Annotated in this window: 106 protein-coding genes and 2 tRNA genes; 21 read left to right on the top strand and 87 right to left on the bottom strand. The window is 67.6% G+C overall.

Annotation, left to right across the window (positions count from 1 at the left end; genetic code table 11):
• From VHA82_RS08750 to VHA82_RS08710, 9 genes are all read right to left on the bottom strand, one after another.
• Positions 1 to 139 (bottom strand): GTP-binding protein (locus VHA82_RS08750; protein WP_325542564.1); only part of this gene is annotated, 139 nt, incomplete at its 3' end.
• A 249-nt stretch (positions 140 to 388) separates the two neighbouring features.
• Complete coding sequence (gene fusA, locus VHA82_RS08745; RefSeq protein ID WP_325542551.1) at positions 389 to 2491, bottom strand: elongation factor G; 2103 nt, start codon at positions 2489 to 2491, stop codon at positions 389 to 391.
• A gap of 69 nt (positions 2492 to 2560) precedes the next feature.
• Entirely contained in the window at positions 2561 to 3031 is a 471-nt protein-coding gene (gene rpsG, locus VHA82_RS08740; RefSeq protein WP_325542549.1) for a 30S ribosomal protein S7, read from the bottom strand.
• A 191-nt stretch (positions 3032 to 3222) separates the two neighbouring features.
• Complete coding sequence (rpsL, locus tag VHA82_RS08735) at positions 3223 to 3600, bottom strand: 30S ribosomal protein S12 (RefSeq protein WP_325542547.1); 378 nt, start codon at positions 3598 to 3600, stop codon at positions 3223 to 3225.
• Positions 3601 to 3780: 180 nt separating this feature from the next.
• Positions 3781 to 4941 (bottom strand): D-alanyl-D-alanine carboxypeptidase family protein, encoded by a 1161-nt coding sequence (locus VHA82_RS08730; RefSeq protein WP_414708637.1) that lies wholly within the window; start codon positions 4939 to 4941, stop codon positions 3781 to 3783.
• 6 nt (positions 4942 to 4947) lie between these two features.
• Positions 4948 to 5568, bottom strand: a complete 621-nt coding sequence (locus VHA82_RS08725; protein ID WP_325542545.1) for an alpha/beta hydrolase — start codon at positions 5566 to 5568, stop codon at positions 4948 to 4950.
• On the bottom strand, positions 5568 to 5912 hold the full coding sequence (locus VHA82_RS08720) for a (2Fe-2S) ferredoxin domain-containing protein (RefSeq protein ID WP_325542543.1): 345 nt from the start codon (positions 5910 to 5912) through the stop codon (positions 5568 to 5570). The genes VHA82_RS08725 and VHA82_RS08720 overlap by 1 nt, the downstream gene beginning before the upstream one ends.
• The gene (locus VHA82_RS08715; RefSeq protein WP_325542541.1) at positions 5909 to 7045 is read right to left on the bottom strand and encodes a VanZ family protein; all 1137 of its coding nucleotides are present in this window, start codon (positions 7043 to 7045) and stop codon (positions 5909 to 5911) included. The genes VHA82_RS08720 and VHA82_RS08715 overlap by 4 nt, the downstream gene beginning before the upstream one ends.
• 4 nt (positions 7046 to 7049) lie before the next feature.
• Positions 7050 to 7472: a CopD family protein gene (locus VHA82_RS08710; protein WP_325542539.1), complete on the bottom strand. Its 423-nt coding sequence runs from the start codon at positions 7470 to 7472 to the stop codon at positions 7050 to 7052.
• Positions 7473 to 7795: 323 nt separating this feature from the next.
• On the opposite strand from VHA82_RS08710, the gene hemB reads away from it, so the two are divergent.
• Both hemB and VHA82_RS08700 read left to right on the top strand, forming a co-directional pair.
• On the top strand, positions 7796 to 8797 hold the full coding sequence (gene hemB / locus VHA82_RS08705) for a porphobilinogen synthase (RefSeq protein WP_325542537.1): 1002 nt from the start codon (positions 7796 to 7798) through the stop codon (positions 8795 to 8797).
• Between the two features lie 87 nt (positions 8798 to 8884).
• A complete protein-coding gene (locus VHA82_RS08700) occupies positions 8885 to 9982 on the top strand; it encodes a magnesium transporter CorA family protein (RefSeq protein ID WP_325542535.1) in 1098 nt (365 codons plus the stop codon).
• A 28-nt stretch (positions 9983 to 10010) separates the two neighbouring features.
• Here VHA82_RS08700 and VHA82_RS08695 read toward each other — a convergent pair whose 3' ends face one another.
• Positions 10011 to 10706: a dienelactone hydrolase family protein gene (locus VHA82_RS08695; protein WP_325542533.1), complete on the bottom strand. Its 696-nt coding sequence runs from the start codon at positions 10704 to 10706 to the stop codon at positions 10011 to 10013.
• A gap of 80 nt (positions 10707 to 10786) precedes the next feature.
• On the opposite strand from VHA82_RS08695, the gene VHA82_RS08690 reads away from it, so the two are divergent.
• The 3 genes from VHA82_RS08690 to VHA82_RS08680 are packed head-to-tail and all read left to right on the top strand — an operon-like array spanning position 10787 to position 12656.
• On the top strand, positions 10787 to 11524 hold the full coding sequence (locus VHA82_RS08690) for an SDR family oxidoreductase (protein WP_325542531.1): 738 nt from the start codon (positions 10787 to 10789) through the stop codon (positions 11522 to 11524).
• Positions 11524 to 12024, top strand: a complete 501-nt coding sequence (locus VHA82_RS08685; protein WP_325542529.1) for a MaoC family dehydratase — start codon at positions 11524 to 11526, stop codon at positions 12022 to 12024. Before VHA82_RS08690 ends, VHA82_RS08685 begins: the two co-directional genes overlap by 1 nt.
• A complete protein-coding gene (locus VHA82_RS08680; RefSeq protein ID WP_325542527.1) occupies positions 12024 to 12656 on the top strand; it encodes a MarC family protein in 633 nt (210 codons plus the stop codon). Before VHA82_RS08685 ends, VHA82_RS08680 begins: the two co-directional genes overlap by 1 nt.
• A 34-nt stretch (positions 12657 to 12690) precedes the next feature.
• On the opposite strand, the gene VHA82_RS08675 is transcribed toward VHA82_RS08680, so the two are convergent.
• Genes VHA82_RS08675 through VHA82_RS08655 form a run of 5 tightly spaced genes read right to left on the bottom strand, consistent with a single transcriptional unit; the run spans position 12691 to position 16826 of the window.
• Entirely contained in the window at positions 12691 to 13248 is a 558-nt protein-coding gene (locus tag VHA82_RS08675; RefSeq protein ID WP_325542524.1) for a cyclic nucleotide-binding domain-containing protein, read from the bottom strand.
• Between the two features lie 10 nt (positions 13249 to 13258).
• The gene (locus tag VHA82_RS08670) at positions 13259 to 13903 is read right to left on the bottom strand and encodes an ABC-type transport auxiliary lipoprotein family protein (RefSeq protein WP_325542557.1); all 645 of its coding nucleotides are present in this window, start codon (positions 13901 to 13903) and stop codon (positions 13259 to 13261) included.
• A 2-nt stretch (positions 13904 to 13905) separates the two neighbouring features.
• On the bottom strand, positions 13906 to 14850 hold the full coding sequence (locus VHA82_RS08665) for an MlaD family protein (protein WP_325542522.1): 945 nt from the start codon (positions 14848 to 14850) through the stop codon (positions 13906 to 13908).
• An 18-nt stretch (positions 14851 to 14868) separates the two neighbouring features.
• The gene (locus tag VHA82_RS08660) at positions 14869 to 15705 is read right to left on the bottom strand and encodes an ABC transporter ATP-binding protein (RefSeq protein WP_325542520.1); all 837 of its coding nucleotides are present in this window, start codon (positions 15703 to 15705) and stop codon (positions 14869 to 14871) included.
• On the bottom strand, positions 15705 to 16826 hold the full coding sequence (locus tag VHA82_RS08655; protein ID WP_325542518.1) for an ABC transporter permease: 1122 nt from the start codon (positions 16824 to 16826) through the stop codon (positions 15705 to 15707). Before VHA82_RS08655 ends, VHA82_RS08660 begins: the two co-directional genes overlap by 1 nt.
• A gap of 154 nt (positions 16827 to 16980) precedes the next feature.
• Between VHA82_RS08655 and VHA82_RS08650 the strand changes: the two genes are divergently transcribed.
• Together VHA82_RS08650 and VHA82_RS08645 are read left to right on the top strand one after the other, a co-directional pair.
• On the top strand, positions 16981 to 18522 hold the full coding sequence (locus VHA82_RS08650; protein ID WP_325542516.1) for a CoA-acylating methylmalonate-semialdehyde dehydrogenase: 1542 nt from the start codon (positions 16981 to 16983) through the stop codon (positions 18520 to 18522).
• 47 nt (positions 18523 to 18569) lie between these two features.
• Positions 18570 to 20204: a GMC family oxidoreductase gene (locus VHA82_RS08645; protein WP_325542514.1), complete on the top strand. Its 1635-nt coding sequence runs from the start codon at positions 18570 to 18572 to the stop codon at positions 20202 to 20204.
• A gap of 19 nt (positions 20205 to 20223) precedes the next feature.
• Here the strand turns inward: VHA82_RS08645 and VHA82_RS08640 are convergent, their stop codons facing one another.
• The gene (locus tag VHA82_RS08640) at positions 20224 to 20511 is read right to left on the bottom strand and encodes a hypothetical protein (protein ID WP_325542512.1); all 288 of its coding nucleotides are present in this window, start codon (positions 20509 to 20511) and stop codon (positions 20224 to 20226) included.
• A gap of 21 nt (positions 20512 to 20532) precedes the next feature.
• Complete coding sequence (locus VHA82_RS08635) at positions 20533 to 21870, bottom strand: ammonium transporter (RefSeq protein WP_414708636.1); 1338 nt, start codon at positions 21868 to 21870, stop codon at positions 20533 to 20535.
• A 357-nt stretch (positions 21871 to 22227) separates the two neighbouring features.
• Between VHA82_RS08635 and VHA82_RS08630 the strand changes: the two genes are divergently transcribed.
• Positions 22228 to 22764, top strand: a complete 537-nt coding sequence (locus tag VHA82_RS08630; RefSeq protein ID WP_325542510.1) for a DUF2946 family protein — start codon at positions 22228 to 22230, stop codon at positions 22762 to 22764.
• A 101-nt stretch (positions 22765 to 22865) separates the two neighbouring features.
• Here the strand turns inward: VHA82_RS08630 and VHA82_RS08625 are convergent, their stop codons facing one another.
• Positions 22866 to 23771: a c-type cytochrome gene (locus VHA82_RS08625; protein ID WP_325542508.1), complete on the bottom strand. Its 906-nt coding sequence runs from the start codon at positions 23769 to 23771 to the stop codon at positions 22866 to 22868.
• Between the two features lie 131 nt (positions 23772 to 23902).
• Between VHA82_RS08625 and VHA82_RS08620 the strand changes: the two genes are divergently transcribed.
• Positions 23903 to 23978 (top strand) — tRNA-Arg (locus tag VHA82_RS08620).
• Between the two features lie 60 nt (positions 23979 to 24038).
• On the opposite strand, the gene VHA82_RS08615 is transcribed toward VHA82_RS08620, so the two are convergent.
• From VHA82_RS08615 to VHA82_RS08605, 3 genes are all read right to left on the bottom strand, one after another.
• Complete coding sequence (locus VHA82_RS08615) at positions 24039 to 24917, bottom strand: hypothetical protein (RefSeq protein WP_325542506.1); 879 nt, start codon at positions 24915 to 24917, stop codon at positions 24039 to 24041.
• A 4-nt stretch (positions 24918 to 24921) separates the two neighbouring features.
• Positions 24922 to 26103 (bottom strand): DNA (cytosine-5-)-methyltransferase, encoded by a 1182-nt coding sequence (locus VHA82_RS08610; protein ID WP_325542504.1) that lies wholly within the window; start codon positions 26101 to 26103, stop codon positions 24922 to 24924.
• Positions 26104 to 26197: 94 nt separating this feature from the next.
• On the bottom strand, positions 26198 to 26689 hold the full coding sequence (locus tag VHA82_RS08605; protein ID WP_325542553.1) for a very short patch repair endonuclease: 492 nt from the start codon (positions 26687 to 26689) through the stop codon (positions 26198 to 26200).
• Between the two features lie 97 nt (positions 26690 to 26786).
• Between VHA82_RS08605 and VHA82_RS08600 the strand changes: the two genes are divergently transcribed.
• Positions 26787 to 28313: a tripartite tricarboxylate transporter permease gene (locus VHA82_RS08600; protein ID WP_325542502.1), complete on the top strand. Its 1527-nt coding sequence runs from the start codon at positions 26787 to 26789 to the stop codon at positions 28311 to 28313.
• 30 nt (positions 28314 to 28343) lie between these two features.
• On the opposite strand, the gene VHA82_RS08595 is transcribed toward VHA82_RS08600, so the two are convergent.
• From VHA82_RS08595 to VHA82_RS08565, 7 genes are read right to left on the bottom strand one after another with little or no spacing between them, the layout of a single operon-like run.
• Positions 28344 to 28883: a carboxymuconolactone decarboxylase family protein gene (locus VHA82_RS08595; protein ID WP_325542500.1), complete on the bottom strand. Its 540-nt coding sequence runs from the start codon at positions 28881 to 28883 to the stop codon at positions 28344 to 28346.
• Entirely contained in the window at positions 28840 to 29874 is a 1035-nt protein-coding gene (locus tag VHA82_RS08590; RefSeq protein WP_325542498.1) for an ABC transporter ATP-binding protein, read from the bottom strand. The genes VHA82_RS08595 and VHA82_RS08590 overlap by 44 nt, the downstream gene beginning before the upstream one ends.
• Entirely contained in the window at positions 29867 to 30859 is a 993-nt protein-coding gene (locus VHA82_RS08585; protein ID WP_325542495.1) for an ABC transporter ATP-binding protein, read from the bottom strand. The genes VHA82_RS08590 and VHA82_RS08585 overlap by 8 nt, the downstream gene beginning before the upstream one ends.
• Entirely contained in the window at positions 30856 to 31749 is an 894-nt protein-coding gene (locus tag VHA82_RS08580) for an ABC transporter permease (protein WP_325542493.1), read from the bottom strand. Before VHA82_RS08580 ends, VHA82_RS08585 begins: the two co-directional genes overlap by 4 nt.
• Positions 31746 to 32723 carry an ABC transporter permease gene (locus VHA82_RS08575; protein ID WP_325542491.1) on the bottom strand — a complete coding sequence of 326 codons (978 nt, stop codon included), beginning with the start codon at positions 32721 to 32723 and terminating at the stop codon, positions 31746 to 31748. The genes VHA82_RS08580 and VHA82_RS08575 overlap by 4 nt, the downstream gene beginning before the upstream one ends.
• Entirely contained in the window at positions 32720 to 34300 is a 1581-nt protein-coding gene (locus tag VHA82_RS08570; RefSeq protein WP_325542489.1) for an ABC transporter substrate-binding protein, read from the bottom strand. Before VHA82_RS08570 ends, VHA82_RS08575 begins: the two co-directional genes overlap by 4 nt.
• Positions 34297 to 35631, bottom strand: a complete 1335-nt coding sequence (locus VHA82_RS08565) for an aspartate aminotransferase family protein (protein ID WP_325542487.1) — start codon at positions 35629 to 35631, stop codon at positions 34297 to 34299. Before VHA82_RS08565 ends, VHA82_RS08570 begins: the two co-directional genes overlap by 4 nt.
• Before the next feature lie 156 nt (positions 35632 to 35787).
• Between VHA82_RS08565 and VHA82_RS08560 the strand changes: the two genes are divergently transcribed.
• Positions 35788 to 36804: a LysR substrate-binding domain-containing protein gene (locus VHA82_RS08560; RefSeq protein ID WP_325542485.1), complete on the top strand. Its 1017-nt coding sequence runs from the start codon at positions 35788 to 35790 to the stop codon at positions 36802 to 36804.
• Here VHA82_RS08560 and VHA82_RS08555 read toward each other — a convergent pair.
• The 3 genes from VHA82_RS08555 to VHA82_RS08545 form a co-directional block, all read right to left on the bottom strand.
• A complete protein-coding gene (locus VHA82_RS08555; protein WP_325542483.1) occupies positions 36722 to 37777 on the bottom strand; it encodes a hypothetical protein in 1056 nt (351 codons plus the stop codon). The genes VHA82_RS08560 and VHA82_RS08555 overlap by 83 nt on opposite strands.
• A 180-nt stretch (positions 37778 to 37957) precedes the next feature.
• Positions 37958 to 39499 (bottom strand): DHA2 family efflux MFS transporter permease subunit, encoded by a 1542-nt coding sequence (locus VHA82_RS08550; RefSeq protein ID WP_325542481.1) that lies wholly within the window; start codon positions 39497 to 39499, stop codon positions 37958 to 37960.
• A 10-nt stretch (positions 39500 to 39509) separates the two neighbouring features.
• Complete coding sequence (locus tag VHA82_RS08545) at positions 39510 to 39983, bottom strand: MarR family winged helix-turn-helix transcriptional regulator (protein ID WP_325542479.1); 474 nt, start codon at positions 39981 to 39983, stop codon at positions 39510 to 39512.
• A gap of 133 nt (positions 39984 to 40116) precedes the next feature.
• Between VHA82_RS08545 and VHA82_RS08540 the strand changes: the two genes are divergently transcribed.
• A complete protein-coding gene (locus VHA82_RS08540; protein WP_325542477.1) occupies positions 40117 to 40365 on the top strand; it encodes a hypothetical protein in 249 nt (82 codons plus the stop codon).
• A 43-nt stretch (positions 40366 to 40408) separates the two neighbouring features.
• Here VHA82_RS08540 and tssA read toward each other — a convergent pair whose 3' ends face one another.
• The 41 genes from tssA to glpK form a co-directional block, all read right to left on the bottom strand.
• Positions 40409 to 41581 (bottom strand): type VI secretion system protein TssA, encoded by a 1173-nt coding sequence (gene tssA, locus VHA82_RS08535; RefSeq protein ID WP_325542475.1) that lies wholly within the window; start codon positions 41579 to 41581, stop codon positions 40409 to 40411.
• Positions 41582 to 41644: 63 nt separating this feature from the next.
• Positions 41645 to 45715: a type VI secretion system protein gene (locus VHA82_RS08530; protein WP_325542473.1), complete on the bottom strand. Its 4071-nt coding sequence runs from the start codon at positions 45713 to 45715 to the stop codon at positions 41645 to 41647.
• A gap of 7 nt (positions 45716 to 45722) precedes the next feature.
• Positions 45723 to 46487 (bottom strand): DotU family type IV/VI secretion system protein, encoded by a 765-nt coding sequence (locus VHA82_RS08525; RefSeq protein WP_325542471.1) that lies wholly within the window; start codon positions 46485 to 46487, stop codon positions 45723 to 45725.
• 107 nt (positions 46488 to 46594) lie between these two features.
• Positions 46595 to 47929 carry a type VI secretion system baseplate subunit TssK gene (tssK, locus tag VHA82_RS08520; RefSeq protein ID WP_325542469.1) on the bottom strand — a complete coding sequence of 445 codons (1335 nt, stop codon included), beginning with the start codon at positions 47927 to 47929 and terminating at the stop codon, positions 46595 to 46597.
• Between the two features lie 31 nt (positions 47930 to 47960).
• Positions 47961 to 48482: a hypothetical protein gene (locus VHA82_RS08515; RefSeq protein WP_325542467.1), complete on the bottom strand. Its 522-nt coding sequence runs from the start codon at positions 48480 to 48482 to the stop codon at positions 47961 to 47963.
• Positions 48479 to 49960, bottom strand: coding sequence for a dicarboxylate/amino acid:cation symporter (locus tag VHA82_RS08510; RefSeq protein ID WP_325542465.1), 1482 nt, complete (start codon positions 49958 to 49960; stop codon positions 48479 to 48481). The genes VHA82_RS08515 and VHA82_RS08510 overlap by 4 nt, the downstream gene beginning before the upstream one ends.
• On the bottom strand, positions 49948 to 50655 hold the full coding sequence (locus VHA82_RS08505) for an aspartate/glutamate racemase family protein (RefSeq protein ID WP_325542463.1): 708 nt from the start codon (positions 50653 to 50655) through the stop codon (positions 49948 to 49950). The genes VHA82_RS08510 and VHA82_RS08505 overlap by 13 nt, the downstream gene beginning before the upstream one ends.
• 17 nt (positions 50656 to 50672) lie before the next feature.
• On the bottom strand, positions 50673 to 51947 hold the full coding sequence (locus tag VHA82_RS08500) for a dicarboxylate/amino acid:cation symporter (protein WP_325542461.1): 1275 nt from the start codon (positions 51945 to 51947) through the stop codon (positions 50673 to 50675).
• 14 nt (positions 51948 to 51961) lie between these two features.
• On the bottom strand, positions 51962 to 52915 hold the full coding sequence (locus VHA82_RS08495) for an ABC transporter substrate-binding protein (RefSeq protein ID WP_325542459.1): 954 nt from the start codon (positions 52913 to 52915) through the stop codon (positions 51962 to 51964).
• Positions 52916 to 52928: 13 nt separating this feature from the next.
• Positions 52929 to 53240, bottom strand: coding sequence for a hypothetical protein (locus VHA82_RS08490; protein WP_325542457.1), 312 nt, complete (start codon positions 53238 to 53240; stop codon positions 52929 to 52931).
• Positions 53240 to 53626 carry a DUF4280 domain-containing protein gene (locus VHA82_RS08485; RefSeq protein ID WP_325542455.1) on the bottom strand — a complete coding sequence of 129 codons (387 nt, stop codon included), beginning with the start codon at positions 53624 to 53626 and terminating at the stop codon, positions 53240 to 53242. Before VHA82_RS08485 ends, VHA82_RS08490 begins: the two co-directional genes overlap by 1 nt.
• Before the next feature lie 4 nt (positions 53627 to 53630).
• A complete protein-coding gene (locus tag VHA82_RS08480; RefSeq protein ID WP_325542453.1) occupies positions 53631 to 54353 on the bottom strand; it encodes a toxin-antitoxin system YwqK family antitoxin in 723 nt (240 codons plus the stop codon).
• Positions 54354 to 54421: 68 nt separating this feature from the next.
• Positions 54422 to 56443, bottom strand: coding sequence for a type VI secretion system Vgr family protein (locus VHA82_RS08475; RefSeq protein WP_325542451.1), 2022 nt, complete (start codon positions 56441 to 56443; stop codon positions 54422 to 54424).
• 2 nt (positions 56444 to 56445) lie between these two features.
• Positions 56446 to 59151 (bottom strand): type VI secretion system ATPase TssH, encoded by a 2706-nt coding sequence (gene tssH / locus VHA82_RS08470; protein ID WP_325542449.1) that lies wholly within the window; start codon positions 59149 to 59151, stop codon positions 56446 to 56448.
• A gap of 12 nt (positions 59152 to 59163) precedes the next feature.
• Complete coding sequence (gene tssG / locus VHA82_RS08465; RefSeq protein ID WP_325542447.1) at positions 59164 to 60186, bottom strand: type VI secretion system baseplate subunit TssG; 1023 nt, start codon at positions 60184 to 60186, stop codon at positions 59164 to 59166.
• Positions 60150 to 61913: a type VI secretion system baseplate subunit TssF gene (gene tssF, locus VHA82_RS08460; RefSeq protein WP_325542445.1), complete on the bottom strand. Its 1764-nt coding sequence runs from the start codon at positions 61911 to 61913 to the stop codon at positions 60150 to 60152. Before tssF ends, tssG begins: the two co-directional genes overlap by 37 nt.
• Positions 61914 to 61915: 2 nt before the next feature.
• Entirely contained in the window at positions 61916 to 62374 is a 459-nt protein-coding gene (gene tssE, locus VHA82_RS08455; RefSeq protein WP_325542443.1) for a type VI secretion system baseplate subunit TssE, read from the bottom strand.
• 79 nt (positions 62375 to 62453) lie between these two features.
• Positions 62454 to 62936, bottom strand: coding sequence for a type VI secretion system tube protein Hcp (locus tag VHA82_RS08450; protein WP_325542441.1), 483 nt, complete (start codon positions 62934 to 62936; stop codon positions 62454 to 62456).
• A 64-nt stretch (positions 62937 to 63000) separates the two neighbouring features.
• Positions 63001 to 64485 carry a type VI secretion system contractile sheath large subunit gene (tssC, locus tag VHA82_RS08445; RefSeq protein WP_325542439.1) on the bottom strand — a complete coding sequence of 495 codons (1485 nt, stop codon included), beginning with the start codon at positions 64483 to 64485 and terminating at the stop codon, positions 63001 to 63003.
• Positions 64486 to 64521: 36 nt separating this feature from the next.
• On the bottom strand, positions 64522 to 65034 hold the full coding sequence (tssB, locus tag VHA82_RS08440) for a type VI secretion system contractile sheath small subunit (protein ID WP_325542438.1): 513 nt from the start codon (positions 65032 to 65034) through the stop codon (positions 64522 to 64524).
• 337 nt (positions 65035 to 65371) lie between these two features.
• A tRNA-Met gene (locus tag VHA82_RS08435) sits at positions 65372 to 65448 on the bottom strand.
• Positions 65449 to 65468: 20 nt separating this feature from the next.
• The gene (rplQ, locus tag VHA82_RS08430; protein WP_325542437.1) at positions 65469 to 65870 is read right to left on the bottom strand and encodes a 50S ribosomal protein L17; all 402 of its coding nucleotides are present in this window, start codon (positions 65868 to 65870) and stop codon (positions 65469 to 65471) included.
• Between the two features lie 121 nt (positions 65871 to 65991).
• Positions 65992 to 66981 (bottom strand): DNA-directed RNA polymerase subunit alpha, encoded by a 990-nt coding sequence (locus VHA82_RS08425; RefSeq protein ID WP_325542435.1) that lies wholly within the window; start codon positions 66979 to 66981, stop codon positions 65992 to 65994.
• 134 nt (positions 66982 to 67115) lie between these two features.
• Positions 67116 to 67739: a 30S ribosomal protein S4 gene (gene rpsD, locus VHA82_RS08420; protein WP_325542434.1), complete on the bottom strand. Its 624-nt coding sequence runs from the start codon at positions 67737 to 67739 to the stop codon at positions 67116 to 67118.
• A gap of 135 nt (positions 67740 to 67874) precedes the next feature.
• A complete protein-coding gene (rpsK, locus tag VHA82_RS08415) occupies positions 67875 to 68279 on the bottom strand; it encodes a 30S ribosomal protein S11 (protein ID WP_325542433.1) in 405 nt (134 codons plus the stop codon).
• 18 nt (positions 68280 to 68297) lie between these two features.
• Positions 68298 to 68663, bottom strand: a complete 366-nt coding sequence (gene rpsM / locus VHA82_RS08410) for a 30S ribosomal protein S13 (RefSeq protein ID WP_325542432.1) — start codon at positions 68661 to 68663, stop codon at positions 68298 to 68300.
• Between the two features lie 25 nt (positions 68664 to 68688).
• Positions 68689 to 68802, bottom strand: coding sequence for a 50S ribosomal protein L36 (gene rpmJ, locus VHA82_RS08405; RefSeq protein WP_011481465.1), 114 nt, complete (start codon positions 68800 to 68802; stop codon positions 68689 to 68691).
• Between the two features lie 29 nt (positions 68803 to 68831).
• Entirely contained in the window at positions 68832 to 69050 is a 219-nt protein-coding gene (gene infA / locus VHA82_RS08400; RefSeq protein WP_325542429.1) for a translation initiation factor IF-1, read from the bottom strand.
• A 1-nt stretch (position 69051) separates the two neighbouring features.
• Positions 69052 to 70371 carry a preprotein translocase subunit SecY gene (gene secY, locus VHA82_RS08395; protein WP_325542427.1) on the bottom strand — a complete coding sequence of 440 codons (1320 nt, stop codon included), beginning with the start codon at positions 70369 to 70371 and terminating at the stop codon, positions 69052 to 69054.
• Between the two features lie 37 nt (positions 70372 to 70408).
• Positions 70409 to 70840, bottom strand: coding sequence for a 50S ribosomal protein L15 (rplO, locus tag VHA82_RS08390; protein ID WP_325542424.1), 432 nt, complete (start codon positions 70838 to 70840; stop codon positions 70409 to 70411).
• A gap of 1 nt (position 70841) precedes the next feature.
• The gene (gene rpmD, locus VHA82_RS08385) at positions 70842 to 71030 is read right to left on the bottom strand and encodes a 50S ribosomal protein L30 (RefSeq protein ID WP_325542422.1); all 189 of its coding nucleotides are present in this window, start codon (positions 71028 to 71030) and stop codon (positions 70842 to 70844) included.
• Positions 71031 to 71043: 13 nt separating this feature from the next.
• Positions 71044 to 71565 (bottom strand): 30S ribosomal protein S5, encoded by a 522-nt coding sequence (rpsE, locus tag VHA82_RS08380; RefSeq protein ID WP_325542420.1) that lies wholly within the window; start codon positions 71563 to 71565, stop codon positions 71044 to 71046.
• Between the two features lie 17 nt (positions 71566 to 71582).
• Positions 71583 to 71948 (bottom strand): 50S ribosomal protein L18, encoded by a 366-nt coding sequence (gene rplR, locus VHA82_RS08375; RefSeq protein ID WP_325542417.1) that lies wholly within the window; start codon positions 71946 to 71948, stop codon positions 71583 to 71585.
• Between the two features lie 12 nt (positions 71949 to 71960).
• Positions 71961 to 72494 (bottom strand): 50S ribosomal protein L6, encoded by a 534-nt coding sequence (gene rplF / locus VHA82_RS08370; protein ID WP_325542415.1) that lies wholly within the window; start codon positions 72492 to 72494, stop codon positions 71961 to 71963.
• A gap of 18 nt (positions 72495 to 72512) precedes the next feature.
• Positions 72513 to 72908, bottom strand: a complete 396-nt coding sequence (gene rpsH, locus VHA82_RS08365) for a 30S ribosomal protein S8 (RefSeq protein ID WP_325542413.1) — start codon at positions 72906 to 72908, stop codon at positions 72513 to 72515.
• Between the two features lie 19 nt (positions 72909 to 72927).
• Positions 72928 to 73233: a 30S ribosomal protein S14 gene (gene rpsN / locus VHA82_RS08360; protein WP_325542410.1), complete on the bottom strand. Its 306-nt coding sequence runs from the start codon at positions 73231 to 73233 to the stop codon at positions 72928 to 72930.
• A 9-nt stretch (positions 73234 to 73242) separates the two neighbouring features.
• Positions 73243 to 73899 (bottom strand): 50S ribosomal protein L5, encoded by a 657-nt coding sequence (gene rplE, locus VHA82_RS08355; RefSeq protein ID WP_325542408.1) that lies wholly within the window; start codon positions 73897 to 73899, stop codon positions 73243 to 73245.
• A gap of 2 nt (positions 73900 to 73901) precedes the next feature.
• On the bottom strand, positions 73902 to 74219 hold the full coding sequence (gene rplX / locus VHA82_RS08350) for a 50S ribosomal protein L24 (RefSeq protein WP_325542406.1): 318 nt from the start codon (positions 74217 to 74219) through the stop codon (positions 73902 to 73904).
• 10 nt (positions 74220 to 74229) lie between these two features.
• A complete protein-coding gene (rplN, locus tag VHA82_RS08345; RefSeq protein WP_325542404.1) occupies positions 74230 to 74598 on the bottom strand; it encodes a 50S ribosomal protein L14 in 369 nt (122 codons plus the stop codon).
• Between the two features lie 234 nt (positions 74599 to 74832).
• On the bottom strand, positions 74833 to 76437 hold the full coding sequence (locus VHA82_RS08340) for a glycerol-3-phosphate dehydrogenase/oxidase (RefSeq protein ID WP_325542402.1): 1605 nt from the start codon (positions 76435 to 76437) through the stop codon (positions 74833 to 74835).
• Positions 76434 to 77927 (bottom strand): glycerol kinase GlpK, encoded by a 1494-nt coding sequence (gene glpK / locus VHA82_RS08335; RefSeq protein WP_325542400.1) that lies wholly within the window; start codon positions 77925 to 77927, stop codon positions 76434 to 76436. Before glpK ends, VHA82_RS08340 begins: the two co-directional genes overlap by 4 nt.
• A 49-nt stretch (positions 77928 to 77976) precedes the next feature.
• On the opposite strand from glpK, the gene proC reads away from it, so the two are divergent.
• The 3 genes from proC to VHA82_RS08320 all read left to right on the top strand — a co-directional run bounded on the left by proC (position 77977) and on the right by VHA82_RS08320 (position 79650).
• A complete protein-coding gene (gene proC / locus VHA82_RS08330) occupies positions 77977 to 78798 on the top strand; it encodes a pyrroline-5-carboxylate reductase (RefSeq protein ID WP_325542398.1) in 822 nt (273 codons plus the stop codon).
• A 64-nt stretch (positions 78799 to 78862) separates the two neighbouring features.
• Positions 78863 to 79189, top strand: coding sequence for a metalloregulator ArsR/SmtB family transcription factor (locus tag VHA82_RS08325; RefSeq protein ID WP_325542396.1), 327 nt, complete (start codon positions 78863 to 78865; stop codon positions 79187 to 79189).
• Positions 79186 to 79650, top strand: a complete 465-nt coding sequence (locus VHA82_RS08320; RefSeq protein WP_325542394.1) for an SRPBCC domain-containing protein — start codon at positions 79186 to 79188, stop codon at positions 79648 to 79650. Before VHA82_RS08325 ends, VHA82_RS08320 begins: the two co-directional genes overlap by 4 nt.
• On the opposite strand, the gene ubiA is transcribed toward VHA82_RS08320, so the two are convergent.
• Genes ubiA through VHA82_RS08300 form a run of 4 tightly spaced genes read right to left on the bottom strand, consistent with a single transcriptional unit; the run spans position 79623 to position 84902 of the window.
• Positions 79623 to 80495, bottom strand: a complete 873-nt coding sequence (gene ubiA, locus VHA82_RS08315; protein ID WP_325542392.1) for a 4-hydroxybenzoate octaprenyltransferase — start codon at positions 80493 to 80495, stop codon at positions 79623 to 79625. The genes VHA82_RS08320 and ubiA overlap by 28 nt on opposite strands.
• Positions 80496 to 80506: 11 nt before the next feature.
• On the bottom strand, positions 80507 to 81436 hold the full coding sequence (locus VHA82_RS08310) for a Dyp-type peroxidase (RefSeq protein WP_325542390.1): 930 nt from the start codon (positions 81434 to 81436) through the stop codon (positions 80507 to 80509).
• Between the two features lie 4 nt (positions 81437 to 81440).
• On the bottom strand, positions 81441 to 82394 hold the full coding sequence (locus VHA82_RS08305) for a LysR substrate-binding domain-containing protein (protein ID WP_325542388.1): 954 nt from the start codon (positions 82392 to 82394) through the stop codon (positions 81441 to 81443).
• Between the two features lie 24 nt (positions 82395 to 82418).
• Positions 82419 to 84902, bottom strand: a complete 2484-nt coding sequence (locus VHA82_RS08300; protein WP_325542386.1) for an ATP-dependent DNA helicase RecG — start codon at positions 84900 to 84902, stop codon at positions 82419 to 82421.
• Positions 84903 to 84952: 50 nt separating this feature from the next.
• Here VHA82_RS08300 and queA point away from each other — a divergent pair, with 50 nt between their 5' ends.
• From queA to VHA82_RS08275, 5 genes are all read left to right on the top strand, one after another.
• On the top strand, positions 84953 to 85981 hold the full coding sequence (queA, locus tag VHA82_RS08295; RefSeq protein WP_325542384.1) for a tRNA preQ1(34) S-adenosylmethionine ribosyltransferase-isomerase QueA: 1029 nt from the start codon (positions 84953 to 84955) through the stop codon (positions 85979 to 85981).
• Between the two features lie 7 nt (positions 85982 to 85988).
• On the top strand, positions 85989 to 87149 hold the full coding sequence (gene tgt / locus VHA82_RS08290; RefSeq protein WP_325542382.1) for a tRNA guanosine(34) transglycosylase Tgt: 1161 nt from the start codon (positions 85989 to 85991) through the stop codon (positions 87147 to 87149).
• 107 nt (positions 87150 to 87256) lie between these two features.
• Complete coding sequence (locus VHA82_RS08285; RefSeq protein ID WP_325542379.1) at positions 87257 to 87751, top strand: hypothetical protein; 495 nt, start codon at positions 87257 to 87259, stop codon at positions 87749 to 87751.
• A complete protein-coding gene (locus VHA82_RS08280) occupies positions 87744 to 89300 on the top strand; it encodes an HD domain-containing phosphohydrolase (protein ID WP_325542377.1) in 1557 nt (518 codons plus the stop codon). Before VHA82_RS08285 ends, VHA82_RS08280 begins: the two co-directional genes overlap by 8 nt.
• 73 nt (positions 89301 to 89373) lie before the next feature.
• On the top strand, positions 89374 to 89796 hold the full coding sequence (locus tag VHA82_RS08275) for a nuclear transport factor 2 family protein (RefSeq protein ID WP_325542375.1): 423 nt from the start codon (positions 89374 to 89376) through the stop codon (positions 89794 to 89796).
• Positions 89797 to 89884: 88 nt separating this feature from the next.
• Here the strand turns inward: VHA82_RS08275 and VHA82_RS08270 are convergent, their stop codons facing one another.
• The 5 genes from VHA82_RS08270 to VHA82_RS08250 all read right to left on the bottom strand — a co-directional run bounded on the left by VHA82_RS08270 (position 89885) and on the right by VHA82_RS08250 (position 94369).
• Complete coding sequence (locus VHA82_RS08270; RefSeq protein ID WP_325542373.1) at positions 89885 to 90688, bottom strand: DUF2145 domain-containing protein; 804 nt, start codon at positions 90686 to 90688, stop codon at positions 89885 to 89887.
• Between the two features lies 1 nt (position 90689).
• Positions 90690 to 91127: a hypothetical protein gene (locus tag VHA82_RS08265; protein WP_325542371.1), complete on the bottom strand. Its 438-nt coding sequence runs from the start codon at positions 91125 to 91127 to the stop codon at positions 90690 to 90692.
• The gene (locus VHA82_RS08260; protein ID WP_325542369.1) at positions 91124 to 91588 is read right to left on the bottom strand and encodes a YiaA/YiaB family inner membrane protein; all 465 of its coding nucleotides are present in this window, start codon (positions 91586 to 91588) and stop codon (positions 91124 to 91126) included. Before VHA82_RS08260 ends, VHA82_RS08265 begins: the two co-directional genes overlap by 4 nt.
• Before the next feature lie 100 nt (positions 91589 to 91688).
• Positions 91689 to 92423 (bottom strand): PIG-L deacetylase family protein, encoded by a 735-nt coding sequence (locus tag VHA82_RS08255; RefSeq protein WP_325542367.1) that lies wholly within the window; start codon positions 92421 to 92423, stop codon positions 91689 to 91691.
• Complete coding sequence (locus VHA82_RS08250; RefSeq protein ID WP_325542365.1) at positions 92420 to 94369, bottom strand: MFS transporter; 1950 nt, start codon at positions 94367 to 94369, stop codon at positions 92420 to 92422. The genes VHA82_RS08255 and VHA82_RS08250 overlap by 4 nt, the downstream gene beginning before the upstream one ends.
• Positions 94370 to 94524: 155 nt before the next feature.
• Between VHA82_RS08250 and VHA82_RS08245 the strand changes: the two genes are divergently transcribed.
• Entirely contained in the window at positions 94525 to 95256 is a 732-nt protein-coding gene (locus tag VHA82_RS08245) for a helix-turn-helix transcriptional regulator (RefSeq protein ID WP_325542363.1), read from the top strand.
• Positions 95257 to 95280: 24 nt separating this feature from the next.
• On the opposite strand, the gene VHA82_RS08240 is transcribed toward VHA82_RS08245, so the two are convergent.
• From VHA82_RS08240 to VHA82_RS08215, 6 genes are all read right to left on the bottom strand, one after another.
• Positions 95281 to 96456: a DUF535 family protein gene (locus tag VHA82_RS08240; RefSeq protein WP_325542361.1), complete on the bottom strand. Its 1176-nt coding sequence runs from the start codon at positions 96454 to 96456 to the stop codon at positions 95281 to 95283.
• On the bottom strand, positions 96453 to 97703 hold the full coding sequence (locus VHA82_RS08235) for an FIST signal transduction protein (RefSeq protein ID WP_325542359.1): 1251 nt from the start codon (positions 97701 to 97703) through the stop codon (positions 96453 to 96455). Before VHA82_RS08235 ends, VHA82_RS08240 begins: the two co-directional genes overlap by 4 nt.
• A 7-nt stretch (positions 97704 to 97710) precedes the next feature.
• Positions 97711 to 98436, bottom strand: coding sequence for a PhaM family polyhydroxyalkanoate granule multifunctional regulatory protein (locus VHA82_RS08230; RefSeq protein WP_325542358.1), 726 nt, complete (start codon positions 98434 to 98436; stop codon positions 97711 to 97713).
• 66 nt (positions 98437 to 98502) lie between these two features.
• Complete coding sequence (locus VHA82_RS08225; protein ID WP_325542356.1) at positions 98503 to 99054, bottom strand: copper chaperone PCu(A)C; 552 nt, start codon at positions 99052 to 99054, stop codon at positions 98503 to 98505.
• 15 nt (positions 99055 to 99069) lie between these two features.
• Positions 99070 to 99567: a YcnI family protein gene (locus VHA82_RS08220; protein ID WP_325542354.1), complete on the bottom strand. Its 498-nt coding sequence runs from the start codon at positions 99565 to 99567 to the stop codon at positions 99070 to 99072.
• Positions 99564 to 101804, bottom strand: a 2241-nt coding sequence (locus VHA82_RS08215) for a TonB-dependent receptor (RefSeq protein WP_325542352.1), incomplete at its 5' end; no start/stop codon positions are given. The genes VHA82_RS08215 and VHA82_RS08220, both read right to left, overlap by 4 nt.

Raw genomic sequence — 101804 nt, 5'->3', positions numbered from 1 at the left:
ATGCCTTGGCTTCGCCGCCGAACTTCTTGCTCAGCACCGTCGTGATCGCCGCCGTGAGGGTCGTCTTGCCGTGGTCCACGTGACCGATCGTGCCCACGTTCACGTGCGGCTTGGTGCGCTCGAACTTGCCTTTTGCCATTTCTGTCCTCTAAAGAGCAATGCCCGTGTACTGGTTTAACGTCTGCACCCGGCTCCTTCTTCTCTCGCCACGGGCAACGAGAGGGGCCGGGTCGCAGACGGCTTGATATTCCGTCGTTGCCGCGACGGCGGGAATCCAGGGTCGCTGCGTTGAAAGACACTGGATCCCCGCTTTCGCGGGGATGACGCGACGCTGCGGACGCACGGGGTCCGCCTACGTCATGTCACTTCATCACGTCACTTCATCACGTCACTTCGTCCGCGCGGCGATGATCGCCTCGGCCACGTTCTTCGGAGCTTCGGCGTAGTGCTTGAACTCCATCGTGTACGTGGCACGGCCCTGCGACATCGAGCGCAACGTCGTCGAATAGCCGAACATCTCCGACAGCGGCACTTCCGCCTTGATGATCTTGCCGCCGCCGGGCATGTCTTCCATGCCCTGCACCATGCCGCGACGCGACGACAGATCGCCCATCACGTTGCCGGCGTAGTCCTCGGGCGTCTCGACTTCCACGGCCATCATCGGCTCGAGGATCACCGGAGAAGCCTTCTTCGCGCCTTCCTTGAAGCCGAAGATGGCGGCCATCTTGAAGGCCTGTTCGGACGAGTCCACCTCGTGGTAGGAGCCGAACGTCAGCGTGACCTTCACGTCGACGACCGGATAGCCGGCCATCACGCCCGAGTTGAGCGCTTCGACGACGCCCTTCTCGACGGCCGGGATGTATTCGCGCGGCACCACGCCACCCTTGATGGCGTCGACGAATTCGAAGCCCTTGCCCGTTTCCTGCGGCTCGACCGTGAAGACGACGTGGCCGTACTGGCCCTTGCCGCCCGACTGGCGCACGAACTTGCCTTCGACGTCGGTCACCTTGCGGCGAATCGTTTCGCGGTAAGCCACCTGCGGCTTGCCGACGTTGGCTTCCACGCCGAATTCGCGCTTCATGCGGTCGACGATGATTTCCAGGTGCAGTTCGCCCATGCCCGCGATGATGGTCTGGCCGGACTCCTCGTCGGTCTTCACGCGGAACGACGGGTCTTCGGCGGCGAGGCGTTGCAGCGCGATGCCCATCTTCTCCTGGTCGGCCTTCGTCTTGGGTTCCACCGCCTGCGCGATCACGGGCTCGGGGAACACCATGCGTTCCAGCATGACGATCGAGTTCGGATCGCAAAGCGTTTCGCCGGTCGTGACGTCCTTCAGACCCACGCAGGCGGCGATGTCGCCCGCGCGAATTTCTTCGACTTCCTGCCGGTTGTTCGCGTGCATCTGCACGATCCGCCCGATACGCTCTTTCTTGCCGCGAATCGGGTTGTAGACGCTGTCGCCCTTGGAAAGCACGCCCGAATACACGCGCACGAACGTCAACTGGCCGACGAAGGGGTCGGTCATGAGCTTGAACGCGAGCGCCGAGAACTTCTCGTTGTCGTCGGCCTTGCGGCTCGTTTCCTGCTCGTCCTCGTCCGTGCCCTTCACGGGCGGAATGTCCACCGGCGACGGCATGAGTTCGATCACGGCGTCCAGCATGCGCTGCACGCCCTTGTTCTTGAACGCGGTGCCGCACAGCATCGGCTGGATTTCGCCGGCGATCGTGCGCGTGCGAAGGCCGGTGTTGATCTCGGCTTCCGTGAGGTCGCCTTCTTCGAGGTACTTGTTCATCAGTTCCTCGTTGGCTTCCGCGGCCGCTTCGACCATCTTCTCGCGCCACTCCTTGGCGGTTTCCACCAGGTCGGCCGGGATGTCCTCGTAGGTGAACTTCATGCCCTGAGAGGCCTCGTCCCAGACGATCGCCTTCATCTTGAGCAGGTCCACCACGCCCTTGAAGTTCTCCTCCGCGCCGATCGGGATCACGATCGGCACGGGGTTGGCCTTCAGGCGCGCCTTCATCTGGTCGTAGACCTTGTAGAAGTTGGCGCCGGTGCGGTCCATCTTGTTCACGAACGCGAGGCGCGGCACCCTGTACTTGTTCGCCTGGCGCCACACGGTCTCGGACTGCGGCTGCACGCCGCCCACGGCGCAGTACACCATGCACGCGCCGTCCAGCACGCGCATGGACCGCTCCACCTCGATCGTGAAGTCCACGTGGCCGGGCGTGTCGATGATGTTGATGCGGTGTTCGGGGAAGGAAAGATCCATGCCCTTCCAGAAGCACGTCGTCGCCGCGGACGTGATCGTGATGCCGCGCTCCTGCTCCTGCTCCATCCAGTCCATCGTCGCGGCGCCATCGTGCACTTCGCCGATCTTGTGGTTCACGCCGGTGTAGTAGAGGATGCGCTCGGTGGTCGTGGTCTTGCCGGCGTCGATGTGCGCCGAGATGCCGATGTTCCGGTATCGTTCGATGGGCGTTTTGCGGGCCATGATGCTCTTTCGGTTCAATGGGACAGGGCCCGCTCTCGGCGGGCCCGTCCTCCTAGATGGGGACGACGATCAGAAGCGGAAGTGGCTGAAGGCCTTGTTGGCCTCGGCCATGCGGTGCACTTCGTCGCGCTTCTTCATGGCGCCGCCACGGCCTTCCGTGGCTTCCATGAGTTCGTTGGCCAGACGCTGCGCCATGGACTTCTCGCCGCGCTTCTTCGCGGCTTCCTTGATCCAGCGCATCGACAGGGCCAGGCGGCGCACCGGTCGCACTTCCACGGGCACCTGGTAGTTCGCGCCGCCGACGCGGCGGGACTTCACCTCGACCATGGGCTTCACGTTGTTGATCGCAACGGTGAAGGTCTCCAGAGGGTCCTTGCCCGACTTCTTCTCGATCTGGTCGAGCGCGCCATAAACGATCCGCTCCGCGACGGCCTTCTTGCCGCCTTGCATGATCACGTTCATGAATTTCGCGAGCTCGACGTTGCCGAACTTGGGATCCGGCAGGATTTCACGCTTAGGGATTTCACGACGACGCGGCATTTCGATTCACCTTTCAATTTGCTTCAGCTGGCCCCCGCCTTCACTTCCGGCTCGGGACCGTGGACAGCCACCCGGCTGCCCGCTTACTCGACCCACTTCGGGTCACTTCGCTCCGATCGCCCGCCGAGACGATTGAAGCACCGGACTGCGACAACTCAATTCAAGCCCAGGCCTTCTTCGGCCCAAGGCCGTCAGGCCTTCTTGGGTCGCTTGGCACCGTACTTGGAGCGGGCCTGCTTGCGATCCTTCACGCCCTGCAGGTCCAGCGAGCCGCGCACGATGTGGTAGCGCACGCCCGGCAGGTCCTTCACGCGGCCGCCGCGCACGAGCACCACGCTGTGCTCCTGCAGGTTGTGGCCTTCGCCGCCGATGTACGAGATGACCTCGAAACCGTTGGTGAGGCGGACCTTGGCGACCTTGCGCAAAGCTGAGTTCGGCTTCTTCGGGGTCGTGGTGTACACCCGCGTGCACACGCCCCGCCGCTGCGGGCTGTTTTGCATCGCGGGGGACTTGGACTTGGTCTTTTCGACCGCCCGCCCGCGACGCACCAGTTGGTTGATGGTTGGCATTGAAAACGTTCCCTAAACGCGTTCCGGAAAAATGGATGCGCCCTCCGGCGGCCGGCCGGAGAGCTCAATCTCTCCCGCCCCAATCGCGGGAAAGCCCTCTAGTATATCCGGGAACGCGGTGGGGCGCCGCTTTCTCCGGTGGGCGTCCGGTAGCAGCCCGCGCTCCCGCCGCTCCTTCTGCTACTTGATCCAGAGCCGCACGGCATCCCAGGCCCGCCCGAGCAGCCCCGCCTCTTCGACCGTCGCGAGCGCCACGAGCGGCACTTCGTGCACCACCTGGTCGCCGGCCAGGATCTTCAGCGTGCCCACTTGCTGCCCCTTCGCGATGGGGGCGAGCAGCGGGTCCGGCCGCGCGACCTGCGTCTTGATGTTCTTCGACGCGCCGGCTGGCACCGCGATCACGATCGGCTGCGGCTGGCCCAGCTTCACCGTGTCTTCCGAGCCCTTCCAGATCTTCGGCTCGGCCACCGCCTGGTTGGCATCGAAAAGCTTGAGACCCTCCCAGGCGGTGTAGCCCCAGTTCAGGAGCTTTTGCGACTCGCCGGTCCGCACGGCATCGCTCGTCGTTCCCAAGACGACCGCGATGAGACGCCGGCCCGGCAGGTTGGGGAAGTCGCGCCGCGCACTTGCGATCAGGCAGAAGCCGGCCGCCTCCGTGTGCCCCGTCTTCAGGCCGTCGACCGTCGGGTCGCGAAAAAGAAGCGTATTGCGGTTCGTGTCGTTCGCCGTCGGCGTTCCTTCGTAGCGGTACTTCTTGATGGCGAAGTAAGGCGCGTACTGCGGAAAATCCTTCAGGAGCCGGGCCGAGAGCGTGGCCAGGTCGCGCGCCGTCGTCTGGTGGCCGGGCTCGGTCAGGCCGTCCGGGTTCTTGAAGCTCGTGTTCCTGAGGCCCAGCAGCTTCGCCTGCTGGTTCATCAGTTCCACGAAGTGCTCGGCCGTGCCGCCCACGCCTTCGGCGAGCGCCATGGTCGCGTCGTTGCCCGACTGCACGATCATGCCCTTCACGAGGTCGTCGACCGGCACCTGCATCTTCGGGTCGATGAACATGCGCGAGCCCGGCATCTTCCAGGCCCGCACGCTCACCGGCAGCGTCTGCTTCAGATCGATCTTCTTCGCGCGCAGCGCATCGAAGACCACGTAGGCCGCCATCAGCTTCGTGAGCGATGCCGGGTCCACGGGCGCGTCGATGTCCTTGCCCGCGAGAATCTGGTCGGCACTGGCGTCCAAGAGGATCCAGTTGCGTGCGGCGATCTCGGGAGGCTGGGGCGTCTGCGCGGCGGCGACGAGGCAATAGAGGGCCAGGAAGGGCGCGGCGAGCGCGCGCATCAGTGTTGTTCTCATGGGACTTCAGCGAAGGTGCCTGAGCACCAGACTTTTCAGGACCGGCAATTTTCCGTGAAAGAAGTGCTCTGCCCCGGGCACTACGGTAACGGGAAGTGTCTGCGGCCGCGCCCAGTCGAGCACGGCCGCAAGCTCGACGGTGTCGTCGGCTTCGCCATGAACGACGAGCGCGCGCTCGTGCGACTCGGCAGGCAGCGCAAGCGGCGTGAAGTTCGACGCCGCGAGACCCACGAGCACGATCGCACGGATGTCGCGAATGCTCCACAGGCGCTCGATCACGCGCGTGGACACGAACGCCCCGAACGAAAACCCGCCCAGCACCAGCGGCCCCGCGGGCGCGAGCTGGCGGATCAATTCGAGCATGTCCTCGGTTTCGCCGCGGCCTTCGTCGTGCGTGCCTTCGCTGCGGCCGACGCCACGGAAGTTGAAGCGCAGCGCGGTGAAGCCGGCCTGCACCGCGGCGCGCGCGACCGTCTGCACCACCTTGTGATCCATCGTGCCGCCGAAAAGCGGATGCGGATGCGCGATCACCGCGATGCCGCGCGGCGCGCCTTCGGGCACATCGCGCGCGGCCTCGAGGATGCCCGCTGACCCATGCAGTTCCAGCTTCTCGGTGCGCGAATTCATCAGCGGCCCAGGTGAGGCGGCGTGAGAAGCCGCTCGACCACCTTGCCGTCGCGCAGGTGCGATTCGACGATCTCGTCGATGTCCTTGGCGTCCACGTACGTGTACCAGACCGCTTCGGGATAGACGACGCAGATCGGCCCGCCCTGGCAGCGGTTCATGCAGCCGGCCTGGTTCACGCGCACCGCCCCGGGGGCGGCGAGGCCGAGCGCCTTCACGCGCTGCTTGCAATGGTCGAACGCCGCGCGCGCATCGTGGTCGGCGCAGCAGGCCTCGCCGTTGTCGCGCTTGTTGAGGCAAAAGAAGATGTGATGTTCGTAGTACGAGGTGGGGGCGGGCGCCGTCATCCGCCGATTTTAGGAGCCCCCTCGCGGCGCGAGACGAAGAGCAGCGTGTATACGAGCGCCGCATAGGGCCAGAGCCAGCCGAGCCACTGCACGAGTCCATTGAAACGGATGAAACGCCCCTGCTCCCAGGTCTGCAGCGTGTGCGCGAAATAGGCGCTCGCGGGCGCCTGGTTGATCACGCTCAGCTGCACGCCGAGCGCGAGCATCACCATGGCTGCGCAGCCGCGCCGCGGCAGCACGACGAGCAGCAGCGCCATCACGAAGCCGACCGCGATTCCGTAGCTGACCGGCTCGCTGAGCCAGGCCCAGGCATGCATCGGGCCCCAGCTGAGCGCCGCCGACAGGGCCGTGGTCCCGATGCCGAGCACAAGCACCATTGCCGCGAACACCGCGCGCCGGCCCACGGAGCGGATGATGCTGTAGCCCACGAGGCAGGGCACGAGCAGACCGAGCGCCACGCAGAGCATTTCGGCGGCCGGCACGAGCGGCTGCAGTTCGACTTCACGCACCGGCAGCCACTCGAGAAAAGGCGTGTCCTGCAGCCACTCGGCGAGCCCCGCCTCCAGCCGCTCCATCACCTGGCCGAGTCCGAACGGCACGGCCGCGGGAAAGAGCAGCGCGAAGGGCCACAGGGCGAGCAGCACGAGCCCGCCGCGAGCATCGTCGACGAACCAGCGGGAACGTATGCGGCTCCAGTGGTCGATGGCGCCGGCGAGTTCGAGCCCGGCCGCCATCGAGGCGCCCACGAGCGCGCCCACCGCGTTCAGTCCGAGGTCGAGGTTGGACGCGACGCGCGAGGGCAGGTAGGTCTGCAGCGCTTCGAGCACGAAAGAAAGGCCTGTGGCCGCCAGCACCGCGACGATCACGGCCACCGCGTTGCTGCGCGAGAGCACGGCCAGGCTGCCGCGGCGGATGAAGCTGAGTGCAAGGAGAAAGCCGAGCGGGACGTAGCCGACGACGTTGGCTCCGAGGTCGAACGCGGTCCAGTACTTGGGCCAGGGGCTCAGCAGGAATTCCCACGATGGCATGCCCTGGTCGCGCCAGCCGGTGAAGGGATAGAGGCTCGCATAGACCACCAGCGCCGCATAGGCGACGGCGAGAGGCCACGCGGAGGTCTTGTGTCGCTGGACCACGCGCTCAGAACGGCTTGACGACCGCCAGGACGACGGCGGCCACGAGCAGGAGCACCGGCAGCTCGTTGAACCAGCGGTACCACCGGTGGCCGCGCATGTTGCGCCCGTCCTCGAATCGACGCAGGAGCGCCGCGCAGGCGACGTGGTAAGCCACGACCAGCAGCACCACCGCGAGCTTCGCATGCAGCCAGCCGGCGCCCGCGCCGACGCCGAAGCCGAGCCAGAGCCAGAGTCCGAAGCCGACGGCGGGCACGGCAAGCAAGGTGGTGAAGCGCAGCAGCTTGCGCGCCATCACGAGAAGGCGCTCGTATTCGGCCCGCGAGCCCGCCGGCACGAGTGCGAGGTTCACGAAGATTCGCGGAAGGTAGAACAGTCCCGCGAACCAGCTTGCCACGAACACGATATGGAAGGCCTTCACCCACAGCATCCGGCCGAGTGTAAGAGCGCGGCAAGTGCGCGGGAAAACACGCAAATCAGCGGCCGAAAAAAAACCCCGGCTCACTCGGCCGGGGTTCGAAGCCTTTTTGCTGTCACACATTAAGGCACCCGCTCAGGGAGGAAAAGCGGGGAGCGGCGAACCGCCCGCGCGTAATTTAACAAACGGCTGGGGCACTTTCAAGCCGCATGGACGAGCTGTTGGGTCTGCGGCCTGTTGCCGGACGGACAGGTCATACAAATCATGCACTTGCAGGCACCTGCGCCGGCGGCGGGGCGGCGGCCCGGTGTTCGTCCTGGGGCACAATTTTGTCCATGACTCCGTTTGCCCCCTTCCCCCAGGGCCGTCCGCGCCGACTGAGGCGCGACGAGTTCACGCGCAGCCTGGTGCGCGAGCACCGGCTTGCCGCGAGCGACCTCATCTATCCCGTCTTCGTGCTCGAAGGCAAGGGCAAGCGAGAGGCCGTCGCCTCCATGCCCGGCGTGGAGCGGCTGAGCCTCGACCTGCTGCTGCCCGTGGCCGAACAGTGCCTTGCGCTCGGCATTCCGGTGATGGCGCTCTTTCCCGTGATCGACGCGGGACTGAAGACCCCCGACGGCCGGGAAGCGATGAACCCCGAGGGGCTCATCCCGCGCGTGGTGGCGGAACTGAAGAAGCGCTTTCCGCAGCTGGGCGTCATGACCGACGTCGCGCTCGATCCCTTCACGAGCCACGGCCAGGATGGGCTGCTCGACGAGACCGGCTACATCCTCAACGACGAGACGGTGGAGGTCCTCGTGAAGCAGGCCCTCATTCAGGCGCGCGCCGGCGTCGACATCGTGGCGCCGAGCGACATGATGGACGGCCGCATCGGCGCGATCCGCTCCGCGCTCGAAGCGGGGGGCCTCATCCACACCCGGATCATGGCCTACAGCGCCAAGTACGCGAGCGCCTTCTACGGGCCGTTCCGCGACGCGGTCGGCTCCGCGGCCAACCTCGGCCAGTCCAACAAGAAGGTCTACCAGATGGACCCCGGCAACAGCGACGAGGCCCTGCGCGAGGTGGCCGCGGACATCGCCGAAGGCGCCGACATGGTGATGGTGAAGCCCGGCATGCCTTATCTGGACATCGTGCGGCGCGTGAAGGACGAATTCCGCGTGCCCACCTTCGCGTATCAGGTCTCCGGCGAGTACGCGATGCTCAAGGCCGCCGCCGCCAACGGCTGGCTCGACCACGACCTGGCGATGATGGAGGCGCTGCTCGCGTTCAAGCGCGCGGGCGCCGACGGCGTCCTCACTTATTTCGCGCTCGACGCCGCGCGCCGGCTGAAAGGCTGAATCGCGCGCCGAAGGGCCGAGGGGGGGGCGAGGTGGGAGAGGGGCGGACTGGACCGATCCCCGCTCGATGCCGCTAAGCTTCGCGGCATGCAGATCGTCGAATTCGCAGCCGGAACGCTACGCTTCCTGGAGCACCCGCCGCCGAAGCCCCCGGCATCCGGATTCGTGTGGATCTACCTCGAGCGCGAGGAGCTCGAGACCGGCCTCGGCAGGCTCCAGATGGCGGCGCAGGCCGTGGGCGGCTCCCCGATCCTCGACCTGCACGTGCGCGACCTCGCGAACCGGTCGCATCCGTCGCGCTACGACTACACCTCGGTCTACGACCTCGTGATCTTCCGCCGCCTCGCGAGCGACAAGGAAGCGCGCGCGGAGATCGGCGAAGAAGGAGCGAAGACGCGCACGCTCGCTGCCTTCGCGCGCGTGCGCACGCGCGCGATCGGCTGCGTCGTGTTCGACCGTCTGCTCATCACCGTGCATCCGTCCGGGTGCTTCACCGCGCATTCGTTCATCGAACGCTATCTGTCCGATGCGCTGCAGTCCGAGGGGCTGAGCGCCGCCGCGCGCAGCCGGCTGCCCGCCAACCCCGCCGACCTCATGCTGCGCATGCTCAACATGATGGTGGACAGCTACCTCGATCTGCGCCGCGACCTCTCCGGCGAACTGGATCAATGGCAGCACGAGCTGCTTGCGCCGCGCGCGCGAGAAGCCGACTGGGGGGCGCTGCTCACCGCACGCAACGCGCTGCACCAGCTCGAAGACCTGTGCGAGGAGCAAAACGACGCCGTCCAGGAGTGGCTCGACGCGCAGCGCGAGCAGCCCGCGCCCTGGATGACGCAGACCGAACGCGACGGCCTGCTTGCGCGCGCACGCGACGTGATCGAGCACATCGCGCGCGTGCTGCACCATGTGCGCCGCATGGAACAGGCCGCCGAGACGGCGGTGCAGATCCATTTCTCGGCGCTCGGCCACCGCACCAACGAGATCATGCGCGTGCTCACGGCGCTCACGGCCGTGTTCCTGCCCCTGAACTTCATCACGGGCTTCTTCGGAATGAACTTCGAGTACCTGCCGCTGCTGCACTCCGTGGACGCGATGTGGTTCGTGCTGGCCGGCATGGTGACGATCGCCGCCGCCATCACCGTGGTCTTCTGGCGCAAGCGCTACCTTGCCCGCACGGGGCGCTGATCCGCCGCACGGCAGGCGGGGCCGCGCTTCACGCGAGGTGCCTGGTGAAGAACGCCACCGCCCTCTCGCGCGCGAGCTTCGCGGCCTGCGCGTCGTACGAGGCGCGCTGATCGCAGTTGAAGCCGTGGTTCGCGTGATAGACATGCACCTCGACTTCCGGATGCGCGCGCCCGAACGCTTCGACGCTGTCCATCGAAATCCAGCGGTCCTGGTCGCCGAAATGGACCATCACCGGCACGCGGGGCTTGCGGTCGCGCTCGTCGGGCGTGGTCATGCCGCCGCCGTAGTACGGCACCGCGGCCGCGAGCCCCTTCAGCTCGCAGGCCGCCCGCCACGTGAGGAGGCCGCCCCAGCAATAGCCGACGATGCCCACCCGGCCCGCCTGCGCCGCATGATCGATCGCCGCCTGGATGTCCTGCAGCACTCCGGGCGAGGGCAGCGCCTCCACTGCGGTCTTGAGAGCCATGCCCTCGGCCACGTCGTCGGACTCGTAGCCGAGCTCCACGCCCGGCCTCACCCGGTGGAACGTGGAAGGCGCCACCGCGAGCCATCCGTCGGCCGCATAGCCATCGGCCACGGAGCGGATGTGCGAGTTCACGCCGAAGATCTCCTGGATCACGACGACGGCTCCTCTGGCAGGATTCTTCGCGGCATCCTTCGGCTGCGCGACGTACGCCGGAAAGTCGAAGCCGTCATGCGCCTTCAGCGCCACGAATGTGCCCATGAAAGTCTCCGGTGGTTGAGGTGTAATGGCGATTTGTAAACCAAACGGGGCGCTTCGTGCAGGAGGGTGATTCGGATCCGGTGCTGCTCGTGACAGGCGCAAGTCGCGGCATCGGCGCGGCGACGGCCTGGCTCGCGGCGCGGCGCGGCTGGTCGGTGGCGGTGAACTACGCGCAGCGGGCGGACGCCGCCGAGGCGCTCGTGCAGCGCATCCGGTCGGACAGCGGCCGCGCGATCGCCGTGCAGGCGGACGTGGCCAACGAGGAGCAGGTGCTTGCCATGTTCGAGACCATCGATGCGCGGCTCGGCCGCCTCGCGGGCCTCGTCAACAACGCCGGCGTGGTCGACCGCACGCAGCGCGTCGACGAAATGAGCTTTTCGCGCCTGAGGCGAATGTTCGACGTCAACGTGATCGGCAGTTTCCTGTGCGCGCGGGAGGCCGTGAAACGGATGAGCACGCGCCATGGCGGGCGCGGCGGCGCCATCGTCAACGTGTCGAGCGCGGCCTCGCGGCTCGGCGCGCCCGGCCAGTACGTCGACTACGCGGCGGCCAAGGGCGCCATCGACGTGTTCACGATCGGCCTCGCGCGCGAAGTCGCGGCGGAAGGCATTCGCGTGAACGCCGTGCGGCCGGGGCTGATCGAGACCGACATTCACGCCTCGGGCGGCCTGCCCGACCGCGTGCGAGACCTCGCGCCGCAGGTGCCGATGCACCGCGGCGGCTCGGCCGAGGAAGTGGCGAACGCCATCGTGTGGCTGCTGTCCAGCGAAGCAAGCTACACGACCATGGGACTGCTGGACGTTTCGGGAGGACGCTGATGAGCATCACCTGGTATTGGGAAGACCTGCAACCGGGCTTGGTGCGCGAGCTGGGCTCGATCACGCCGAGCGCCGAGGACATCGTGGAATTCGCTCAGCAATTCGACCCGCAGCCGTTTCATGTCGACGAGCTCGCGGGAAAGCGCTCGATCTACGGCGGCCTTTGCGCAAGCGGCTGGCACACGTGCGCGATGGCCATGCGCCTGACGGTACTGAACTTCCTGAACGAATCCTCCAGCATGGGCTCGCCCGGCCTGGAAAGCCTGCGCTGGCTGAAGCCGGTGTATCCGGGCGACACGCTCACGCTCAGCTACACCATCGTCGAGTCGCGGCCCTTGCGCAAGCGCGCGGACGTGGGACTCGTGCGCGGCCGCTGGGAGATGTCGAACCAGAACGGCGAGAAGGTGATGCAGATGGAAGGCTTCGGCATGTTCGGGCGGCGCCATGCGGCCACCGCCGAGGAGCTCGCCCGCATCGATGCCGAACGCTCGGCTTCCTGATGGAGTTCAAGCCCCTTCTCACGCTGCTCGCGATCGTGAACCCGCTCGCGATCGTGCCCTTCTACATCCACTACACGCAGGGCTTCACGCGGATGCAAAGGAGGCGCACGATCGGCGTCGCCTCGCTCACGGCCTTTCTCGTGATCGCGATCAGCGCCCTCCTCGGCATCCGCATCCTCGAATTCTTCGGCATCTCGCTCGCCAGCTTCCAGGTGGGCGGCGGCCTGCTGCTGCTCACGAGCGCGCTCAACATGCTCAGTGCGCAGCCGGCCGAAGCGAAGCCGCAGACGCGCGAGCTGCAAGACGGCGCGGAGAAAGCGGCGATGGGCGCGAGCATCGCCGTCGTGCCGCTCACCATTCCGCTGCTCACGGGGCCCGCGACGATCTCGACGGTGGTGATCTATGCCGAGCGGGCGCGCAACGTGTGGCAGCTCGCAACGCTCGTGGTCTATGGCGTCGTGATCGCGCTCGCGACGGCGATCAGCTTCGCCGCGGCGGGACCCATCGCACGCGTGCTGGGCAGGACCGGGATCAACGTGATGACGCGGCTCATGGGATTGATCCTCGCGGCGCTGGCGGTCGAAGTGATGGCCGACGGATTGCAGAAGCTGTTTCCGATCCTCGGGCATTGACTGCGGCGGATGCCCTTGCGGGGCCCTCGCGCGGTCATGCGCCGCGGCGCAACGCCTTCACGAGCTGATTGCTCGTGTTGCGCAGTCTCTGCGCGAGCAGCTGCGTGAGCTTCACGAGCAGCTTGGCGCCGGTCGCCGGGTGCATCGCGATCAATCGGGCGACGCCGTCGCGGCTCAGCACCGCGGCATCGACCGCCGTGAGCGCCCAGCAGCTCGCATAGCGCGGCTCGCCGTCGATCATCGACATCTCGCCGATCACCGCGCCTTCGCGCAGCACCGCGAGCCGCGTGCTCTCGGTCACTTCCTCCGTCATGCCCTCGCCGCCCACCTTGCGCTTGCCCACGTCGACCGTGCCCGAAAGCAGCACCATCAGCCAGTCGCTCGGGTCGCCTTCGTTGATGAGCACCTGCCCCGGGCGCGCGCGAACGTGCAGCATCTGCTCCCCCACGAGATCGGCCTCGTTGGGCGTGAAGTCCTGCAGCAGCGTCGACTGCTGCAGCAGCTCGGGCCGCGTGGAGAGGTGGTCGCAGCAACCGAGAATCTCCAGGCCCGCGTCCTGCAGTTGCTGCTCGAGGGGAAGCGCCGTCGCCATGGCCCGCGATTCAGCGCTGGCCCTGCAGCCAGCGCGCCACTTCCTGCGCCGCTTCGTCGGTGGCCGCGGCAAGCGCGCGCACGCCGCCCGATGCATCGGGCGACGCCGCCGGGCTTTGCAGGGTGATCGTGCGCTGGGCGACCAGCCGCTCGCCGGCCGACGTGTTGTCCAGAAGCGTGCAGCGCAGCCGCACGAGCCCGAAGCTCTTCGCCTGGCTTTCGAAGTAGTGCGTGAACTCCTCGAGTTCGATGCGCAGCACGCGCGGCTTGGCGCCGCCGCTTCGCACGAGCGCCGCCGCCTCTTCGTTGTCGAGCACGAGGCGGTCGCGTCCGAGATGCTCGCGGATGCGCTGGCGCACGAGCTGGGCGGGCGGCGCGCTCCACCGCGCGAGCGAATAGGGACGCACCTGGTTCGCATCGGCGTACCCCAGGCGATACATGATCGGCGTGCCTTCGAAGGTCGAGGAGACGTCGACTTCCGCGAGCAGGATCGGCGGCTGCGTGAGGTTGCCGGGTGCCACACCTGCCGCGACGACGCCCGGCCCGAAGTCGTAGAGCGTCGGACGCACGGGCTTGTCCGGCAGGATGGAGGAGCACGCCGCAGCGAGGCTCGCCGCGAGCAGCACGAGAAGTCGGAAGGGTCGAAGAGAAAGCATGTTCACTGCGCGCCTCCCGGTGCCGCGAAACCCGGCTCTCCGGGCCCGGGCTGCACCCGGCCGCCGCCGAAGATGAGCGACTGCGGATTGTCCTGCAGATTGCCGACCGTGCGGCCGAACTGCCTGAGCGCATGCGAGGCCTCTTCGGTCACGCGGTTCAGGCGCGGCAGCGTCGCCATGTTGACGTTGTCCGCCGCGTGCGCGAGCGCCTGCGTGCCTTCGGCGAGCTTGTCCATCGGCCCGTCGCGCGCGTTCAGCCGCTTGGCGGTCTGATCGAAATCGTTCACGGTACGTCCCACCTCCTCGGAAGTCCGCGTGATGGACCTGAGCGTGACTGTCGCCTGGTCGAGCGCCGGGTCGAGGTGCTTGGAAGCCGTCTCGTCCAGCCGCGACGCGAGCTGCTTCGCGCTGCCCGCGGCGTCGTCCAGTCGCGCGAGCGCGGAGGCGAAGCGCTTCTGGTTCTCGTCGTTCAGCACTCGGTTCACGCGGCCGGCCACCTCGTTCACGCGGTCCATGATCTCCTGCCCGCGGTCTTCGAGCTGCGCGATGAGGCCCGGCTCGAGCGGAATCTCGGAGTCGGGCGGCAGGACCGCCGCGGGCTTGCCGTGGTCGGAGAGCTGGATGAACGCGAGACCTGTCACGCCTTGATAGCTGAGCGTCGCGAACGTGTCGCGCGTCATCGGCGTATCGTTGCCCACGGAGAGCTTCAGCAGCACATTGCCGGGGCGCGCGGGATCGAAGCCGATGTGGGAGACCTTGCCGACGTCCACGCCGCGAAACCGCACCGGCGCCTGCGGCTGCAGCCCTGTCACGGTGAGCCGCGTCGTGATGAAGTAGCTGTCGCTCGGCCCGCTCTCGCGCGTGAGCCACGCGGCCAGGAGCAGCAGGAAGAGCGTGAGCGCGGCGACGAAGATGCCGGCAGCGAGGGCGTGGGCCTTGTTTTCCATCGCGCAGTCCCTTTCAGGCTACACGGCGAACGGGTATTCGCGCAGCAGCTCCATTGCGCGCTGCCCGCGTTCGCCGAGGAAGAAATCGTGGATGAACGGATGCGTGTACGCGATCACGTCCTTCGGCGCGGCCGCCACGATCACGCGCTGGTCGGCCAGCACCGCGATGCGGGTGGAGAGCTCGAAGAGCGTGTCGAGGTCGTGCGTCACCATGATCACCGTGAGTTCCAGATCGCGGTGCAGCGACCTGAGCAGGCTCACGAAGGCATCCGAGCTGTCCGGATCGAGCCCGGCCGTCGGTTCGTCGAGCAGCAGCAGCGGCGGGTCCATGACGAGCGCTCGCGCCAGCGCCGCGCGCTTCACCATGCCGCCCGAAAGCTCCGACGGCATCTTGTCCGCGTCGCCGGGCTTCAGGCCCACCATGCGCAGCTTCACCATCGCGGCCTTGCGGATCAGATCGGCAGGCAGCGTCTTCAACTCGCGCAGCGGAAAGGCGATGTTTTCGAGCACCGTGAACGCCGAGAAGAGCGCGCCATGCTGGAACAACATGCCCACGCGGCTGGCAGCACCCCTGCCGGAGAGCCGCTCCACCGGCTCGCCTAGCACGCGAATCTCGCCCGCGCTCGGCGTTTCCAGCCCGAGGATCTGCCGCAGCAGCACGGTCTTGCCGGTGCCCGAGCCACCGACGATCGAAAGCACCTCGCCCCGTTTCACGGCGAGGTCCAGATCCTTGTGCACGACGACGCGCTGGTCCGGCAGCTCGAACACGGTGGAGAGCTTGCGAATCTCCACCATCGGCAGGTCCTTGGGCGGCAGCGTCGGCTCCGGCGGCGCGTGGTGGATGCCGTGCTCCATCAGGGCCCTCCCACGTCCTTGAACAGCACGGCGAACGCGGCGTCGATCAGGATCACGACCGTGATCGCCGTCACCACGGAAGCCGTCGTGCCCTGGCCGAGGCTTTCGGTGTTCGGCTTCACGCGCAGGCCGAAATGCGAGCCGATCATGGCGATCAGCACACCGAACACGATGGACTTCATCGTGGCCAGCGTGAGGTTGCTGAGCGGTACCGCCTTGGGCAGCGCGTTCATGAAGAAGGTCGGTGTGATGTCGAGCGAATAGTTCGCCACGAGCATGCCGCCCGCAAGCCCCGCGAGCGTCGTCCATACGCTGATGAGCGGCATGCCCACCGCGAGCGCGATCGTGCGCGGCAGCACGAGCCGGAAGCTGTGCGAGATGCCCATCACGCGCATGGCGTCCAGTTCGTCGGTGACGCGCATCACGCCGATCTGCGCGGTGATCGAAGAGCCCGAGCGCCCCGCGATCAGGATCGCCGCGAGCATCGGCCCGAGCTCGCGGATGAGGCCGATGCCCAGGATGTCGACGATGAAGGCATCGGCGCCGAACTGCCGCAGCTGCCGCGCGGTGAGGTAGGCGAGCACCACGCCGATCAGGAAGCCCACGAGCGCGGTGATCGGCAGCGCCGTGGCGCAGATGCGGTACATGTTGCCCGAGACGTCGCGCCAGGGGCCTTCGTGCGGCAGCACCGCGAGGCGCAACGCATCGAGCGAGATGCGGCCCAGCAGCGCCACGAAGTCGCGCGCATGGCCGAGAAAGCGCAGGATGCTCGCCCCGAACTCGAGGTAGACGTCCACAAGCCGCAGGCGGCGCCTGGGCGGCGGCGCCATCGTGAACTGCGCGACACGTTCGAGCACCGCGCGCTGGCCGGGCTGCAGTTCGAGCTGCGGCGGCCATTGCTCGCGCCAGTGGCTCCAGAGCATCTGGGCGCCCACATGGTCGATCTGGCCCGCACCGCGCAGGTCCCACGCGAGATCGGGCCGCGCGGCAGGCAGCGCACCGCGCAACCGCCTGAAGAGGCCCGGACGCGCGAACTGCGCCGCCGTCCACTGGCCTGTCAGGCGTGCCACCCCGCCGCCCGCGGCGGTCGCGAGTTCGATGCGGGGAGTGTCGTCCGGCATGGTCTGCCATCCTAAGGCACTCGGCGCCGCGCCGGGCGGCAAGCACGGCAGGAAGGCCGCGGCTTCCCCGGGCCGGATCGTCGAGCCGCGCGGCTGGATCGCCAGGGCGCCTTCGCGCTAGACTGCCTGCGTTTGCGTCCCAAGGAAGTTTTCCATGAATGCACCTGACAAGGCGATCCACGGCGCGGACGTCGCGTCCATCGGCCACTGGATCGGCGGCAGGACCGTCGCGGGCACGAGCGGCCGCAGCGGCGACGTCTTCAACCCCGCCACGGGCCGGTTGTCCGGCCGAGTCGCGATGGCGAGCGGCGAGGAAGTCGCGCAGGCCGTCGCTTCGGCGAAGGCCGCCTTCCCCGCCTGGGCCGACATGCCGCCCATCCGCCGTGCGCGGGTGATGTTCAAGTTCCTCGAACTGCTCAACGCCGAGCGCGACGAACTCGCGCGCGCCATCACGGCCGAACACGGCAAAGTGTTCACCGACGCGCAGGGCGAAGTGACGCGCGGCATCGACATCGTCGAATTCGCCTGCGGCATTCCGCAACTGCTGAAGGGCCAGTACACCGACCAGGTCTCCACCGGCATCGACAACTGGACGATGCGCCAGCCGCTGGGCGTGGTGGCGGGCATCACGCCCTTCAACTTTCCGGCGATGGTGCCGATGTGGATGTACCCGGTGGCGATCGCAGCGGGCAACTGCTTCGTGCTGAAGCCCAGTCCGCTCGACCCGAGCGCCTCGCTCATGATGGCCGACCTGCTGAAGCGAGCGGGCCTGCCCGACGGCGTCTTCAACGTCGTGCAGGGCGACAAGGAGGCCGTGGATGCGCTGCTGGAACATCCGGACGTGAAGGCGGTCTCCTTCGTCGGCTCCACGGCGATCGCGCAGAAGATCTACGAGACCGGCGCCCGGCACGGCAAGCGCGTGCAGGCGCTCGGCGGCGCGAAGAACCACATGGTCGTGATGCCCGATGCCGACCTCGAGCAGGCGGTCGACGCGCTGATCGGCTCGGCCTTCGGCTCCGCGGGCGAACGCTGCATGGCGATATCGCTCGGCGTGCTCGTGGGCGACGCGGCCGACCGCATCATGCCGCTGCTGGCCGAACGCACGCAGAAGTTGAAGGTGAAGAACGGCACCGAGCTCGACGCCGAGATGGGCCCCATCGTGAGCCGCGCGGCGCACGAGCGCATCGCGGGCTACATCGGCACGGGCGAAGGCGAAGGCGCGAAGCTCGTGGTGGACGGCCGCAAGTTCCAGGGCGCGATGGCCGGCGCCGGCTGCGACAACGGCTTCTGGATCGGCGGCACGCTCTTCGACGATGTGAAGCCGGACATGCGCATCTACCGGGAGGAGATCTTCGGCCCGGTGCTCGGCTGCGTGCGCGTGAAGGACCTCGCCGAAGCGGTGGAGCTCGTCAACTCGCACGAATACGGCAACGGCGTTTCGCTCTTCACGCGCGACGGCAACACGGCGCGCGAATTTTCGCGGCGCGTGCAGGTCGGCATGGTGGGCGTGAACGTACCGATCCCCGTGCCGATGGCGTGGCACGGCTTCGGCGGGTGGAAGAAGAGCCTCTTCGGCGACATGCACGCCTACGGCGAAGAAGGCGTGCGGTTCTACACCAAGCAGAAGTCCATCATGCAGCGCTGGCCGGAGTCGATCGGCAAGGGGGCCGAGTTCGTGATGCCGACCGCGAAGTGAAGAGACTCCTCTCCCCTCCGGGGAGAGGGCAGGGGTGAGGGGCCCGCGTGAGCGACAACACCACCTTCGACTACATCATCGTCGGCGCCGGCACCGCCGGATGCCTGCTCGCCAACCGCCTCACGGCCGATCCGGGCGTGCGCGTGCTGCTTGTCGAGGCCGGACGCCGCGACGACTACCACTGGATTCATATTCCGGTCGGCTACCTGTACTGCATCGGCAATGCGCGCACCGACTGGCTCTACCACACGCAACCCGACCCGGGTCTGAACGGCCGCACACTTCGTTATCCGCGCGGCAAGACACTCGGCGGCTGCTCCAGCATCAACGGCATGATCTACATGCGCGGCCAGTCGCGCGACTACGACGGCTGGGCGCAGCTCACGCAGGACGCCGCGTGGACCTGGGACAACGTGCTGCCTTACTTCAGGAAGCACGAGGACTACTACAAGGGCGCGGACGCCCTGCACGGCGCCGGCGGCGAATGGCGCGTGGAACGCCAGCGGCTGCGCTGGGACATCCTCGATGCGTTCGCGCAAGCCGCGCAGCAGGCGGGCATCCCGCACACCGAGGACTTCAATCGCGGCAACAACGAAGGCGTCGGCTATTTCCAGGTGAACCAGAAGAACGGCTGGCGCTGGAACACGGCCAAGGCGTTCCTGAGGCCCGTGTGCTACGGGCGGCCGAACTTCGAGATGTGGACCGCGGCGCACGTCGCGCGACTCGTCGTGGAAGCAGGCAGCGACGGCGGCAAGCGCTGCACGGGCGTGCAGGTGTGGACCGGCCATGAGATGACGACCGCGACCGCCGCGCGCGAAGTCCTGCTTGCCGCGGGCAGCATCGGCTCGCCGCAGTTGCTGCAGCTGTCGGGCATCGGCGCTGGCGAGCTGCTGCGCAAGGTGGGCGTCGAAGTCGTGCATGAGCTGCCGGGCGTCGGCGAGAACCTGCAGGATCACCTGCAGATTCGCGCCGTGTACAAAGTGCGCGGCGTGCAGACGCTCAACACGCTCGCGGGCCACTGGTGGGGCAAGCTGCGCATCGGCCTGGAATACGCGCTGAAGCGCAGCGGCCCGATGAGCATGGCGCCTTCGCAGCTCGGCGCCTTCACGCGCAGCTCGCCCGAACGCGCGTGGCCCGACATCGAATACCACGTGCAGCCGCTCTCGCTCGATGCGTTCGGCGAGCCGCTGCATGCGTTCAATGCTTTCACGGCGAGCGTTTGCAATCTCAATCCGACGAGCCGGGGGTGGGTGCGCATCGCGAGTCCGCGCTTCGAGGATGCGCCGGCCATCGCGCCCAACTACCTGAGCACCGCCGAGGACCGGCGCGTCGCGGCCGAGTCGCTGCGCGTCACGCGGCGCATCGTCGCGCAGCCCGCGCTCGCGAAGTACGAGCCGCAGGAGTGGAAGCCCGGGCCGCAGTACCAGAGCGACGATGAACTCGCGCGGCTGGCCGGAGACATCGCGACCACGATCTTCCACCCGGTGGGCACGACGAAGATGGGCGCCGAGGACGACCCCCTGGCCGTGCTCGATTCGCGTCTGCGCGTGCGAGGCATCGCGGGCCTGCGCGTGGTGGACGGCGGCGCGATGCCGACGATCACGAGCGGCAACACGAATTCGCCGATCCTCATGATGGCCGAGAAGGCGGCCGAATGGATTCGCGCGGACGCGCGCGCGTGACCCGGGGCGCTCACCGCCTTCAGCGGATGCCGCCGATGTACCCGCGCTCCGGCGCCTGCTGCTCGTCCTCGGCGCGCGACTTCGGCGCGGGCCGATGGGGCTCGATCACCGCGCGCTCGAGCTTGTCGGCCCAGACGGCGAGATCGGGCTCCTTGTCTTGCACGGCTCGCACGCGGGCAAACCGCACGACGGCCTGCGCGTACTCGACGTTCTCGGCCATCCACTCGGTATCGGTCACGCGCCCGGTCTTGCGCCGCAGCAGCACGTGCAGGTGGGCGGCGATCGCCACTTTCTCGCTGACCAGCATGGCGTCCTCCTCTCGATGGGCTCAGGTGCCCAGCCGCTCGCGATGCTGGCCGATGTCCAGACCCGCCTGTTCCACGCGCTCGTCCACGCGCAGCCCGACGATCACCTTCGTGACGAGCAGCAGCGCCGCCGTCATGACGAGCGCGTAGCCGAAGACCGCGGCCAGCCCGATGAGCTGCACCGTCACGCTGCCTTCCACGCCGCTGATCGCCTTGCTCGCGAGGGCGCCGGTCAGCAGCGACCCGACGAACCCGCCCACCGCGTGCACGCCGAACACGTCGAGCGAATCGTCGGCGCGCAGCAGGCGCTTGAGCCCCGTCGCGCCCCAATAGCAGGCGACGCCCGCGAGCGCACCGATCAGGAGTGCGGACTGAAGCGTGACGAAACCCGCGGCCGGCGTGATGGCCACGAGCCCCGCGACCAGACCCGAACACAGGCCCAGGAGCGACGGGCGCCCCCGCACGACCCATTCGGCGAACATCCACGTCATCGCGCCGGTGGCGGCGGCCAGATGCGTCACCGCCATCGCGAGACCCGCGCGTCCGTCGGCGGCGACGGCCGATCCCGCATTGAACCCGAACCAGCCGACCCACAGCATGCCGGCCCCGGCCATCGTGAGGCCGAGGTTGAACGGCTCGAACGCCTCCCTGCCGTAGCCCCGGCGTGGGCCGAGCATCCACGCGCACACGAGCCCCGTCACGCCCGCGTTGACGTGCACGACCGAGCCGCCCGCGAAGTCGAGCACGCCCATCTGCGCGAGCCACCCGCCGGGCTCCCACACCCAGTGCGCGACGGGCGCGTAGACGAGCAGGGACCACAGGCCGATGAACAGGAGCATTGCCGAGAAGCGCATCCGCTCGACGAAAGCGCCCACGACCAGCGCGGCCGTGATCACCGCGAAAGTGAGCTGGAACATCGAATACACCGACTCGGGCACGTTCGGCGCGACGTGGCTCACCATCACCTTGCCCGCATCCTTCAGATAGTCCATGCCCGTGAAGAACAGCCGGCTGCCGTTGCCGAGCCAGCCCGTGCCGGGCGTGAACGCCCATGAGTAGCCCACGGCGAACCACAGCACGCTCACGAGTGCCGAGATGGCGACGACGCTCGCCATCGTGTTGATCACGCTCTTTCTGCGCACCATCCCGGCGTAGAAGAGCGCGATGCCCGGCAGCGTCATCAGGAGGACGAGCGCGGTGGAAGTGAGCATCCAGGCCGTGTCGGCTGCGTTGAGCGTCGATTGCGCGACGAGCGTCGGCCGGGTGATCGGCGCGGCGGCAGGCGTCTGCGCCCATGCGGCCTCGAAACAGCCGATCCACGCGAGAGCAAAGCTCGCGGCCGCACGTACATTCCTGCGCATGTTTCTTCCATCCTCTCGGTAGGCCCCAACATGCGACGCATCGCATTTTGCGTGCCACGGGGCACGCGGCACACAGCGGGCGTGAGCTTGGTGCATGGGCGAACTTTTCGCTTCGCTTCAGGCGAAGTTCTTCATCAGGGTGGGAAAGTCCGGATGCACTGAGGCTGTGCAGTCGCCTACAGTCCGCGCACTCGCATCGCGCTCCCCATGGCGGGGCGTCCGAAGAGCGAGGGACCGAGGAGACAAGAACCCCCGAGAACTCGAAGAATCGTTTTTGCCCGGTGCGGCCTTGCGGGCCGCAGCGGTTGAAGGCGCCACGATCGTGGCGCCTTTGTTTTTTGTGCCGATAATCCCCGCATGGACGACATCGTTCGCCAGGCGATGGCCAAGTGGCCCAACGTGCCGCATTGCTACGGCTGGCTGGGCCTCGATGCGCGCGGCCAGTGGTACATGCGCGATGACCGCGCGCAGGCGGCCGGACCGTTTCCGCAAAGCAAGGGGTCGCTCCTGCGGCATGAGAAGCTCGTGGACTTCATCCACCGCAACTACGAGCGGGACGACGAGCGCCAATGGTTCTTCCAGAACGGGCCGCAGCGCGTGTACGTGGAGCTCGAGTGCACGCCGCTCGTGTGGCGCATCGGCACGGACCGCGCGATCACGGCGCACACGGGCCGCGATGCGCGGCTGCGCGAAGTGATCCTCGACGAAGCGGGCCGGCTTTATTTCGACACCGACATCGGCTTCGGGCTTGTGCACACGCTCGACGTGCCGCAGGCCGCGGACGCGATCGAAGAGGGTGTGTGGACGCCGCGGGAGCTGGCGTCGCAAACGTTTCCGGAGCGCTTCGGCTACGTGCTGAGTCCTGCCGCGCTGCACGGGAACAGCCGGGTGTGACGGCTCCGATGCGAGGTTCTGCCCTCGCGTCCTCGGGCTTTGCTTCGGCGCTTTGCTTCGGCGATTTGCTTCGGCGATTTGCTTCGGCGCGTTGCTCCGGATTACTTGGCCGCGCCGACCATGTATTCCACGGCAGCCTTGACGTCGGCGTCGGAGGCGGAGGAGCCGCCCTTGGGTGGCATGGCGCCCTTGCCGTGCAGTGCGTGGTCCACGAGCGTGGGCATGCCTTGCGCGATGCGCGGCGCCCACGCGGCCTTGTCGCCGAACTTGGGCGACCCGGCGACGCCGGTCCCGTGGCAGGCAAAGCAGGTGGACTTGTAGAGGGCTTCGCCCGCGCCTGCGGCTGCGGCCGGCGCGGCTTGCGGCGCGGCGGTTGCCACGGTGGCGGGCGCGGGGGCCGGCGCAGGCATCGAAGCGGCGGCGGTGGCCGGAGCAGCTGCGGGCGCCGAAGCGGCGGCGGTGGCCGCTGGTGCTGCCGCGCGTTGCGGTTCGGGGAACTTGGCGCCGGCTGCGTTGGCCATGTAGGCCACGCCGCGCGCGACTTCGACGTCGTCGAAATCGCCGCCGCCCTGGGCCGGCATGTTGCCCTTGCCGTGCAGGGCTGAGTTCAGGAGGGCTTCGAAGCCGGTGCGGATGCGCGGGGCCCAGGCGGCTTCGTCGCCGAACTTGGGGGCGCCGGCCGCGCCGGTGGCGTGGCAAGCGGAGCATTGGGCCTTGAAGACTTCCTCGCCGGTCTTGAGCGGTCGGTTGGCGTCGCGGATCTCGACCGTGCCGACCTTGCGCAGCCGCTCGGCGACGCCGCGGTCGAGGTCTTGGGCGGAGAGGCCGCCCAGGGCGTAGGCCTCGGCTTCCTTGCTGCCCGAGGGCTTGTTCTCGGCGACCACGTACGCGACGAGCGCGATGATCACGAAGACGGGCACGAAGAAGGCGAAGAAGACGGTCGCGAGCAGCTGCTGGGGAGTCTTGATGGGACCGGTGTGGGCTTCTTCCTGCGTCGTGTCGCTCATGGCGTCCTCGGTAAATGCGGTCTTCTTTGAATCAACCGGCGATTATAGCCAGCGCACCCCTGCCGCCCCTGAGCGGAGAGGCAGCCCCCGGCCATGAGGGATAATGCGATCCACGCTCGTCGAAAAGCGATGCGGCTGTAGCTCAGTGGATAGAGTATTGGCCTCCGAAGCCAAGGGTCGTGGGTTCGATCCCCGCCAGCCGCGCCATCGTTCCTGAATCGCTAGTCATCACACTGGAGCCGTCCTGGTTGGGCGGCTCGATGACATTCACGACAGAGGCCCATACCGGAGCACTGAGTCGGAGTCCGGAGCAGGTTCGGCCTCAGGGTTCGCCGCCCCGTTCGGATCCGGCGCCACCACGATCATCGAAGTCGGGTCATCCTCCGCATCGGCCCAGTCAACCGAGGCGCGATTCGTGGCCGCAGCGACGACCGCATCGACCACGTCGCCGAGCGATAGCGTGGACTCCATTCTTGGACGACCACGCTTCGGCGGATTCGAACGAACATCGAAGAAACGCACGAGGCCTCGCTCGAAGCCAGCTTCAACCCCCACCGTGTAGAGCGCGACGTAGGCCGCATCGCAACGAGACGCGTGGGCCGCCAGTGCTGCATCCAACCTGCTGGTCCTCGATCGAAGCTTGATCACCGCATTCGCGAAAGACGAGGGCGCCCGTTCTGTCTTGTCCGCGCAGCTCGCGAGGGGCAGGAAGAAAATTCCGACCATGAACGCATGTGGAAGGTGCTCATGCACCACTCTCACCTCGTCGCCCAGTTCGTACATCCGCCCCGTGAGGTTCTTGTCGTAGTTGCCGGACGATCCATCGACGAAGTTCAGCCCTTTGAGGGAAACGCCGATCTCCAGGCCAAGCACCGCATCGGCAACCGTTACGTCGATTCGCTTGCTGACGCCGGCACCCAAGGGAGTGAGCGGTTCGGTCCCGTCCGAAAGCGCGACGGGCCGGACAGCTTTGTCGCTCAGCTCGGAATGTGCGCGAAAATGTCTCGCAATAGTCACTGCGCAGGCATCTGCGAACTTCTCGCTCCAATTCCGCTTCTCGTTCTGGCTTCCTGCTTCCGGCCTCGCGCCAGCGTGGTCGAGTGCCTCGACAATCCCGGGTTCCGGTTTCAGGTCTGCCCAGGTCATCGCACTATGCCGCCAGTTCGGCCACCCTCTTTCCGGGCGCAAAGAGGGGAAGTGTTTCGAAATGGGAGACGTGTCGCCACAAATCGGCAACGAAGTCCGGGTCGAACCGCAAGGTGGATCGCGACACGCGATCCAGGAACCCCGAGGTGGCACGCGGCGATAGCGCAGGTGCTGTCTTCACGTCCACAATTTCCGTGAGGTGGTGATAGGGAGCAGCCATCGGCCAGTGGCTTGCCTGAAACTCCCACACCGAACCCCGGTGCCCGTAGGCCGCATCCGGCCATTTCGAGCCCTCCCAGCGTTTCGATGGGACGACGACGTCAGCCGGGTTCATCAAGCGACTGACAAGCCAATCGGCCACCCCCACCGTGACGGCATTCCCCACCAGCTTCCACCGTGGCCCATTTCGCGTGGATTCCTGCGCGGGCGCAGTCCAGCCGCGAGCAAACCCTTGCAAGTCTTCAGCTTCCTCGATGGTAGGCACGACGAACCTGCGCCCGACAGCTGCGCCGGGAACCCAGATCGCAGGCGGCGAAGGGATGCCAACCGTCGAGCCACCCTTCAACGGGGGTACAGCGTCCCGCGCCCAACCCAACCCCGAAAGTCCTTCGGTCCAATAGAAGCCGAATGCATCCGCTCGCAATGAGGACTCGGGCGGTTCACCGGTCTCATCGGAGAAGAGAACCTCGCGGGGATCGTGCCGACGCGATGCGACGAACAGTACCCTGTGCCGGCGTTGCGGCACGCCGGAAAATCGAGAGTCGACCAACCGGTAGGCCCAGCGGAACTTGAGCTCCTCCAGTCGGCTTACCAGATAGGCCATCGCTGCACCGTTGTCGAGAACCAGCATGTTCCGCACATTCTCGAGTACCAGCCACTCCACATCCTGACTTTCGAGAAGCCGAAAGACATGAGCGACGAGGCCGGATTCGCTGCCCGAAATACCGGCCGTTCTTCCGGCCTGCGAAAGATCGGTGCATGGAAACCCTGCCGTAACTATGTCAACGCCCCGGGGAAGCTCCTGCAAGCTCCTGATGTCGCCATGCAGCTTGACGCCCGGAAACCGCTGACCAAGCACATCGCGTGAGGCATCCCACACATCGCACATCAATTCGGTTTCGATCCCCCGCTCATGGAATGGGAGTTCGAGCCCCCCGATGCCCGAAAACAATCCGACTGTCTTCATGTTGTGGCGCGCTTCCCCAGCTTGTTCCGGGCTGATTATGCATCCAGTGCCCTCCATTTCCCATTCGGGCGATGAAGTGCGTTGCGCGAAACCGTCAGAGTCCCCCAGTGGAAGTGCGTCCACGGTCGAGGAATCGAAGCACGCGCCGACCAATGCGCTTCAGGTCATCGAGCTCGCATTGCCACACGATGAGCACTCCCCATCCTGCAGCTAGAAGTGCAGCTTCTTTGGCCCGGTCGCGCGCCACGTTGGACGCGAACTTGGCCCTCCAGAACTCGGCTCGGGTCTTCGGGTGAGTCGCAAGGCCGCAATTGTCGTGGCGATGCCAGAAGCAGCCATGAACGAAGACGACCTTCTTCCGAGAAGGAAAGACGATATCGGGGCGTCCAGGCAAGGCCGTGTCGTGAAGCCGATACCTCAAACCCTGCGCGTGCAGCCAACGCCGAAGCCGAAGCTCGGGCTCCGTGTCTTTCGTGCGAATCCGGGCCATGAGCTCGCTTCGCTTCTGGGGTGACAAGGTGTCCAAGCGGCCTCGGGAAAACAGGGACGAATCGGATTCTCGCCGAACAGACCCCGCTCGGACCATGCCGTCCACGGCCCCTCGAAAAAAACATTTGTAGCCATCGATATGGTACAAATACAATTATCCGGCCGCTTCCGGCCGCCCTACGCTCTTCCCATCCGTGGACATCGTCCAGAACCTCTCCTTCGGCTTCTCCCACGCGCTCACCTTGAGCAACCTCATGTATTGCGCGATCGGCTGCGTCGTGGGAACGCTGGTCGGCCTCCTGCCGGGTCTCGGGCCGCTCGCCACCATCAGCATCCTGCTGCCGCTCACGTATTCGATTCCGCTCGGCGGCGCGCTCATCATGCTGGCGGGCATCTACTACGGCGCCCAGTACGGCGACAGCGTCTCCGCAATCACGATGAAGATCCCGCACGCGAGCTCCATCGTCGCCTGCATCGACGGCTATGCCATGACGCTCAAGGGCAAGACGGGACTCGCCCTCTTCACGGCCGGCATCTCGAGCTTCATCGGCGGCACGGTGGCCATCCTCGTGCTCGCCTGGTTCGCGCCGATGCTCGGCGAAGTCGCGTTCCTCTTCGGCCCGGCCGACTACTGCGCGCTCATGGTCGTGGGCTTTTTCTGCGTGAGCTTCGTGACGACGGGCAGCCTTCTGAACGGCCTCGCGATGTGCCTGATCGGCATCCTGCTCGGCCAGGTCGGCACCGACGTGAACAGCGGCATGCAGCGCTTCACGCTGGACCTGCCGCAGCTTGCCGACGGCATCGGCGTCGTCTCCATCGCGCTCGGCTGCTTCGGCATCGCGGAGATCACCAAGAACCTGGACAGCCGCTCGGAACGCTCGCCCTTCAGCGGCACGATCCACCTCATCCCGACCTGGGCCGAGTTCAAGCGGATCATCCCGAGCGCGCTGCGCGGCAGCCTCGCCGGCTCCTTCATGGGCATCCTGCCCGGCGGCGGCACGGTCATCGCGCAGTTCGCGGCTTACGCCATCGAGAAGAAGGTGTCGAAGTACCGGCACGAGATCGGCCAGGGCGCCATCGAAGGCGTGGCTGGCCAGGCCGCGGCCGACGAAGCCGCCGCGCGCACGAGCTTCATCCCGCTCATGTCGATCGGCATCCCGGAAAACGCCGTGATGGCCCTCATGATGGCCGCCTTCATCATCAAGGGTGTTCAGCCGGGCCCCAACATGATCGCGGGGCACCCGGATCTCTTCTGGGGGCTGGTCGCCTCCATGTGGGTCGGCAACGTCTTCCTCATCACGCTGAACGTGCCGCTCGTGCGCTACTGGCTGTCGGTCTTCAAGATTCCGTACCACGTGCTCTTCCCGGCGATTCTCTTTTTCTGCTGCATCGGCACGTACAGCGTCAACAACAATCTGAACGACATCTTCACGACCGCCCTCTTCGGACTGATCGGCTACATCATGATGCGGCTCGAACTCGACCCGGCGCCGCTCATGCTCGGCTTCATCCTCGGGCCGATGCTGGAGGAGAACTTCCGCCGTGCCCTGCTGCTGTCGCGCGGCAGTTTCCTCGTGTTCGCCGAGCGGCCGATCAGCGCATCGCTTCTCGGCCTGGTCGCGGCCTTCGTGGCGTGGCAGACGGTCAGCTTCTTCTGGCGCGCCCGCTCGGGCAAGGTGGATTCGGGCGGGCTCTTGCAAAAGCTCGAACCCGAAGGCTGAGCACTCGGGCCGCCGAAGGCGGGCGGTGCTTCAGGTCTCGAGCGTCACCTCGAGCGCGACGAGAAACCGCGCGACCATGTTGTAGGTCGCAATGGCCGCGGTGACCTCCACGAGCTCCGTCGTCGTGAAACGATCCTTCAGGCGCGCGAAGAGCGCGTCGTCCACCTTCACCTGCCGCGTCATCTGGGCGGCATAGAGGACGACCATCTCCTCTTCGTCGGACATCGAACCCGGCCGCGTCGAAGGTTCCGCCGCGACGTACGCTTCGAGTGCCCGCAGCTTCTCCTGCGTTCCGCCGGCCGCGAGGTAGTCGGGCGCGTGATGGTGGTATTCGTAGCGCGCGCCGGTGATGAGCGCCACCGTGCAGATGCCCAGTTCTCGCAGCATCCGGCTCGCGCCCAGCCCCGTGCGCACGGCCTGGAGATAAGTGTTCCATCCTTGCGCGAGCGGCTCGCTCCAGAGGAGCGCCCGGTCGAGGTTGATGAGCGTGCCGCCGCGCCGCTTTCGGATCGCCTCGACGAGGTCTTCAGGCTGCGGCTTGCGCTCGGGGGTCCAGTCGGGGATTCGCATCGTGTCGGTCTCCAGAAGGCTTCGGCTGCGGCGTGTACAAGTGGCAGGCGACGAGCGATGCGCCGACCCGCACGGTGGGCGGCTCCAGATGGCGGCACGCATCGAACGCGTGCGGACACCGCGGATGGAAGCGGCAACCCGCCGGCAGTTCGTCCGCGGCGGGCACATCGCCTCGCACGGCGAGACTCTGTCGCGCCCGCGCCTCGGTCGGCCGCGTCTTCGGCACCGCATCCATCAGCATGCGCGTGTAGGGATGCAATGGGTTCGAATGCAGTTGCGCTGCCGGCGCCACCTCCGCGAGCCGCCCGAGATACAGCACGCCGATGTCGTCGCAGATCGCACGCGCGACGTCCATGTTGTGCGTGATGAAGAGATAGGTGAGATCGAGACTCGCCTTCAGATCGGCGAGCGTCGCGAGCACTTGCGCGCGGATCGACATGTCGAGCGCGGAGACGGGTTCGTCCGCCACGATGAGGCGCGGCCTGAGCGCGATCGCGCGGGCGATCACGACCCGCTGGCGCTGGCCGCCGCTCAGCTCATGAGGAAAGCGGTCGAGGAAGCGGTCGGCCGGCGAAAGCGCCACCGTCTCCAGCAATTCGCGCGTGCGCGCCGACACTTCGCGTGCGGAGAGCCCGGTGTGCAGACGCAGGGGCAGCGACACGATGTCGCAGACGCGCTTGCGCGGATTGAGCGCGGCCGAGGGGTCCTGGAACACGGCGGCGATCTCGCCTCCCCGGCGCGCCGCGCCTCGCGCGTACATGTCTTCGCCGTCGAAGAGGACGCGGCCGCCGGTCGGGCTCACGAGGCCGAGCGCGATGCGCGCGATCGTCGATTTGCCCGACCCGCTTTCGCCCACGAGGCCGAACGTGGACCGCGCGCGGATCGCGAGCGAGACACGATCGAGCGCAACGACGGGGCGCTGCGAACGGCGCAACCACCCGGGGCGGCGGTACTCCATGCGGACATCGTGCAGCGACAGCAAGTCAGTCATCCGACGGCCCCAGCCAGCACCAGGACGAGTGCGTGCCCGCGCGGCGCAACGGCGGCTCTTGCGCGCTGCAGCGCGCCGTCGCATGCGCGCAGCGCGGGTGAAACCGGCAGCCCGCCGGCGGCGCGAGCAGGTCCGGCGGCAACCCCGCGAGCACGGCATCGCGCAGCGACCCGCCGGCCGCGGGCGCCGAAGCCGCGAGCAGCGCCTGCGTGTAGGGATGCGCCGGGCGTTCCAGCACGTCGAACACCGTGCCGCGCTCGACGATGCGGCCCGCGTACATCACGCAGACTTCGTCGCAGATTTCCGCGGCGACGCCGATGTCGTGGGTGATGAGCAGGACGGCCGTGCCGTGCGCGCGCTGCAGGTCGCGGAACAGCTCGAGGATCTGTGCCTGCGTCGTGACGTCGAGCGCCGAGGTCGGTTCATCGGCGATCACCACCCCGGGCCCGCACGCGAGCGCGATCGCGATCAGCACGCGCTGGCGCATTCCGCCGCTCAGCTCGTGCGGGTACATGCGCGCCGCGCCGGGAGCCAGCCCCACCTCCCTCAGCAGGCCCTGCACGCGCGAAGCGACGGCGGCGCGAGGCGCGTCCTCGTGCGCGAGGAATTTCTCCGCGATCTGCTCGCCCACGCGCATCACGGGGTTCAGGAAGGTGAGCGGGTCCTGGAACACCATCGCGACTTCGCGGCCGCGCAGTTGCCGCCGCTCCCGCGCGCTCATCGCGCTCACGTCCCGGCCACCGATGTGAATCGTTCCGGCTTCCATCCGCGCGCGCGGCGGCAGCAACCCTGCGATGGTGAGTGCCATCGTGCTCTTGCCGCAGCCGGATTCGCCGACGATGCCGAGCACCTCGCCCCTGCGCACCGAAAGGTCCACGCCGTCGACCGCGCTCAGTGCGCCTTGCGGCAGCGCGAAGACGGTCTTCAGGCCCGTGACCTGCAGCGCCGGCATCGGCTGCGCGACCGCGGTGCGGGTGTCGCTCATGCGCCGGGGGCCGAGACCAGCGCGCCGCGGCGCGGGTTCAGCACGTCGTTCAGGCCGTCGCCCACGAGGTTGAAGCCGAGCACCACGAGCACGATCGCGGCACCGGGAAACACCGAGAGCCACCACGCCTGCCGCATCAGCGGCTGGCCGTAAGCCAGCATGGCGCCCCAGCTCGGATGGTTCGCATCGGCGAGGCCGAGGAAGCTCAGGCTCGCCTCGGTCAGGATCGCGCGGCCGACTTCCAGGCTCGCGTTCACCACCACCGGCGCGAGCGCATTGGGCAGAATCTCGACGAACGCGATGTACCACGCGGGCGCTGCCAGCACGCGCGCCGAAAGCACGAAGTCACGCTCGCGCAGCGTGAGAACCTCGGCGCGGATCAGGCGCGCGGTGAGCGGCCAGCTCAGCATCGCGATCACGAGGACCACCACCCACACGTCGCTGCCGACGATCGCCACCAGCACCAGCGCGACGAAGAAACGCGGCAGCACCTGGAAGAACTCCACGATGCGCATGAAGACCTCGTCGACGAGGCCGCCCGCGTAGCCCGCGAGCAGGCCGACGCCGATGCCTGTCAGCGTCGCGAGCAACGCCGACATGGCGCCGACCATGAGCGACACCCGCCCGCCGTATGCGATGCCCGCGAGCATGTCGCGGCCGAGGTCGTCGCTGCCGAGAGGAAATTGCGAGGAAGGCGCGGACAGGAGCGGCGCCACGCCGACCTTCACATACGGTTCGGCCGCGATCAGCGGGGCGAAGACGGCGGCGAGCGTGAAGAAGCCGATCACCGCGAACCCGAAGAGCGCCGACTTGTGGCGCGCGAATGCCGCGGAGAAATCCCACGCACGCGAGCCACCGCCGCCGCCGGCCAGAAGTGCGAGGGCTCTCATCGCACGCGAATCCGCGGATCGATCTTCGCGTACAGCAGGTCCGTGGCGAGGTTCGCGAGCACGACCGTCACCGACACGACGATGAGAATGCCCAGCATCAGCGGGTAGTCGCGTGCGATGAGCGCCTGATGCAGCAGTCGCCCGATGCCGGGATACGCGAACACCGTTTCCACGAGCACGGAACCCGCGAGCAGGAAGCCGATCGTGTAGCCCGCCGTCGTCACGACGGGCAGCAAGGCGTTGCGCAGCGCGTGGCGCCGGAAGACCTCGGATTCGCGCAGGCCCTTCGAACGCGCCATGGTGATGAAGTCGAGCGTGAGCACTTCGAGCATGCTCGCGCGCGTGAGGCGAGTGATGAGCGCGAGGTGGAACGCACCGAGCGCGATCACCGGCAGCACGAGGTGGCGCGCGCGGTCCAGCACCATCGCCCAGCCGGTGCCCGGTGAGCGCACGTCCATGAGGCCGCCCACGGGGAGCCAGCCGAGCTTCAGCGAGAAGACGAGGATGAGCAGCATGCCGAGCCAGAAGGATGGCACGGAATAGCCGAGGAGACCCACCACGGTCGCCGCATGATCGGTCGCGGAAAAGGGCCGCCGCGCCGCGCGCGTGCCGAAGAACACGCCCGCCGCGACCGCGAGCGCATAGCTGATCGACACGAGCAGCGCGCTTTGCGGCAGCCGTTGCGCGATGACGGAAGCCACCGGCTGCTGGTCGAAGTAGATCGACATGCCGAGATCGCCCCGGCAGACGCGCCCGACGTACGAGAGGTACTGCTGCCAGAGCGGCCCGTCCAGCCCGAAACGCGCGCGCACTTCGCGCACCAGCGACTCGTCGTACTGCGCGGCCTCGCCGATGATCATCACGATCGGGTCGCCCGGCGCGAGGCGCACGAGCAGGAAGTTCACCGTGACGACGGCGAGGAGCAGAGGCACGGCCGCCGCGAGGCGGCGCAGGACGAACAAGCCGTAGTTCAACCCGATGCCCGGTAGGTGTCTTCGAAGTTCTCGTGACCGTCGGCGGAGTGCGTCGTCACGTTGCGCAGACCCGCGCGATATGCCGAGAGGGGCACCCACTGCTGCAGGGGCAGTGCGGGCAGGTCGCGCAGGAAGATCTCCTGCAGCTGGCCGACCAGCTCCTTCTTCTTGAGCGGATTGGCTTCTCCGAGCGCACGGTGCGTGAGGTCGTCGATGTCCTTGTTGACGTACGTGCCCACGTTGCCCATGAGCTTTCCGACGTTTTCGGAAACGAAGAGGCGCTGCACGCCCGCCACCGGATCGGGCCCGCCCGTCCAGCTCGAGTGGATGTAGAGCTGGAACTTGCCGTCCTTCGCCATCTCGAAGGCGAGCGCGCGCTCCACGCGCTTCACGCTCACTTCGATGCCGACGTCGGCGAGCTGATTGCGGATCACTTCGACCGTCTTGTCCAGGTCGGGGACGCCGTTGTGCGTGAGCAGTTCGAGCTTCAGGCGAGTGCCGCCGGCCCCGGGCTTCAGCCCCGCGGCATCGAGCAGTTGCCGCGATGCCGCGACGTCGTGCTTGAACCGCGCGGGCACACTGAACTTCGCATCGAACTCGGGGAACTGCTTCCAGAGGAAGCTCTCGCCCACGGCATACTGCCCGCCGGTCGCGATGCGGGTGACGGCTTCCGCGTCGATCGCGCGCGCCACCGCCTGCCGCACGCGCACGTCCTTCAGCGCCGGGTCCTTCAGGTTGAACGTCATGAGCCGGTTTTGCGACAGCGCGATGCCGCCGACGCTGCTCAGCTCGATGCCCGGCTTCGCCTTCAGGCGGGCGACGTCGCTCACGGGCACCCAGCGCGGCACGAGGTCGACCTCGCCGGTTTCGAGCGCGGCGACCGCGGTGTTCACGTCCGGCACGAACTTGAAGAGCACGCGGTCGAGGTAGGGCTGGCCGGGCTTGAAGTAGTCGTCGAAGCGCGCGAGCTCGATGTGGCTGCCCTTCATCCATTCCTTCAGCTTGAACGGCCCCGTGCCGACCGGCCGCAGGTTGGCCGGGTTCTTCGCGACGTCCGTGCCTTCGTACACGTGCTTCGGCAGGATCGCCGCGTTGAAGATGTCGAAATAGAACATCACGAACGGCTGCGTGCGCTCCATGACGACGGTCTGCGCGTCGGGCGTGTCGACCTTCGTGATCATCTCGAAGATCGAGCGGTTCGGGTTGAGCTTGGGCAGCACCTGCTCGAACGTGAACTTCACGTCTTCCGAAGTGAAGGGCTTGCCGTCGTGCCACCTCGCGCGGCGCAGGTTGAAAGTGATCCGCCGCCCGTCGGGCGACACGTCCCATTTCTCCGCGAGGTCGCCTTGTGGCGTGGGAAAGCCCTTCTCCGGAAAGCGCAGGAGCGAGCTCAGGATCTTCGCGCCCACGAGGTGGTCCGCCCAGCTCGTGGTGGTGGCGAGGTTGAGCTGGCGCGGCTCGAACGTGGTCGCCACGACGAGCGTGCCGCCGCGCTGCGGCTGCTGCGCGAACGCCGCGGGGAGGCTCCCCGCCAGCAGGGCCGCGGCGCCCGTGCCATTGAACGCGCGGCGTCTCATGAGGCCACGCGCGTGCGCATCACCTGCGCCATCGCGTCCTCGAGGATGTTCAGGCCGCGGTCGATCTCTTCGTCCGTGGTCGTCATGGGCGGAACGAAACGGAACACGTTGCGCCGGCCCGGCCCCGTGCCGCGCAACTGGATGATGAGCCCGTTCTTCAGGCAGAGACGGTCGATCTCCGCGGCCTCGCGGTTGGCGGGCGCCTTCGTCTCGTGATCGGTCACGAGTTCCATCCCGAGCAGCACGCCGCGCCCGCGGATGTCGCCGATGATGTCGTAGCGCTTCGCCATGTCCCGGAACGCTGCCTTCATCCGCTCTTCGATGCGCGCGGCGCGGCCGGGGAGGTCCTCCTCCACGATCACGTCGAGGCTCGCCACGCCGGCCGCGCACGCCATCGGGTCGGTCGCGTGCGACCGCGTCGCGAAGAAGCCGTTCGCCACCGCCTTCTTCGCGACCGCGTCGGAGGTGCACACCGCGCTCACCGGCATCCCGCCGCCGAAGTGCTTCGAGAGCGCCATGATGTCGGGCACCACGCCCTGATGCTGGTAGCCGAACATCTTGCCCGTCTTGCCAAGCCCGGTCTGGGCTTCGTCGAAGATGATGAGCATGCCGCGATCGTCGCACGCCCGGCGCAATGCCTGGAAGTAGCCGGGCGGCGGCTCGATCACGCCGCCCGCGCTCACGATCGGCTCGGCGATCACGGCGGCGGGCTTGCTCGTGAAGTTCGCGTCGGCGAGCTCCATGCTCGCCTTCAGGCACAGGTAGTCGCAGCTCGGGAACTTCGCGCCCACCGGGCAGCGGTAGCAGTGCGGCGTCAGCATCGCGGAGGTGGCCGGCGCGATCGCCGCATGCTTGCCGCGCTTCCAGGCGAAGCTGAGCGAGCGCGACAGGAACGACGTGGAGCCGTGCAGGCCGTCGTGCATGCCGAGGATGTCGAGGCCGCCCGTCGCCTTGCGAGCGAGGTCCACCGAGGCCTCGATCGTGTCGCTGCCCGTCACGAGGAAGAGCGTGCGCTGCAGCGGATCGTCGAAGAGGTGGCCGAGCCGCTCGTGCAGTTCGAGGCGCGGCACGTTCAGCATGATGTTGGAGGCATGCACGAACGATTCGGTCGACTTGCGGATGCTTTCCATCACGCGCGGATGCCGGTGGCCGATGGCCGCGCCCATCTGGCCCGACTGGAAGTCGAGGTACTCGTTGCCCTCGATGTCCACCACCGTGCTGCCGTTGGCGGCCGCGAGGATCGGGCGCTCGTCGATGCCGCCCATGTAGCTGCCTTCCTCGGTGGGAATCACCCACTGGTCGAGGATTTCCCGGGCGTGGTTGCGGTCCATTCGGTGGCTCCTGTGGGGCAAGGGTCGATGGCAAAAGAGTCGCACCGCGCTCCGAGCGTGTCCAATACTTTCGAGCAAGAGATCCATACACGCCATGTATGCACGGCCGCCTGGGGCTCCTATACTGGGACTCGCTCGACCTCGCGGAGGACAACCGTGGAGCTCCGACAACTGAGGCAGTTCATCGCAGTCGCCGAGGAGCTGAGTTTCAGCCGCGCCGCCATGCGGCTGCACATGGCGCAGCCGCCGCTTTCCGTGGCCATTCGCAAGCTCGAGGACGACCTCGGCGCGCCGCTCTTCGACCGGCGTTCGCGCGCCGTGCGGCTCACGCCCGCCGGCAGCGAGGCGCTCAGGCTCGCGCGGCGCTGCGTGGGCCAGGCCGACGAGCTGCTCGTGGCGATGCGTCACCAGGCCACGGGCGAGCGAGGGCGCATCCGCCTGGGCTTCATCGGCTCGGCCACGCACACGCAGCTGCCGCGGCTGCTGCATCTGTTTTCGCGGCGCTATCCGGGCATCGAGCTCGACTTGCGCGAGAGTGCCACGAACGCCGAAACGCTCGCGATGCTGGAGTCCGAACGGCTGGACGCGGGGCTCGTGCGCACGCCGAGCACGGCGCCCAGCGGCGTGTCGCTCGAATTCCTGGAGCGCGACGTGTTCGCGGCCGCGCTGCCGAGGACGCATCCGCTGGCCCGCCGCCGGTTCGTCACGCTCGCGTCGCTCGGATCGGAGCCGATCATCAACTACACCTCGACGCACGTCGTCGGCCTGCATGCGATGGTGATGCTCGCGTTCCAGGACGCGGGCATCTCGCCGCGCGTGGTGCAGCACGTGACGCACGTGCAGACGGCGATGACGCTCGTGGAAGCAGGCGTCGGCATCGCGCTCGTGCCCTCGAGGGCCGCGAGCCTCGTGGGCGCGGCCACCGTCCTGCGGCCGATCCGCGGGCTGGCCGCGGGCCACGCGATCGGCATGGCGCTCGCCTATCCCGCCGCGAGCGAGACGATGGCGGTTGAGCGGCTGCGTTCGGTCGTCGCGGAACTCTTTCGCAAGACCGGCGGCGCGCCGTATCGCCACGATGCGGAAGGCGGACCTACCGCCAGATCACGACCCAGTCCGGCACCAGGGCGATCGGCACGTTCTTCCAGTCGTGCCCCGCCGGCAGCGGAAAGGTAAGCCGCGCATCGCCCTTCGACCGGGCGTATTCGAGATCGAGGCAGATCTGCCCGTTGGTGGGCGAGTTGCGCACGGGCGCCTTGAAGCTTCTGAGCGCGAAGTTGCTGAAGCCCCGGTGTTTCATCGCCGCGCTCAGCTGCGCGGCAAGCGGCAGCAGTTGCTCCGTCATCCGCGCCTGCTCGAACGACTCGAACATCTCGGCATGGCGGTGCGCCGGGCCCGCGATCACGGTACCCCATTCAGCGGCGACCTTTCTCTTCTCGCCCTCGAGCAGCGTGATCTGCGCGGCGGCCTTCGTCGACTCCGCCGCACCGCTGATCGCGCTCAGGGTCTCGATCTGCGCCTTGAGCGCGTTGTTCTTCTGCTGGATGGCCCAGAGGGCGTTGCCCGCCGCCTTGGTGTTCACCGACTCGCCCGCGTGGCACACGAGCATCGTGAAGTTGCGGTGCTCTCGCCGCAGCTTGTCCTTGATCAGGAGCTCGACGAACTGCTCCGGCGTGAAGTGCTGCTTGTCGATCATGAAGACCGGCATCTGCCCGTGCCCGTGCGCCAGCAGGTAGATGGTGGAATTGATGCTGAACTGGCTCAGGTCCGTCGCGGCCTCGGTGCCGCCCTGCCACACCGGATGCAGGTGGAATTCATCCCTGAAGTCCCGCGCCGCGTTCATGATGGTGAGCTCCGCGTGCAGCGGCGACCACACGCAGCCGCGCTGGTCGAGATGCGCCGAGACATCGTTGATCGCCGCCTGGAACGTGCGCGTCATGATGCCGGTGCGGTTGCGCTTGGATCGTTCCCACCCCGGCACCGCCGCCTTGTAGTTGCGGATCGCCACGTCGAGGTTGAGGGACGTCTGCGGCGTATGGAAGCGCGTGTGCGCCTCGAGCCATGCGTCGAGCGCCACGAGCGTCGGTTCGCGCCGGTACACGGCGATGGCGGTCTCGCGCATCCACGTCTGAAAGGAGGGGAACGTCATGGGAAAGCGGGTGCTCCCGGCCTTGCGAAAGCGGGGCCGTCTGGGCCATTCTTGCCGAAGGGCGAGCGAAGCGCCAGCGCGGGAACGCCCCTGGGAGTGGGATTCGCCCAACACACATGGACGCCGGCGCGGCAAATTCACGCAAACCGGATCGCCGGCACGTCTGGCGCGCACCCGGCCTCAGTGCGCCGCGTCCGCTGCGGGCGGCGCAGGGTCGGATGAGCGGCGCGGCCGGCGGATCAGCACCAGCAGCGGAATCGACAGCAGCGTCACGGCCATCATGACGCGAAAGTCGTTCACGTACGACACCAGCGCGGCCTGGCGCGTCACTTCCGCGTTCAGAAGGGCGATGCCCGAAGTGCTCTCGGGGCTCAGCATCGGCGGCAATCCCGGCAGCGCGGCATTGCCCGGGGCGACGGTGGACGCGATCAGCTCGTGCGCCTGCACCGTTCCGCGCGTGAGGAGCGCCTGCACGATCGAGATGCCGACGCTGCCGCCGATGTTGCGCAGCAGGCTGAAGATCGGCGTGCCATCGTTGCGCAGCCGCGGCGCGAGCGTCGCGAACGTCGCCGCCGACAGCGGCACGAACGTGAAGCCGATGCCCAGCCCCTGGATGAAACCGGACCACACCATCAGGCTCGCATCCATCTGCAACGTCACTTGAGACATCTGCCAGAGCGCGAGCGCCGTGAGGCCGAAGCCCGCGACCATGATCGCGCGCACGTCGATGCGGCCGACCAGCCGGCCCACCACGATCATCGCGATCATCGTGCCCACGCCGCGCGGCGCCGTCACCTCGCCGGTGAAGACCACCGGGTAGTCCAGCAAGCCCTGCAGGAAGAGCGGCAGCAGCGCCATCGTGCCGTACAGCACCATTCCGACGACGAAGCCGAAGAGGCTGCCGATCACGAAGTTGCGGTCCCGGATGAGGTCGCGGTTGAGGAACGACACGCCTTCCACCGTCCACGTGTGCACGGCGAAGTAGGCGAAGGCGATGGCGGCGCACGCCGCCTCCAGCCGGATCTCCCACGAGGCGAACCAGTCGAGCTGCTCGCCGCGATCGAGGAACATCTGCAGAAGGCCGATGCCGAGGCTCAGTGTCACGAGCCCGAACATGTCGAGCGCGCTTTCCTTCGGCCGGTTCTCGGGCAGGTAGCGCACGATGCCCCAGAGCGCGAATGCGCCCACCGGCAGGTTGATGAAGAAGACCCAGCGCCAGTCGAAATTCTCGGTGAGCCAGCCGCCCAGCATCGGCCCGAGGATCGGCCCCACCATGATCCCCGCGCCCCAGATCGCCATGGCCTGGCCGACTTTCTGCGGCGGGTTGATGTCCAGCAGCACGGCCTGCGACAGCGGCACCAGCGCCGCGCCGAACACGCCCTGCAGCAGCCGCGCACCGACGATCATCCCGAGCGAGTTCGCCATGCCGCAAAGCGCCGACGCGACGGTGAAGCCCACGATCGACACGATGAACACCTGCCGGCGGCCCCAGCGCGCGCACAGCCAGCCCGTGAGGGGCAGCGTGATCGCGGAGGCGACGATGTAGGAGGTGAGCACCCAGGTGATCTGGTCCTGCGAAGCCTGAAGGCTGCCTTGCATGTGCGGCAGCGCCACGTTGGCGATCGTCGTGTCGAGCGCCTGCATGATGGTCGCGAGCATGATCGAGATCGTCACCATGCCCCGGTGCGCCCGCGCCTCGGCGGGGCTGGGGGTGGTGCTCATGATGGCTCGCTCACGGCATCTTCTCCTCGCTGCCGCCGCCCGCGCGCGAGAGCAGCCGCTCGCGCGCCTTGCCGAGGAGGGCGATGAGCTGCGCGCGTTCGGCCGCCGTCATGACCGCGAGCACGTCGTTCGTGAGGTCGTCGCTGATCGCGAGCGCCCGCTCGAGCGCCTTGCGCGCCGCGGGCTTCATGTGCAGGTGGTTGATGCGCCGGTCGTGCGGGCTCGGCCGCCGCTCGATCCAGCCGGCAGCGGCCATGCGGTCGCTGAGTGCCGCCACGGCCATCGCGCTCACGCCCACCTTCTGCGCGAGCTCGGCCTGCGACACGGGCTCGTCCTCGTCATGCGCCGCGAGCACGCCGAGCAGCCGGCACTGGGCCTGCGAAAGACCGAGCTTCTCGCGCGCGAGCCGGTCGAACTGCTGCGAGTAGAGACGGCCGATCTCGACCACGAGAAAGCCGAAGCGGTGCTGGAAGGCGCGTTTCATCAACGCACTGATTATAAATGCATTTATGATTTCAGCGCGGCAGCGGACGCTTCCGACGGCGGTTCGCTGCCGCGTCCGAGCGCGGCCGTCGGCCGGCCCGCGTACCGTGCGGGTAGCCTTGGGGAGACAACGAATGGATGCGAAGCCGCCCGCCGTGCAGCGCTACGACAACCCGCGCGCTCTTTTTCCCGCCGAGCACTGGCTGGACCTCGCGATCGGCCTGATCGCCTGGTTCGCCACCCGCAAGAACCCGTCGCTTGCGGTTCGCACGCTCGGCACATTCGTTGGCGCGACGCTCGTGGCGCGCGCGGCGCACGGCCACCCCCGCATGGGGCGGGTGATGCGCTTCACGCCGATCGGCGGCGGCATCGAACGAAGCTGAGCTGCGAGGAGGTCCGCCGCGGGCCGCCCGGACGCCTGCTCCACTAGCGCGGCATGTTGATGCCGAGCATCGAGAAGAAGCGGCCCAGGTCGCCTTCTTCCCGCAGCACTTCGCGCATCAGGTCGGGCAGGGTGAGCTGGCCCCAGGCGATCGCGCGCTTCACCAGATAGGGCGTCGGGCTGTGCGGTTCGGTGCGCTGCAGGTACACGGCCGCCATGTCGAGGAGGCGGTAGGCTTCCTCGCGGCTCGTGATGGGGCCGGTGGGCAGCGCCTCCCCGCGCGCGCCGGGCGAGGCGGGCACGGCGCGTTCCGCGGGGTGTTCCGCGGGGTGTTCTGCGGCATCGTCGGCAGGATACGGCTGGGCGCTCATCATCGGCTCCTCTTCGGGCTCGCTCGGCTGCGCGGGAAGGTACGGGTATTCGGGCTCGTCGCTCGGGCGCGCCGTCACGCCTCCGCGGCCGTCCAGGAGGCTGCGGCACGCGCGCTCGATGCGACCGAGCGTGTCGGTCACCTTGCCGAGACTGGGCGCATCCGCGGCGAGCCGCTCATCGAGCATTCGCGCGAGCTCGTCCCATTTGCGCGCCGCCTCCTCGGCCTGCTCGCGCAGCTGCACGAGCCAGCGCACGCCGGCAGCGTCGACCATCGCGAGCACCAGTTCGCGCGTGAACCCTTCGTCTTCTTCGTCCGCGCGGTCGCTTCGCGCCTGCGGCACCACGAGCCGCTCCCAGTCGGCGAGATTCAGAAACGGCGGCTTCCTGTCCGGCACGAAGACGAGCGGCAGCTGCAGCCTGAGCGTGAGCGGCAGGCTCTCATTCAGCCAGGTGAAGGGCGCGATGCGCGCTTCGCTGTCGCCGTCCTCGATCAACGGATGCACTTCGTCCCAATAGCGCTCGACGAGGCCGGCCAGGAGCTCGGTGCCGGCGATGAAGCCGCGCAGCTGATGCTGGCGCAGCCACGCGTCCATGAGCCAGGCGGCGAGCTGCAAGTCCTTGCTGCGCGCAAGGAGCGCGGCGCACTCGCGTCCCACCGCGCGCCAGTCGGCGCGCTTCAGCGGCCTTTCCCACTCGCCCATCGGCAGCGACGGGTCGTCCTCCTCGCGCGCCTGGCGGATCGCGAGGTAGGCGGGGTCGTAGCGCACCGAAGGTCCGCAGGGACCTTCGGCGGCGACGGGTTCGAGCAGCGTGGGGAGGTCGGGATCGAAGGACTCGGTGTCCATCATGGGTTCAGGGCAGTCACGAGGGCAGTCACGAAGGCAGTCACGAAGGCGGCGGCAGGGCGATCAGGGGCCGGCCCACTCGGGCGCGCGGACGGGAAAAAGGCCCGGCCACGCCACGGGCGTCTTCTTGCCCACGGGCGAGAGCGTGACGCGCATGTAGACGCGCGAGCGCGAATCGAGCGGCGCGCCGCGGCCGTCCGGGGCGGCAACCGCCAGCGGGAATTCGAGCCTGAGCAGTTGCGCTCGCGGCTCGACGCGCGACGATGTCTCGGGCTCGCGCTGGCGCTGGATCATCGTGAGCAGCGACCACGGGTCGGACCAGCGGAACACCACCACCTTGCCTTCGACCTGCAGCGCGGGCTGGTTGGGATCGGCCACCGGCGACGCCGGCTGGTCCTTCGCGAGGCGCAGCGTCAGCGTGATCGGCGAGCCCGGCTCCCAGCGCAGCGCGCGGGGCGGCTCGCGCCAGCGCAGCACCTGCCCGCCGATCTCGAGCGTCCAGTCGATGACGCGGTTGCCTTCGACTTCGGCGGCCTGGTTCACGCGGAATTCGGGCATCACGTCGTAGCCGGCGGCCGCGCCCTCCTCGGTGGGATAGAGCGGCGCGAGAAAGGCCTTCACGCGTTCGAACTGCTCGGCGAAGCGGCGCGCCGCGACGTTGGCCGACATCGGCCGGTTCGGATCCACCGGCTGCTTGATGATCGGTGCGACGCGATCGTAAGTCTTGATGATCTGCCCGATCTCTTCCACGTCGGCCGCGGGCGCGTCGCGCGACACCGACTGCGTGAAGGGCTGGCGACCCGCGAGCGTGCGATTGAACGTCCCCGCGAACTGCGCCCAGGTCTCATGGACCTCGGTCGTTCTCAGTTCTCCACAGCGCGACGCGAGCGACGTGTAGATCTGCTGGTAGCGTTCGCCGAAGTAGTCGGCCGGCCGCATGCCGGGGCCCTTGCCCGCGAGCTTGTCGGCGCAATTGAGGCGGTCGAGGTCCGGTGCGAGCGTGACGAGGAACTGCTCCAGGCTCACGAGGCTGCTGTTGGGGTTCTTCAGCTTGTAGCGCTCGAGGTCGCGCTGGATCGCGCGCCACCGGTGCACGACCGAATTGCCGGCGTCGGCCTGCTCCAGGAAAGCCATGTAGGTCTCGGCCTGCCGATCGAGCGTTTCGGCGCGCGCGAATTGCTGGCCCAGGTACTGCTGCAGGCCGGCCGCGTCCTGCACGCCGAAGGCTTGCAGGAGTGGCGCTCGCTCGCCTTGCCACCACTTGAAGTCGCGCCCACGCACCGCATAGAGCTCGGAGCGGTTGAGATTGTCGTCCACGAGGCGCAGGCGATTGAGCGCATCCTGCGTGACCACCTGGTGAATGTCCTCGGCCTGGTCGGAGGCGCCCAGCTCCGCGAGCAGGCCTTCGACCTTGGCAAGCCGCACCCGCGCGTTCTCGAAACCGCCCGCGTCCGGTGCCGAGGCGCTCTCGGCGCGGCTTACGACCGTGAGCGACTCGACCGCGAGGTCGTGCACGAGCCGCGCGAGCTGCCCGTCGACGAAGACCTCGACGCTGCGCCGCATCGCAAGCGGGAATTTCTGCAATCCCTCGGCCGCGAAGCGCTTGCGCGCCTCGCCAAGCGAGATCGCCTGGTCGAGCCGCTGCGGGTCCCATGCGAGCGTGGCACGTGAAGGCACCGGCGGCAGTTGCCGCGCGCGAGGCGGCGTCATGAACGACTGGTTCAAGAGCGAGCTGATCGCATCGCGCAAGGCCACGCGGTCGCTCGACAGGACGAAGCGGCCCTCCTTTTCCTGCCAGACGACACCGGCAGTGGCGTCGGAGCCGAGCTTGGCCGCGTAGTCGCTGCCGAAACGCTGGAAGGCGAAGTAGCTGCGCTGGCGTATCTGGTCGGCCACTTCGGGGCCGAGCAGCCGCGCCGCCGCGACGCGCTGCATCGCGCGGTCGTAGGCCTGCCCGAGGTTGGGCGTGGGCTGGCGCATCCACGCGCCCTTGCCCGGCCCGAGCAGATTCTCCTGGTCCTTGATGACCGCGAGCACCTCGCGAAAGCCGTCCACGGTCGGCCCGTACGCCGCGCCCACCGTGGTCGGCGCAAAGAGCTTGTTCGTGAGGCGAGTGAGCCGGTCTTCCGTCACCAGGAGGTCGTTGTTGAGGAAGAGGCGGTTGTCGACCGCCGCCATGGCCTTCGTGATCGTGCAGCGCGTCGCCTGCTGGATCGGGCCGACCGAAAGCGACACGGGCGAGGGCCCCTGCCCTTCGCGCGCATGGAACCACCGCAGGCTGCGCGAGATGTTGCCGGGCAACTCGGCACCGAGCGTGTACTTCACGAGCAGCCGGAGGTCCGCGGCCTCGGTCGCGCTCGGCCGCTGCAGGCGCTGCATCGCCTGGATCGCCTGGTCGAGTTGCTCCACCGAATTCAGGTAGGTGAGCACCGCCGAGAACTCGGGCAGGTCCTCGGTGGCGAGCGTGAGCTTGCGGGCGCCCTCGAAGCTGTTGGGCACGCCCGGCGGCGTGCACTCGCCGCCGATGATGAGCTCGCCCGTGGCCGTGTCCTGCGCGACGCCGGTCATGTCGCTCGCGCGCGCATAGAGTTCGCGGCGCAGCGTGGCGATCGCGATTTCGCCGAACTCGCGCTCGATGCGTTCGGCCGCGCGCTGCTCCAGGTCGTCGAAGAAGGACCACGATCCGGGCATGAACACGGTCCAGGCACTGTCGATCGAGAGCTTCTCGCTCGCCGCAAGCAGGTTGAGCGCCTTGCGCCGGTACCAGTCGGTGGGGATCGGCTCGGAGCGGTCCGCCGCCCGCGCGCGGTATTCCGCGTCGGACTGGATCTGCGCGAGCGCTTTCGAGAGTTCGCCGTAGCGCGAGTCGAGCTGCCACGTCGCGACGACGAGGCCGATCACCCACGTGCCGATCACGACGATGCCGACCCAGCGCGCCGTGCGCGTGAGCACCGGGCGCGTGAGCTGCTGGCGCGAAGGCCGCGCGAGGCCCCACTCCTGGAACACCTTGTTCTCGAACAGGTCGCGCAGGAAGGCCGGCTCGCGCGAGAGCTGCAGCACGAGGTCGGCCGTGTCGGGCTGGGCCGCGTCCGCCGTCGTCTCGAGCGCGAGCAGCTGCGCGTCGTGCGCCGCCACGGCCTTCTGCGCCGCTTCGCTGCTGTCGCCCGTGAGGTAGATGCCGCGGAAGAAGAAGGGCTCGTGGTAGGCGCTCGGGCGCAGCAGCTCATCGACGTAGAGCTGCAGCTGCGAGCGAATCCGCTCGATGCGCGAAGGCAGCAGGAAGAATTGTTCGGTCCCGTGCACGCCGCTCGTGGCGAAGAGCTCGGCGCTCGTGTCGGTCACGGTCTTCAGCACCGCGTTCACGGCTTCGTCGACCCAGAAGGACTGGTAGGTCGTCGAGAGATCGAAGGGCGAGGACCAGCCGAGCATGCTCGCGCGCATCGATTCCGGCAGCGCCCGCGCGAACGGCGCGAAGCCCTCGATCTCCTCGCAGCCCGACACCACCACGTACACGGCGAAGCGCATCGCGAAGCGGTTCTGCGCGAGCCAGAGCCGCCGGTGCGCGAGCTTCGCGAGCTTGGCGAGCTCGAGCCGCGCGTCGGGCCGCTCATCGAGCAGCAGGCTCGCGGGCACCGTGATCACGACGGAGTCGAACGGGCGCTCGGGCCGGTACTTGCGGCACAGCGACAGGAATTCGTCCCAGGGCTTTTCCGCGGCTTCCTCGTCGTCGGGCGAGCCGAGATACGCGCCCTTCACGTCCACCACGATGCCGCGGTCGAAGAAGTGCCACGAGATGCCCTGCGCCGCGGCGCCCTGCGCCGCTTCGGTGCTGAGCGCGCTCGCGACGCCCGACTGCTCGATCGGCAGCTGTTCGCTCGAATTGCCTTCGCCGAGCACCAGCACCCAGGGGATGCTGTAGCGCTCCGAGCGCGAAACGATGTTGGCCTCGATCAGCTCGACTGCCTGGCGGAACGAATTGCGAAGCGAGTCGAAGCGCAGCCGCGCGACCTTCGCCTCGACCTGCGGCTTGGCGCCCGAACGCCTGACCGCCACCCAGATCACGAGCGCGAGCACCGCGATCACGAGCAGGATAAGCACCGCCAGCGAGATGAGGAACAGGTTGTCCTTCAGCATGGCAGGCTCACCGGGTCGGCGCGTCGGCGGTGGACGACAGCGTGCCGGTGTTCAGCACGTGGCGCACCGGCCACGACTGCCACACCCAGAGCATTTCGGAGATCGCGAGCAGCGCGACCAGGCTCAGCAGGAAGCCGACCGTCCAGCGCGAGAGCGTCGGCAGCTTGCGCGGCGCGATGTGCGAGAGGGTGCTCTGGTAGGCGCGGTCGCTCAGCACGCGTTCGCGCAGCGTGAGCTCCGGCGGGCGCTGGTAGATGAACTGGAAGAGTTCCTCGCGCAGACCCGCGAGCCGCGCCGATTCGCCCATGCCCCGGTAGCGCCCCTGGAAGCCGAGCGCGAGCGCGAAGAGATAAAACCGCGCGATGTCGCGCTTGGAGGGTTCGCGCTGCGAGAGGATTTCCTCGATCCGCTCGAAGACGCGGTCGCCCGCGACGCTCGTGCGAAAGAGCGAAGCTTCCAGCAGGTGCGACGTCCACGTGTCGCGTCCCATCCAGTCGGAGTTCAACAGCATTTCGTCGGCGAGCGCGGCCTTCAGGTAGCGCGCGTCGGCGATGCTTTCCAGCTCGAAGCGGCTGCCCTCGCGCTTGGATTCGAGCGTCTGCAGCTCGATCAGGTTCTCGAGGTGCCGCTCGAGGCTGGCGGACGCCGCCTCGGGGTCGGTCTCTCGCAGTTCCATCGCGCGAGCCTGGGCCCGCGATACTTCGTCGTAGAAAGCGCGAAACTGCCTGACCAGGTGCTCGTCGTCGCTGCGTTCGGTGGCCTGGCGCGCCATGTGATTCCCTTCCTTGCCTCAGTCGCCGCCGGGCCGCACCGAAGCGGTGGATGCCCCCGGAGGGGCCGGCGCGGTACACGTTGCGGCAAACCCGGGAGCCATCGCTTCTAGCCCTTGGCGAACAAAACTACTTCCTGCGGCTTTTGCGCGTGCGCGCTTTCGGCAGTGTTGCTGATGATCAGGGGCTCGCCGCCCACGGTCAAGCTAGGACTCGTCTGGATGGCGAAGAGCGTGTAACCGGTGCTCGCCCGCACGCCGAGCTCCTCGGCGGTGTCGATGTGCGTGCGCTGTGCGCCCAGCACACGCCGCTCGCGCAGCGAAGCGTAAGCCGACTGGGAGCCCACGATCGCGCCTTCCATCCAGGCGAGCAGGTCCTTTTCCGACTGGCCGCGCAGGCCGACCACGAGCCGCTCGCGCGTGAGCCACTCCGGCTGCAGCACGAGTTCGAACGCCCCGTGCCTGAACTCGAACTTGATCTCGCGGTACTCCTGGCTCACCTCGCCCAGCGCGTCGTCCACGGCGGCCAGGAGCGGCTCGAACGTGGCGAGCGGATCGGCATGGTCGTACACCGGCGGCACGGGCGGCAGCGCGCCCGGGCGCAGCAGCGACAGCGGCCCGAGCAGCGCCGACAGCGCGAGGTACAGCGCGTACGGATGCAGGTGCGGCGTGCGCTGCACGGCTTCGAGCGCGGGGAGCCCCTCCAGCAGGTTGCGCAGGCGCTCCTTGTGCTCCAGGTAGGCGAGCCGGTCCTCGGGCTTGGACGAGGGCACGGCCGTCTGCTTGGCGAGGAACGCCGCCTTCGAGCGCAACTGGCTCGCGACGGAGGCGACCCGCTCCCAGAATTCGCCGCGTTTGGTCACTTCGAGCAGCGGCGGCAGCACGGGCGCCGGCTTGATCACCTCGTTGTCCCGAAAGACGGCCCCGAGCCTCAGGTGCGAGAAGAGGCCCGAGGGCACCGGCCCCGCGGCCAAGCCCAGGTTCGGCACGAGGCGGGGAACATCGGCGGCGGCGGCTTCGGAAACCTCGTCTTCCACCGGGGCCGCATGCGAGGTGCGAAAGCGCGCGGGCGCTCCGGGGTCGCGCATGCTGCGCGCGCGCGGCAGGGTGAGCCAGATGTCGAGCGGCCGGCCGGTTTCGAGCTGCGCCGCGTGCGCGGCGAGGTCGAGTTCGAGGGAACCATGAAAAGCGTCTTGCGAGGAATATTGCACGGCCGTGCCGTCCGGCAGCACCGCTTCGAGCTCGGCGACGCGGAACCGCTGGCCGGCCAGCAGCGCGGTTTCGATTTCCAGATGGCGCACGCCCCAGCCGAACGGATTGGCCGCGAGCGTATGCCACGCCACGAGCGCATCGACCCGGGCTTCGGCCTGCTGGAAATGCTGGGGCGCGAGCAGCATGCCCTCGTGCCAGACTATGCGCGCGGGAACCTGCGGCGACCTAGCCATGCGCTTCTTCCGTCGTCATGCGTCCTCTCGCTCAGGTCTGGAGCGCGGCGACCGTGAATTCGCGCGCTCCCAAGTCGATCATTATCCCGCCGGAAAGCTGCTCCACCTTCGTTCGGTGGTCCCCGGGGCTCAGGTAGTCGGCAAAAACGAACACCGCGATCACGTTGGGCGTGCCGAACCGCTCGCCCGGCACGCGCAGGATCTGCCCCGGCGCGACTTCGAAGCTGCGCACCGTGAGCGCCGCCGGATAGGTGCGCAGGAGATCGTGCTTCGTCTGGAACCACTTCTGCGCCGGCAGGGCTGCCACTTTCTCCACCATCGATTCTTCCAGCACCAGCACCACGTCCACGGCGGCGGCGGTGTTCTGATTGGCGTTGTCGGCCGCGGAGATCACGACTTCCGTCCACGAGAGGCGCACGCCGCCCAGGCCCACCAGGGTCATGACCTTGCCGAGCGTGGTCTTCGCCGTGCCGAGCGCGCCGCAGCCGGCAAGGAGGGACGCGGCCGCCCCGGCGAGCGCGCCACGCAGGATTGTTCTTCGGGTCGATGTCAAACGTGTTTCTCCAAGGCGGCGGCCTCGGGCTGGCCGAGGAGCGTGGGCTGCGCCGCGGCACCGCGCTTCATGCCCACGCCGAAGCCCAGCACCACCAGCAGCACGGCCACCGCGAGGGAGCAGGCGACCCCCACGGCGAGGTCGGCACGCGTAAAGACGAAGCGCACGGGCAGCGCGGGCGCCGTCGCGGTCTCGGCGACCGAAGCCTTGCGCTCGGAGGGCAGGCCATGCGAGACGAGCGCCATCAGCACGCAGCCGAAGACGAGCGTGAGCAGGTTGCGCGGACCCTCGCAGAGGATGTCGATGGCGATGAACAGCGCCATCGCCGCTTCGGCGGGCAGCTCCAGCATGCCGAGCACCATGCCCGCGTACGCGATGCTCGCGGCGCCGTTGTTGCCGCTGGAGGCGAACGCCGCGAGCACCGAGCCGCCCGCGACCATCGCGAGCTCCTGGGGCGTGAGCGTGTGGCCGTACAGGTTGGCCACGAAGATGGTGAGCAGCGAGTAGTAAAGCGCCGGGCCCGCGCGCATGAAGACGGAGGCCAGCGGCGTCACGAGCTCCACGATGCCGCGCGAGAAGCCGAGCCGGTTGCTCATGGCGTCGATCGTGCTCGGGATGCTGGCCGTCGTGCTGCCGGAGGTGAACGCGATGATGGCCGGGTCCTGCAGGGCCTGCATCACCTGCCACGCGGACGCCTCGCACTGCCGCGCGATGAGCGCCGTGCCCGCGAGCGCGCCGCCCAGGCTCACCAGCGTGAACCAGCCGAGAAAGCCGCCCATCGCGGCGACGGTGGTCGCGTCGCTGCGGCTCACGAAATACGCGGCCAGGCTGAACACCACGAGCGGGATCAGCAGGTTCACCTGCGAGATGATGATCTCGAGCGCGCGGTACACCGCCTCGATCACGGAAGTGAACATCGCGTTGCGCGTTCGCCCGAGCGCCGCGAAGGCGAGCCCGAAGAAGATGGCGCACAGGAGGATGCCGAGCGACTGGCCCTCGGTGAGCGCATGGAAGAAGTTGTCGGGCACGAGGTCCGAAAGCACCGCCGTGCCGTCGTCCTTCGGCGCCTCGGCCGGGGGCGCGAGCGTGACGTCGACGTCGCCCGCGCCGCCGCCCGCGCGCTGCACCATCTGCCCGAGATAGGCCCGCGTGTGGGAATCGAGCCCGCCGCCCGGCTCCGCGAGGAGTCCCGTGAGCGTGCCCGCGACCGCGGCCAGCGACACCAGCAGCACCGCGGTCGCGGCGATCATGAAGATGCGCGCGCCCGGCTGCGGCAACGCGAGCACCTGCCGCAGGCCGAAGAACGTCGCGACCACGAGCAGGGGCAGCGACGCCATGCTCACCACGGCGAGATAGAGCTGGCCGAGCACCGCGGCGCGCATTCCGGTGTCGGGGAAGAAATATCCGAGCAGCCCGCCTGCGATCAGGCAGGCGAGCAGCGCCGGCGGGCTCGCGGCCAGGCGCTTCAGGAATCCCACTGGTTCCAGCCCCGCTCGAGCGCGTGGTTCACCGTCGCCCGCGCGAGTTCGAGCGAGCTGTCCACGAGCTGAAGTCCCTGCACCGTCGCCTCCCGCGCCGCGATCGGGATCTCGGTGCATCCCATGATCACCGCGCCCGCGCGCTGCGAGCGCGCCCACTTGAGCGCCTCGTCGAGGCTTGCCGAGCCTTCCGCGAGCTCGCCGGCCTTGACGTAGCGGATGCAGTCGTCCACGTTGCCCTGCGCGCCTTCCTCGGGCGGCACAAGCCAGCCGAGGCCGCGCGCTTGCAGCGCCCGCTGGTAGAAGCCCGAAGCCAGCGCGCCGCGCGTGGCGAAGATCGCGACTTTTTCCGTGCCCGCCGCGATCGCCGCGACGCAGGCGTCGGCGATGTGCAGGATCGGCGCCTTCGCCCGCGCGCTCATCTGGGCGTACCAGTGGTGCGACGAGTTGCAGGGAATCGCGATCACGCCGACCATGGCTTCGTTCAGGAAGTCGATGCCCGCGAGGAGCTGCGGCAGCGGATCGGGCCCCACGCCCAGGATCGCGCGCGAGCGGTCGTGCACGTGCGGGAAGCTCGCCACCACGACCGGCAGGTGCTCCTGGTCGCGCTTCGCGGGCGTGAGCCGCACGAGCTTGTCCATGAAGTCGACCGTGGCCGCCGGTCCCATTCCGCCGAAGACGCCGATGCGCGACATAGGGGCCTCGACTCGCGTCAGATCTTCAGGGGCCGCGGACAGATCAGCGACACGGCCGCGGTGTTGCCGATGACGAGCACCAGCGTGCGCAGGATGTCGCAAAGCGGATCCACCGCGAGGAAGAGGATGAACGCGGCTTCGAACGGCAGGCCGAGGTAGGCGCAGGTCATGCCCACCAGCGACACCGTCACGAGCCCCGTCATGCCGGCGGATGCGAAGCCGGCCAGCACCGACGCGCCGAGCACGAGCACGATGTCCGCGGGCGTGAGCACGCGCTCGTAGAGTTGCGCGATGAAAAGCGTCGCGCTCACGTAGTAGATGACCGGCCCCACGCGCAGGAGCGACACGGTGAGCGGCACGAGCAGTTCCACGCGCGACCGCGCGAAGCCGAGCCGGTCGGCCAGGCTTTCGATCATGACGGGCATGCACACGGCGCTGCTGCGGGTCGCCACCGCCATCGCGAACGGCGCGCGCAGCGCATTGAGCGTCTGGCCGAGCGAGTTGTTGGAGCGCCGCCAGATGATCGCCGCGGCGGCGACCAGCACGATCAGCGAGCCGATCAGGAAAGCCACGACGAACTGGATCATCGCCTGCAGCGGGCCGATGCCGGTCTTGCCGAGCTGCGCCGCGCTCATGCAAAAGAGCACGAGCGGCAGCGGATAGTTCAGCCATCGCACGAGCGTCTGGCACGAGTGGTAGATGGTCTCCAGCGAATAGGTGAGGCCGTCCGATATTCGCGACGGCACGTGGCCCACCGCCAGCCCGAAGAGAAGCGCGAAGACGAGCGCCTTCAGCGTGTCGCCGGTCGCGAGCGCGGAAAAGATGTTGGCGGGCACGAGGCTCAGGAGCACCTCGGTGAAGGTCACCTGCTTCTTCGGCTCGTCCAGGCCGCGCAGGTTCATCGTCGTGTCGCTGGAGCTCAGGTCGTTGCCCACGATCTGGCCGAACGTGTCGCGCGTTTCCTTCGAGAGGTTCTCCCCCGGCCTCAGGATGAGCAGCGTGAGCGCGCCGACGATCGCGACCGCCACCGAAAAGGCGACGAAGACGCTCGCGAGCCGCCCGAGCAGCCGCCCGGTGCCGCCTTCGCGAAAGAGGCGCTGCAGGCTGAAGATCACGGCCGACACCATGAAGGGCAGCGTGATCATCTTCAGCAGGTCGACGTAGATGTCGCCGATGAAGCCCAGGCGCACGGCGAATTCCGGCGCCATCGTGCCGAGCACGAAGCCGCCGGCGAGGGAGCCCAGGATCACCCAGGGATTCAAGACGAGGGCGTAGAGCTTTTTGGCGTCCATGTTCGTTCCTTGCGTTACTTCTCGATCGCGCCGAGCACCTTGTTGACCGTGAGCTTGTCGGTGCGCTGCGTGAGGAATTCGTTGATGAAGGCCAGCAGCACCGGGTCACCGATGCCCACCGCGATGCCGAGCGTGTCCTCCAGGTCCTTGAAGGTCACGGTGCGCAGCAGGAGCGACTCCGTCGGGTCTTCCTTCAGGATGCGCTTCACCTCGAACTCGTCGCGGTAGGCGCCGATCACGTCGCCCTGCTTCAGCGCCTTCAGCACGAGCGGCCAGTCCGGATAGGTCTTGATCTTCGCGTTCGGGAAGTAGCGCTTCGCGTAGTCCTCGAAGGACGACTTCGCGATCACGCCGATGGAGCCGTTGAAGCCGCGGATCACCTCGGGCAACGCGCGGTCGCGCGCGAACTGCGCGAATTTCACGCGGTTCAGGATGAGCGCGTGGTTCATGACGAGGTAGGGCTGAGAAAAGCTGATCACCTGCGTGCGCGCGAGCGTGCGCGACAGCTTGCTCACGCCGATGTCGGCGTCGCCTCGCGCCACCGTGTCCACCACGCCGTTGAAGCTCTTCGCGTTGCGGTTGAACCGCACGTTCACGCCCAGCTCCTTCGCGATGGACTTGGCGAGGTCCACCTCCAGGCCCATCAGCTCGCCCTTCTTCTCGTAGAAGAAAGGAGGCGTGTCCACGCCGAGCATCGCCACGACCAGCTCGCCGCGCATCACGATGCGCGCGATGTCCGGCGCGAGCAGCCGCCCGTCCGGCACGCGCACGAGCGATGTCGCAGCGGCTGGCATGGCCGCGGGCGCGGCGGCAGCGGCGGGCGCGGCGGGCGCACCCGGCTTGGCCGCCTGTGCGAGGGCCGGATCGGGAACCCCGCCCGACACAGCAAAGGCGAGCGCGAGCGCCGCGGCTTTCAGCCAGCGCCCGGGCATCCAGGTTCGGCCAGAGAAGGAGGGATCGTGTCGCATCGAAGGTCCCAAGTTATGGTTTTGAAACTGCGGGGGCGCTCACCGAGGGCCCGGCGACCGACGGGGCGGTCACGGAAGGAGCGGTCACGGACGGCGCGGTGACCGAAGGCGCCGCAAAGGTGGGTGCGGCGGGTGCGGTGGGTACGGCGGGCGCGGCGGGCGCCGTGGGGGCGGCCATCGGCACCGCGTACGGCGCGGCCACGTCCGTCTCGGCGAACCGCTTGCCCAGTTCGATTCCGAGCAGGAAGAGCAGCACGCACAGCAGGAACACGCACAGGCCTGCGATCGCCAGCATCCGGGTGGACATCTGTACCTGGTACTGCATCAGGCCACCATCGTCTGGAACTGGCTGGGCGCGATCACCTGGATCACACCGCCCCAGTTGCACATCAATTTGCACGAATTCTGTACGGCCGGCATGTTGGCGACCATCACCGTGGGGGAGCCTGGAATCCACGGCGCGCTCGTCACGGGGATGCAGGGCATGGGCGTGAACGCGCCGAGCGCGGCGGCTGTCGCGGCCGCCACCATCGGGTTCGACATGGAGTTGCAGGTGCCGAACGGCGGGATGTTCACGAAGGGCGCGTGGTCCATGATGTTGGCCCCGGGCGTGCCGGCCATCTCGCGATTCATCGGCAGCACGGACAGCACGGCCGGTGCCGCGCCGAAGCTGCACTGCAAGGTTGCCCCCGTGGTCACGAACACGGCCATCGCCTTACGATCCCCTCACCAGTTTTTCGAGCCGCTCCATCAGGCTTGCGCCGTGCGACTCTTCCTGTTTGGCGCCCCGGGCGTTGTAGCGACGCGGACGACCCGCGGGCTTGCCCTGGCGGTACTGCTGTTCTTCCATGACCTTGCCGTTCGGCCAGTAGCGGCGCAACCAGCCATCCAGCTGGTTGGCCTTGTAGTTCGCGCTCTGGACTTTGGTGCCTTCCCGATCGTAGTCGATGCTTTCCCCTTCGAGCAATCCTTTGCGGTAGCGCGCGCGCCGCACGACGTCGCCGTCGGAGAAGAAAAGCGCCTCGCCTTCGATCTGGCCGGCCCTGAACTGCATCTTGCAGCTCGGAAGCCCCGCGTCCGAATAGAACACCGCCTCGCCATGGGGCTGGCCCGTCGCGAAGTGCTGCTCCGAGAGCAGCCGGCCCTGCGCGTAGATGCGCGTGATCCCGTGCTGCACGCCGTCCTTGTAGTTCGCGTCCTGCACCAGCTGGCCCGTTTCGTCGAACATGCGCACCGCGCCGTGGAGCTTGCCCCCGTGATAACCCGCATCGAGCGTCGGCTTGCCGCCGGGCCCGTACTGCGTGAGCCGGCCATCGAGCACGCCGCCTTTCATTTCGGCGCGCATGGCGAGGCGGCCCTGGTCGTCGTGCTGCTCGACGACGGTGGTGTCCGGCCCGGCCGGGGCGGCAGCTGCGACGGGGAGGGGGCCGGTGCTCATGTCGACCCTGGATTGCCGCCTACGCGGGAATGACGGTCCATCGCGGTGGTGGAGTGGCGATCTTTCATTCAGTTGATCTTCACGAGCCCGCCCTTGACGGTGAGCATGCCGCCGCCGTCGACCGTCCCCGTCGCCGAAGCCTTGACGTTGACCATCGTGCCTTCCACGTCGCTGTTGACGCTGCCCTTGTTCTTCACGTTGAGGCCCTCGTTGGACAGATCGGTGCCGGCCTTGTTCGTGAGCGCGGTGCCCGCCTGGTTCGTGAGCGCCGTCCCGGCCTTGGCCGTGTAGGAGGTGCCCGCCTCCGCGGCGAGCGTCGTGCCCGCCTTGATCGACATGTCCTTCGCGCCCTTGAAGACGATCGAGCCCGTGACGTCGATCGTGAGGTTGCCCGTCACCTTCAGCTCGTAGTTGCCCGTCACCTCCTGCTTGAAATCCGCCTTGTTGGTATGGCTCTCGTTGCCCGTGATCTCCAGCGTGCGCGTGCCCTTCACGTTGTGCGTCTCCGTGCCGGTCTTCACCTCGACCGTGCGGTTGCCCTTTTCGATCGTGTGCGTCTCGTGGCTTTCCTTCACGGTGGTGGTGAGCATGTTCTCGATCTCCACTTTCATGTCCTTCTGCGCATGAACGTAGAGCTCCTCCGAATCCTTCTTGTCCTCGAAGCGGATCTCGTTGCCGGCGCTTCCCTGCTTCGACGAACGGGTCTTGATCGTGCTCTGGGTCGAGTTCGAGGGCAGCGTGACGGGCGGCGTCTTCTCCGCGTTGTAGACGGCGCCGGTCACGAGCGGGCGGTCCGGGTCGCCGTCGACGTAGCTCACCACCACTTCCTGCCCGACGCGCGGGATGAAGAGCGCGCCCCAGCCCTGGCCGGCCCAGGTCTGCGACACGCGCACCCAGCAGGAGGCCGTGTCGTCCTTCTTGCCGAGCGTGTCCCACGCGAAGAGCACCTTGATGCGCCCATGCTTGTCGGTCCAGATCTCCTCGCCGCTCGGGCCCACGACCGTCGCGATCTGGCTGCCCGCCACGCGCGGGCGCGGCGTGATGCGCGGCGGCCTGAACGGCACGGTCGCGGGGAACGCCTCGAAGGCATTGCTGTAATGCTCGTTGCTCGCCGAGTGCGTGACCGACCGCACGACGTGCGCCGCGTTCAGCGCCGCGCGCGGATGGCCCGACAGCGTGAACTTCGTGCCCGCCGTGAGCGCGTAGCAAAAGCTCTGCCCGCGCGCGATGGCCGACTGCACCTGCTGCGCCTCCACGCGAATCTTCGCCTTCGCGTTGTGATCGGCCACGGCCTTCTTGCCGCCCGGATATTCGTACTGCGTTCCCTTGCCCCCGGTGCCCGCGTTCTCGCCCTTCAGCGCGGTGCTCGGCTGCTCGAAGTCGTAGTCGTTCAGCGTGAACTTCTGCGCGACGAGCCGGCTTTCGAATTCGAAGCGCTGCACCTGATCGATGCGTTCGCGCACGCTCGCCTTCGGATGGAACGTGAGCGTGGCCGCGCCGGGGCAGTCGGTGTGCGCGCTCGTCGCGTCGGCCAGCACCATCGTGTGCGCGCCGTCGGCGAACGTGAAGAAATAGAAGATGCCCTCTTCCTCCATCAGCCGCGAGATGAATTCGAACGCCGTCTCGTCGTGCTGCACGCAGTATTCGCGCGCCGTGTAGGTGCCGGTGAGCTTGTCGGAGATCGTGATGCCGAAGTCGCCGAGCACCGCCTTCACGATGTCCGACACGCTCTTGTTCTGGTAGATCTTGCGGTCCCGCGTCAGCGTGAGAAGCCACAGTTTGGGCACGACTTCGGCCGAATACGCCGTGAACTCGCGGTCTCCTCCGATGTGCAGGAAGCGCGAGCAGATGCCGTTGAAGTAGCGCGAGTCGGCCGTGCCGAGCTTGAGCGTCACCGTCACCGACTGGCCGACGATCGTGGCCGGGTCGAGCGAGGTGTCGTCGCCGCGCATCGACAGGGAAAAGCGAAACGGCTGCGAAATGCCTTCCGTGCCTTCCAGCGCGTCCAGGATCAGCTTGTCGGCGCCGAAGGGCGTCGTCACCGCCATGAAGGCGCTCGCCTGCGTGAAGCCGGTGCGGGTGGTCGTCATCTTCAGTTTCCGCCCGGTCCACCCGGCTTGGGTGCGCCGAATTCGAACTCGAACTGCCCGGCCGCATCCAGCTTCATGCGCACCGAGCCGAACGCGTCCGACATCGAGATGCGCTCCAGCACCTGGCGCGAGAGTTCGGGCAGCACCGTCTGCGTGAGGATGTGGTCGATGTTGCGCGCGCCCGAGTCGACTTCCGTGCAGCGGTCGGTGATCGCCTGCGTCACCGCGTCATCCCACGTGAACTGGGCGCGGTGATTGCGCGCGAAACGCTGCGCGAGCTTGCCGAGCTTCAGGCCCACGATCGAGCGAATCTGCTCGTCGCCGAGCGGGTAGTACGGCACCAGCACGAGCCGCCCGAGGAAGGCGGGCGAGAACATCTTCACGAGCGCCGGGCGCATGCGCGCGACGAGCTCCTGCGCATCGGGCTTGCGGGCCGCTTCGCACGCCTCGGTGATGACGTCCTGCCCCGCGTTGGACGTGAGCAGGATGAGCGTGTTCTTGAAGTCGATGAGCGTGCCTTCGCCGTCTTCCATCGTTCCTTTGTCGAAGACCTGGAAGAAGAGTTCCAGCACGTCGGGGTGGGCTTTCTCCATTTCGTCCAGCAGCACGACGCTGTAGGGACGGCGGCGAACGGCTTCGGTGAGCACGCCGCCGCGGCCGAAGCCCACATAGCCCGGAGGCGCGCCCTTCAGGTTGGAGACGCTGTGCGCCTCCTGGAATTCCGACATGTTGACGCTGACCATGTTGCGCTCGCCGCCGTAGAGCAGGTCGGCGAGCGCATAAGCGGTCTCGGTCTTGCCGACGCCGCTCGGCCCCACCAGCATGAAGACGCCCACGGGCTTGCCGGGATCGTCGAGGTCGGCGCGGAACGTGCGCACGCGCTTGGCGATGGCGTCGAGCGCCGGGTCCTGTCCCACGACGCGCTCGGCAAGCTTGTCCTTCAGGTTCAGGACGGTGTGCAGCTCGTCGGCCAGCATCCTGCCCACGGGGACGCCGGTCCAGCCGGAGATCACCTGCGCGACCACGTTGGAGTCGACGCACACGGGCACCATCGGCTCGTCTTCCTGCAGCGCCTCGAGCCCTTTTTCGAGGCGCTGCAAGGTCGCCGCGAGGTCCGCCGCGTCGTCCTCGTTCGTCGTGCCTTCCGCGACGTTTTGCGCGATGCGCTTTCTCAAGGCCACGATCTCGGCCACCGCGTGCTTTTCCTCGTCGAGCTTGTCCGAAAGGCGCTTGTGATGCGCCTCGCGCTCCTTCAGTTCGAGCGTGACCGTCGCGATCTGCTGCGCATGGTCGCGGCCGGTGGCCGCTTCGTGCTTCAGGATGCGAAGCTGGTTTTCGAGGTTGGCGATTTCGCGCCGCTCGTCCTCGATTTCCAGCGGCAGCGCGTTCTGGCCGATCGCGACGCGCGCGCAGGCGGTGTCGAGCACGCTGATCGCCTTGTCCGGCAACTGCCGCCCCGAGATGTAGCGGTGCGACAGGCGCACCGCATCGCGCACCGCGTCGTCGACGATCTCCACGCCATGATGGTTCTGCAGCGTCGACACCATCCCGCGCAGCATCTCGACTGCGACTTCCTCGCTCGGCTCTTCCACTTTCACGACCTGGAAGCGGCGCACGAGCGCGGGGTCGCGTTCGACGTACTTCTTGTACTCGGCCCACGTCGTGGCCGCGATCGTGCGCAACTCGCCGCGCGCGAGCGCCGGCTTCAGCAGATTGGCCGCGTCGCCCTGGCCTTCACTGCCGCCCGCGCCGATCAGCTGATGCGCTTCGTCGATGAAGAGGATGATCGGCGTCGCTGACGCTTTCACTTCGGCGATCACCGACTTCAGCCGGTTCTCGAACTCGCCTTTGATGCCCGCGCCGGCCTGCAGGAGCGCAAGGTCGAGCGTGCGAACCGAGACGTTGCGCAGCTGCTGCGGCACGTCCCCCGCGATCACGCGCAACGCGAAGCCCTCCACCACCGCCGTCTTGCCCACGCCCGCCTCGCCGGTGAGGATGGGGTTGTTCTGGCGGCGGCGCAGCAGCACGTCGACGATCTGGCGGATTTCCGCGTCGCGCCCGCGGATCGGGTCGATCTGCCCGTCGCGCGCAAGCTGCGTGAGATCGACGGTGTACTGATCGAGCGAGGGCGTGTTGAGCGCGCCGCGCCGCATCGAAGGCATCTGCTTCGCGGCAGTCGCACCGCTCGCCGAGGCGGCGGACGGTGAGGAAGCGCGCGCGGAGCCGCCCGCATCTTCCGGCGACGTCGCAAGCACGTCCGGCAGTTGCTTGCGCAAGGTCTCGCGCGGGATGTTCAGAAGACTCGGCGCCGACTCCAGCAGCAGCCCCCGCAGGCTGTCGACTTCCAGCAGCGCGAGCATCACCGTGCCCGAGCGCACCTGCTGCTCCCCCAGCAGCATCGAGGAGAGCAGCCACGCCTCCTGCAGGAGCGGGCCGAGGTTCGGCGAAAACGACGGCGTGCGTCCGTTGCCGCGCTTGAAGCGGTCCATCGCCTGCTGCAGCTGCTTCAGCACGTCGTCGCCCTTCACCTCGTACTGGCCGAAGATGAGCGACAGGTCGGGCGCGGGCGCCTCGCAGAGGCGAAACAGCAGGTGCTCCACTTCCACGTTGTAGTGGGTCTGCTGCACGCACAGCTCGGCGGCGGCGTTGAGCGCCTTCTTGCACTCGGGGTTGAGCCGTCCGAGCAGGGTGCGGATGTCGATTTCCATGCGTCGCCGTCCTTATGCGGTCGCCGCGCCGAGCTTCACGCGCGCGGCAGGCAATTCGGTGGTATGCGCGCCGGGGGCGAGCCAGGAGGTCCAGCCGAGGCGCGCGCCGCGCGCGAGCTGGGCGCGCATCGCATCGGGCCGCTGGGGCGTGAGCGCGAGCTCGACCTGCACGTCCTGCTGCATGTAGCGCTGCGTGAGCCAGTGCGCGAGCTCGTGGTCGCGTCCCTTCGGCAGGAAGGCGTCGAGCCGCGCGGGCGTGAGTTGCGCGATTTCGAGCTGCACGCCCGCGCCCTGGTGCCAGGCGCGGCGTCCGAGAACGGCGTTGCGCCCAAGCCGCGGCGCATGAACACCGCGCGCGCCAAGCCGCGACCACTCGCCCGCGTCGAGGCCCTGCCAGCCGCCGCGGAACTGCCTTCCCTTCACGGGCAGGCCGAACCGGTCCGACAGCAGCGCGGCAAGTCCCGTCATCGACCGGGGCGCACCGCCCATCAGGCCCGCGTGACGCAGCCACTCGGTTTCACCGTGCGGACTGCGTGCGCCCGTCGCGAGGCCGAGCGCGCTCAGCCGGTCGAGGCAGGTCGCGAGCGAGGACGCCGCGTGCGAATCCCAGTTGAGTCCGACGTGATGCTTCTTTCGCCCGCGATAGAAGAACGCGAGGAAGCGGTGATTGAAGATGTCGAGGAAATCCTGCGTCGCGAAGTCGCGCTGCGCGCGGCGCTCGAGCAGCAGCTCGGTGAAGGGCATCGGCAGCGGCCCGTTGGCGCCGGCGAGCGACATCACCGGCGTCTTGAGTGTGTAGTGCTCGCCCGTGGCCGCGCCGTCCGCGACCTGCGCGACGTCGCTCGGCTGAAAGCCGAGCGACACGAGCGCCGACAGCCGCACGGCCTCGGCTTCGCGATAGCCACGGCCCACGCGCGGCGACTGCGGCTTCGTCCGCTCCAGAATGCTGATCGCCTGGAACAGGTTGAACCCTTGCGGCCGCGCGATGAGCCGCGCGATCAGAGAATCGGCTGGCGCCCGCTCATCGCTTCCCATTGCTTCCACACCTCGTCGCCGCGACGCACCGCCAGCCGCACGAATGAATTGATCGACGTGTACATGGCGAAAAACCGCGCCAGCACCGCAGCAAGCAGCAGCGGCGAGCCGCCGACGAAGGCATCCTCCTCGAATTCGAGCGTCACCTCGGTGCCGCGACTGTAGCCGCGCCACGCATCGGCGCCGATGCGCGCCGTCACGCTGCGCGCGCTCAGCTCGCGGATGCCGCGAATCTGCTCGTGGTCGCGCCGGCTGTCCGACGCGAAGAGGCGCAGCATCTCCTGCAGCTGTTCACGCCCGGCCGAGCCTTCCACGAGCGACTGGTGATTGAGCGTGAGCAGCGACACGAGCCGCCAGAGCGTCTCGCTGCCAAGCGGCGGATCGGTCTGCGGCGTCGGCTCGTAGAGGCATCGCACGTGCGTGCTCTGCGAAGCGCCTTCCATCACCATGCGCGCACCGAGCGGCACCTGCTCGGCCAGCCGCCGGTTGGTGCACAGGAGATTCGCGTAGATCACCGGCTCCGAAGGCGTCTTCAGCGCGTTCGCGCGGTCGACGAAGGCGATGAAGACGTCCGTCCCGGTGATGTCGGGCCTCAGGCTTTGCTCACGGCGCATCGACCAGAAGGTGGTTTGCTCGTCCGATTCGACGTGGCCGAGGCCCGCGAAATTCGGCACGATCACGGGTCGCTCGGCCGCCGGATCGGACGCCATCACCTGCAGCACCGAATGCACTTCGGTCGACGCGCCGCGCTGGCGGTCGGCCGCGAGCAGGTATTCGTAGTGGCGGTGATCCACGAGGATCGGCTCGCTCGTGCGAGGAAAGAGATTGACGAGCGGCGTGCAGCCGAGACGCAGGTTGTCCGCATTGAGCCCGCGCACGGCGCGCGGCGCGCGGTCGAGCTGCAGGATCACCTCGCAGCGCCGACCGCTGCCAAGCCGCCCGCGCAGGTTGGCGAGCTCGAAGAAATGGAACTTGCGCGGGAAGGCGAAATACTCCTGCAGCAAGACGTACGCGGGCTGCGTGTGCGCGGGAGCCGCGATCACCTCTTCGCCTTCGGCGTAGCCGAGTTCGCGCCAGGAGCCGGGGGGCAGCATCCGGGCATGCTCGCCTTCGGGCATCACCGATACCTGCGTCACGGCCGATGCGAGCAGCTCGTAGGCCGGCATCGCCGCCATCCAGTCGCCGTGCACGTGGAATCGAAGCGCATCGGTCTCGAGCTCGGAGAAGTCGGTGTCGCTCGCGCATTCGAGCACGAGCCGCACCGTCGCGTCGCCCCCGAGGCTCGCGTGCGCGAGGGTGATGGGCCACAGCACCGTCTCCCACGCGGTTCGGAAGCGGCACTGATTCCCCTCGGGCGTGGCCGCATAGACGATCGTGTGCCGCGGTATCTTCAGCCCGGAAGTCACCTTCCCCTGCGTCGGATCGAGCCCGAACTCCGCGATCGTCATCGAGGGGACGGGCTGCGTGAGCGTCGGGCAGAGGTTGTCCAGGAGCGCCGAGGCCACCTGGGGAAACTCGCGGTCGAGGTCCCGATGCACGCGCGCCGCGAGAAACGCCACCGACTCCACGAGGCGCTCGGTGTGCGGATCGAGCGACTCGGAGCCCTGCAGCGCGAGCCGGGCCGCGACCTTCGGGTAGCGCCCCGCGAAGTGGGTTCCCTGCGTGCGCAGATAGGTGAGCTCGCGCTTGTAGTATTCCAGCAGGTCGTTGTGGATGGCTTCGGCCACGGTCAGGGCGCTCGTGCGACGTCTTGCGACGGATTCAGGTTGAGGGCGAAACTCACGCGCTGCTGCTGCAAGCCGATGCTCACGTCGCCGCTCACGGTGACGGCGGCCACGTCGCCGCGTTCGGGCACGGGATTCACCCTGACCTTCACGTTCGCGAGGCGAGGCTCGAAGAATGAGACCGACTGCGCGAGCGCCATTTCGAGCATCTCGCGGTCGGGGCCGCTTTTGGGCGACAGCGACGAAAAGTCGGGGATGCCGTAGTCGATCACGGTGCCGCTGGAGCTTGCGAACTCCGACATCGCGAGCCGCGAACGCGTGTTGAACAGGCGCGCGAGCTCGCGTGCGATGGACGCTTCGAGCTCGCGCGGCAACAAGAGAAAGGCCCCGATCCCACCGGGAGCCTCTTGCGAGGCGAGCCGGTCGAACAGGGGCACCGAAGAGCCGCGAACGAGCTCCGACATGTGTCAACTACCTCCGCCGCGGCTTGCGACCTCCCGCAAGAAAGTTGAATCCTGCGCGGATTCGCATACGTGCGTGCCTTTAAGTCGCGGCCTTGTTGGTCTCGATGTTCCAGCCGAATGCCGCCGTGCCCTTCTTGGTGGAGTCGGCGTTCTGCTGCGTGAATTCGCTCTTGATCTGCGTGTAGTTGATCGAGAACGAGTCCGACGGAATGCCGCCGCCGCCGCCCGTGCTGATGTTGGAGACCATCGCATTGGAAAGCGTGTACTTCATGAGCGACATGAAGGCGCCGCCTTCGTTGCGGCCGATGTGGATCGTCGCGTCGCCGAGCTTCTTGCCTTCCGCGCAGGCCTGGTACAGCGCCGGCGTTGCCTGGTCGGTCATCTTGGAGACCACCATTTCGCTGAACACCGGCCGGCCGGACGTGCGTTCGGTGTTGGCGGCGTCCATCGACATCGGCAGTGCGCAGCTGTGCTGGAATGTGTTGAGGATGATCTGGTTCTCGTGCCCGGTGATGGTGCAGTTGCCCTTCAGATCCTTGATTTCGAGAAGGAGTACGTCCATGGGTGACCTCTAGCTACGTGATGACGTAATGGGTTGCGATTGGTGAGTTCGGTCGTTCGTGCCATCAGGCCGCGGGCGGCGGCAGTTCGGCCACGAGGCGGATGGACGCCGTGAGCTCTTCCATCTGGAAGTGCGGTTTCAGGAAGCACGTGGCCTGGTAGGCGCCGGGCTTGCCCGGTACTTCGGTCACGTCCACGCGCGCTTCGCCCAGAGGAAAGCGGGCCTTGGTTTCCTGCGGAGCCGAATCGTTGATGAGCACGTAGTCGGCGATCCAGTTGTTCAGGAAGGTCTCGACCTCCCCACGCGTCTGGAAGCTGCCCACCTTGTCGCGCATGATCACCTTGATGTAGTGCGCAAAGCGCGAGGCCGCGAGCACGTACGGCAGGCGCGCCGACAGCGACGCATTGGCGTTGGCCGAGTCCTTGTTGTACAGCTTGGGCTTCTGCACCGTCTGGCCGCCGAAGAACGCCGCGAAGTTGGACCCCTTGGAGTTGACGATGGCGATGAAGCCGAGATCGTTCAGTTCCTTCTCGCGCCGGTCGGTGATCGTCACTTCGGTCGGGCACTTGAGCACGACGTCGCCCTCGTCCGTCTTGTAGGCGTGCGCGGTCATGCCGTCGACCCGGCCGCCGCCTTCCACGCCGCGGATCGCGGTGGTCCACCCATACTTGGCGAACGCATCCGTGATGCGCAGGCCGAGCTGGTAGGCCGAATTGGCCCAGAGGTACTTGCTGTGGTCCTTGCCGTCCGTGTCTTCCTCGAAGTTGAAGTTATCCACGGGGATCGTCTTCGCGCCGTACGGCAGGCGCGCCGCGTACGACGGCAGCACCAGCGACACGTAGCGCGAATCCTCCGACTCGCGGAAACCGCGCCACGTGGCGAGCTCGGCGCTCTCGAAGATCTTGGAGAGGTCGCGCGGCACGCCGAGCTCGGTGAACGACTTCATGTCGAAGAGCGTCGGAGCGGCGGCCGCGATGAAAGGCGCATGCGCGGCGGCGGCGACCTTGGAGAGGCGCTCGAGCAGCGCCATGTCCTGGGGATGCCGGCCGAAGAAATAGTCGCCGATCAGAAGCGAATACGGATTGCCGCCGAAGGTGCCGTATTCTTCTTCGTAGACCTTCTTGAAGAGCACGCTCATGTCATGGTCGACGGCGGACTCGAGGTCCTTCAGCAGTTCCTTCTTCGTGACGTTCAGGAGGCGCAGCTTCAGGCGCGGACCGGTCTCGGTGCCATACACCATGTCGTGCAGGCCGCGCCAGCTCGCTTCGAGCTGCTGGAAGGCGGGCTCGTGCATGATCGCGTTCAGCTGGTCCGACAGGAGCTTGTCGATCTCGGCCACGCGTTCGTTGATCATCGCGACCACGCCCTTGTCGGGCGCGGCTTTCATGCCTTCGTCGAGGATCTGCGACGCGAACTGCCCGATCAGCTTTTTCGCGTAGGGGCCTTGCGAGGGCTCGACGGCCATGTGGCCTTCCTGAACGATCTTGTCCAGGAGCGTCAATTCGGCGGAAGCGCTGCCTGCGCCGCCTTCTGCTTGGGTCTCAGCCATTTCGGTTCACCTGTGTACGTTTACGTTGACTTCGCTTCAGGCGGCCGCCGGGGCTTCACCCGCCTTGGCCTCGTCCTGGACCTTCTTCAGGTCCTCCGTGTTCGACAGGATCTGGTGCAGCAGCGAGTCGAGCTCGTCGTTGCCGTCCAGCTTCGCGAGCAGGTCGCGCAGTTGCTGGCGCGCTTCGAGCAGCTTCGCGAGGCGCGGCACCTGCTTCACGATGGCTTCGGGATGGAAATCGTCGAACTCCTTGAAGTTGAGCTCGACTTTGATGTTGCCCTCGCCCTTCATCGTGTCCGGCACCGAGATGTCGAGACGCGGCGAGATCTTGGCCATGATCTCGTTGAAGTTGTCGCGGTCGATCTCGACGAGGCGGCGCTCCTTCATCTTGGGCGGCGCCGTCGCCGGCTGGCCGGACAGGTCCGCCAGGATGCCGACGACCAGCGGCAACTCCTTCTTCTCGAAGGCGCCTCCGGTTTCGACGTCGTACGTGATCTGGACACGAGGCGGCCGATTACGCCCCACCCATTTCTGCAAGCTGTCTGCCATGTGGATCCCCTACCAAAAGAGACTTGCTGAGACACGGGCTTCGAAAAGCCCCGTTTTTGGCTGCGCGTGTGGGACGCAGTCAGGACGAAAAACCATTCTGGCGGAGGCCTCCGATTGTTGCGCTCGATAGTAACCCTTACGCTGCCGTAACAGCGCGGCTGGGCTGTTGCGCGAGTCGACGCTCCCCCGATGGCAATCGAGCGCCCATTCCACTGCGAATCCGTGACGAGCGCAATACGGCGCAAAAAAAAACGCCCACTCGCGTGGGCGTTGTTGCTGAGGCCATACGGCCGCACTACGTTGCTGTGACATGTTCACTGTGTAGCGACATGTCGGGTGGTTGCGCGGGCAAGATTTGAACTTGCGACCTTTGGGTTATGAGCCCAACGAGCTACCAGACTGCTCCACCGCGCGCCAAGCCTGAAATTATAGCGTCATTCGGTCGCTGGTGCTTCGCCCGCGGCCGCATCCGTCGGCTCGGGACGATCCACCAGTTCGACGAGCGCGAGCGGCGCGTTGTCGCCGACGCGAAATCCCATCTTCAGGATGCGCGTGTAGCCGCCCGGTCGAGTCTTGTAGCGCGGCCCGAGCTCGTTGAAGAGCTTGCCCACGTTGTCGCGGTTGCGCAGGCGGTCGAAGGCGAGACGCTGGTTGGAGAGCGTCTTTTCCTTGCCGAGCGTGATCATCGGCTCGATCACGCGGCGCAATTCCCTCGCCTTCGGCAGCGTTGTCTTGATGACCTCGTGCTCGATCAGCGAATTCATCATGTTGCGCAGCATCGCGAGCCGGTGCTCGGAGGTGCGGTTGAGTTTGCGAAGTCCGTGTCTGTGGCGCATGGTGTCTAATTCCTTTCCTTCTATTGCCCGCGGCCGTGTCAGGTACCGCGGGGAGGAGGCCGCAAGGCGGCCTCGCTTTCGCCTTTGGGTTTGGGTTTGGGTTTGGGCGGTGCAGCGCTCGTCAGCGCTTGTCCAGCCCCGCGGGCGGCCACGACTCGAGCTTCATGCCGAGCGTGAGGCCGCGCGAGGCCAGCACTTCCTTGATCTCGTTGAGCGACTTGCGGCCCAGGTTGGGCGTCTTCAGCAGCTCGTTTTCGGTGCGCTGGATCAGATCGCCGATGTAGTAGATGTTCTCCGCCTTCAGGCAGTTGGCCGAACGCACCGTGAGCTCGAGCTCATCGACCGGACGCAGGAGGATCGGATCGAACTGTTGCGAGCTGCGCTGCACCGGCTGGTCGAAGGCGGCGAGTTCGCTGCCTTCCAGCTGCGCGAACACCGCGAGCTGCTCGACCAGGATCTTCGCGGAGGCGCGCACGGCGTCCTCGGCGGTGATGGCGCCGTTGGTTTCGATCTCCATCACGAGCTTGTCGAGGTCGGTGCGCTGCTCCACGCGAGCCGATTCGACCGTGTAGCTCACGCGCTTCACCGGAGAGAACGACGCATCCAGCACGATGCGCCCGATCGACTTGGTCGGCTCGTCGCCATAGCGGCGCATCGTGCCCGGCACATAGCCCCGGCCCTTCTCCACCTTGATCTGCATGTCGATCTTGCCGCCCTGGGACAGGTTGGCGATGACATGGTCGGGGTTGATGATCTCGACGTCGTGCGGCGTCTGGATGTCGGCGGCCGTGACGACGCCGTCGCCGTCCTTGCGCAGCGACAGCGTCACTTCGTCGCGGTTGTGGAGCTTGAACACCACGCCCTTCAGGTTCAGCAGGATCGTGACGACGTCTTCCTGCACGCCGTCGATCGACGAATACTCGTGCAGGACGCCGGCGATGGTCACTTCCGTGGCCGCGTACCCGACCATCGACGACAGCAGGACCCGACGCAGCGCGTTGCCGAGCGTGTGGCCGTAGCCGCGCTCGAAAGGCTCCAGGGTCACCTTGGCGCGGTTCGTGCCAAGCTGCTCGACGTTGATGGCTTTGGGTTTCAGCAAATTGGTCTGCATGCAGGACTTCCTCTCAATACCCCCGGCTCGTTACACCGGTAAGGCTGGGGCCCTGGAGAACCAGGGAACTTAAATCGCAAGAATCGGCCGAGGGGCGAGGTCGCCGAAAGGCACCCCACCGCCCGCCCGGCTTCTTATCTGGAATACAACTCGACGATCAGCGACTCGTTGATGTCCGCGCCGAACTCGTCGCGGTCGGGCACCTTCTTGAAGGTACCTTCGGCCTTGTCGGCATTCACTTCCACCCAGGCCGCGATGCCGACCTGCGTGGCGAGCTGAAGCGCTTCGACCACGCGGTTTTGCTTGCGCGACTTCTCGCGCACCGCGACCACGTCGCCGGGCTTCACCAGGAACGACGGGATGTTCACCGCCGCTCCGTTGACCGTGATCGCCTTGTGGCTCACGAGCTGGCGGGCTTCCGCGCGCGTGGAGCCGAAGCCCATGCGGAAGACCACGTTGTCCAGCCGCGACTCGAGCAGCAGCAGCAAGTTGGTGCCGGTGTTGCCCTTGCGGCGCTCGGCTTCCTCGAAGTAGCGGCGGAACTGGCGCTCCAGCACGCCGTACATGCGCTTCACCTTCTGCTTTTCGCGCAGCTGCAGTCCGAAGTCGCTCGTGCGCTGGCCCGACGTGCGGCCGTGCTGGCCGGGCTTGGAGTCGAACTTCGCCTTGTCGCTGATCGCGCGGCGCGCGCTCTTCAGGAAGAGGTCCGTGCCTTCGCGGCGGGAGAGTTTGGCCTTGGGGCCGAGATAACGTGCCACTTTGTCTTTCCTTTACTGTTCTGCCCCGGCCCTTTTTACCGGGGGAGCCGCCATGCGCATGCGCAATTGGCGGCGGTGGGCTTCAGTCGAAACGCCCGCGATCACCCGCCTTCGCGGCCATCCGCGGGCGTTTCCTCAAATCCTTCTGCGCTTCTGCGGGCGGCAGCCGTTGTGCGGCACCGGCGTCACGTCGCTGATCGAGGTGATGCGGATGCCGAGCGAGGCGAGCCCACGCACCGACGATTCGCGGCCGGGGCCGGGGCCGTTCACCTCGACTTCGAGGTTCTTGATGCCCTGGTCCATCGCGGCGCGGCCGGCGGCTTCGGACGCCACCTGCGCGGCGAACGGCGTCGACTTGCGAGAGCCCTTGAAGCCCTGGCCGCCCGACGACGCCCACGACAGCGCGTTGCCCTGCCGGTCCGTGATCGTGATGATCGTGTTGTTGAAGGACGCATGGATGTGGGCGATCCCATCGCTCACATTCTTGCGGACCTTCTTGCGCACTCGCTGCGCGGCGTTGCTGGCGGGAGCCTTTGCCATGTGTTAACTCGCTTTCACTTATTTCTTGAGCGCGGCGGCGGCGCGGCGCGGACCCTTGCGGGTGCGTGCGTTGGTGCGGGTGCGCTGGCCACGCACGGGCAGGCCCCGGCGATGGCGGAAGCCGCGGTAGCAGCCGATGTCCATCAGGCGCTTGATGGCCATCGTGTTTTCGCGGCGCAAGTCGCCTTCGATCGTGAACCTGCCGATCTGGTCGCGAATCTTTTCCATGTCCGCGTCGGTCAGGTCCTTCACCTTCTTGGAATAGGCGATGCCGCACGCGTCGCAGATCTTGCGGGCGCGGGTGCGGCCGATGCCGAAGATGGCGGTGAGGCCGATCTCGGTGTGCTGGTGCGGCGGGATGTTGATGCCGGCGATACGTGCCATGTCTTTTCCTTACGAACCTGTGGGGTCAGCCCTGGCGCTGCTTGTGCCGCGGATCGGTGCAGATCACGCGGACCACGCCCTTGCGGCGGATGATCTTGCAGTTGCGGCAGATCTTCTTCACGGAAGCCGAAACTCTCATTTGCTTTCTCCTGATTCCTTTTCCCGCGCCTACTTCGCGCGGAACACGATACGTGCCCGCGACAAGTCGTAGGGCGTCAATTCCACGGTGACCCTGTCACCCGGCAGGATGCGGATGTAGTGCATCCTCATCTTTCCCGAGATGTGACCGAGCACCACATGCCCGTTTTCCAGCTTCACCCTGAAGGTGGCGTTGGGGAGGTTTTCGATCACCTCGCCCTGCATCTGGATCACATCGTCCTTCGACACTTCAGCCGCCCAGCGAGGTCTTGAAGTTCGCCTTCTTCAGCAGCGACTCGTACTGCTGGCTCATCATGTAGTTCTGCACCTGCGCCATGAAGTCCATCGTGACCACCACGATGATGAGAAGCGACGTTCCTCCGAAATAGAAAGGCACGTTGTACTTCAGGATCAGGAACTCGGGCAGCAGGCACACGAAAGTGATGTAGATCGCGCCCGCCAGTGTGAGCCGCACCAGAATCTTGTCGATGTAGCGCGCCGTCTGGTCCCCCGGGCGGATGCCGGGGATGAACGCACCGCTCTTCTTCAGGTTGTCGGCGGTCTCGCGGCTGTTGAACACGAGCGCCGTGTAGAAGAAGCAGAAGAACACGATCGCGCTCGCATAGAGCAGCACGTAGATCGGCTGGCCCGGCGTGAGCGTGCTCGCGATGTCCTTCAACCAGTGCATCCGGTCGCCCGTGGAGAACCAGTTCACGATCGTGGCCGGCAGCAGGATGATCGACGACGCGAAGATCGGCGGGATCACGCCCGACATGTTGAGCTTCAGCGGCAGGTGCGACGACTGGCCGCCGTACACCTTGTTGCCCACCTGGCGCCGCGCGTAGTTCACGAGGATCTTGCGCTGCCCGCGCTCGATGAACACCACGAAGTAGGTGACGAGCGCCACGACGGCGACCACGAAGATCGCAACCAGGATGCTCATCGCGCCCGTGCGCACCAGCTCCAGCAAGCCGCCGATGGCGTTGGGCAGGCCCGCGGCGATGCCGGCGAAGATGAGGATCGAGATGCCGTTGCCCAGCCCCCGTTCGGTGATCTGCTCGCCCAGCCACATGAGGAACATGGTGCCGGCCGTGAGGCTCACGACGGCGGTGATGCGAAAACCGAAGCCCGGCGTGACCACGAGTCCGGCCGATCCTTCGAGCGCGAGCGCGATGCCGAGCGACTGGAAGACGGCCAGGCCCAGCGTGCCGTAGCGCGTGTACTGCGTGATCTTGCGGCGGCCCGACTCGCCTTCCTTCTTCAGCTGCTCGAACGTCGGCACGACGTACGTGAGCAGCTGCATGATGATCGAAGACGAGATGTAGGGCATGATGCCCAGCGCGAACACCGTGAACCGCGACAGGGCGCCTCCCGAGAACATGTTGAACAGGCTCAGGATGCCGCCTTGCTGGCCCTTGAACAGCTGCGACAGCTGATCCGGGTTGATGCCGGGCACGGGAATGTGCGCGCCGACGCGGTAGACGATCAGCGCGAGCAGCAGGAAGACGAGCCGGCGACGCAGGTCGCCGAACTTGCCGGTCTTCGCGAGTTGTGCAGCGCTAGTGGCCACTCGGGAGGTTCCTTCGGGTCGTCAGGGCCATCCGGCGCTAGTTGAGGCTGCCGCCCGCCGCTTCAATGGCAGCCTTCGCGCCCGCGGTCGCGCCGATGCCGGTCAGCTTCACGGCGCGCTTCAGCTCGCCGGACTTGATGACCTTCACGTTCTTCACGATCTCGTTCACGAGGCCGGCTTGCTTCAGCGCGAGGAGGTCCACTTCGGCGGCGCCGAGTTTTTCGAGCGCGGCCAGCGTGACCTCGCCGTTGAACTTGAGCTTTGCCGACTTGAAGCCGCGCTTGGGCAGGCGCCGCTGCAGCGGCATCTGGCCGCCTTCGAAGCCCACTTTGTGGAAGCCGCCGGCACGGGACTTCTGCCCCTTGTGGCCGCGGCCGGCCGTCTTGCCGAGACCGGAGCCGATGCCGCGACCGACGCGGCGGCGGGCCTTCTTGGAGCCCTCCGCGGGCTTGAGGTTGTTCAGTTCCATGTCAGAGCACCTGCACCAGGTAGTCGACCTTGTTGATCATTCCGCGCACGGCGGGGGTGTCTTCGAGCTCACGCACCGAGTTCAGCTTGCGCAGGCCGAGGCCGCGCACCGTCGCGCGGTGATCGGCCTTGCAGCCGATCGGGCTGCGCACCAGCTTCACCTTCAGCGTCTTGTGTTGTTCGTTCGCCATTTCGGACTTTCCTTCACGCGGCGAAGATGTCTTCGACCGACTTGCCGCGCTTGGCCGCCACTTCCGCCGGGGTCGTGGAGTTCTTCAGCGCGTCGAACGTCGCGCGGACCATGTTGTACGGGTTGGTCGATCCGTGGCTCTTCGCCACGATGTCGGTGATGCCGAGCACCTCGAAGACCGCGCGCATCGGGCCGCCCGCGATGATGCCGGTACCTTTCGGGGCGGGCGCCATCATCACGTGCGCCGCGCCGTGATGGCCCTTCACCGGGTGGTGAAGCGTGCCGTTCTTCAGCGACACCTTCGTCATGTTGCGGCGGGCCTCTTCCATCGCCTTCTGCACGGCCGAGGGCACTTCCTTCGACTTGCCCTTGCCCATGCCGACGCGGCCATCGCCGTCGCCGACCACGGTAAGCGCGGCGAAGCCGAGGATACGGCCGCCCTTCACCACCTTGGTCACGCGGTTGACCGCGATCATCTTCTCGCGCAGGCCGTCCTCCGGACCGTCGCCTTGCGTCTTCGCTTGCATCTTTGCCATGTTGGTATCCGTGTCCGTTAGAACTGCAAGCCCGCTTCACGCGCGGCTTCGGCCAGCGCCTTCACGCGGCCGTGGTACGCGAAGCCCGAACGATCGAACGCGACTTTCTCGACGCCGGCCGCTTTCGCCTTCTGCGCGATGCGCTTGCCGATGATGGCGGCGGCGGCGGCATTGGCGCCCTTGCCAACGGCGCCCAGGTCCTTGCGGACGTCGGCTTCCAGCGTGGAGGCCGCAGCCAGCACCTTCGTGCCGTCGTCGGAGACCACCTGGGCGTAGATGTGCAGGTTGGTCCGGTTCACCATGAGGCGGGCAATGCCCTGCGTGGCGATCCGGATGCGTGTCTGCTTCGCACGGCGCAGACGCTGTTCCTTCTTGGTCGACATCGTCTTTGCTCCTTACTTCTTCTTCGTTTCCTTGATCACGATCCGCTCGTTCGCATAGCGGATGCCCTTGCCCTTGTAAGGCTCGGGTGGCCGTACGGCCCGGATCTCGGCGGCGATCTGGCCCACCGTCTGGCGATCGGCGCCCTTCACGATGATTTCCGTGGGGGTGGGCGTCTGCGCGGCGATGCCTTGCGGCAGGTCGATCACGACCGGGTGCGAGTAGCCGACCGTCAGGGTCAGCTTCTGGCCCTGGGCCGCGGCGCGATAACCCACGCCGACGAGCGCCAGCTTCTTCTCGAAGCCCTTGGTGACGCCTTCGACCATGTTGTTCACGAGCTGGCGAACCGTGCCGCTCATGGCGTTCGCTTCGCGCGACTCGTCGATCGGCACGAAGGTCAGCTTGCCGCCTTCGAGGCTCACCTTGACCAGCGTGCTCAGCATGAGCGACAGCGCGCCGCCCTTGCCCTTCACGCTGATCTGGTCTTCCTTCACTTCGACGTTGACGTCCTTCGGGACTTCAACCGGCATTTTTCCGACTCGGGACATTTTTCTGTTTCCTCCGACTCAGGCGACGTAGCAGAGGACTTCGCCGCCGACGCCGGTCGCGCGCGCCTTGCGGTCCGTCATCACGCCCTTGGGGGTCGTCACGATCGCCACGCCCAGGCCGTTCATCACCTGCGGGATGTCGTTGCGGCCCTTGTAGACGCGCAGGCCGGGGCGGCTCACGCGTTCGATGCGCTCGATCACGGGGCGGCCGGCGTAGTACTTGAGGGCGATCTCGAGTTCGCTCTTGCCGCCTTCGGTGCGGACCTGGAAGCCGTCGATGTAGCCCTCGTCCTTCAGTACCTGGGCGATGGCCACCTTCACCTTGGAAGAGGGCACCGACACGGTGGCCTTGGCCACCATCTGCGCGTTGCGGATGCGCGTCAGCAGGTCGGAGATGGGATCACTCATGCTCATGTCTGTGTCTCCTCGCCGCTTACCAGCTGGCCTTGGTCACGCCGGGGATGTCGCCGGTGAAGGCCATCTCGCGAATCTTGCCGCGCGCGAGCCCGAACTGGCGGAACGTGCCGCGGGGCCGGCCGGTGATCTCGCAGCGGTTGCGCTGGCGGGTGGGATTCGCATTGCGCGGGAGCTTCTGCAGCGCAAAGCGCGCGGCATCGCGCTCCTCGGGCGACTTCTTCGCGTCCTTCGCGATGGCGGTGAGTTCCTCGTGCTTCTTCGAGAACTTGGCGACCAGCTTGTCGCGCTTCAGCTCACGCTGGATCAAGGCAGTTTTAGCCACGATGCACCTTTATTGCTTGAACGGGAAACGGAAGCCGGCGAGAAGGGCCTTCGCCTCTTCGTCGGTCTTGGCCGTCGTGGTGATGGAGATGTTCAACCCGCGGATCGCGTCGACCTTGTCGTACTCGATCTCGGGGAAGATGATCTGTTCCTTCACCCCGATGTTGTAGTTGCCGCGGCCGTCGAAGGCGCGGCTCGAGATGCCGCGGAAGTCGCGCACGCGCGGCAGCGCGATCGTGACGAAGCGGTCGAGGAATTCGTACATGCGCGTGCCGCGCAGCGTGACCATCGTGCCGATCGCCTGGCCTTCGCGGATCTTGAAGCCGGCGATTGCCTTCTTGGCCTTGGTCACGACGGGCTTCTGGCCAGCGATCTTCGTGAGGTCGCTCACGGCGTTGTCCATGACCTTCTTGTCGGCCACCGCCTCGCTCACGCCCATGTTCAGCGTGATCTTGGTGATGCGGGGCACTTCCATCGGAGACTTGTAGCCGAACTTCGAGGTGAGCTCGGCCGCGACTTTCTCGCGGTAGTACTGCTGCAGCCGGGCGGGTCCGGCGGGCTGCTGCGGCTGCGCGTCCTGAGCCTGCGCCTCCTTGGCCGGCGCGGGCTTGGCCTGCGCCTGCTTCGGCTGCTTCGGCTGCTTTTCTTGAGCCTGCTTCTGTGCCATGGTCATGCCACCTTGATTTCTTCGCCCGAGGACTTGAAGACGCGGGTGCGCTTGTCGCCATCGGTCTTGATGCCCACGCGGTCGGCCTTGCCGGTCGCGGGGTTGTAGATCGCCACGTTGGACTGGTGGATCGGCATGGATTTCTCCACGATGCCGCCGGTCGTGCCCTTCATCGGGTTCGGCTTGGTGTGCTTCTTCACGATGTTGATGCCTTCGACGAGCAGGTAGTCGGCATCCTTGCGCAGCGTGACCTTGCCGCGCTTGCCCTTGTCGCGGCCGGCGAGCACGATCACTTCGTCGCCCTTGCGAATCTTGTTCATGGCGCGTTCCTCAGAGGACTTCGGGAGCGAGCGACACGATCTTCATGAACTTCTCGGTACGCAGCTCGCGCGTGACCGGGCCGAAGATGCGGGTGCCGATGGGCTCCAGCTTGTTGTTGAGCAGCACGGCGGCGTTGCCGTCGAACTTGATGAGCGAGCCGTCGTTGCGGCGCAGGCCCTTGGCGGTGCGCACGATGACCGCCTTGTGCACTTCGCCCTTCTTCACGCGGCCGCGCGGCGCGGCCTCCTTGATGCTGACGACGATGACGTCGCCCACGCCGGCGTAGCGACGCTTGGAACCACCGAGCACCTTGATGCAAAGAACGCGCTTCGCACCGGTGTTGTCAGCGACTTCGAGCTGAGATTCAGTCTGGATCATTTCGTTTAATTCCCAACTTGACTCGAACACTCCGCCGGGAAATGCTCCACTTGGCGCCGAGACAGTCTTGGGCCCGCCGTCGGCTCCCGGCACGCGCCTGAAGCTTCCGAATGGGCAGAACCTCGCCTTCTGTGAAAAGGCGAGCCCGCGATTATGACCGATCTGTGGGGGTTGTCAAATGCCTGCCAGGTTTGGGCAGTGTCTTCCGAAGGCATCACCCCAGCTTTCGGGCACTCACCGCGGCATCTCGAGGTAACTCGCCGCCAGCGCGCGGAACTCGTCCGGCCGGGCGTCGAGACCTGTTTCCTCCCGCAGGATCGCCGCCACATCATCCGAAAGTTCGCCCGCCAGCTTCGCGTCCAGAAATAGCAGGCGACTCCTCCTGGCCAGCACGTCTTCAGCCGTGCGCGCATATTCATGGCGCGCCGCGAAGCGCACCATCGCTTCGGTCAGCCCGCCGCCGAGTTCCGCTGCGGCACCCGGCAGGGTCTCGAGCACGGCCGCTTCACATCCATAGAGATGAGGACCGGGAGCCGAGCTGATCGGTACTCGCTCAGTCCCGCCCGCAGGCGCACCGACCAGCGGCAGGTGGGCGGTCACTCCCGCGGGAGCCTTCTCCAGCAAACCCTTCTGAAAACATTTCTCGAGCACGTCCTCGGCCATCGCGCGATAGGTCGTCCACTTTCCACCGGTGACCGTGACGAGCCCGCTGCGGCTCGCGAGCACCGTGTGCTCACGCGAAAGCGCCTTCGTCTCCTCGCCCTCCTCGCCCTGCGGCTTGACGAGCGGCCGCAGGCCGACCCAGAGGCTGCGGATGTCCTTCTCGCCCGGCGCCTTCACCAGATACCGCGCCGACTCGCTCAGGATGAAAGCCAGCTCTTCCTTGAACGGCCGCGGCTCGCGCGGCAAGTCGTGCCGCGGCGTGTCGGTGGTGCCGAGGATCACCTTGCCGAGCCACGGCACGGCGAAGAGCACGCGGCCGTCGGACGTCTTCGGCACGATGAGCGCATGGTCGCTGGGGAGGAAGCCGCGGTCCACCACCGCGTGCACGCCCTGGCTCGGCGCCACCATGTCGCGCACTTCCCGTCCGATCGCACGCCCGTCCTGCCGGCGCAGCTCGTCCACCCAGACGCCTGCTGCGTTGACTACGCAGCGGGCGCTCACGTCGAAGGTCTTGCCGGTCTCCGCATCGCGGCAAACGAGCCCGGCCACGCGACGATCCCGGTGCAGCAACCCCGTCGCGGCGCAATAGTTCACGAGCACCGCGCCTCGCAGCGCGGCCGTGCGTGCGAGCGCCAGCGCAAGACGCGCGTCGTCGAACTGGCCGTCCCAGTACTTGATGCCGCCGATGAGGCGGTCGGGCCGCGCGGTCGGCAGGCACTTCAACGTCTGCCGGCGATCGAGCAGTTCCGTCCGGCCGAGCCCCGCACTGCCGGCCAGCGCGTCGTACATCTTGAGCCCGATGCCGTAGAAGGGCGTTTCCCAGAACTTGTACGAAGGCAACACGAAAGGCAGCGGCTGCGCGAGGTGCGGCGCGTTGCGAAGCAGCGTCGTGCGCTCGTGCAGCGCTTCGCGCACGAGTCCGATGTCGCCCTGCGCCAGGTAGCGCACCCCGCCATGCACGAGCTTGGTCGCCCGGGACGACGTGCCCTTCGCGAAGTCGTGCGACTCCACCAGCACCACGGAAAACCCGCGTGCCGCGGCGTCGAGCGCCACGCCCAGCCCCGTGGCGCCGCCGCCCACGACCGCGACGTCGCAGGTGCGAGCTTGCGCAAGCCGCGCGAGCAGCTCGGGGCGGCTCGTCGGCAACGGCGCCGCGGGCTTCTCGCGCGACTTCAACGCTGGGCCCATCCCTTCGCGCGCTCGACTGCTTCGCGCCAGCGTGCGAGCTTGGCGACCCGCTCGGGCTCGGGCAGACGCGGCTCGAACCGCCGCTCGATCCGCCATTGCGCGGCGATCTCGTCGGCGCCCGCCCACACCTGCGTCGCCAGTCCCGCGAGGTAGGCCGCGCCGAGCGCCGTGGTCTCGGTCACCTGCGGCCGCACCACCGGCGCGCCGAGGAAATCCGCCTGCATCTGCATGAGAAGATTGTTGCGGCTCGCGCCGCCATCGACGCGCAATTCCTTCAGCGCGATGCGCGAATCCCGCGTCATGGCGCCGAACACGTCCGCGCTTTGCAGCGCGATCGCCTCCAGCGCGGCACGGGCGATGTGCGCGCGCGTCGTGCCGCGCGTCATGCCCACCAGCGTGCCGCGCGCGTAGCCGTCCCAGTCGGGCGTGCCGAGCCCGGCGAACGCGGGCACGAGATAGACATCGCCGGTGTCGTCGACCTGCGCCGCGAGCGACTCCACTTCGGGAGCGGAGCGGATCACCTGCAGACCGTCGCGCAACCACTGCACCGTGGCACCGGCCATGAAGACGCTGCCTTCCAGGCAGTAGACCGCCTGCTTCGCCCCCGCCGGGCCCTGCCAGCCCAGGGTCGTGAGCAGCCGGTTGCGGCTTGCCACCGGTGTCGCTCCGGTGTTCATCAGCATGAAGCAGCCGGTGCCGTACGTGTTCTTCGCCATGCCCGGCGAGAAGCAGGCCTGCCCGAACGTCGCGGCCTGCTGATCGCCCGCGATGCCGGCAATGGGCAGCGCCCTGCCGAGCAGGGGCGCATCGCACTCGGCGACGACACCGCTGGAGGGCACGACTTTCGGCAGCACCGCGCGGGGGATTCGCAGCAGCGCGAGCAGCTCGTCGTCCCAGTCCTGGGTGTGCAGATTGAACAGCAGCGTGCGCGAGGCGTTGCTCGCATCGGTCGCATGCACGCGGCCGCCGGTGAGGTTCCAGATCAGCCAGCTGTCGATGGTGCCGAACGCGAGCTCGCCGCGTTGCGCGCGGCCCCGCGCGCCCACCACGTTGTCGAGCAGCCATTCCAGCTTCGTGCCGGAGAAGTAGGCGTCGATCACGAGACCCGTCTTCTTCTGGATGAGCGCCGCCTTGCCTGCGTCTCGCAAGTCGTCGCAGCGCGCCGCCGTGCGGCGGTCCTGCCACACGATCGCGTTGGCGACCGGCTGGCCCGTCTGGCGGTCCCACAACACCGTCGTCTCGCGCTGGTTCGTGATGCCGATCGCCGAGATCGCCTCCGCGGGCACCTGCCGCATCGCCTCCAGCGCGACCGCGTGCTGGGTGGCCCAGATCTCGCGCGCGTCGTGCTCCACCCAGCCGGGCTGCGGGAAGACCTGCCGGAATTCCTTCTGCGCGAGCGCGACCGGCTGCCCCGCCGCATCGAACACGATCGCGCGCGAACTGGTCGTGCCCTGGTCGAGGGCGAGCACGTATTGCATGGGGCGAGAGACTAACGCAAGCCGTGCGAGGCGAATAGACTTGGCACCGATGACCACTTTCGACTCCACCATTGCATTCATCGGCGGCGGCAACATGGCCAGCGCGATCATCGGCGGGCTGCTGCGGCAGGGCCAGGCCGCGGCGCGCATCCAGGTGGTCGAGCCGTTCGAGCCACAGCGCGCGAAACTGCTCTCGGAATTCGGCGTGCGCGCCCAGGCGGAAGCATCCGGCGCGTTGCGCGACGCGCGAATCGTCGTCTGGGCCGTCAAGCCGCAGACCTTCAAGGACGCGGCGGCGCAGGCGCGCGAGCACGTCGCGGGCGCACTGCACCTGAGCGTGGCCGCGGGCATCCGCTCCGGCAGCATGGCCGCCTGGCTCGGCACGGACCGCATCGTGCGCGCGATGCCGAACACACCCGCACTCGTGGGCAAGGGCATGACGGCGCTTTTCGCGCGCGAGCCGGACAGCGCCGCGGACCGGCAGCAGGTCGAATCCATCGTCGCGACGACGGGCGAATTCCTCTGGGTCGACGACGAAGCGCACCTGGACGCCGTCACGGCGCTTTCCGGGTCGGGTCCGGCCTACGTGTTCTATTTCCTCGAGGCCATGCGACAGGCCGGCACGGAAATGGGCCTCACGCCGCAGCAGGCGTACCGGCTCGCGGTGAGCACATTCGCCGGAGCGGCCGACCTCGCGCGCGCGTCGAGCGATCCGCCGGAGACCTTGCGCGAACGCGTCACGTCCAAAGGCGGCACGACCCATGCGGCAATCACGTCGATGCAGCAGGATGGCGTTGCCGCGCTCTTCGTGAAGGCGCTGCACGCCGCTCGAAAGCGCGCCGCCGAGCTGGGCGACGAGTTCGGCGCCTGATGCGCGCATCTTGACGACACGGTAACCCATCGGTTACCGTAACCATGGAGTTACCCAAAGCCCCATGGTTGCGACCTCCGCCCTGCACGCCGCCCTCGCCGACCCGACGCGCGAGCGGATCGTGCGCCTCCTCGCCGAGGGTGAGCGTTCGGTGGGCGAGATCGCGCAGCGCGTGCCCGTGAGCCGCCCCGCCGTCTCCAAGCACCTGCGCCTGCTCGAAGGCGCGGGGCTCGTGCGCTTTCGCACCGAAGGCACTCGCAATCTCTATGCGCTCGACCCCGACGCGCTCGCCGCGCTGCGCGACGAGGTCGATGCGCTCTGGCGCGTCGCGCTCAACCGCTACGCGCTCGTCGCTCGCAACATCAAGCCGCGCAGGAGTCCGAAGAAATGAACACGAGCAGCCCGACCACGATCCCGCCCGTCGACCATTGCGTGAACGTTCCGCTTTCCGTCGAGGACGCCTTCGACCTCTTCACGAAGCGGCTGGCGCTGTGGTGGCCGCTTTCCACGCATTCGTGCGCGCAGGGCGACGCCGTCGATGTGGAGTTCGAGCCCCGCGTGGGCGGCCGCGTGCTGGAACACGACAAGAAGGGCGCCCGCCACGTCTGGGGGACCCTCCTGGAATGGAATCCGCCGCACGTGCTCGCGATGACGTGGCATCCGGGGCAGGCCGAAGACCAGGCGACGCGCCTGAAGGTGAGCTTCACCGCGAAGGGTGCATCCACCGACGTGCGCATCCTGCACGACGGCTGGGAAGCGCGCGGTGCGGAAGGCGGCGAATGGCGCGGCGAATACGAAAAGGGCTGGGCGGCCGTGATGCAGCGCTACGTCGACGCCGCGGCGAACAGGTAGCCCGCCACGATCGATGCGAACATGCTGAACCCGACCCAGTGGTTCAGCCGGAACGCCTTGAAGCAGCCTTCGCGCGTGCGATCGCGAATGAGCGTGAAGTGCCACGCCGCCTGCGCCGCCGCCGCTGAAGCCCCGAGCGCGATCGCCCAGCCCGCGATGCGGCCTTGCAGCGCGGCGCACCAGATCGCGAGATAGGCCGCGTAGCAGAACATCACCGCACCCACGTCGGCGCTGCCGAGCGTGATCGCCGAAGTACGGATGCCGATCTTCAGGTCGTCGTCGCGATCGACCATCGCGTATTCGGTGTCGTAGGCGAGCACCCAGAAGAGATTGCCGAGCAGCAGCACCCATGCCAGCAGCGGCACGCGCGACTGCACCGCGGCAAACGCCATCGGGATGCCGAAGCTGAACGCGACGCCCAGCACCGCCTGCGGCATCGAGACGAAGCGCTTCGCGTACGGGTAGGCGATGGCGATGGCGAGCGCGACGACCGACCACTCGATGGTTTCCGCGTTGGTCGTGAGCACGAGCAGAAAGGCCGCGAAGGCCAGCACCGCTGCAAAGACCAGCGCCTCTTTCGCCGTGAGCTTGCCGGCGGTCACCGGCCGGCCGGCGGTTCGCTTCACGTGCCGATCGAACTCGCGGTCGGCGACGTCGTTCACGCAGCAGCCGGCGCTGCGCATGAGGATGGTGCCCAGTGTGAAGACGATGAGGAGGTGCCAGCCGGGAAAGCCCTCCGCGGCGACCCACAGCGCGCCGAGCGTCGGCCACAGCAGCAGCAGCCATCCGGCGGGGCGATCCCAGCGGATCAGGTCGAGGTAGAGACGAAGCTTCTCGCGCGTCATCGCAACGCCCATCACAGCCCGAGATGGCGCAAGTCCAGCTTGCCGTCCCGCATCGGCGGGCACCAGTAGTACGAGCCGTTCACCGGCCTGGAAATCTGGAAGATCGCATCGGTGATGCCGTCTTCTTGCCCCGCCATGCGCTTCATCTGAGCCTCGAACGCGTAGAGCGACTTGCCGAACGCGACGAACATCAGCCCCGCCTGCATGTTCATCATCCACGGCATGGAGCGGCGCAAGAGGAACGCGGGCGGATCGAAACTTTCCTGCGCGGTGCGTTTCACGTGCGCCGATTCGGGCGAATCGGCCAGCTCCTCGTTGGTGACGCGGTCGCGCCCGAAGTGGTGGTTGGCGTCGTCGCCGGCGAGCGCTTCGAACGCATCCAGGTCGTGCAGCCACTGCTGCACCGCCACGTAGCTGGCGCCGTCGAGCCCGTCGCCCATGCCCTGCGCGAAGGCGGCTTCGACCGCGGCGTCGCCTTCCGGATTCTCCGTGCCGTCTTCGTAGCCGGTCAGGTCGCGCCCGTGCGTGCCGCTCCACGAATGCCGGAAGGCATCGACCACGTGCCGCACGACGAAGGCGGGCAGAAGCGCCTTTTGCACCTTGCGCGTGAGAAAGAGCAGGTCGCCGAGATCGTCGCCGCGAATCCAGCACCAGAGCGTGCCCGGCGTGGAGGGCACCTTCACACCGTGGCCGGAGAGGTCGGGAAATTCGTGCAGCCCCGGAACGTCGCAGCCGAGCGCCGCCACGAGCGAAGGGCCGACCCCGAGCACGACGTCGCTGCCGTTCACGAGCGGCGACAGGCGCTTCAGCGCATCGCGCACGCCGAGCGCGTCGGTGCCGCGGTCGGAGATCACGAAGTTCACGTAGCGCGCGACCGCGGGCACGGCGTCGAGGATGCCGGGCTGGGAGATGCGGGCGATGCTGGAGGTGCCGGAAGTCATGGGATCAGGAAAGCCTCTTCACGCCCGGAAGTTCGCAGGCGTAGATGGAATTGCGCAGCGCGGCGATCGCCTCGTAGCGCGTGAAGCTGCGCCGCCAGGCGAGCACGACGCGCCGCGTCGGCGGATCGCCCTCGAAGGGAATGTACTTCACGAAATTCTGGTCGTCCTTGCGGCGGCGCGGCTTGGCCAGCAGCGCTTCCTTCGGCACCGACAGGCGCGGCACGAGCGTCACGCCCATGCCTGCCGCCACCATGTGCTTGATGGTCTCGAGCGAGGAGCCCTCGAAGCTCTTGCGGATGCCTTCGGCGTCGCTCGAAAAGCGCGCGAATTCGGGGCATACCTCCAGCACGTGGTCGCGAAAGCAGTGGCCGGTGCCCAGCAGCAGCATCGTTTCGTGCTTCAGTTCCTCCGCGCGGATCGCGGTGTGCGCCGCGAGCGGATGGTTGCTCGGGACCGCCACCATGAACGGCTCGTCGTATAGCGGCGCGATCGCGAGACCCGTGTCGGGGAAGGGCTCGGCCATGATCGCGCAGTCGATTTCGCCCGTGCGCAGCATCTCCAGCAGCTTCACCGTGAAGTTCTCCTGCAGCATGAGCGGCATCTGCGGCGTGCGCGCGATCGCCTGGCGCACGAGGTCCGGCAGCAGGTACGGGCCGATCGTGTAGATCACGCCCAGTCGCAGCGGCCCGGCGAGCGGGTCCTTGCCGCGCTTGGCGATTTCCTTGATCGCGGCGGCCTGCTCCAGCACGCTTTGGGCCTGCCGCACGATTTCCTCGCCGAGCGGCGTCACCGACACCTCGTTCGCACTGCGCTCGAAGAGTTTCACTTCCAGCTCGTCTTCCAGCTTCTTGATCGCCACCGACAGCGTCGGCTGCGATACGAAGCAGGCTTCGGCCGCGCGGCCGAAGTGCTTCTCGCGCGCGACCGCGACGATGTATTTGAGCTCGGTGAGCGTCATGGTGCCGGAGGTTCGAGTTGTTCTTCAGGCCTTCAGGTACTGCGATTTTGAACCCAACCAGCGTTCGATGTGGCGCTGCGCGAGCGCAGGATAACGGTCCAGCATGAGAGGCGCCAGCCGGCGCGCCCATTGCAGCAGGGGGGCGTCGGTCGAAAGATCGGCGAATCGCAGCAGCGGCGCGCCCGACTGGCGTGCGCCGAGGAATTCGCCGGGGCCTCGGATCGCGAGGTCGCGGCGGGCGATTTCGAAGCCGTCGGAGGTCTCCAGCATCGCCTTCAGGCGCGCCCGCGCGGTTTCTCCGAGGTGGCCGGCGACGCCTTTCGAATAGAGCAGGATGCACGCGGACGCCGCCGCGCCCCGGCCCACGCGGCCGCGCAGCTGGTGCAGCTGCGACAGGCCGAAGCGCTCCGCGTGCTCGATCACCATCAGCGACGCATTGGGCACGTCGACGCCGACTTCGATGACGGTCGTGGAGACGAGCACGCCCATCTGGCCGCCCGTGAAGAGCGACATCACGGCCTTCTTTTCCGGCACGGGCATGCGCGAGTGCAGCAGGCCCACCATGACGCCCGGCAAGGCTTGCGTGAGCTGCTGGTGAGTGGCGGTGGCGTTGGTGAGATCGAGCGCTTCGCTTTCCTCGATGAGTGGGCAGACCCAGTACACCTGCCGGCCGGCGGCCACCTGCGCGCGGATGCGTTCGACGACTTCGTCGCGGCGGTTCTCCGAGATGAGTTTGGTGACGACGGGCGTGCGGCCGGGCGGCAGTTCGTCGATGGTGGAGACGTCGAGGTCTGCGTAGTAGCTCATGGCGAGCGTGCGCGGGATGGGCGTGGCGGACATCATGAGGAGGTGAGGCTCCTGCGGCTCGACATCTCCGCGAGTCAGGTCGTCGCCCTCGCGAGTCAGGTCGTCATCCCCGCGAGCCAGGTCGTCATCCCCGCGAGCCAAGTCGTCATCCCCGCGCGCCAGGTCGTCTTCCCCGCGAGTCAGGTCGTCTTCCCCGCGAGCCAGGTCGTCATCGCCGCGCGCCAGGTCGTCATCCCCGCGGAAGCGGGGATCCAGAGTCTTCTGCGACAGCCCTCCTGGATCCCCGCTTTCGCGGGGATGACGCGCTTCGAGATGACTCGCCTCGGGATGACGCGCCTCGGGATGACTCGCCTCGCGATGACGCGCTTCGGGATGACGCGCTTCGGAATGACGCGCTTCGGAATGACGCGCTTCGGGATGACGAGCCTCAGTATGACGCGCTTCCGCACGCGAAGAACGCATCTCCTCGCGAACGCGCAGCGGCACGCCCCGGCCCATCTTGCCCCTGAGCGCCAGCCTCTGTTCCACCCCGAACCGATGCTGCTCGTCGATGATGGCGAGCGCCAGTTCGCGGAACTGCACCTGCTCCTGGATCACCGCGTGCGTTCCGACCACGAGCGCCGCCTCGCCGCTCGCGATCAGTTGCAGCATCTCCCCGCGTTCCTTCTTCCGCTGGCTGCCCGTGAGCCACGCGACGCGCAGGGCGCGCGGCGCGAGCAGCGGCTCCAGCCAGCCGATCAGTTTGCGAAAGTGCTGCTCCGCCAGGATTTCGGTCGGCGCCATGAGCGCGCACTGCGAACCGGCATCGATCACGATTGCCGCGGCGAGCGCCGCGACGATGGTCTTGCCCGAGCCCACGTCGCCTTGCAGCAGGCGATGCATCGGCGTCTCGCGCGCGAGGTCCCTCGCGATCTCTTCGCCCACCCGCCGCTGCGCGAGCGTGAGCTCGAACGGCAGCACCCGGAGCAGTTGCTCGTGCAATCCGCCCGCGCGAACCTCGAACGCAGGCGCGCGCAGGCGCTCGTGTTCGCGCTTGCTTTGCAGTTGCGAGAGCTGCTGCGCGAGAAGCTCCTCCGCCTTCAACCGCTGCCACGCGGGGTGTCCGCGGTCCTCCAGCGCCGAAAGCGAAACATCCGGCGAAGGGTGATGAAGAAACTGCAACGCATCGCGCAGCGTCCACAGGCCCTCGGTCGCAGTGTCCGGAGGCAGCGTATCGCTGAGATCGGCACGCGAAAGTCCCGACAGCACGGCCTTGCGCAGATAGGCCTGCGGCAGCGCCGCCACCGTCGGATACACCGGCGTGAGCGCCTGCGCGAGCGCGCCGCCCGCCGGCTTGAACGTCGGGTGGACCATCTGGAACCCGGCCAGGCCGCCCTTCACCTCGCCGCGGATGCGCAGCTTCGCGCCGCGCGCGAGCGTCTTCTGGTGCGACGGATAGAACGTGAAGAACCGCAGCGTGCAGGTGTCGGTGCCGTCGTCCACCGTGACCACGAGCTGTCTGCGCGGGCGCAGCGCGACGTGCGAATCCGTGACCGTGGCCTCGATCTGCACGGTATCGCCGTCGCGCGCGTCGCGCAGCTTCACGATGCGAGTTTCATCCTCGTAGCGCAGCGGCAGATGCAGCGCGAGGTCGATGTCGCGCGTGAGCCCGAGCTTGCGAAGGGCCTTCTGCGGTGCGGAGAGCGCCTGGGTCTCGGGCATGGGACAATTCTGCCTTCTCCCGAACCTGGAACGGGTCCGTCCGGCCCTCGATGCGTCACTTCACCCTGGGCGATTTCGATTTCGCCTTGCCCCCCGAACTGATTGCGCAGCATCCCGCGAGCGAGCGCAGCGCGTCTCGCCTGCTCGATGGCACGCTCGACGCGAGCGTCGACCGCGTCTTTCGCGACCTGCCATCGCTCCTGCAACCGGGCGACCTCCTCGTCTTCAACGACACGAAGGTCGTGAAGGCGCGCCTCTTCGGCGAAAAGCCCACGGGCGGCCGGCTGGAACTGCTCGTCGAACGCGTGCTGCAAGACCGCGAGGTCGCAGCTCACATGAAAGTGAGCAAGAAGCCCGCCACCGGCACCGTGCTGCGCATGGACGGCGGCTTCACGGCCACGCTGCTCGGACGCTGGCCCGACAGCGAAGGCGCGCTCTTTCGCTTCGCGCTGAGCGACGATCCGTACGCGCTCATGGAACGCCATGGCCACGTGCCGCTGCCGCCTTACATAGAACATGCGGATTCGGCCGAAGACGCCGAGAGATACCAGACGGTCTTTGCCGCGAAGCCCGGCGCCGTTGCCGCGCCGACCGCCGCGCTGCATTTCGACGAAGCCGTGCTGCGCGCGCTCGATGCGCGCGACGTGCAACGCGCAAGCGTCACGCTGCACGTTGGCGCCGGCACGTTTCAGCCGGTGAAGACCGAGAACATCGCAGAGCACCGCATGCACAGCGAGCGCTATGAGGTCCCCGATGCCACGCAGCAGGCGATCCGCGACTTGCGCGCGCGCGGCGGACGCCTCGTCGCCGTGGGCACGACCACCGTCCGCACGCTCGAATCGTGGTCGCTCACGGGCCAGGCGCGGGGCGACACGAGCATCTTCATCACGCCGGGCTTTCGCTTTCGCGAGACCGATCTGCTCCTCACCAACTTTCATCTGCCGAAGTCGACGTTGCTGATGCTCGTGAGCGCGCTGGCGGGCCACGAGAAGATCATGGCGCTCTACCGCCACGCGGTGGCCGAGCGCTACCGGTTCTTCAGCTATGGCGACGCGATGCTGCTCGCACGGCAATCCTGAAATCGACATGCTGCAATTCGAGCTTCTGAAGAGCGAGGGCCTCGCACGCCGAGGCCGCCTCACGCTGAACCATGGCGTCGTGCAGACGCCGGTCTTCATGCCGGTCGGCACCTATGGAACCGTGAAGGGCATCACACCGCGCTCGCTCGAGGAAATGGGCGCGCAGATCATCCTCGGCAACACCTTCCACCTGTGGATGCGGCCGGGGCTGGATGTGCTGAAGCAGTTCGGCGGGCTGCACCGCTTCGAGAACTGGACGAAGCCGATCCTCACCGACTCGGGCGGCTTTCAGGTGTGGTCGCTCGGCGAGATGCGCAAGATCGCCGAGGAGGGCGTGAAATTCGCCTCGCCCGTGAACGGCGACAAGCTTTTTCTCACGCCCGAAGTCTCGATGCAGATCCAGACGATCCTGGATTCGGACATCGTGATGCAGTTCGACGAGTGCACGCCTTACGAGACGAAGGACCGCGTCACGACCGAAGCCGAGGCGCGCTTCTCGATGGAACTCTCGCGCCGCTGGGCGGTGCGCTGCAAGACGGAGTTCGAGCGGCTGGAAAACCGCAACGCGCTTTTCGGCATCGTGCAAGGCGGCATGTTCGAACACTTGCGCGAGGAGTCCCTCGACGCGCTCGTGGAGATGGACTTCCCCGGTTATGCGGTCGGCGGGGTGAGCGTGGGCGAGCCCAAGGAGGACATGCTGCGCATCATGGCGCACACGCCTCACCGTTTGCCCGCGCACAAGCCGCGCTACCTGATGGGCGTCGGCACGCCCGAAGACCTGGTGGCGGGCGTTGCGCAGGGCGTGGACATGTTCGACTGCGTGATGCCCACGCGCAATGCGCGCAACGGCCATCTCTTCACGCGTTTCGGCGACCTGAAGATCCGCAACGCGAAGCATCGCAGCGATGCGCGGCCGCTCGACGAAACATGCACTTGCTACACGTGCAGCGGGCACACGGCGTCGGACGGCAGCGTGACGGGCGGCTTCTCGCGTGCTTATCTGCACCATCTGGACCGCTGCGGCGAAATGCTCGGACCGATGCTCGCCACGATTCACAACCTGCACTACTACCTGAACCTGATGCGTGAGGTGCGCGAAGCGCTCGATGCCGGGCGGTTCGAGGAATTCGCGGTGAGGTTCGCGAATGACCGGCAACGGGGCGTCTAGGAGAATTCGATGCTGCCCTTCGGGGCGGCGCCGGTTGCCGGACACCGCACGATGCTTCGGCATGGGCCGCCGATCAGGCGGCTTGCGCTCAGCTACGATTGCGCCGCATGGAAGCGGTGAAGCGCATCGTCGGCCGGCTCTTCGCATGGCCGCTCGCCCTCCTCATCCTCTTCGAGGAATGGGGCTGGCAGCCGCTGCAGCGCGGGCTCGCGCGGCTCATGCGCGCGCTCGGGCTGGAACGCATCGAGGCATCGATCCGCAAGCTGCCGCCGTATGCGGCACTCGCGCTGTTCCTCGTCCCCACACTTCTGCTGCTGCCGGTGAAGATCGCTGCGCTCTGGTTCATCGGCCGCGGGCGCGTCCTCTTCGGAACCGGCGTCATCGTCGTCGCCAAGATCGCCGGCACGGCCCTCGTCGCGCGGCTTTTCACGCTCACGCGCGAGTCGCTGATGCAGCTCGCGTGGTTTGCGCGCGTCTATGCACGCTGGGTCGCCTTCAAGGAAGAGCTAGTCGCCCAGGTCCGCGCGTCGTGGCCCTGGCGCATCGGCCGCGTGGCCAAGAGGCGCTGGCGGCGCCGCTTCGAAGCGTGGCGCCATGGCTGAAGGCGCGCCCACCGGTCCGCTGCGCCTCGCGGAAGTGCTGGGCACCTTGTCCCTGGCGACCGATCTCGCCAACGCGCAGCCGAGCGAGGACGGCCTGCGCATCGCTCTTCTCGCATCGCGCCTTGCGGTCGACGAGCCCGCGTCCGTGCGGCACGAAGTCTTCTGGACAGGGCTCTTGCGCTATCTCGGCTGCAACGGCTTCGCGGTCGAAGACGCGGCCTACGCGAGCGGCGACGACGTCGGCCTGAGAGCCGCCTTCATCCCCATCGACTTCGGCCGGCCCCAGGAGTTCATCGGCGCCGTGCTGCGCGACGTGGGCAAGGGCGCGCCGCCGCTGCAACGCGCGGCGGGTGTGCTCAAGCTGCTTGCCGATCCGGGCGCGGGCAAGGCGCATGCGCACGCGCAATGCGATGCGGCCGTGCATTGCGGCAAGCGCCTGGGCATGCCCGAAGGCGTGCTGCGCGCCCTGTCGCAAGCCGACGAACGCTACGACGGCCGCGGCGTGCCCCTCGGTCTGACAGGCGGCGCGCTCAGCCTCGCGCAACGCTACGTCGAGGCCGCGCGCATCGGCGTCGTCTACAACGCGCTCGGCGGCCCTTCGCGCGCCGCCGCTGAACTGCGCCGGCGATCGGGCGGCCATCTCGATCCCACGATCGTCGCGCGCTTCGAAGCCGATGCACCCGCGCTGTGTACGGGCCTCGATCAGTCGTCGGTGTGGGATGACTTCCTGGCCTGCGAGCCCGGTGTGTGGCTCGTGGACGAGCAAGGGCTCGGGCGGCTCTTCGAAGCCTTCGCGCTGATGGCCGATCTGAAGTCCGGCTACTTCAGCGGCCATTCGACCGGCGTTGCGGCGCTCGCGCGCGCGGCCGCGCTCGCGCAGGGCCTGCGCCCGGAAGATGCCGACTTGCTCGCCCATGCCGCGCTGCTGCACGACATCGGCCGCGTCGCGGTGCCCACGGGCCTGTGGGACAAGCCCGCGCCGCTCACGGCCAGCGAATGGGAGCGCGTGCACCTGCACAGCTACTACACCGACCGCGTGCTGCGCCGCAGCCCGGCGCTCGCGCGCCATGCGGACATCGCGGGCCGCGCTCACGAGCGCGCCGACGGCAGCGGCTATCACCGCGGAGAACGCGACTCCACGGCGTTCGTGCGCCTGCTCGCGGCTGCGGACACGTATCACGCCTGCGGCGAGCCGCGTGCATACCGCCCGGCGCTCGACGGCGCCGCCGCGCGCAAGGTGCTGCTGGACGAGGTCGCGCGGGGCCGGCTCGATCGCGCCGCGGTGGACGCGGTGCTCGCGGCCGCAGGAGCGCAACCCGCACCCGCGGCCTCGTTGCCCGCCGGATTGACCGAGCGCGAACTCGAAGTGCTGCGGCTCGTGGTGCTCGGCCTCTCGAACAAGGAAATCGGCAAGCGCCTGGGCATCTCGCCGCGCACCGTGCAGCACCACACGATCCACATCTACGGCAAGAGCGGCGTGAAAAGCCGCGGCGGCGTCGCCCTCTGGGCGGTCGAGCAGGGGCTCTTCGGCGCGGCGCCCCGGCCATAGGCCACTTGGCGGATGTGGGCGCGCGGTGCGCTTCCTATCGTGAGGGCTCCTTCAACCCCCACGCGAGGACGCCGTGAACCGCAACATCGAAACCATCCAGTCGATCTACCAGGCCTTCGGCCGCGGCGACGTGCCCCACATCCTGGCGCAGCTGTCGCCCAAGGTCGAGTGGGACGTCTGGCCGGACCTGAGCGCGCAGCGCGCGGGTCATCCGCTGCTCCTGCAGCGCACGAATCCCGCCGGCGTCGGCGAGTTCTTCCAGGTGCTCGCCGCCACGCTCGAATTCCACGAGTTCAAGCTCCACGACATCTTCGGATCGGGCCACAGGGTCGCCGCGCTCTCCTGCGTCGACTGCACCTATCGCGCCACCGGAGTGCGCCTGCGCGACGAGGAACTGCATCTGTGGACCTTCGGCGACGACGGCCGCGTGATCGGCTTTCGCCACTACATCGACACGGCCAAGCACATGCGCGGCGCCGGATTGCTTGCGGCCTGAGTCATCGCACGGGTGCTCGACGTCTTCCGGCACTCCTTCGATGCGGCCCGGCATCTCCGGGCCGCCGGGCTCGAGACACAGGCGCCGGTCACGGCCGCAGCGTGACCGCGGAGGAGGCGAGGCCGGCACGGGGCAACCAGTCGAAAACGGAATCCACCGTCACGGTCTCGATCCGGTTGGAAAAGCGCTTCTCGCTCGGGTGGTCGTCGAACGCCACGTTGGCCGACGTGAGCCGCCCGCCGAGCCGCTCCATCGGTCCCAGGTGCAAGGTGGTGGGCTGGTAGCCCTTGAACTGCAGCCACGCCTGCGCCTGGGTGCGCGATGCGATGCCGGGCTCCATCGCCGCCGCGAGCGTCTCGATCGCCCACTGGTTGGACTGCTGATAGCGCTGGCCCCACGCATAGCTCACGACGCTGTACGGCTTCCAATGCATCGCGGTGGCACGCCGCTCATCCTGCAACACGGCCAGAAGCCTTGCCTGCACCTCGGGCGCCGGCACTTCGTAGGCGGCCTCGTAGCGCCACAGGCTGTCGAGGAAGAAGTCCCCGAGGCCCTGGCGATAGATCGACGCATCGGCCGTGCCGCACTGGTTCAGCTTGTGCAGCACGCGCCAGCGCCCGTCGGCCGTGCGGTACGCGAAGCCCAGGTGCGAATAGCGCAGGCCGTACTGGGTAAGGTCCTGCCCCGCGCGAGCGAGCACGACGACTTGCGTGCCGTTCTTCGCATATTCATCGTCGAGCGCGCGCAGCGTGCGTTCGGCCATGCCGAACGCGCGAGCGAGGGTGGCCGCCGACGGTTTCCACGGTTCGCAGGTGCGGCCCGCCCGGGCCGGCGCGGCGACCACCGCCGCCAGGAGAAGTGCGCACATCGCGCGCCAGAATGCGGTCTTCATCTCAGTACGTGACCCGTTCGTTGAAGAGCAGCGCTTGGCCGAGCGCGTTCGGGATGAAGGCAATTGCTTCGCCCGCGGCCGAGAGGATCGTGCCCGCGCCGATCACGCTCACGGTCACAAGCGTTCCCGCCGCGAGCGAAGCGGTCTGCGCGGAGCGACCGAGGAATTCGATGCTGACGCGCGTGCCGTCGGACGCGCGTTCCAGCACGCAGATCGTGCCGCGCGCGCTCACTTCCACCGACTTCACCACGAGCACCGTCCCCGCGGTGGAAAGCATCACCGGCACGGCGACCACGGTGCTGCCCGCCACCATGACGGAAGCCACCGGCAGCGCCGACAACGTGCTGAGCGCCATCGATGCTTCGCTTTGCGCATGCGCGGGGAGGGACATGGCAGCGGCGCCGGCCGCGAGCCAAAGGGAGATCAGGGTCTTTTTCATTCGCGGTTCCTCGCTTCGTCGATATCGGCCTCGTGCGCGTCGCGCAGCGTCTTGGCCAGGGTGAAAGTGCAGGTGATGAGATAAAGCCAGCTCACGCCGAGGTAGGCCTTGTAGGTTTCGTTGACTTCCATGCGCATGAGCCCCCATGCGGTGAGCGCCATCGCGAGGAAGAAGCCGCCCCACACGACGAGTCGGAAGAGCGGCGTGTCGGCGTCGCGCTTCTCGAGGCGCGCGCGCTCGTTGTCGCGCACGAACTTGGCGAGCACGAAGGCGGCCGAGAGGCAGAACATGTAGCCCATGAACATGAAGGCGCGATCCAGGTCCCGCCCCGGCAGGTAGGCGAGGCCGACGCCGCAGACAAACGCGGCGAGGAGGAAGGACACCCAGACCTGCAGCTGCCAGGCCTTGGTGTCGCGGTGGATGCGGACTTGCATGCGGACCTCTTGGAGGTGGTTGGACATGCGGAGGAGTGTGTGGGCGCGGGCCTGCGCCGAAGGCCTCATTTCGCGCAAGGTGAACCGTGAGGCGCTCGGGGTATCGCGCCGCGGTACTTCTCCCCGCTCAGACGAAGAGCGCCCCCATCACCGAAAGCGCCTGCGCATCCGCCCACAACCGCTCGCCCGAACGGGCCACGAGCCGCGCTGAGAAGTCGGCGAGTTCGTCCTCGATGAACTGCGACCGGTAGCAGTGCACACCGCTCAACCAGGCATCGCGATCGAACGCTCCGAATCGCAGTGCGTGCAGTTCGCGCCCGGCCCGGCGCGACACGCCCGTCATGTGCCTGCGCACACTCTCCATCGAGACTCCCAGGACGTAGGGCACGTCCTCGTAGAACACCAGCGGATGAGTCCCCGCCGCCGCGATGCCCGCCACCATCGCGAGTAAATGATCCCGATGGAACTGCCCGGCCGGCAGCACCCACGGACCCGGCTCGGGCGCGTGCCGCGCCATCGCCTCTCTCAGCGCGACGAGCAGAGGCTGCTCGACGTCCTCCTTGCGTTGCGCCGCCCCGCCCGCACCGCGCGCCGCCGGACGCAGCGGCTCATCGTCGAAGCCGAGCGCGCGATGGCGAGCCGCCTCGCCGAATCGCGCGGCGAAAGCCTCGTCCTCCAGGCGCCGCAGTGCCGTGACGCTGTCGACATCGCCATTCGATGCCGCACGCGGTGCCCAGCGGGTGCGGCTGAAGCAGGTGAGAAACGTGAACCGCGCGCCGCGCCGGTGCCACCAGGCGAGCGTGGAGCCCAGCGAGAGCGCCGCATCGTCCGGATGCGGCGACACGACGGTGAAATGCGTCACACGCCCGCGGCGAGCAGTTGCTCCACCTTCGAGCGCAGTGCCGCGGGCTGCACTTCGTCCGCTGTCACGGGCGCCCCGACGTTCAACCCCACGCGGCTGAACATCCCGCGCCGGAACGGCCGCACCATGGCGTTGCCCTCTTCGACGCGACTGAAGAACGAGCCCCAGAGGTTCACGAGCGCCATCGGAATCACCGGCGCGTGCACGCCATCGGCACGCGCGCGATCCAGCACCTTCATGATGCCGCCCTTGAACTCCTGCAGATGGCCGTCGCGCGTGATCCCGCCTTCGGGAAAGATCGCGAGCAGGTCGCCTTCTCTCAGCACCTGCGCGGCGCGTTCGAAGGCGGCCGCGTAGATTGCGGGGTGGTCCTTCTGCGATGCGATGGGGATCGCCTTGGCAAGCCGGAAGAGCCAGCCGAGCACGGGAAGCCGGAAGATGCGATGGTCCATCACGAAGTAGATCGGCCGGGGGCTTGCCGCCATCAGCAGCACCGCATCGACGAAGCTCACGTGGTTGCACGCGAGGATCGCGGGCCCTTCGGTGGGAATGTAGTCGTCGCCGCGCACCTTGAAGCGATAGATGAAGTGCGACATCGCCCAGGCCACAAAGCGGATGAAGTATTCGGGCACGAGGAAGAAGATGTAGCCCGCCACCAGCGCGTTGGCGATGCCCGTGGCAAGGAAGATCTGCGGAATCGTCGCGCCCGCGGCGAGCAGCGCGCCCGCGAGGATCGCGCTTGCGATCATGAAGAGCGCATTGAGGATGTTGTTGGCCGCGATGATCCGCGCGCGGTGCGTGGGCTGCGCGCGCAGCTGGATCAGCGCGTACATCGGCACGCTGTAGAGGCCGGCGAAGAGCGACAGCAGCGCGAGGTCGGCCATCACGCGCCAGTGCGCGCCGATCGCGACGAATTGCCCGAGCGTGAGTTCGGCCGCGCCGGACAGGCCGCGCGAGGCGAAGTACAGGTCCACCGCGAACACGGTCATGCCGATCGCGCCGAGCGGCACGAGCCCGATCTCCACGTGACGCCGCGAAAGCATCTCGCACAGGAGCGAGCCGATGCCGATCCCCACCGAGAACACGACGAGCAGGAGCGAGGCGACCTGCTCGTTGCCGTGCAGCACTTCCTTCGCGAAGCTCGGGAACTGCGAGAGGAACACCGCGCCGAAGAACCACATCCAGCTGATGCCCAGGAGCGACCTGAACACCACCACGTCGCCGTGCGCGAGCTTCAGGTTGCGCACCGTCTCGCTCACCGGGTCCCAGTTGATCTTCAGGCCCGGATCGGTCGCGGCGGACACGGGCACCGCCTGCGCCACCAGCCGGCCGATCAAGGCCAGCGCGATGCAGCTCACGCCCACGTAGTGCGCGCCGACCTCGGGGATCGAGACGATCAGACCGCCCGCCACGTTGCCAAGCAGGATGGCGACGAAAGTGCCCATCTCCACCATGCCGTTGCCGCCCGTGAGTTCGCGCTCGCTCAGGTGCTGCGGAAGATAGGCGTACTTCACCGGGCCGAACAGCGTCGAGTGCAGGCCCATGAGGAAGGTGCACAGGAGCAGCACCGGCACGAACGCGGCGAAGAAGCCCCAGCTCGCGAGCACCATGATGCCGATCTCCAGCCATTTGACGAAGAGGATCATCGCTCGCTTGTCGTACTTGTCCGCGAGCTGGCCGCTGGTGGCGGAAAAAAGGAGGAAGGGCAGGATGAAGAGCGCCCCGATCACGAGCCCCGCCATGTGCGGCGTGAGCCAGCTCACCTGCAGCTGGTAGGTCACCATCACGGTGAAGCCGAACTTGAAGAGATTGTCGTTGGCCGCGCCGCAGAACTGCGTCCAGAAAAATGGCGCGAAGCGCCTTTGCCCGAGGAGCGCGAACTGATTCGGATGCGATTCGGCGGCGCGCGGGAGGGCGGGCGCTTCGGCGGTGGCGGCGGTGTTCATGGCGTTTTTCTCCTGGGTGGCGGGCCCCTCGCTTCGCGAAAACCAGCCATGCGAGCGATTCTGCCTTCAGTGCCCGGCGGTTCGCCACCGTCTGGCGCTACATTCCCGCACAGAGCTACCCGCGGTATCCGCCGCCGATACCGGCCGACCATTCCATGAGCACCACCGCCGACCTCGTTCTCGCCCTCAAGAAGGAGCTGAAAGCCGCGCACATGACCTACGCCGACCTCGCGCGCGGCCTGGGCATGGCGGAGTCCAGCGTGAAGCGCATGCTCGCGAAGGGCGACATGCCGCTTTCCCGCATCGACGCGATCTGCCGCACGCTCAAGCTCGATTTCGCGGAGCTCGCGCGGCGCGTGGCCGACGCGCAGCCGCTTTTGAAGGAGCTCACGCAGGAACAGGAGCGGGCGGTGGTTGCGGACAAGAAGCTGCTGCTCACGGCGATCTGCGTGCTCTCTATGTGGACGCTCGAGCAGATCACGAGCGAGTACCGCGTGAGCGAGGCCGAATGCATCAGGTGCCTCGCGCAGCTCGATCGCATCGGCATCATCGAGCTGAAGCCCGGCAACCGCTACCGGCTGAAGCTCGCCAAGACTTTCCGCTGGCGGCCCCACGGCCCGGTGATGAACTACTTTCGCGACAACGTGGTGCTCGACTACTTCGCGGGCGGCTTCGACGGCGCCGCCGAAGGGCTGCTGCTCGTGCACGGGTCGGTCGCGCGCGGCATCGCGCCTTCGTTCGTGGAACGCATGCAGCGCCTCGCGCAGGACTTCGCCCAGCAGCATCAGGCGGACCAGAAGCTCGGGCAGGACGATCGCGAGGGCTATACGCTCGTGCTTGCGATGCGAAGCTGGGAATTCACGGCCTTCACGCAGCTGCGGCGATAAGGCCCCGAGCGCGTCGGCCGCGCTTCACTCGAGCGTCAGCGGCCCGGTCTGCAGCATCCGCGCCTGCAAGCGCTCCTTCTCCGCTTCCTCGTCCTCGGTGAACAGGTCGCCCCAGTCGTCTTCGAGCGGCGCATGATCCGTGGCGAGCTGCGTCACGCGCGACTTCTGGTCCTCGCGGCCGGGGCGCACGAGCACTTCGCGCATCCGCAGATGCAGCGCCTTGCGCATGCGCAGCCAGAAGTCGGCGCGCCGCACCTGGCGTTCGCGCTTTTCCGGCGAGAGCGCGGTGGCCGCGAGCTTGTCGTCGGAATGCAGCGGCAGCACCACCCAGCCGAGCGGGCCGGGCGCCGCGTCGAAGTGCGCCCACAGCGCGTCGTGACTCGCGAAGATGCGCTCGGCCGCCTCGCGCGAAGCGGTGTCGAAGCGAAAGCTCCACCCCTGCAGCCGATGCGACGCGGGGTTCAGCCCCACGAGCTTGTGCCCCCAGGCGCGGGCGAGCTCCTGCATCGTGCACACGAGCAGCACCGAGGGCTTCCAGCCCTGCAGTGCCTGCGAAACTTCCACCGGCGACATGGCCATGCGCGACGCATGATGCCGCTGGCCCCGCACGCCGCCGATCACGAGGCACGAGGTGTCCTCGATGCGAAAGCGCGAGAAGGCGAGCGCCGCGAGGTCCAGCGGCAGCGCCTTGTGCTGCACGTCGCTCGAGCGCTGCGCCGTGAGGGTGAGCAGCAATTCGCCCTCGGGGCTTTGCACACCCGTGCGCTGCACCTGAAGTCGCAGATAGTCGAAGCCACGCGGCGGCCTCAGCTCGGCGAGCACGACCGGCTTGCCGGACGTGAGCCGCTCCAGCGCGGCGGGTTTGAAGGCGGTTTCGATCCAGTCGGTGTGGTCGATGAGCTGCGTCACGCGCTCGCCGATGCTCGCGTGGCGCTGCACCGAAGGCCGGATCGCACGCAGGTATTCGCCTTCCAGATCGTCGAGCATGCCGCGCGCCTTCAGCTCGTGCACGATCGCCATCCAGCGCCCGAGCGCCTTGCCGTGCGCAAGCGTCGCGACGAGGGCGCGGCCGAAGAGTTCCGCGCGCGAGATGCCGCCGCCTTCGCCGCCTCGGCGAAGGGCCCAGCCGATGCCTTGCCAGACGCTCGGGATGCGGCGGCGCGATCGATCGGGGGAAGAAGCGGCGCGGGAACTGCTCATCGGAACACGGTCAGCACGCCAGTGTAGCCATAGAGGTGATGCCGGGCGATTTCTCCGCCCGCGAAGAAGCCCACGAGCGGCACGTCACCGAGCGCTCGCCGCACGATCTTCAGCTCCTCGCTCGGCCCGCCGAAGTGCGGCCCGCCGCGCCCGGCGCAGCTCACGTACACGGCGCCCGCGATGCGGCGCGCCGGATTCGGCCCCGCCTGCGCGTCCGAGCCCGAGAGCGTCGCGGCCACCGTGATCGGCATTTCCTCCGGCTCGAGTTCCTCGCGGATTTCAGCGCAGATGCGCGTGAGGTCGACGCGCGCGGCCTCCACGTCGCGGCGGCAGAACGCGAGGCGCATGCCTTCGGACACTCGCTCGGCCACCGCGATGCCCTGCCGCGTGGGGTCGAGCCCGATGATGTGCCGCACGATCACGTCGCCGCCGAAATTGCCGGTGCGCGCAACGAGGCTGCCGCCCGCCTCGGTGAGGCCGACGAGCGTGCGGCGCAGCGTGGCCATCGCGGCTTGCGGCTGATCGAGCGAGATCGACAGGTCTCTGAGCAGCACGTCGAGCGCGGGCTCGCCGTCGAGCTGAAGCACCACGTTGCCGTTCGCTTCGGTGATGCCGCGCTCGGCCGCCACCGGCTGGCAGCCCTGCGTCACGCGCGAGACGATCGCGACCTCGGGGCCGAACACGACGCCCGAGAGGCCTCCGCTGAAGACGCCGCTCGTGCCGCCGTGGCCCGCGAGCGTGCCGAAACCGGACACGGCGAACTGCACCGTCTCGCCGCGGCTGGAGGCCAGCCCCCCGAAGAGGTAGCCCGAGGACGTGCGCTGCGCCATCTCGGCGATCAGCTCGGCGAGTTCGGGCGTCGCGGCGTCGGCGTGAACGAGCGCGGTATGCGGCTGGAAGCGCGTCGCGTTGAGCGGCGTCACGCCGGAGAACACGGCGTACTGGTCCGGCGGCAGGTCGCACAGCATGAGCGCGAGGGCCGGTTCGTCGAAATACTCGACGTTGGAGGAGGCCACGCCGACACCGACCGTGCCGGCCCAGTCCGCGACTTCGGGCAGTTCGGCGCTCACGTGATCGAGGATGTCCTGCGCATGCGCCACATAGTGGTCCGTGATGTACAGCAGGCCGAGTGTCGGCAGGCTCGCGTAATCGGGCAGGGCCATCTGGGCTCTGACCTGCGCGAGTACCAGCCCCGCGGCCATCCGCCACTGCGGATGCGTCGCATGCCCGAAGGGAAAGAGCTTCATCGCGGCCTCACGCGGTCTTCTTGCGCGCGCGGGGCTTGCGTGCCGAAGCCGACGAGGCAGCGGCCCCGGCCGCGGACCGGGCGGCGCGCGCGGCGCCGCCGGCCGCCTTCATCGCTTCCTTCGCCATGCCGGTGGCGACGTTCTTCGCGGTGTCCGCCGCGGATTTCTGCGCGGCCTCCTTCATGGCGGTCGCGGCGATCTGCTGGAACTGCTGCGTGAGGGATCCCCACCACTGCAGCGGATCGACGATGCCTGCCGCTGCCGACGCCGACGCGCCCGCGCGCGCGCTGCCGGAGGGCTTCTTCGCGGCCGTCTTCGCCGCCGCCTTCCCGCGCGCCACGCCCGCGGCTTGCGACACCGAATCGGCCGCGCTCGCAGCCGCTTCGGTCGCCTTCTGCACGCCGCCCAGCATGCTGTCCGCGGCCTTCAGCTTCAGGGCGTTGGCGAGGTCGCCCATGTTGAAATTCATGCCCCTGAGCGTCGCGAGCGTCATCTTCTGCACTTCGAGCGCCTGGATCGTGGCCGAGAGCGCCTTGCTGTTCTGGTCGAGCCAGAAGTGCACGGCCTTCAGTTCGTCGATCCGCTTCTCGAGTTCCTCGACGTTCAGCGTGGGCGCGACCCAGTTGGCGATGTTGGGCAGCTGCGGGATGCTCTGCGTCGCGCCCTTCGCAAGGTTCTGCAGGAAGTCGAAGCCGGGGACGAATTTGCCGAAACCGAAGGCGGGGTCGCTCATGCCGTGCTCCGTGGGGGCGGTGACGGAGCACAGCTTACCGCAACCGCCCGCGCGGCGCGAAACCGTTCAGGGCTTCTTCGCCCCGCCTTCGTCGGGCGCGTGCGCGAGGACCGGCACCGTCAGCTCCAGCTTGCTCGTGTGGCCGCTCGCGTCGCGAAACATCAGCGTGAGGGGGATGCGCATGTCGGGCTTCAACGGTGCCTTCAGGCCTTGCAGCATGATGTGATAGCCGCCCGGGCCGAGCATCATGGGCCGGCCCACCGGCAAGTCGAGCGAGGCGATCTCGCGCATGCGCATCACGTCGCCTTCCATCTTCATCTCGTGCAGTTCGGCGCGGGCGGCCAACGGGGTCTCTGCGCCCACCAGCGCGACGGGCTCGCGCGCGGTGAGGCGCATGAATGCGCCGCTCGCGAGCTGGCCCTGCACGGTCGGGCGGGCCCATGCGGCTGCCGCGGTGACGGGGGCCGTCTGTGCGTGCGCGGCGGGCGCGAGGAAGAGCGCGCCAAGCGCGAAGAAAGTCGCGAAGAAAGTCGCGAAATGGTGCGCGAAGAAGGAGGGCGCGCGCAAGGGTGCGCGCAAAGCGGTGGCCGCGGACGCGAGCGATCGTGAGAAGTTCATCTTCGTACTTTCATGTCAATGATGATGGCCGCTTGCCGTGCCGTCGGCCGGAATGACTTCCAGGTACGCCGCAGGCGACTTGAGCTCGGCCAGCGATTGTCCCGCCTGCGGAACGTCCTTCCAATCGGCGCGGCCTTCCTCGCACACCTGACTCACCGGCCAGTAGAGCGAGCCGGCCTGGTCGGGCATCCGCGCGACCAGCACGAATTCGTCGTACTGGGTGGAAGGCAGCATGTCCTCGCGCGTCTTCGCGGTCCACACGACGCGCGCCACCCGGTCCGCATCCTTGCGAAGCTCGAGCGTCCAGCCGGGCTTGGGCATCGGATGCGCGCCTTTCACGCCGTCGGGGATCGTGACCGCGATCTGCTTCGTGGGCGATGCGCCGCAGCCATGGCCCACGCGAAACGTGGCCTTGTACGAGGCGCCCGCGGCCGCGACCTCGTATTCGAGGGTAACGTGCGCGTGAGCGGCGCAGGCCATCGTGGCGAGCGCGATGAGGATCGTCTTCTTCATAGATCGGCTTTCAGTTCCGCGACGTAGCTGCGCTGCGGATAGGGGTGGAAATTCCAATAGACCTGGCTGGTGAGGTTGTCGATGCCGAACGCAGCTTGCACGCGTTCGTTCACCCGCCAGACGGCGCGCACGTCCGCGACGAGGTAGCGGCTCGCGCCCTGGTAGGCGAAGCCGTTGGGGTCGCTGTTGTCGAGCGTGCTGAACTGCTTGCCGCTGAAACGCAGCGCACCGGTGAGCGACCAGCGCGCATCGGGCCGGTACGTGGCGACCGTCGCCGCGCGCCACTCGGGCACGCGCGGCTGGCGCTTGCCCACGCTCGCGGGGAAGGCGTCGTTGCGGGTGATGATCGAGTCGGTCCATGTGAGGTTGGCGCCCGCATCCAGCCCCTTCACCCACCAGTCGCTGCGTTGCCAGGCGACTTCGAAGCCGCGCGTGCGAATCGCGCCGACGTTCTGCACGGTGTTCACGTTGGCGGCGTTCAGCTGCGAAAAAAGCGCATCGCGCGTGCGCTCGAAGAACGCGGTGAAACGCAGCGACCCGTCGTTCACGTCGCGCACGGCGCTCAGCTCGCCGGTCCACGATTTCTCGGGCCGCAGGAACGGGTCGTTGTTGATCAACTGGCCGCTCGCGTTGATGCCGCCCTGGTACAGCTCGGAAACGGTGGGCATGCGCACCGCGCGGCCGGTGGAGGCTTTCAGCACCCAGTCGTCGTTCAGCCGATACGAGAGCGCGGCCTTGGGCGACGCGTAGTCTTCGCGGCGCTCGACGTGCGCGGCCGTGGTCGTCGCGTTCGAAGTCGCGCCGTCGAAGGCATGCCACTGCTCCAGGCGCAGGCCGAGCGTCGTCTTCCAGCGGCGCGAGAGCGTCCACGTGTCCTGCGCGTAGAGGCTCGTGAGCGTCGTGTCGCCCTGGAACGCGTTGTTGCGCGCGCCGGGGCCGCCCGCGATCCAGTCGCTCGTCGCGTTTTCGATGCTGCGCAGCCGGTAGGCGTCGCGCTGCAGGCCGAATTCGACGATGTGCGAGCGCGGCCGCCAGATGCCCTTGGCCGCAAGGGTCGTCCAGCCGGTGCCGTGCATGTCGACGATGCGGCCGGGGCCGCCTGCCGATGCGGCAGGCAGCGCGGTAGTGGGCGCGCGCAGCAGGTCTTCGTCGTAGCCGTAGTGGCTCGCCGAGAGTTCCCAATCCCACTCGCCGAGCGTGTGGCTCTTGAGCGTGAGGCCGTGCATCGTATGCGTGAGCGACTCGTTCGACGACGGGAAGTCCGAGGGCGACAGCGTGTAGCTGCGCCCGTCGATGCTCACCGTGCCGCTGTACACCGGCTGTCCCGCGGCGTCGCGCAAATAACTCTGCGAGCGCGCCTGCGAGTCGTTGCGCCAGAGCGCGAAGGTGTAGCTCGCGCGCAGGGCGGGCGTCACGTCGTAGGCGAGCTTCGCCTTCAGGTGGTCCTGGTCGCTGCGGTATTGCGTGCCGGCGCCGAGAATCCACCACGGCTGGTTCGCGCGGTTGAGGCCCGCGACCGCGCCCGTCACGGGTGTCGCGGCAGCCGCGCTGCCTTGCGAGAGCAGGCGCGTGGCGAAGGTGAGCGGCTGGCCGTCGCTTTGCGTGCGATTCACGTTCAGCCACCAGGCGAAGCCGCCTTGCCGGTCGCCCACCGAGGCACTGGCCTGTTGCGCGCCGAAATTGCCGTGCGTTCCATACAGGTCGAAGGGCTGCCACGTGCTCGACAGGCTCGCATGCGACTCGAACTTCGTCGGCATGCGCGTCACGAAATCGACGACGGCGCCCACCGAGTTGCCGGGGTAGGCGGCGGTGAACGGGCCGTACAGCACGTCGACGCGTTCGATTTCCTCCGGCGTCACGAGCATCCAGCGCGGCGCGAACGTCGCGCCGTTGCCAAGCAGGTTGGACAGCAGGATGCCGTCGGCATACACGAGCGAACGCGCGCTGTTGCCCGTGCCCGAGGCGCGCGTGGAGAGCACCGCGTGGTTGTAGTCGCCGGGGTAGCGCTTGCGAACGAGCAGGCTGGGCAGGTACTTGATCGCGTCTTCGCTGTCGGTGGCGTTGATCTGCTCGTCGATCTGCTCGCGGCCGATGCCTTCGATGGTGGTTGGAATCTGCGTCGGCAGCGAGGTCGGCGTGCCGCCCGTGACGGTGACGGGCTCGAGCGTGTGCATCGCGACTTGCTGGGCCGCGGCGAAGAGGGGAACGGCCGTCGCGGCAAGTGCCGCGGCGACTCG

Source organism: Ramlibacter sp. (assembly GCF_035548915.1).
In the GTDB taxonomy this organism is placed as follows: Bacteria; Pseudomonadota; Gammaproteobacteria; order Burkholderiales; family Burkholderiaceae_C; genus Ramlibacter.
The sequence above is the reverse complement of the archived record's forward strand: the minus strand, read 5'-3'. Positions and strand labels throughout refer to the sequence as shown.

Bases quoted from the DNA above. Each gene is read 5' to 3' on its own strand.
- VHA82_RS08720 (WP_325542543.1), bottom strand. From the start codon at position 5,912: ATGACGGCGCCCGCCCCCACCTCGTACTACGAACATCACATCTTCTTT.
- VHA82_RS08655 (WP_325542518.1), bottom strand. From the start codon at position 16,826: ATGCCGGACGACACTCCCCGCATCGAACTCGCGACCGCCGCGGGCGGC.
- VHA82_RS08640 (WP_325542512.1), bottom strand. From the start codon at position 20,511: ATGCTGGTCAGCGAGAAAGTGGCGATCGCCGCCCACCTGCACGTGCTG.
- VHA82_RS08665 (WP_325542522.1), bottom strand. From the start codon at position 14,850: ATGGAAAACAAGGCCCACGCCCTCGCTGCCGGCATCTTCGTCGCCGCG.
- VHA82_RS08240 (WP_325542361.1), bottom strand. From the start codon at position 96,456: ATGAGCAGTTCCCGCGCCGCTTCTTCCCCCGATCGATCGCGCCGCCGC.
- rpmD (WP_325542422.1), bottom strand. From the start codon at position 71,030: ATGGCGAACGAACAACACAAGACGCTGAAGGTGAAGCTGGTGCGCAGC.
- VHA82_RS08505 (WP_325542463.1), bottom strand. From the start codon at position 50,655: ATGTCGCGCATCGGCGTCTTCGGCGGAATGGGACCGGCGGCCACGGTC.
- rplE (WP_325542408.1), bottom strand. From the start codon at position 73,899: ATGGCACAGAAGCAGGCTCAAGAAAAGCAGCCGAAGCAGCCGAAGCAG.
- queA (WP_325542384.1), top strand. From the start codon at position 84,953: ATGCGTCACTTCACCCTGGGCGATTTCGATTTCGCCTTGCCCCCCGAA.
- VHA82_RS08580 (WP_325542493.1), bottom strand. From the start codon at position 31,749: ATGAGAGCCCTCGCACTTCTGGCCGGCGGCGGCGGTGGCTCGCGTGCG.
- VHA82_RS08450 (WP_325542441.1), bottom strand. From the start codon at position 62,936: ATGGACGTACTCCTTCTCGAAATCAAGGATCTGAAGGGCAACTGCACC.
- VHA82_RS08675 (WP_325542524.1), bottom strand. From the start codon at position 13,248: ATGGCGACGGCGCTTCCCCTCGAGCAGCAACTGCAGGACGCGGGCCTG.
- VHA82_RS08475 (WP_325542451.1), bottom strand. From the start codon at position 56,443: ATGACGACCACCCGCACCGGCTTCACGCAGGCGAGCGCCTTCATGGCG.
- VHA82_RS08310 (WP_325542390.1), bottom strand. From the start codon at position 81,436: ATGACTTCCGGCACCTCCAGCATCGCCCGCATCTCCCAGCCCGGCATC.
- rpsH (WP_325542413.1), bottom strand. From the start codon at position 72,908: ATGAGCATGAGTGATCCCATCTCCGACCTGCTGACGCGCATCCGCAAC.
- VHA82_RS08495 (WP_325542459.1), bottom strand. From the start codon at position 52,915: ATGCGACACGATCCCTCCTTCTCTGGCCGAACCTGGATGCCCGGGCGC.
- VHA82_RS08325 (WP_325542396.1), top strand. From the start codon at position 78,863: ATGGTTGCGACCTCCGCCCTGCACGCCGCCCTCGCCGACCCGACGCGC.
- VHA82_RS08615 (WP_325542506.1), bottom strand. From the start codon at position 24,917: ATGACCTGGGCAGACCTGAAACCGGAACCCGGGATTGTCGAGGCACTC.
- VHA82_RS08700 (WP_325542535.1), top strand. From the start codon at position 8,885: ATGCAGATCGTCGAATTCGCAGCCGGAACGCTACGCTTCCTGGAGCAC.
- VHA82_RS08555 (WP_325542483.1), bottom strand. From the start codon at position 37,777: ATGACGTTCCCCTCCTTTCAGACGTGGATGCGCGAGACCGCCATCGCC.
- tgt (WP_325542382.1), top strand. From the start codon at position 85,989: ATGCTGCAATTCGAGCTTCTGAAGAGCGAGGGCCTCGCACGCCGAGGC.
- VHA82_RS08500 (WP_325542461.1), bottom strand. From the start codon at position 51,947: ATGGACGCCAAAAAGCTCTACGCCCTCGTCTTGAATCCCTGGGTGATC.
- tssC (WP_325542439.1), bottom strand. From the start codon at position 64,485: ATGGCTGAGACCCAAGCAGAAGGCGGCGCAGGCAGCGCTTCCGCCGAA.
- rplQ (WP_325542437.1), bottom strand. From the start codon at position 65,870: ATGCGCCACAGACACGGACTTCGCAAACTCAACCGCACCTCCGAGCAC.
- rplN (WP_325542404.1), bottom strand. From the start codon at position 74,598: ATGATCCAGACTGAATCTCAGCTCGAAGTCGCTGACAACACCGGTGCG.
- rpmJ (WP_011481465.1), bottom strand. From the start codon at position 68,802: ATGAGAGTTTCGGCTTCCGTGAAGAAGATCTGCCGCAACTGCAAGATC.
- VHA82_RS08280 (WP_325542377.1), top strand. From the start codon at position 87,744: ATGGCTGAAGGCGCGCCCACCGGTCCGCTGCGCCTCGCGGAAGTGCTG.
- VHA82_RS08650 (WP_325542516.1), top strand. From the start codon at position 16,981: ATGAATGCACCTGACAAGGCGATCCACGGCGCGGACGTCGCGTCCATC.
- VHA82_RS08285 (WP_325542379.1), top strand. From the start codon at position 87,257: ATGGAAGCGGTGAAGCGCATCGTCGGCCGGCTCTTCGCATGGCCGCTC.
- VHA82_RS08730 (WP_414708637.1), bottom strand. From the start codon at position 4,941: ATGAGAACAACACTGATGCGCGCGCTCGCCGCGCCCTTCCTGGCCCTC.
- VHA82_RS08230 (WP_325542358.1), bottom strand. From the start codon at position 98,436: ATGAGCGACCCCGCCTTCGGTTTCGGCAAATTCGTCCCCGGCTTCGAC.
- VHA82_RS08270 (WP_325542373.1), bottom strand. From the start codon at position 90,688: ATGAAGACCGCATTCTGGCGCGCGATGTGCGCACTTCTCCTGGCGGCG.
- VHA82_RS08305 (WP_325542388.1), bottom strand. From the start codon at position 82,394: ATGACGCTCACCGAGCTCAAATACATCGTCGCGGTCGCGCGCGAGAAG.
- rplF (WP_325542415.1), bottom strand. From the start codon at position 72,494: ATGTCCCGAGTCGGAAAAATGCCGGTTGAAGTCCCGAAGGACGTCAAC.
- hemB (WP_325542537.1), top strand. From the start codon at position 7,796: ATGACTCCGTTTGCCCCCTTCCCCCAGGGCCGTCCGCGCCGACTGAGG.
- VHA82_RS08485 (WP_325542455.1), bottom strand. From the start codon at position 53,626: ATGGCCGTGTTCGTGACCACGGGGGCAACCTTGCAGTGCAGCTTCGGC.
- VHA82_RS08545 (WP_325542479.1), bottom strand. From the start codon at position 39,983: ATGAAACGCGCCTTCCAGCACCGCTTCGGCTTTCTCGTGGTCGAGATC.
- glpK (WP_325542400.1), bottom strand. From the start codon at position 77,927: ATGCAATACGTGCTCGCCCTCGACCAGGGCACGACCAGTTCGCGCGCG.
- rpsK (WP_325542433.1), bottom strand. From the start codon at position 68,279: ATGGCAAAGGCTCCCGCCAGCAACGCCGCGCAGCGAGTGCGCAAGAAG.
- tssG (WP_325542447.1), bottom strand. From the start codon at position 60,186: ATGGGAAGCGATGAGCGGGCGCCAGCCGATTCTCTGATCGCGCGGCTC.
- VHA82_RS08490 (WP_325542457.1), bottom strand. From the start codon at position 53,240: ATGCAGTACCAGGTACAGATGTCCACCCGGATGCTGGCGATCGCAGGC.
- VHA82_RS08525 (WP_325542471.1), bottom strand. From the start codon at position 46,487: ATGGCGCGCCAGGCCACCGAACGCAGCGACGACGAGCACCTGGTCAGG.
- rpsE (WP_325542420.1), bottom strand. From the start codon at position 71,565: ATGGCAAAGATGCAAGCGAAGACGCAAGGCGACGGTCCGGAGGACGGC.
- rpsG (WP_325542549.1), bottom strand. From the start codon at position 3,031: ATGCCGCGTCGTCGTGAAATCCCTAAGCGTGAAATCCTGCCGGATCCC.
- rplR (WP_325542417.1), bottom strand. From the start codon at position 71,948: ATGTCGACCAAGAAGGAACAGCGTCTGCGCCGTGCGAAGCAGACACGC.
- VHA82_RS08625 (WP_325542508.1), bottom strand. From the start codon at position 23,771: ATGAGCGACACGACGCAGGAAGAAGCCCACACCGGTCCCATCAAGACT.
- VHA82_RS08695 (WP_325542533.1), bottom strand. From the start codon at position 10,706: ATGGGCACATTCGTGGCGCTGAAGGCGCATGACGGCTTCGACTTTCCG.
- VHA82_RS08710 (WP_325542539.1), bottom strand. From the start codon at position 7,472: ATGCTGTGGGTGAAGGCCTTCCATATCGTGTTCGTGGCAAGCTGGTTC.
- VHA82_RS08540 (WP_325542477.1), top strand. From the start codon at position 40,117: ATGGATGCGAAGCCGCCCGCCGTGCAGCGCTACGACAACCCGCGCGCT.
- VHA82_RS08250 (WP_325542365.1), bottom strand. From the start codon at position 94,369: ATGAACACCGCCGCCACCGCCGAAGCGCCCGCCCTCCCGCGCGCCGCC.
- rplX (WP_325542406.1), bottom strand. From the start codon at position 74,219: ATGAACAAGATTCGCAAGGGCGACGAAGTGATCGTGCTCGCCGGCCGC.
- tssA (WP_325542475.1), bottom strand. From the start codon at position 41,581: ATGGACACCGAGTCCTTCGATCCCGACCTCCCCACGCTGCTCGAACCC.
- VHA82_RS08590 (WP_325542498.1), bottom strand. From the start codon at position 29,874: ATGACTGACTTGCTGTCGCTGCACGATGTCCGCATGGAGTACCGCCGC.
- VHA82_RS08265 (WP_325542371.1), bottom strand. From the start codon at position 91,127: ATGAAAAAGACCCTGATCTCCCTTTGGCTCGCGGCCGGCGCCGCTGCC.
- VHA82_RS08550 (WP_325542481.1), bottom strand. From the start codon at position 39,499: ATGAGCACCACCCCCAGCCCCGCCGAGGCGCGGGCGCACCGGGGCATG.
- rpsL (WP_325542547.1), bottom strand. From the start codon at position 3,600: ATGCCAACCATCAACCAACTGGTGCGTCGCGGGCGGGCGGTCGAAAAG.
- rplO (WP_325542424.1), bottom strand. From the start codon at position 70,840: ATGGAACTGAACAACCTCAAGCCCGCGGAGGGCTCCAAGAAGGCCCGC.
- tssH (WP_325542449.1), bottom strand. From the start codon at position 59,151: ATGGAAATCGACATCCGCACCCTGCTCGGACGGCTCAACCCCGAGTGC.
- VHA82_RS08670 (WP_325542557.1), bottom strand. From the start codon at position 13,903: ATGCTTTCTCTTCGACCCTTCCGACTTCTCGTGCTGCTCGCGGCGAGC.
- ubiA (WP_325542392.1), bottom strand. From the start codon at position 80,495: ATGACGCGCGAGAAGCTTCGTCTCTACCTCGACCTGATCCGCTGGGAT.
- VHA82_RS08320 (WP_325542394.1), top strand. From the start codon at position 79,186: ATGAACACGAGCAGCCCGACCACGATCCCGCCCGTCGACCATTGCGTG.
- VHA82_RS08685 (WP_325542529.1), top strand. From the start codon at position 11,524: ATGAGCATCACCTGGTATTGGGAAGACCTGCAACCGGGCTTGGTGCGC.
- fusA (WP_325542551.1), bottom strand. From the start codon at position 2,491: ATGGCCCGCAAAACGCCCATCGAACGATACCGGAACATCGGCATCTCG.
- tssE (WP_325542443.1), bottom strand. From the start codon at position 62,374: ATGTCGGAGCTCGTTCGCGGCTCTTCGGTGCCCCTGTTCGACCGGCTC.
- VHA82_RS08630 (WP_325542510.1), top strand. From the start codon at position 22,228: ATGGACGACATCGTTCGCCAGGCGATGGCCAAGTGGCCCAACGTGCCG.
- VHA82_RS08220 (WP_325542354.1), bottom strand. From the start codon at position 99,567: ATGAAGAAGACGATCCTCATCGCGCTCGCCACGATGGCCTGCGCCGCT.
- VHA82_RS08605 (WP_325542553.1), bottom strand. From the start codon at position 26,689: ATGGTCCGAGCGGGGTCTGTTCGGCGAGAATCCGATTCGTCCCTGTTT.
- tssK (WP_325542469.1), bottom strand. From the start codon at position 47,929: ATGGCTAGGTCGCCGCAGGTTCCCGCGCGCATAGTCTGGCACGAGGGC.
- rpsM (WP_325542432.1), bottom strand. From the start codon at position 68,663: ATGGCACGTATCGCCGGCATCAACATCCCGCCGCACCAGCACACCGAG.
- VHA82_RS08300 (WP_325542386.1), bottom strand. From the start codon at position 84,902: ATGCCCGAGACCCAGGCGCTCTCCGCACCGCAGAAGGCCCTTCGCAAG.
- VHA82_RS08245 (WP_325542363.1), top strand. From the start codon at position 94,525: ATGAGCACCACCGCCGACCTCGTTCTCGCCCTCAAGAAGGAGCTGAAA.
- VHA82_RS08570 (WP_325542489.1), bottom strand. From the start codon at position 34,300: ATGAGACGCCGCGCGTTCAATGGCACGGGCGCCGCGGCCCTGCTGGCG.
- VHA82_RS08235 (WP_325542359.1), bottom strand. From the start codon at position 97,703: ATGAAGCTCTTTCCCTTCGGGCATGCGACGCATCCGCAGTGGCGGATG.
- VHA82_RS08635 (WP_414708636.1), bottom strand. From the start codon at position 21,870: ATGCGCAGGAATGTACGTGCGGCCGCGAGCTTTGCTCTCGCGTGGATC.
- VHA82_RS08595 (WP_325542500.1), bottom strand. From the start codon at position 28,883: ATGCGAATCCCCGACTGGACCCCCGAGCGCAAGCCGCAGCCTGAAGAC.
- VHA82_RS08660 (WP_325542520.1), bottom strand. From the start codon at position 15,705: ATGGAGCACGGCATCCACCACGCGCCGCCGGAGCCGACGCTGCCGCCC.
- VHA82_RS08260 (WP_325542369.1), bottom strand. From the start codon at position 91,588: ATGTCCAACCACCTCCAAGAGGTCCGCATGCAAGTCCGCATCCACCGC.
- VHA82_RS08530 (WP_325542473.1), bottom strand. From the start codon at position 45,715: ATGCTGAAGGACAACCTGTTCCTCATCTCGCTGGCGGTGCTTATCCTG.
- proC (WP_325542398.1), top strand. From the start codon at position 77,977: ATGACCACTTTCGACTCCACCATTGCATTCATCGGCGGCGGCAACATG.
- VHA82_RS08565 (WP_325542487.1), bottom strand. From the start codon at position 35,631: ATGGACCGCAACCACGCCCGGGAAATCCTCGACCAGTGGGTGATTCCC.
- VHA82_RS08425 (WP_325542435.1), bottom strand. From the start codon at position 66,981: ATGCAGACCAATTTGCTGAAACCCAAAGCCATCAACGTCGAGCAGCTT.
- VHA82_RS08680 (WP_325542527.1), top strand. From the start codon at position 12,024: ATGGAGTTCAAGCCCCTTCTCACGCTGCTCGCGATCGTGAACCCGCTC.
- VHA82_RS08480 (WP_325542453.1), bottom strand. From the start codon at position 54,353: ATGAGCACCGGCCCCCTCCCCGTCGCAGCTGCCGCCCCGGCCGGGCCG.
- VHA82_RS08585 (WP_325542495.1), bottom strand. From the start codon at position 30,859: ATGAGCGACACCCGCACCGCGGTCGCGCAGCCGATGCCGGCGCTGCAG.
- tssB (WP_325542438.1), bottom strand. From the start codon at position 65,034: ATGGCAGACAGCTTGCAGAAATGGGTGGGGCGTAATCGGCCGCCTCGT.
- VHA82_RS08725 (WP_325542545.1), bottom strand. From the start codon at position 5,568: ATGAATTCGCGCACCGAGAAGCTGGAACTGCATGGGTCAGCGGGCATC.
- VHA82_RS08610 (WP_325542504.1), bottom strand. From the start codon at position 26,103: ATGAAGACAGTCGGATTGTTTTCGGGCATCGGGGGGCTCGAACTCCCA.
- VHA82_RS08225 (WP_325542356.1), bottom strand. From the start codon at position 99,054: ATGAACTTCTCACGATCGCTCGCGTCCGCGGCCACCGCTTTGCGCGCA.